Origin of the sequence: Nostoc sp. (assembly GCF_036917415.1) — a bacterium.
GTDB lineage: Bacteria > Cyanobacteriota > Cyanobacteriia > Cyanobacteriales > Nostocaceae > Nostoc.
In genome coordinates, this window is record NZ_JBALDJ010000036.1 from 1 (window position 1) to 81532 (window position 81532).

General features: G+C 41.1%; 72 protein-coding genes, 1 tRNA gene and 3 pseudogenes. 37 read left to right on the forward strand and 39 right to left on the reverse strand.

Annotation, left to right across the window (positions count from 1 at the left end):
* Positions 1-253: 253 nt before the first annotated feature.
* Both nadC and V7K41_RS06570 read left to right on the forward strand, forming a co-directional pair.
* Positions 254-1120 (forward strand): carboxylating nicotinate-nucleotide diphosphorylase, encoded by an 867-nt coding sequence (gene nadC / locus V7K41_RS06565; protein ID WP_334846598.1) that lies wholly within the window; start codon positions 254-256, stop codon positions 1118-1120.
* 128 nt (positions 1121-1248) lie between these two features.
* Positions 1249-1515: a hypothetical protein gene (locus V7K41_RS06570; RefSeq protein ID WP_334846600.1), complete on the forward strand. Its 267-nt coding sequence runs from the start codon at positions 1249-1251 to the stop codon at positions 1513-1515.
* Positions 1516-1745: 230 nt separating this feature from the next.
* Here the strand turns inward: V7K41_RS06570 and V7K41_RS06575 are convergent, their stop codons facing one another.
* The 3 genes from V7K41_RS06575 to V7K41_RS06585 form a co-directional block, all read right to left on the reverse strand.
* Complete coding sequence (locus V7K41_RS06575) at positions 1746-2237, reverse strand: GNAT family N-acetyltransferase (protein WP_334846602.1); 492 nt, start codon at positions 2235-2237, stop codon at positions 1746-1748.
* Between the two features lie 150 nt (positions 2238-2387).
* Entirely contained in the window at positions 2388-2888 is a 501-nt protein-coding gene (locus tag V7K41_RS06580; RefSeq protein ID WP_334846604.1) for an IS630 family transposase, read from the reverse strand.
* Between the two features lie 2 nt (positions 2889-2890).
* Entirely contained in the window at positions 2891-3460 is a 570-nt protein-coding gene (locus V7K41_RS06585; RefSeq protein WP_334846605.1) for a helix-turn-helix domain-containing protein, read from the reverse strand.
* A gap of 585 nt (positions 3461-4045) precedes the next feature.
* Between V7K41_RS06585 and V7K41_RS06590 the strand changes: the two genes are divergently transcribed.
* On the forward strand, positions 4046-4990 hold the full coding sequence (locus V7K41_RS06590; RefSeq protein ID WP_334846606.1) for a hypothetical protein: 945 nt from the start codon (positions 4046-4048) through the stop codon (positions 4988-4990).
* Between the two features lie 157 nt (positions 4991-5147).
* Here the strand turns inward: V7K41_RS06590 and V7K41_RS06595 are convergent, their stop codons facing one another.
* Positions 5148-6818, reverse strand: coding sequence for an ABC transporter ATP-binding protein (locus tag V7K41_RS06595; protein WP_334846607.1), 1671 nt, complete (start codon positions 6816-6818; stop codon positions 5148-5150).
* Positions 6819-7113: 295 nt separating this feature from the next.
* Here V7K41_RS06595 and V7K41_RS06600 point away from each other — a divergent pair, with 295 nt between their 5' ends.
* A complete protein-coding gene (locus V7K41_RS06600; protein ID WP_334846609.1) occupies positions 7114-7368 on the forward strand; it encodes a hypothetical protein in 255 nt (84 codons plus the stop codon).
* 14 nt (positions 7369-7382) lie between these two features.
* Here the strand turns inward: V7K41_RS06600 and V7K41_RS06605 are convergent, their stop codons facing one another.
* Together V7K41_RS06605 and V7K41_RS06610 are read right to left on the reverse strand one after the other, a co-directional pair.
* On the reverse strand, positions 7383-8165 hold the full coding sequence (locus tag V7K41_RS06605) for a TrmH family RNA methyltransferase (RefSeq protein ID WP_334846611.1): 783 nt from the start codon (positions 8163-8165) through the stop codon (positions 7383-7385).
* Positions 8166-8260: 95 nt separating this feature from the next.
* Positions 8261-8342, reverse strand: a tRNA-Leu gene (locus tag V7K41_RS06610).
* 408 nt (positions 8343-8750) lie between these two features.
* Between V7K41_RS06610 and murA the strand changes: the two genes are divergently transcribed.
* The 6 genes and pseudogenes from murA to V7K41_RS06640 all read left to right on the forward strand — a co-directional run bounded on the left by murA (position 8751) and on the right by V7K41_RS06640 (position 13060).
* On the forward strand, positions 8751-10118 hold the full coding sequence (gene murA / locus V7K41_RS06615; protein WP_334846715.1) for a UDP-N-acetylglucosamine 1-carboxyvinyltransferase: 1368 nt from the start codon (positions 8751-8753) through the stop codon (positions 10116-10118).
* A gap of 464 nt (positions 10119-10582) precedes the next feature.
* Positions 10583-10783: pseudogene (locus V7K41_RS06620) on the forward strand (PhoD-like phosphatase N-terminal domain-containing protein); the annotation flags it as partial.
* A gap of 26 nt (positions 10784-10809) precedes the next feature.
* Positions 10810-10941 carry a hypothetical protein gene (locus V7K41_RS06625; protein WP_334846612.1) on the forward strand — a complete coding sequence of 44 codons (132 nt, stop codon included), beginning with the start codon at positions 10810-10812 and terminating at the stop codon, positions 10939-10941.
* Between the two features lie 20 nt (positions 10942-10961).
* Complete coding sequence (locus V7K41_RS06630) at positions 10962-12203, forward strand: AAA family ATPase (protein WP_334846614.1); 1242 nt, start codon at positions 10962-10964, stop codon at positions 12201-12203.
* Between the two features lie 8 nt (positions 12204-12211).
* Complete coding sequence (locus tag V7K41_RS06635; RefSeq protein WP_334846616.1) at positions 12212-12736, forward strand: hypothetical protein; 525 nt, start codon at positions 12212-12214, stop codon at positions 12734-12736.
* Between the two features lie 51 nt (positions 12737-12787).
* The gene (locus tag V7K41_RS06640; protein ID WP_334846618.1) at positions 12788-13060 is read left to right on the forward strand and encodes a hypothetical protein; all 273 of its coding nucleotides are present in this window, start codon (positions 12788-12790) and stop codon (positions 13058-13060) included.
* Between the two features lie 66 nt (positions 13061-13126).
* On the opposite strand, the gene V7K41_RS06645 is transcribed toward V7K41_RS06640, so the two are convergent.
* Entirely contained in the window at positions 13127-13720 is a 594-nt protein-coding gene (locus V7K41_RS06645) for a hypothetical protein (RefSeq protein ID WP_334846717.1), read from the reverse strand.
* Positions 13721-13930: 210 nt separating this feature from the next.
* Here V7K41_RS06645 and dacB point away from each other — a divergent pair, with 210 nt between their 5' ends.
* Both dacB and V7K41_RS06655 read left to right on the forward strand, forming a co-directional pair.
* Positions 13931-15406 (forward strand): D-alanyl-D-alanine carboxypeptidase/D-alanyl-D-alanine endopeptidase, encoded by a 1476-nt coding sequence (gene dacB / locus V7K41_RS06650; protein WP_334846620.1) that lies wholly within the window; start codon positions 13931-13933, stop codon positions 15404-15406.
* Between the two features lie 29 nt (positions 15407-15435).
* Complete coding sequence (locus V7K41_RS06655; protein WP_334846622.1) at positions 15436-16332, forward strand: S66 peptidase family protein; 897 nt, start codon at positions 15436-15438, stop codon at positions 16330-16332.
* Between the two features lie 83 nt (positions 16333-16415).
* Here V7K41_RS06655 and V7K41_RS06660 read toward each other — a convergent pair whose 3' ends face one another.
* Positions 16416-17459, reverse strand: coding sequence for a glycosyltransferase family 4 protein (locus V7K41_RS06660; protein ID WP_334846623.1), 1044 nt, complete (start codon positions 17457-17459; stop codon positions 16416-16418).
* A 120-nt stretch (positions 17460-17579) separates the two neighbouring features.
* Positions 17580-17843: a hypothetical protein gene (locus V7K41_RS06665; RefSeq protein ID WP_334846625.1), complete on the reverse strand. Its 264-nt coding sequence runs from the start codon at positions 17841-17843 to the stop codon at positions 17580-17582.
* A gap of 343 nt (positions 17844-18186) precedes the next feature.
* Here V7K41_RS06665 and V7K41_RS06670 point away from each other — a divergent pair, with 343 nt between their 5' ends.
* Positions 18187-18342, forward strand: a complete 156-nt coding sequence (locus V7K41_RS06670) for a TylF/MycF/NovP-related O-methyltransferase (protein WP_334846627.1) — start codon at positions 18187-18189, stop codon at positions 18340-18342.
* An 8-nt stretch (positions 18343-18350) separates the two neighbouring features.
* A complete protein-coding gene (locus V7K41_RS06675) occupies positions 18351-19670 on the forward strand; it encodes an ABC transporter substrate-binding protein (RefSeq protein WP_334846629.1) in 1320 nt (439 codons plus the stop codon).
* 75 nt (positions 19671-19745) lie between these two features.
* Here the strand turns inward: V7K41_RS06675 and V7K41_RS06680 are convergent, their stop codons facing one another.
* Positions 19746-20369 (reverse strand): hypothetical protein, encoded by a 624-nt coding sequence (locus V7K41_RS06680; RefSeq protein ID WP_334846630.1) that lies wholly within the window; start codon positions 20367-20369, stop codon positions 19746-19748.
* Positions 20370-20402: 33 nt separating this feature from the next.
* Positions 20403-21140 (reverse strand): hypothetical protein, encoded by a 738-nt coding sequence (locus V7K41_RS06685; RefSeq protein ID WP_334846632.1) that lies wholly within the window; start codon positions 21138-21140, stop codon positions 20403-20405.
* 648 nt (positions 21141-21788) lie between these two features.
* Here V7K41_RS06685 and V7K41_RS06690 point away from each other — a divergent pair.
* From V7K41_RS06690 to V7K41_RS06705, 4 genes are all read left to right on the forward strand, one after another.
* Positions 21789-22478, forward strand: a complete 690-nt coding sequence (locus tag V7K41_RS06690) for a PEP-CTERM sorting domain-containing protein (RefSeq protein WP_334846633.1) — start codon at positions 21789-21791, stop codon at positions 22476-22478.
* A 363-nt stretch (positions 22479-22841) separates the two neighbouring features.
* Positions 22842-23903 carry a uroporphyrinogen decarboxylase gene (hemE, locus tag V7K41_RS06695; RefSeq protein WP_334846635.1) on the forward strand — a complete coding sequence of 354 codons (1062 nt, stop codon included), beginning with the start codon at positions 22842-22844 and terminating at the stop codon, positions 23901-23903.
* A 182-nt stretch (positions 23904-24085) separates the two neighbouring features.
* Complete coding sequence (locus tag V7K41_RS06700; RefSeq protein ID WP_334846637.1) at positions 24086-25045, forward strand: NAD-dependent epimerase/dehydratase family protein; 960 nt, start codon at positions 24086-24088, stop codon at positions 25043-25045.
* Positions 25046-25315: 270 nt separating this feature from the next.
* The gene (locus V7K41_RS06705) at positions 25316-26914 is read left to right on the forward strand and encodes a B12-binding domain-containing radical SAM protein (protein WP_334846639.1); all 1599 of its coding nucleotides are present in this window, start codon (positions 25316-25318) and stop codon (positions 26912-26914) included.
* A gap of 533 nt (positions 26915-27447) precedes the next feature.
* On the opposite strand, the gene V7K41_RS06710 is transcribed toward V7K41_RS06705, so the two are convergent.
* The gene (locus tag V7K41_RS06710; protein ID WP_334846641.1) at positions 27448-29004 is read right to left on the reverse strand and encodes an NAD(P)H-hydrate dehydratase; all 1557 of its coding nucleotides are present in this window, start codon (positions 29002-29004) and stop codon (positions 27448-27450) included.
* A 764-nt stretch (positions 29005-29768) separates the two neighbouring features.
* Here V7K41_RS06710 and V7K41_RS06715 point away from each other — a divergent pair.
* The gene (locus tag V7K41_RS06715) at positions 29769-30944 is read left to right on the forward strand and encodes a homospermidine biosynthesis protein (protein WP_334846643.1); all 1176 of its coding nucleotides are present in this window, start codon (positions 29769-29771) and stop codon (positions 30942-30944) included.
* A 72-nt stretch (positions 30945-31016) separates the two neighbouring features.
* Here V7K41_RS06715 and V7K41_RS06720 read toward each other — a convergent pair whose 3' ends face one another.
* From V7K41_RS06720 to V7K41_RS06735, 4 genes are all read right to left on the reverse strand, one after another.
* Positions 31017-32921, reverse strand: a complete 1905-nt coding sequence (locus V7K41_RS06720) for an adenylate/guanylate cyclase domain-containing protein (protein ID WP_334846644.1) — start codon at positions 32919-32921, stop codon at positions 31017-31019.
* A gap of 944 nt (positions 32922-33865) precedes the next feature.
* Positions 33866-35011, reverse strand: coding sequence for a hypothetical protein (locus tag V7K41_RS06725; protein WP_334846646.1), 1146 nt, complete (start codon positions 35009-35011; stop codon positions 33866-33868).
* Positions 35012-35811: 800 nt separating this feature from the next.
* The gene (speB, locus tag V7K41_RS06730) at positions 35812-36879 is read right to left on the reverse strand and encodes an agmatinase SpeB (RefSeq protein ID WP_334846648.1); all 1068 of its coding nucleotides are present in this window, start codon (positions 36877-36879) and stop codon (positions 35812-35814) included.
* Between the two features lie 175 nt (positions 36880-37054).
* A complete protein-coding gene (locus tag V7K41_RS06735; RefSeq protein WP_292775585.1) occupies positions 37055-37357 on the reverse strand; it encodes an acylphosphatase in 303 nt (100 codons plus the stop codon).
* 240 nt (positions 37358-37597) lie between these two features.
* Here V7K41_RS06735 and V7K41_RS06740 point away from each other — a divergent pair, with 240 nt between their 5' ends.
* From V7K41_RS06740 to V7K41_RS06760, 5 genes are all read left to right on the forward strand, one after another.
* Positions 37598-37954, forward strand: a complete 357-nt coding sequence (locus V7K41_RS06740; protein WP_334846649.1) for a DUF1823 family protein — start codon at positions 37598-37600, stop codon at positions 37952-37954.
* A gap of 621 nt (positions 37955-38575) precedes the next feature.
* Positions 38576-40234: an alpha-amylase family glycosyl hydrolase gene (locus V7K41_RS06745; RefSeq protein ID WP_334846651.1), complete on the forward strand. Its 1659-nt coding sequence runs from the start codon at positions 38576-38578 to the stop codon at positions 40232-40234.
* A gap of 195 nt (positions 40235-40429) precedes the next feature.
* Positions 40430-41488 carry a 3-deoxy-7-phosphoheptulonate synthase gene (locus V7K41_RS06750; RefSeq protein WP_334846653.1) on the forward strand — a complete coding sequence of 353 codons (1059 nt, stop codon included), beginning with the start codon at positions 40430-40432 and terminating at the stop codon, positions 41486-41488.
* Between the two features lie 201 nt (positions 41489-41689).
* Positions 41690-41848: a hypothetical protein gene (locus V7K41_RS06755; RefSeq protein WP_334846654.1), complete on the forward strand. Its 159-nt coding sequence runs from the start codon at positions 41690-41692 to the stop codon at positions 41846-41848.
* Positions 41849-42075: 227 nt separating this feature from the next.
* A complete protein-coding gene (locus tag V7K41_RS06760; protein WP_334846655.1) occupies positions 42076-44271 on the forward strand; it encodes a lytic transglycosylase domain-containing protein in 2196 nt (731 codons plus the stop codon).
* Between the two features lie 211 nt (positions 44272-44482).
* Here V7K41_RS06760 and V7K41_RS06765 read toward each other — a convergent pair whose 3' ends face one another.
* The 8 genes and pseudogenes from V7K41_RS06765 to V7K41_RS06800 form a co-directional block, all read right to left on the reverse strand.
* Positions 44483-44689 (reverse strand): hypothetical protein, encoded by a 207-nt coding sequence (locus V7K41_RS06765; protein WP_334846657.1) that lies wholly within the window; start codon positions 44687-44689, stop codon positions 44483-44485.
* Between the two features lie 121 nt (positions 44690-44810).
* Positions 44811-44963, reverse strand: a complete 153-nt coding sequence (locus V7K41_RS06770) for a hypothetical protein (protein WP_334846659.1) — start codon at positions 44961-44963, stop codon at positions 44811-44813.
* A 178-nt stretch (positions 44964-45141) separates the two neighbouring features.
* Positions 45142-45427: pseudogene (locus V7K41_RS06775) on the reverse strand (pyridine nucleotide-disulfide oxidoreductase); the annotation flags it as partial.
* 766 nt (positions 45428-46193) lie between these two features.
* Positions 46194-47375 (reverse strand): hypothetical protein, encoded by a 1182-nt coding sequence (locus tag V7K41_RS06780; protein ID WP_334846661.1) that lies wholly within the window; start codon positions 47373-47375, stop codon positions 46194-46196.
* A 263-nt stretch (positions 47376-47638) separates the two neighbouring features.
* On the reverse strand, positions 47639-47896 hold the full coding sequence (locus V7K41_RS06785) for a helix-turn-helix domain-containing protein (protein WP_334846662.1): 258 nt from the start codon (positions 47894-47896) through the stop codon (positions 47639-47641).
* A 376-nt stretch (positions 47897-48272) separates the two neighbouring features.
* Positions 48273-48737 carry a CYTH domain-containing protein gene (locus V7K41_RS06790; RefSeq protein WP_334846664.1) on the reverse strand — a complete coding sequence of 155 codons (465 nt, stop codon included), beginning with the start codon at positions 48735-48737 and terminating at the stop codon, positions 48273-48275.
* 324 nt (positions 48738-49061) lie between these two features.
* Positions 49062-49748, reverse strand: a complete 687-nt coding sequence (locus V7K41_RS06795; protein ID WP_334846666.1) for a DUF6875 domain-containing protein — start codon at positions 49746-49748, stop codon at positions 49062-49064.
* Positions 49749-51009: 1261 nt separating this feature from the next.
* A complete protein-coding gene (locus tag V7K41_RS06800) occupies positions 51010-52671 on the reverse strand; it encodes an alpha/beta hydrolase (protein ID WP_334846667.1) in 1662 nt (553 codons plus the stop codon).
* A gap of 499 nt (positions 52672-53170) precedes the next feature.
* On the opposite strand from V7K41_RS06800, the gene V7K41_RS06805 reads away from it, so the two are divergent.
* Positions 53171-53635, forward strand: coding sequence for a hypothetical protein (locus V7K41_RS06805; protein ID WP_334846669.1), 465 nt, complete (start codon positions 53171-53173; stop codon positions 53633-53635).
* Here V7K41_RS06805 and V7K41_RS06810 read toward each other — a convergent pair.
* From V7K41_RS06810 to V7K41_RS06835, 6 genes are all read right to left on the reverse strand, one after another.
* Positions 53632-54687, reverse strand: coding sequence for a M28 family peptidase (locus V7K41_RS06810; RefSeq protein WP_334846670.1), 1056 nt, complete (start codon positions 54685-54687; stop codon positions 53632-53634). The two genes, V7K41_RS06805 and V7K41_RS06810, sit on opposite strands and share 4 nt — an antisense overlap.
* A 285-nt stretch (positions 54688-54972) precedes the next feature.
* Positions 54973-56073 carry an ABC transporter ATP-binding protein gene (locus V7K41_RS06815; protein ID WP_334846672.1) on the reverse strand — a complete coding sequence of 367 codons (1101 nt, stop codon included), beginning with the start codon at positions 56071-56073 and terminating at the stop codon, positions 54973-54975.
* A 222-nt stretch (positions 56074-56295) separates the two neighbouring features.
* Positions 56296-57180: a carbohydrate ABC transporter permease gene (locus V7K41_RS06820; protein ID WP_334846674.1), complete on the reverse strand. Its 885-nt coding sequence runs from the start codon at positions 57178-57180 to the stop codon at positions 56296-56298.
* A 3-nt stretch (positions 57181-57183) separates the two neighbouring features.
* The gene (locus tag V7K41_RS06825) at positions 57184-58095 is read right to left on the reverse strand and encodes a carbohydrate ABC transporter permease (protein ID WP_334846675.1); all 912 of its coding nucleotides are present in this window, start codon (positions 58093-58095) and stop codon (positions 57184-57186) included.
* Positions 58096-58147: 52 nt separating this feature from the next.
* Positions 58148-59518, reverse strand: coding sequence for an ABC transporter substrate-binding protein (locus tag V7K41_RS06830; RefSeq protein WP_334846677.1), 1371 nt, complete (start codon positions 59516-59518; stop codon positions 58148-58150).
* Positions 59519-59661: 143 nt separating this feature from the next.
* The gene (locus V7K41_RS06835) at positions 59662-59916 is read right to left on the reverse strand and encodes a hypothetical protein (protein WP_334846679.1); all 255 of its coding nucleotides are present in this window, start codon (positions 59914-59916) and stop codon (positions 59662-59664) included.
* 581 nt (positions 59917-60497) lie between these two features.
* Here V7K41_RS06835 and V7K41_RS06840 point away from each other — a divergent pair.
* Positions 60498-61769, forward strand: coding sequence for an urease accessory protein UreH domain-containing protein (locus V7K41_RS06840; RefSeq protein WP_334846681.1), 1272 nt, complete (start codon positions 60498-60500; stop codon positions 61767-61769).
* A complete protein-coding gene (locus tag V7K41_RS06845) occupies positions 61744-62445 on the forward strand; it encodes a hypothetical protein (RefSeq protein ID WP_334846682.1) in 702 nt (233 codons plus the stop codon). The genes V7K41_RS06840 and V7K41_RS06845 overlap by 26 nt, the downstream gene beginning before the upstream one ends.
* A 142-nt stretch (positions 62446-62587) precedes the next feature.
* On the opposite strand, the gene galE is transcribed toward V7K41_RS06845, so the two are convergent.
* Entirely contained in the window at positions 62588-63586 is a 999-nt protein-coding gene (gene galE, locus V7K41_RS06850) for a UDP-glucose 4-epimerase GalE (RefSeq protein WP_334846685.1), read from the reverse strand.
* 379 nt (positions 63587-63965) lie between these two features.
* Between galE and V7K41_RS06855 the strand changes: the two genes are divergently transcribed.
* The 3 genes from V7K41_RS06855 to acsF all read left to right on the forward strand — a co-directional run bounded on the left by V7K41_RS06855 (position 63966) and on the right by acsF (position 68540).
* Positions 63966-64616, forward strand: a complete 651-nt coding sequence (locus V7K41_RS06855) for a hypothetical protein (RefSeq protein ID WP_334846687.1) — start codon at positions 63966-63968, stop codon at positions 64614-64616.
* 247 nt (positions 64617-64863) lie between these two features.
* A complete protein-coding gene (locus V7K41_RS06860; RefSeq protein WP_334846689.1) occupies positions 64864-66615 on the forward strand; it encodes an ABC transporter ATP-binding protein in 1752 nt (583 codons plus the stop codon).
* 869 nt (positions 66616-67484) lie between these two features.
* On the forward strand, positions 67485-68540 hold the full coding sequence (gene acsF, locus V7K41_RS06865; RefSeq protein WP_334846691.1) for a magnesium-protoporphyrin IX monomethyl ester (oxidative) cyclase: 1056 nt from the start codon (positions 67485-67487) through the stop codon (positions 68538-68540).
* Between the two features lie 286 nt (positions 68541-68826).
* On the opposite strand, the gene V7K41_RS06870 is transcribed toward acsF, so the two are convergent.
* The 3 genes from V7K41_RS06870 to V7K41_RS06880 form a co-directional block, all read right to left on the reverse strand.
* Positions 68827-69159 carry a DUF3140 domain-containing protein gene (locus tag V7K41_RS06870; RefSeq protein ID WP_334846692.1) on the reverse strand — a complete coding sequence of 111 codons (333 nt, stop codon included), beginning with the start codon at positions 69157-69159 and terminating at the stop codon, positions 68827-68829.
* Between the two features lie 9 nt (positions 69160-69168).
* Positions 69169-69384 carry a DUF2945 domain-containing protein gene (locus V7K41_RS06875; RefSeq protein WP_334846694.1) on the reverse strand — a complete coding sequence of 72 codons (216 nt, stop codon included), beginning with the start codon at positions 69382-69384 and terminating at the stop codon, positions 69169-69171.
* A gap of 158 nt (positions 69385-69542) precedes the next feature.
* A complete protein-coding gene (locus V7K41_RS06880; protein ID WP_334846695.1) occupies positions 69543-69680 on the reverse strand; it encodes a hypothetical protein in 138 nt (45 codons plus the stop codon).
* Positions 69681-70260: 580 nt separating this feature from the next.
* Between V7K41_RS06880 and V7K41_RS06885 the strand changes: the two genes are divergently transcribed.
* The 7 genes and pseudogenes from V7K41_RS06885 (at position 70261) to hpxZ (ending at position 75887) form a co-directional block, all read left to right on the forward strand.
* Positions 70261-71208 (forward strand): zinc-binding dehydrogenase, encoded by a 948-nt coding sequence (locus V7K41_RS06885; protein WP_334846697.1) that lies wholly within the window; start codon positions 70261-70263, stop codon positions 71206-71208.
* 15 nt (positions 71209-71223) lie between these two features.
* Positions 71224-71571: a hypothetical protein gene (locus tag V7K41_RS06890; protein ID WP_334846699.1), complete on the forward strand. Its 348-nt coding sequence runs from the start codon at positions 71224-71226 to the stop codon at positions 71569-71571.
* 25 nt (positions 71572-71596) lie between these two features.
* Positions 71597-72397, forward strand: coding sequence for an SDR family oxidoreductase (locus V7K41_RS06895; protein WP_334846701.1), 801 nt, complete (start codon positions 71597-71599; stop codon positions 72395-72397).
* Positions 72398-72462: 65 nt separating this feature from the next.
* Positions 72463-73475, forward strand: a pseudogene (locus V7K41_RS06900) (TauD/TfdA dioxygenase family protein).
* A 225-nt stretch (positions 73476-73700) separates the two neighbouring features.
* Complete coding sequence (locus tag V7K41_RS06905) at positions 73701-74624, forward strand: DMT family transporter (protein WP_334846702.1); 924 nt, start codon at positions 73701-73703, stop codon at positions 74622-74624.
* A gap of 15 nt (positions 74625-74639) precedes the next feature.
* Complete coding sequence (locus V7K41_RS06910; RefSeq protein WP_334846703.1) at positions 74640-75293, forward strand: HAD family hydrolase; 654 nt, start codon at positions 74640-74642, stop codon at positions 75291-75293.
* 207 nt (positions 75294-75500) lie between these two features.
* A complete protein-coding gene (gene hpxZ / locus V7K41_RS06915; protein ID WP_334846705.1) occupies positions 75501-75887 on the forward strand; it encodes an oxalurate catabolism protein HpxZ in 387 nt (128 codons plus the stop codon).
* A gap of 290 nt (positions 75888-76177) precedes the next feature.
* Here the strand turns inward: hpxZ and V7K41_RS06920 are convergent, their stop codons facing one another.
* The 5 genes from V7K41_RS06920 to V7K41_RS06940 form a co-directional block, all read right to left on the reverse strand.
* Positions 76178-76399, reverse strand: a complete 222-nt coding sequence (locus tag V7K41_RS06920) for a YgaP family membrane protein (RefSeq protein WP_334846707.1) — start codon at positions 76397-76399, stop codon at positions 76178-76180.
* A gap of 619 nt (positions 76400-77018) precedes the next feature.
* Complete coding sequence (locus tag V7K41_RS06925; protein WP_334846708.1) at positions 77019-77327, reverse strand: hypothetical protein; 309 nt, start codon at positions 77325-77327, stop codon at positions 77019-77021.
* Between the two features lie 41 nt (positions 77328-77368).
* The gene (locus tag V7K41_RS06930; RefSeq protein ID WP_334846710.1) at positions 77369-77668 is read right to left on the reverse strand and encodes a hypothetical protein; all 300 of its coding nucleotides are present in this window, start codon (positions 77666-77668) and stop codon (positions 77369-77371) included.
* A 369-nt stretch (positions 77669-78037) separates the two neighbouring features.
* On the reverse strand, positions 78038-80197 hold the full coding sequence (locus tag V7K41_RS06935) for a thioesterase domain-containing protein (RefSeq protein ID WP_334846712.1): 2160 nt from the start codon (positions 80195-80197) through the stop codon (positions 78038-78040).
* On the reverse strand, positions 80115-81458 hold the full coding sequence (locus V7K41_RS06940) for an AMP-binding protein (RefSeq protein ID WP_334846713.1): 1344 nt from the start codon (positions 81456-81458) through the stop codon (positions 80115-80117). Before V7K41_RS06940 ends, V7K41_RS06935 begins: the two co-directional genes overlap by 83 nt.
* Between the last annotated feature and the right edge of the window lie 74 nt (positions 81459-81532).

Genomic DNA, 81532 nt, shown 5'->3' on the forward strand with positions numbered 1-81532 from the left:
TTTATTTGCTTGACGCAATCCACTTGCTGTATAATCGCTTTCAAACTATAATATTTTCAAGGTTCGGTGTCTTTCAAGCGTCGCTTTTTCGCGCTTCGCTTTCGGCACTTATTCAATATAACGAACCTAATTCATTGTGTCAACTATTTTTCCAAAAATATTTTGGTTTGTTTCTGATTTACTACGAAAGCCTTAGAGAGTAAGGGTTATAGGCTATAGTATTCCTGGAAGTAACTAAGGAAGTAATAAAGTTGTGAGGAATTCTGGTGTTTTGCCGCCCTGGGTGGTTTTAGATCCATTATTGCGTGCCTGGTTGATAGAGGATATTGGCAGGGGCGATCGCACAACAAATACGCTACTAGTAGAAGATGTGACGCTAGGCTCTGCCAAATGGATCGCAAAAGCTTCAGGGATAATTGCTGGCTTACCAGTTGCAGCTAAGGTGTTTCAGATATTGAATGAAAAAGTCAGCTTTGTGGCGATGGCACCTGAAGGTGCATGGTGTGAGCCAGGACAGATAGTAGCTGAAATTCATGGTTCGCTGGATGCGCTGCTGATGGGGGAACGAGTCGCGCTCAACTTAGCTATGCGGTTGAGTGGGATTGCGACGCTGACTAATATATATGTAGAGAAAATTGCTGATTTACCTGCTCAGTTGGTGGATACGCGTAAAACTACGCCAGGGCTGAGACTGTTGGAAAAGTACGCGACTGCTTTGGGTGGGGCAATTAATCACCGGATGGGGTTGGATGATGCGGTGATGATTAAGGATAATCACATTGCTGCGGCTGCGGGAATTGGAGAAGCTGTTACCCGTATTCGTTCTCAGATTCCTTATCCTTTGACTATAGAGGTAGAGACAGAAAGTTTAGAGCAGGTGAAAGAAGCTTTGCAGCACAAGGCTGACATTATTATGTTGGACAATATGCCTTTGGATATGATGAGTCACGCGGTAAAGTTAATTCGCCAGCAGGATAGCCGGGTGAAAATTGAAGCTTCGGGGAATGTGACTTTAGAGACGATTCGCGGTGTGGCGGAGACTGGCGTTGACTATATTTCTAGCAGTGCGCCGATTACTCAGTCAAAATGGTTGGATTTGAGTATGAGTATTGTACATTAATTATCAAAATACCAGTAAAACTTTATAAGCGCATAAAAAAATATACGTGGATTTTATTATTATTACTTAGATAAATTATAAAATATTATTATGTAATGCAAAAAATTTTACTTAAAGGAAAAAATCAAATGAAAGACGAATTGATTGCAGGGATGGCGACACTTGCAGGTTCTTCATTAGGCTCGATTACCGTCGCTACAGTACCTGTAGTTGTGACTAGTACTACATCTGCTAGTGGTATCGCAGGTTGGTTAGGTTTTACAACAGCAGCTACAACAGTCATAGCTGCTCCAATTACTGTACCAGTCGGTGGGATTGTAGCAGCCGGAGCGTTATTGACTTATGGAGGATATAAAATATATAAACAGATCAAAAGTCGAGAATGTCAATCCTAGACTTTGAATTACTGGGGTGAACACTGCTCACCCTAATTTTTTACATATTTTAAGGCATTAAAAGATCATTACGATGTGAAATAAGAACAGCGAGAAAAAAGCGATCGCTTACCAAGGCTATAAAAATTACCTGAGAATCATCACAATAGTTACGGAGAATTAATCCAGATCGATTGTTACCGAATTTAATTTTAAAGTCTCAGAAAATAGCGATCGCCTTAAACAATACGTTAACTAATTCGCAGTCCCATAATCACTAAGTCCCGTTCAATGCTGTCAAGTTCGGCAATGTTAGGTAAATGTCCCCAGCGTTCAAAACCAAACGTTTCAAAGAGTTTTAAGCTGGGTTGATTGTGGGCAAAAATGAAGCATACTAGGCTCTTTATACCCAAACTAGGACTTTCGCTAATTGCTTGTGCTAAGAGTTGCCGTCCTAAGCCACACCGATGAAAGCTAGGGGCTATGTAGATACTAATTTCGGCAGTCTTACTATAGGCGGGTCGCCCATAAAAGGATTGAAAACTAAGCCATCCAGCAATCACTCCTTCTACTTCGATTACCCAAAGTGGGCGTTGTAAAGGCGATCGCCCCTTAAACCAAGCAAGGCGACTTTCCACAGATACTGGTTCTAAGTCAGCGGTTGCCATTCTAGACGGAATTGCAGTATTGTAAATTGCCACAATTGCAGGCAAGTCAGTTTCAGTCGCATGGCGAATGGTCATTGCTACCGTCTCGGAAAAATCTTCAGAAAATATTCAAAAATAATACAGTGTTAACAGTAGCAATTCTATGGTTTCTAGCGTAATTGTCACAGATACTTTGCCAGGTAGGGATCGTCTACCTTAGATAAAGTAATGGCTAATACCAATTCTCTATGAAGATGCATAGAATAAAGCTTCATGAAAGAGAGCTTCGAGGATAAAATCATAACTTGTCAAAGACGAGATTACCAGAGAAGACATTTGAGCTAACTCATGTTGAATCCGTTGGCGCAGTTCTTGTAAATTAGAGAAGCTTTCCCCTTTGAACTGGCGTTTAATAAACTGCCATAATCGCTCAATTGGATTAAGCTGAGGGCTATGAGCAGGTTGAAAGACCGGGATGAGATTTTCAGGCCAAGACAGCGCCAAAGCTTGATGTGCAGATGCTTGATCCATTTGCATCAGTGCCATATCATCACCCAGTTCTTGGGATAGGGCATCAAGAAATTTCTGAAAGTTTTCACCGTCTAAATGAGGATATTCATGACAAAAATGCCATCCTGTCAATGGTTCAACGACTCCATACAGCCAGAATGCCTCTCTTGGCCACTGTACACTGACTATCGGTTTAACACCACGAGCCGTAATCACTCGCCCGGTTTCCGTTTTCAACCCTAGTCTAGTCTCATCCTGACAGAGGTAACGTAGTCGCTTTCCTTGACATAAAAGGTTTTGAAAGCTAACAAGGGCGTGAGGAATGTTTTTTTAAACAGGTTGACAGCCTGTTCATCCTGCTGTTTGCCCTGAGGTCGAGGTATTTTGAGTTTCGCCTGGAGTTGATAGTCTACCAAACGATATACCGTCTGATATTTGACTTCTAAATCAAATTCCTGCTTGAGCCACTCTACAATTTCCCCATAGCTGCTGAACCCTTCGGAACATTTGAGTTTCTCCTCCAACTGCGATCGCACTTCTCCTTGAATCTTCGGAGTTGCTCCAGGAGAAGCTTTGACCTCTAATAGTTTCGCTAATCCCCCTTGTCGATACTTTTGCAACCATCGTGTTACCGTTGAGCCATCTCTGCCCAACATGCGGCTTAGTTCCTGATGCTGTGTTGCTTGTCCTGTTTTTATCCACCACAGCATTTGCAACCGTTCTTTCTCAAAAGCAGTCCGAGCCTTCTTGAGACTTTTAGACAAATATTCAGCGCTCTCACTGATTTCTAAGTTAAAAGGGCGTCCCATTGCTTGCCAAGCAGTGTTTAATTTTTACTATCACACTATTCTATAGTTCTATGCACCCTCATATAGAATTGGTATAACCCTACTAGCAAGTATGCAATACGCCACTATAAAAGCCACCATAACTATTATCAATATAGCCCAATTATAACACCCTACCTAATATATTTTATTGAACAGGGAAACTTTATAACTTCTTAGTTTTCAATTTTTAAATTCTAACTTTTTATTATTAAAGCATCATTTAGTATTCATCCTAGAAAAATAGATAAATTTCTCATGTCAGGAAAAATCAACTTTTTCCTCTGAATATTTATATACCGCTTTTGACTTCAAGTTTTACATCAGAGAATAAAACCTTAATTTCTTTAACAGAATAGATTACAAATAATTCTATCATCAGTGAATACATAGATGTTTTAAGTTATACATAACAATCAAGTGTACTTGGTAGCTATTTTAATAAAAACTGGTTTTAAGTTTGCTTTAATAAGTACAAGTTATATATATAGCTAAAGACAGAGGTTGATACCATATATTAGTCTTTAAAATTAATATAAATATCAATTAAGATTAAGCAAAAGTAGTATGTCTATTCCTTGTTTGAAAATTAGTGATAAATTTAGTACCAATCAAAATAGTAATGTTTCCAAAATTGTTGAGGTAGCACTTTTTATAGATCAAATAAAAAGTAGTATTTGGGTTTTTGGTATTCCCTCTTGGCTTTTCGGGATAACTGATAGAAGCATAGCCGCATTTGTCGATGGTTATTTATCTCCTATAGAAATATTTCAGCTATTTACAGCCTCTTTCTTTTTTGTGATCTGGCTATATTTAAAGCCGGAAGAAAGCTTCAATAGTAATGATTTAGACCCCAGCCAATATCAAGAATATCTGGCTCGCACTCAAGCTAACAAACTTCAAATAAAAAAGCTCCACATGATAAGCCAGGAATATATTTTACCGTTTCCTTATATTTGCCAAATTTATCATTTATTGAGTTTAAAGCATTTGGAAACAGTTCATAAATTTAGCCTTAATAACCTGAAGATTTTTCAAATTAGCCACTTTCAGCCTACAAATACTGGTGGAATAATCAAATTTCAAACAATATTAGACTCGCCAGCTAATCCTTTGAGAATTTGGCGACAACCTATTGTAGAGGTGGATTTGATATTACATACCCCTTACACTGTTGAACTGAGTATTCCAGTCTACAATAACAAAAGGATAATTGTTATATTTCATGCTTTCCCGTTAAATGACTCAGAACATCAGTTTTTTATAGATATTTATAGTGACCTAGAGTGGCCAAAGCCATTATTACAAATAATATTGCATTTTGCTTCTTGCTTGACCCTATTTGAGGATTTGCCGTATTTAAGAGCTTTATCTGAAAAAAATATAGGGCGTTTATTCAACTTAAGTAAAACTTCAAATCATGAGACTGCATTGCTGTTTAAAAGATTCGTTGAGCTTTATGGTTCGAGTGGAGAACCAACTAGATTACTTAAGGGAAGGGAAAATAGTTAGGAGTTAGGAGTGAAGAGTTAGGAGTTAAAAACTTCTAACTTATAATTTTATTTAGGGACTTGCAAAAAATAAATTATCCCAAATTACTTGTAGATTTGTAAGGGCGCAAAGCCTTGCGCCCCTACGATGGAGTGTTTTTTTAATGGAAGTTCTTTAGTTAAGCGCGTGCTAGTAAGGGAGCAGCAGCTAGTAAGGTTTTGGTATACGGGTGCTGAGGATTGGCAAAAATCTTTTTTGTAAGACCAAGTTCGACAATTTTACCGCCATTCATTACGGCAATACGATCGCACAAAAATCTAGCTAACCAAAGATCGTGAGTGATGAATAGATAAGTTAACTCAAACTCTTCCTTTAATTGCAACATCAAATCCAGCACCTGCGACTGAACGCTGGCGTCTAACATACTCACTGGTTCATCGCAGATTAAGAGTTTAGGGTGAGTAATCAAAGCACGAGCGATCGCTACTCGTTGTTGTTGTCCACCAGACAAATCCGACGGGTAACGCTCATAATACACTTCTGGCGGTGTTAATCCAACTTTATTTAGCATCCACAAAACCTGTTCTTTTGCCTTGGTAGGATTAGCTAGATTGTGAATAAATAAAGGATCTGCAATACTTTGTCCCACTGTCATCGCTGGATTGAGACAAGCATGAGGATCTTGAAAAACCATTTGTATTTGTCGCCGCGAGGAACGAATTTCTTGACGCGACAGTTTAGTTAAATCCTGTCCTAAAAACTCAACTTTGCCACTAGTGGGACGAATTAGTTGCAAGATTGTTCGTGATAGTGTACTTTTACCACAACCTGATTCCCCGACTAAGCCAAGAATTTCTCCTGAATAAATATCCAAGTCGATCCCATCTACTGCTTTAATTGTCTGCGCTTGTGTGTTAAGCAGTCGTTCGATAAAATTAGGTTCTATAGTATAGTGTTGCTTAAGTTCTGTAACGCTCAAAATTGGAGATTGCTGATTAATAATCGGTAATTGCTTTTCTTCGTCATTGGCAATTATCAATTCTCCACTATCAGTTACTGCTTGAATGTGTAAAGCTGCTTTTAAGAGCGATCGCGTGTATTCATGTTGAGGTTGCCTAAATACGGTTTCTGTAGAACCCATTTCAACCATCTTTCCGTTATACATTACGCCAATGCGATCGCAATACTCAGCCACCATTGCTAAATCATGAGATATTAGCAGCAATCCCATGTTTTCTTCACCGCACAGGCGAGTTAATTCTTGCAATATCTGCGCGGAGACGGTGACATCTAAACTGGTGGTGGGTTCGTCAGCAACAATAAACTTGGGGTTGAGGAGTAAAGCTAAAGCGATCGCTACCCGTTGGCGCATTCCACCGCTAAACTCATGAGGATATTGATTCCAGCGACTAGCGGGAATATTCACCTTTGCTAAGGTAGCAAGTGCTTTTTCTTTGGCTTCGCGCGTTGATAATTGTGGTGAGTGCGCCTGGAGGGTTTCGATACAATGCTTACCAATCGTCATCAGCGGATCGAGGCGTGTCATGGGATCTTGAAAAATTAAAGCGATCGCCTCTCCCCGAAATTTCCGCAACTGCTTAGGTGTCAAGTCAAACACTGAGTGTCCTTGAAATGTCACCCGTCCCTCAATACGACTAGAGGCTGGTAGTAAACGCATTACTGCCCGTCCGAGAGTTGATTTACCACAACCTGACTCTCCCACCAATCCCATTCTTTCACCTGGTTGCAACGTGAAAGATACATCATCAACCGCCCAGCTTGCTTCTTCTCCACTCCGCCCAGGATAGGCAACTCGCAGATTTTCGATACAGAATAAGGCTTCACTCATAGTTAGTTATCAGCCCTGAGCTACCAGTTTTTATAATTTCAAATTTAGGATAGTCTATCAAATTAAGTATTAGACCTGTTTTATAAAACTTACCTAAATCTAGCCAACTTGATTTGGTCTAACCGTAGCGATAGCTGTCTCCAATCTTAGTAATTGGAGACAGCTATCGATATTCTTGATAACCACTGCTAAAGTTGATACAGCACCCAACTATGATGTTATAAGTGCAAAATTTAAATCTGTAGGAACTAGAATCAAAATTAAGTCAGTAAATCAGGATTTTAAAGTTAATATTATGGAGCAAAATCAGCCAGAACAGCGGCACGCTGCCGATCGGGTGTTTCAAGAATCCCTCGAACAGTTGGAGGATATCTTACAAGAAAGTTCAACTGAGGAAGAAGAGATTCCCCAACTACATACTAGTAATTTTACTGAAGTTGAAGTCGAACTCGATCGAGACTTGATAGATATTGATTTAGCGGCTCTTGAGGACGCAGTTGCTGATATTGAACAATATCTCGAAGAAATAACAAAAACCCAATTGGGGTAAAAAGTTAAAATTTATTACTGACAAATTAGTTGCCGTTGAGCTTCGTACAACATTAAAGCGGCTGCGATCGCCACATTTAGAGATTCCACCCCAGGACTCAAAGGAATTCTGACTTGCCGATCTGCGATCGCTGCTAAATCTGCCGATAATCCAGCACCTTCATTTCCCAGTAAAATCATACTAGGTTTTCGCCAGTCCACTTCCCAATAAGTTAAAGTCGCACTGGGTAAGGTTGCCACTACCTGCATTCCTGCCTGTTGACTTTGTTGGACTGTCGCTTTTAAATCTTCGGTTACGGCTGTTGCTAGGCGAAACCATTGCCCTGCGGAAGCACGTAGAACTTTAGGACTATCTAAATCTACACTATCTCCACTGACCCACAACCCTGATGCTCCAGCGGCGGCGGCGGTGCGAATCATCGTACCCAGGTTGCCGGGATCTTGCACAGTTTCTAAAGCTAGCACTAAACCAGTCAATGGTAGTTGAGTTTGGGGTTTGCTTCGTTTTGCCGTTGCCACCACACCATCCGGTTGGACTGTGGTAGCGATCGCATCCAAGACTTCTTGACTGACAATTTCGGCGCGATCGCATCGGCTACAAGCTTCTTCCCACAGCGAAGGATGGCCTACTTGCCAATCTTGGGTACAACACACTGTTTCTAGTGGGTAATTGACTGCACAAGCTTCTTCTAACAGGTGCGTCCCTTCTAGTAAAAATAACTGCTGTTTGTGTCGCTCCTTGGTGGAGTGTAGCTTGCGAATTTGTTTGACTAGGGAATTTTGTAAACTGGTCAACATCAAAAAGTTAAGAGTTAGAAATTAATAGTTAGGAGTTAATTTAGTTATCTTTCAACTCATAACTCTTGACTTGTAACTCCTAACTTAAGATAGTATGCGGAACCCGGGACTTGAACCCGGAAGCCTTGCGGCACTAGAACCTGAATCTAGCGCGTCTGCCAATTCCGCCAGTTCCGCTGGCATTTGTACTTATCCACAATTTCTTATTATTGCGTTATGTTTTATTTTTGTCAAGTAACAAGCATAACGCCTCGTTAAAAGTCTCTAACTGGAAACGATTTTTTCAGACACAAGGTCGAATCAAAATATTAACTAGACAGTACAGCATTGATTTTTAAAGAACACTTAAGTTATTTTACTGAGTATTTAATTTTGCTTCAAACTACTACTTATTCATTATTTTTTTGAATTTTTTTAAAAAGCTCAAAAAGCTTGCTATTGCTTATTTTCAGCCTACATCTTCACCCAAAAAACAATTTTTTTATACAAAACAGTGCTTTAAAACGTGGACATTTTGAATCTTTACTGTAGAATCAAAACCAACTTCAAACATATAAAATACGTATTACTTTTGGAGGTAGGCTTATTAATCCTTCTACCAGCTTACCAGATGCCAAAATTGCTCCAGAAGCAGACTCCTCAGTCTTGCAAATTTGGGGTGGGCATCCTTTGCGGGGTCATGTGAAAATTAGCGGAGCAAAAAATTCAGCACTGGTAATCATGGCTGGAGCCTTGCTGTGTCCGGGCGATTGTCGTATTCGCAATGTCCCTTTGTTAGCGGACGTAGAGCGGATGGGTCAGGTGTTATCAGCTTTGGGTGTGCAATTAACCCGACAAGGCGATATTTTAGACATCAATGCCAGCGAGATTAAAACATCAAAAGCTCCCTATGAATTAGTTACCCAGTTGAGAGCAAGTTTTTTCGCCATTGGAGCCATTCTGGCAAGACTGGGAGTAGCACAGATGCCTTTACCAGGCGGTTGTGCGATTGGGGCAAGACCAGTTGACTTGCATGTTCGAGGACTGCAAGCAATGGGAGCGGAAGTACAAATTGAGCATGGCATTTGTAATGCCTACGTCCCTGGCAGCAGCCGGAGATTAAAAGGTGCGAACATTTACTTAGACATTGCCAGCGTTGGAGCGACGGAAAACTTGATGATGGCGGCTACCCTGGCAGAGGGTGAAACGATCATCGAAAATGCTGCCAGAGAACCGGAAGTAGTCGATCTAGCTAACTTCTGTAACGCGATGGGAGCGAAGATTCAGGGCGCGGGGACTAGCAGGATTATTATCGAAGGAGTTCCCAAGTTGCATTCTGTTGACTACAGCATTATTCCCGATCGCATTGAGGCCGGGACATTTTTGCTGGCAGCAGCAATTACCCGCTCAGAACTTATTCTCTCACCAGTGGCTCCAGAACATCTCATCCCAGTAATTGCCAAGCTGCGGGATATTGGAGTGACAATAATTGATGAAAAGCCTGACCACTTACACATTCTGCCAGCGGAAACCCTTAAGGCAACGGATATTGAAACTCAATACCATCCAGGTTTTCCCACAGATATGCAAGCGCCATTCATGGCTTTGCTGGCAGTGGCAGAAGGCGACAGCGTAATTAACGAATCCGTCTTTGAAAATCGCTTGCGTCATGCCTCAGAGTTGAATCGTTTGGGGGCAGATATTCGTGTCAAAGGCAATGCTGCTTTCGTTAGGGGAGTACCAAAATTATCTGGCGCACCAGTATTAGGTACAGACTTACGAGCATCGGCAGCGTTAGTCATCGCCGGACTAGCGGCAGAAGGACAAACCACAATTCAGGGTTTACAGCACCTCGATCGCGGCTACGATCGACTTGATATGAAGTTGCAGCAATTAGGGGCTAAAATCCTCCGCGTGGGCGAAACATCGACAGATGCAGAAATCGCTCCCAGCATCAGTAGCCTGTCAAGTTGAAATTGATCGGTTGAGACTGATGCTGGGATAAGAGGAACAAGGGAGACAAGGTAAAATCTTCTCCCTTGTCTGTTTTTATCTCTTCCATTTATACCTTGCAATCTGCTGAATTCTCCTGATAGATAGAGGCTTTTAAGCTTTGTCCATATCTTTTTTTGATGAATATTCTGGAAAAATCTGTGTTGGCTGTTACAATATTGTTAAGAAAAGTTGCCCGTTGCATTTTGGGAACGCGCAATTGGGTTTTAACTCTCTTGAGAAGACAACGCAAAAACATTTTTTAGACCAGCTGTGGGAGGCTGGTCTTTTTGTATTTAAAGTCCTCATACATTATACTTATCGGTTTGAGTGTAATACTCATACTGTTTTATTAATTACTTTTATTGGTTTGTAATACATTGGTTATTCAGTTACCAAATCGCCTCAAGGCTTAAAATAAACCCCTGTAAAACATCTTCTCCTGACTCATCACCTCTGATAAAATGCGTCCTGGCATACCTTATGATGTAGCTAACAAAGATATATCTAACGATAGCATTGTCATCTGGAGTCGGAGCGATCGCTCTGCAAAAATGATCGTAGAATATTCTACTAGCGAATCTTTTCGCAACGTGCAGCAAGTTGTGGGGTCTAATGCTTTAAAGAATAGCGACTTTACAGCACGCCAGAAAAATAAATCCTCAAAAGCATAGTGAGATGTAGCCAGCTAGATAGAGTAATTACGCAATTTTTTATTCTGTCTACTGGCTTTGTTGTTTTTGGTGAGATGTTGAAGGATGAAAAATTTGTGCGATCGCCACTGGTAGGAGCTAAATTTAAGTAGGTAGAGTTTTGGAGTTGATCGTGCTTAAGCAACTCATCCTGAAAAATTGGAAAAGTTTTCGTTATGCCGAGCTTCCACTTGACCCATTGACTGTTCTGATTGGTACAAATGCCAGTGGTAAGTCTAATGTGGTTGAAGCTTTGGAATTTTTACAAAGAATTGCTAGAGGTGAGAATATTGAAGCAGCTTTAGCTGGAGATAAAACACTCCCATCTATTCGCGGTGGTGTGGAATGGGCTGCAAAAAAAGGTGAAAATGCGTTTACATTAAAGGTGCTAGTTGCAGATCGTGATAGTAAAGTAGATTATCTTTACAGAATCACATTACAAACAAGACCAACTATTCATAGTTTAACAGAAAAAATAACGATTTGTCAAGACAATCATGAATATTTTCCCATAGAATTTGGATTATCAGGTGATAAATTTTCTGCAAGAAGCTCCTTGCTTAATCGTAGTGATTTCTATGGATTACCCTTATATTTTATTGAATCTAATTTTCTTTCTGAACCATCCAAAAAAGAATTATATCAGTCAAATTATTTCAAACAGAATAGCGTCAACATAATTAATAATATAATTTTGCCAACAATTGAAAATATTTTAGTTCTAAATTTAGTGCCCGATAAAATGAGGGATTATTCACGTCTATCTGAGATTTTAGAAAGTGATGGTTCCAATATTGCAGGTGTACTGGCAGCATTGGATGGGGAACAAAAAGCCGAAGTGGAATCGACTCTATCAGCTTACATCAAAGATTTTCCAGAAGGTGATATTAAAAGAGTATTTGCAGAGCCAGTTGGTAGACTGAAAACTGATGCAATGCTTTACTGTGAAGAAGAATGGAAACCTGGAGAGATGACACTAATAGATGCTAAAACTATGTCAGATGGAACTCTCCGTTTTATAGCAATTATTACAGCATTACTTACTCGACCAGAAGGAAGTCAACTAGTAATTGAAGAAATAGATAATGGTCTTCATCCCTCGCGTGCAGAACTGCTGGTAAGAATACTACGAGAGATTGGCAGCAAAAGAAAAATTGATATTTTACTAACTACCCATAACCCAGCTTTGCTTGATGCTTTAGGCCCAGAGATAGTTCCTTTTGTAGTTGTCGCACACCGCGACTCTGAAACTGGAGAAAGCAAACTTACACTTTTAGAAGATATTGATAATTTCTCTAAGTTATTTGCATCATATTCTTTGGGCGATATGACAACTAAGGGTGCAATTGAAAGAAGCCTTTCTCGTAATGAATAGTTACTAATATGAGAAAGGTGTTACTCATCGATACATCGCTTTTATGCGTTTGGTTAAAAGTTCCAGGTAGAGAAACTGCTGGTAATAATGAATGGGATTTTGAGCGTGTAAATCAAAAAATCCAGGTAGAAATCGCCAAATCAACAACGCTGGTACTACCTTTAGCTGCTGTTATAGAAACAGGTAATCACATTGCACAGGCTAAAACAGCAAATTCAGAAAGTAAACGTATAGCAGCTGAAAAATTTGCCGAAATTATGACCTATGCAGCTGATGAAACCACACCTTGGGCTAAGTTCCGTGAGCAAATTGTTCTTTGGGAGGAGGATGAATTGAAAAACTTAGCCGCTAAATTCCCCAATCAAGCTGTAGAAAAGACTTCTATGGGTGATGCTAGTATTGTCATCTTGGGTTGGCACTATTACCAAAAAGGTTTCCATGTAGAATTTTTGACTGATGATGACAAGCTAAAATCTCAGGAACCACCTCCACCACAGCCACCTACACGCCGAAGCAGCCGAACAAAAGGGTAAAATATCCTTGAGCGATTACTTTTTACCCAAAATAGAGGTTTTTTCACTAACTTGTTAGGAATAAGTTGGACAGGAATTGTAATAATAAACTTTGTTCCTTCTTTTACCGTAGATAAAGAACTTCAACCACAGTTAGAAGCAACACTAAACCTAATTTTGCAAACTATGCAAATGAGTTTAACTGCATCAATGGCAGTCAGCGAAATTACTCCTGGAGTGAAAGAGAAAGTAATTAAAAAGGGTTTTGGAAATTTGGTTATCTCTCAGACTGCTACTTTCAGTTGCAGGCTACTGTTTAGAGAACTAAAGCATTATCTTGTATAATCAACGACTAATCACTAATGACTCCCCATCAAGGGGAGTTATTTGATATCAGTTAGCTAGCTAAAATTAAATTGGTACATTTTTAAATGCGGCTGTATCTGGCACAAAAATGTCCAATTTATTGATCCCATCGGGAACTCTTAGCCAGATATAAGCATCTGCGGAGGCTTGTGGACGTACTTGGAACAAAGAAACGCTTCCTGTTGAGCGATTAAGAGCGACTCCTTTGTAGGTTACGCTAGTGTCAGGATTGCGAGCTGTTGTACTAGCAACCGATATAATATCGCTACCAACAACTCCGTCTGTGGCAAGGCGACGAATCCGCATTTGCACATTTACCACATCACGGTTTCCAGTTTCTGGATCTTTAATGCGTTTTGCTGAAAGTAATTCAACTTCTGCCTTTTTGCCAAAAGCAGGCTGCACAAATTGACCAGGGCTAATTGCTGAAATTGTCGCACTAGCTGGAGATGGTGAGGCCGTTGCTTGTGGAGAAGTTGTAGCTGTAGGACTTGGCACTTGAGTAGGAATGCTGCTACTGACTGTATTAGTAGCATTTAGTGTCTCCCGTAACGTGAAAACTTCATAAGCTACATAGCCGCTACATCCCAAAGCCAAAGTAGAGAGTAATACAGCTACACCAGATAAAAATGTACTCACACCGTTGCCTCGATTTCGTGTTTCTGTATATGCAGGTTGACTTACGTTTCTATTTTGTAATCCCATAAATTATGTTTGTGCGATCGCCTATGTATGAAACATGTGAACATCTTCCCTATACTAATTAAGTAACTTTACTGAGCCAATTCTTCTCTCTCCGGAAAAAAATTGTTCGCAAGGTAAAAATATCTGTCTTTGGGATAAAGAAAATTGGTGAAACTTAAGACTTTAAATCAACCACTGGGTATTTTATTAATATTTTTGGCTAGCCAGATAGGATTTAGTTCTAGAGTTGCAAAAGCACAAACCCCAGTTGCACCAACAACTAGCACAAAATCAATTTGCTCTAGCCAACTGGGAACAGCTATAGATGCTGTAATCAATCGTCCCTTATTTAGTCGGGGGCGCTGGGGAATTTTGGTACAACCCCTGTCAACCGGACAAACTCTTTACAGTCGCGATGCTCAGAAATATTTTACTCCCGCGTCTAACCTCAAATTGCTGACCACAGCAGCTGCATTGCAGGAATTGGGTGCTAATTTTCGGATTCGCACCTCTATTTATCAGAATAGCAATGGTGTTTTACGTGTTGTCGGAAGGGGAGATCCTAGCTTAAGCGATACTGAACTGCAAAAATTGGCACAGCAGTTAAAACAGAAAGGTATTACCCAAATTCAGCAGTTAATTGCCGATGATAGTTCTATTCAAGGTAATATTGTTAACCCAACCTGGCAATGGGAAGATGTGCAATCAGACTATGGCGCACCAGTCAGTAGCTTTATTCTGAATCAAAATATTTTTAGCTTAAAACTTGTACCGCAGGCTGTAGGTAAATCTTTGCAAGTGGTGTGGCTCGATCCTGGCGAAGCGAAACAGTGGCGGATAATTAATCAGTCAGTAACCGTTCCCCAAAATCAACCAAGCTATGTCAATGTTATCCGCGAATTGTCAGGAACAGTATTACGAATTCAAGGACAACTGGCAACGAATTCAGAACCCTCTTTAATAGATTTGCCTGTAGTCGATCCTAATTATTACTTCTTACGACGCTTCCGTACTGCTTTAGCAACAGAAAAAATTACTTTGGGACAAACATTAGTAATAAATGATGGTGTAAATCAAGAAGAAATAGCATTTGTAGAGTCGCCACCCTTAGCTGAATTATTAATGGAAACTCTTCAGAATAGTAATAATCTTTATGCTGAAGCACTGCTGAGAGCATTAGCTGTGAAAAAAATCAGACTGAAAAATCAGACTAGTGCTGATGTCGGTTTAGAAGTTGTCAAAGCAAGTTTAACTAAATTGGGTGTCGATCCAGCAAATTATATTTTAGTGGATGGTTCAGGTTTATCACGTCGTAACTTAGTGACACCAGAAGCTTTTGTACAAACTCTGCGGGGAATGGCAAAAACTCCAGCAGCATATATATATCGCGCATCTTTACCCGTGGCTGGTAAAAGTGGAACTCTGAAAGGCCGCTTTCAAGATACACCTGCTGAGGGCATTGTGCAAGCAAAAACGGGTACGTTAACAAGTGTAATTTCTCTATCTGGATATATGAATGGGCCGAAATATGAGCCGCTGGTTTTTAGTATTATCGTCAATCAGTCGGATCAGTCTGCAACAGTTATACGGCAGGCAATTGATGAAGTTGTTGTGTTGTTAACACAGTTGCAGCATTGTTAATATTATACTTTTCACTCCTAACTTGTTTCATGCCAGCCAAAATCTTACCACCGCCCCTAAAACCTGGAGACTTACTACGAGTAATTGCCCCTAGTGGTGCTTTACGAGAATTTGAAGAATTTAAACAGAGTCTAGAAATTTGGCGATCGCGTGGTTATCAATTAAAAGTCAGTCCCCAGATAGATGACAAATGGGGTTATTTAGCTGGAACAGACGAAAACCGCCGTCAACAGCTAGCAGCAGCATGGCAAGATCCTGATTGTCGTGGTATTCTCTGTGCCAGAGGTGGTTTTGGCAGTACCCGCATCTTAGAAGATTGGAATTGGCCAAACTCAGGACTTCCCAAGTGGCTGATAGGCTTTTCTGATATCACAGCTTTATTATGGAGCCTTTATACAGCAGGGATTTCCGGCGTTCACGGCCCTGTAATGACAACTTTGGCAGATGAGCCAGATTGGTCAATTAAGCGATTATTTGATTGGGTAGAAGGTGGTTCTTTTACCCCTCTCAAAGGTTGCGGTTGGGGGGATGGTGTGGTTACTGGCGCTTTATTACCAGGGAATCTCACAGTGGCTACTCACCTTTTGGGTACACCAATTCTGCCACATCTTGATGGTGTAATTCTGGCCTTGGAAGATGTTACCGAAGCACCTTATCGGATTGACAGGATGCTGACGCAGTGGCGTTTGAGTGGTGCTTTGTCTCAAGTCTGCGGTATTGCTTTGGGGGGTTTTACTCGCTGTGAAGCGCCACCAACTATATCTAGTTTTAGTGTAGAAGAAGTATTGCGCGATCGCTTGAGTGATTTGGGGATTCCGATTGTCTCCGATTTGCCTTTTGGTCATGATAATCCCAATGCAGCCTTACCAGTGGGTGTAGAGGTAACTTTAGATGGAGATGCAGGAATATTAGCGATCGCACCATAGTTTCGCGCAAATATTTTTATAACAACAAGTTTTGATGGTACATAAAATCAAATAATATCCAAGTTAAAGGACATTATTACGATTCATTTTTTCAGGATTTTTTGAAACCATTGTTCTACGCGATCGCCCATAGCTTCTAAAGAGTATAAAGTTTCTGCTTGCTGGCGACAAGCTTGGCGGTCAAGTTGATCAAGACGCTTAATAGCTTTTACTAAACCTTGGACACTATCAGGTTCTACCAAAAAACCAGTTTTGCCTTCTTGGACAATTTCTCTTAAACCACCCCGACGGTAAGCAATTAAAGGTACTCCACAAGCAAGCGCCTCTATTGCTACATTTCCAAATGCTTCTATCCAACGAGGAGTTATTAAAAGTGCTCGACATTGACCTAACTCCTTTTGTAGCTCAACTGTTGGTAAAAATCCGACATATTCTATGGGAGCATCAGGGTATTCTTGACAAATCTTCTCCCAGTAAGATACATCCTGTTTTAACCCGAATATTTTCAGTGTAATTCCCATTATTTCTGCTGCTGCTACTGCATCTTCTAGTCCTTTTTCAGCAGCTATCCTACCTACCCACGCCAAGCTCTGAGTTGGTTCGGGACAAAATTGATAAATAGATAAATCCAAACCATTTAGCAGACAAATACATCGTTCTGCAAATGTAAAAGTTGCTGCCTGTGTTTGACTATGAACACCAATAGTACCCGGAAAATTGATTGCTACTTGTTCAATAATCTCATCCATTGCATCTGTCAAAGAACCCATACTGATGAGATGGGCGATCGGACAATTAAAAAATGGTGTTAAATACAGTGGCAGCCAATCATAAGCAAAATTCACAATCACATCATAATCTGCTTGCACTAGGCGAGCATAATCCCACATATTCGCTAAAACAGAATTTTTTGGGATAAAAATTGGCTGACTACGAGTCTGATTTTGGGCTGGTATCTGGAGTTCTCCAGGGATTTCTTTAATAGGTAATGAACTGCCAATAGACCCCTGGGGTGCGACAATTTTTACTTTGTGTCCTCGCCGCAGCATCTCTTTGGTAATATTAGAGATGGTCAACTCCACTCCGCCACCCAATCCTGAACCTAGTGAACCAATTGGAGTGGACATAAATAATAATTTCTGGTGCATTTTCGTCGTTAATGTATTTTCATAAAGATCATTTTTTCACCGAAACAACGTACTTATTGGGTTTCGCTGTGGCTCTACCCAAAAGACATGAAATTCAATTCAACTCTTATACTCATGACTTGACAGATGCCAAGCCCCCAATTCAAATAAGTAAAGTTCTCCTACTCGATCGCGATAGAAGGCACTTGCTTCTTGCCAATTAAAATCTTTATGTCCTAAGTTTTTTATTTCTTCTTGTGTTGCTGCTAACTTTGTCTCTATGGTTTCTATATCTAAATGGAAAAAATCTTGTAGATGATGCTTGAAGTGAAATGAATTTTCTAAAAAGCTACTTAAGAAAGAGGGCGTGGTAGAATTTATCATAAAAGTTATGTCACAATGAAATTAACGTATTGTATTATACAATAAATGTTTAGCAGTTTAACTTATTAGCACTCGTAAACATTGAGACAAAATGTAGTATATTGGAGCAATATTTTTCTAAAATAGAGAGATTGTTTCATGAAAATTGCCTTATTTGCTGGAGGTTATATTCCTGCACCTCCACGATCAAATTCTATTTTCACTCTGATGCAAGAATATAAATATTTTTTATAGAATATTAGACATCAAGTAGATATTTTTAAGTATAAAGATGTTAATGAACTCATAGATAAAATAAATATGGATATTTTCAATACCCGATGAAGGTGTTATTCTTAATGGGATGATTGAGGTGGATGACTACAGTCATTGGAATGGTTGTCAAAAAGCCTTACATGATTTTGAACGTTTGAGAGTGGAGCAATTTAATCTTCATCGAATTGACTACACGGCAGTGTGGTTTAAGAAGGGTGAAGTGATAGATGCCCAACAAATCTAAAAATTGACATGAAAGTTACCCTTTTCCAATCCCAAATTCCGAATTTTTTTTGCCAGTTGAGCAATTCTGTTTGGCGGTTTTCGCTGATGGGAATTATTCTGAGTATATTTTTGATATTTTTATATGGTTGTCAGGGGATAGTTGAGAAGAATGACGGAGTAATTCATCTGAGTTTATGGCAATCAATCAATCCCCCTACTAATCGGGATGTATTTAACAAACTAGTAGATAAATTTAATCAGACTCATACTCATGTTAAGGTGGAATCTATCTTCGTAGGTCAACCCCAATTGCCAAAAATATTAACAGCAGTTGTGGGCAATGCACCTCCAGATATTCTATCATTCGACCCTCAATTGACAGGTCAGTTTATGGAACTAGGGGCAATTCGACCTTTAGAAAAATGGCTGGACAAATCGCCATTGAAGTCGGAAATTAGCCCCAACTTATGGGAAGAATTAAAATTAGACGGTCATCTTTGGTCAATCCCCCTCTACACGAGCAATTTAGGAATTTTTTACCGACCTAAACTTTTCCAAGCTGCGGGAATTACGCAAATTCCTAAGACTTGGGAAGAGTTGAGGGAAGTTGCCAAAAAATTAACCATAGACAGCAATGGTGATAATCGACCTGAACAGTACGGAATGTTACTACCTTTAGGAAAGGAAGAATGGACTGTCTTTAGTTGGTTCCCCTTTTTATTGAGCGCTGGCGGAGAAGTTGTTACCAATAACCGTCCGAATTTGACGAATGCAGGAGCGATCGCAGCCTTACAATTTTGGCAAGACCTATTAAAAGATGGTTCAGCAACACTTTCTTCCCCAGAGCGAGGTTATGAAGAAGACGCTTTTATTGCAGGTCGTGTTGCTATGCAGATCACAGGCCCTTGGACTTATATAATAAAATCCAATGTTGATTTTAACGTATTTCCTATACCTACAAATATGAAGCCTGCTACAGTGACAGCTACTGGAAATATGTATTTAATGAAGACCACACCAGCAAGAGAGCAAGCTGCACTCAAATTTTTAGAGTATGTTTTGAGTGAAGAATTCCAAAAAGAATGGAGTATGGGAACCGGTTTTTTACCAGTTAACCTTAAAGCTACTCAAAGTGAAGCTTATCAGCAATTCATCAACCAAAAACCTTTGTTAAAAGTGTTTATGGAACAAATTCCTCTGGCTGGCGCCCGACCGATTATTGCTGGATATAGCCGTCTTTCTGACAGTCTCGGTCGAGCTATAGAAGCTACATTGCTAGGAGAGTCTCCCGAAAAAGCTCTCAAAATAGCACAAGAGCGTTTAGAGCTGATTTGGGATAACAAATAAATGGGACTGGGTATTGGGTAGTAGGGATTGGGGAACTGGTTGTATCCTCTGGGGTGCAGTGACTTGAGTACATAATTAACTACTAGCATTGGTAAGAATTCCTACAAGCACTCGCACTAATTCTTCCAAACCTTCTGGAACGCGATAAAGTTTGATATCTTGCATGACCCGTTTATCTTGCCGATAAAATATTCCAAATCGCCAATCTTCTCCATTTGTGACAGCACCATACAAAGTTGGTCTTTGCGAATCTGTCCATTGGTCGAGTGCTATCAATTCAATTGCAAGTTGAGTAAAACCCCGGCTTAAATCGGATTGTTTGGCTTCAACTACTAACAGTGAATTGGAAGATGAAATATAGTAATCAAAACTTCCTTTGAGTTGTTCGCTAACATTAATTGGGTACTCAATATTCAGTTGAGTTTGCGTTTGGTCGCAAATTTCCAACAAAATAGGAGCAATTAAAACTTCACGTTTTGCAGCTTCACTGATAGGATTTACGCGCATGATATTGCGCCGTAAGTAACGCTGTAAAAACTCTAAATAGTCAATTATACCTGAATATTGTGGTAGTTGTAGCGATGCGCGTTCGTAACTACATCCTAGTTCCGCCAAGATATCTGCTGGGGCATAAGGTAATTCAAAATACTTACTAAATGTATAACTTTGACCGAGTTGGAGAATGCGCGGGCGAGTCATAAATATTAAGGTTATGGAATATATCGATAAAACTCAGGAAGAAACTCCAGTTTTGGAATGTAAATTTCTTTTCAATGTACACAAACCAATTGCTGGTATGGCTCCCAAAATAACTGCTGTCAATCCTTGTCCACTCCAATATAGTATGGGAGTACGGTAGGTTTCTGGAATCAAATTTTGCATAATAAAAAGCAACCAAACCAAAATAGCGATCCAGAAGAAAGAGATTGAGGGTAAAAAATTCCACCACCAAATGCCTGCTGTATATCGCCTCAATACCAGCCATTGGCAAATCCCTAGCCAAATTCCAGAAATTATATATGCGATCGCAGACAAAAATCCAAAAATCAAAGTATCTTCAGAAGATGATGAGGCAATAGTTGAAATGTAGTTAATCCAGGCTGTAGAAACACCATTGGCAATCAGCCAACCTACACTAGTAGCAAATAGCCACTGCCAACCCGGTAAATATCGATAAAGAACAAGGGCTTGATCGGCGGCGAAAATCACGGCAAATACAACGTTACTGAGACTTCTAACCAAAATGCTCCATGTTTGTGGTTGGATAGCAACATTAGGTGAGAGATTTTGGAGAACTATTTTCTCTAAAGCGATACTAGCAACGCCACCCACAACCCATCCGATGAGGGTCATTAAGGTAAATTGAATAAAGAACCTCTGTCGCTGCGATCGCGGAATCAAAAACTTTCCTGGATTAGGCTCGTTATTAGCAGATGCAATACGATCGGGACTGTTAGAGTCAGTTTGCATAAAAAGTTAGGGGAGTGAGGGAATAGAGAGATCAAGGAGGTAGGGTGAGCAGGGGGAGAATAACTAATTCCTGCCGAATTCTCAATTAAATATTGATTCTTGTTTTACCCTATTTCTCAATCACCAGTCCCTATTTTCCATTCCCGACTTGCCACTCGCCACTTCTCTAAGGCGAGGATATTATGTTAATAATATAAGTCTATTCTCAATAGAGTCTGAAATAATCTCATTAACCTATCCATTTAGGGGTAGCCGATCGTAGACATCGTTTTAAGTCTTGAAAACTAAACCAAACGAGAAATGGTGATTTTTTGTTGGTTCTTAACTTTGATTGGGAGCGAAAGTAATTTATATGCGTTTGTCCTACCCACTAGAATTACACAATAACCTTCACATAATCTTTAAATAAACTTTAGTATATATACCGTATCTTTTGGAAGTTATAAAAATGAAAATAGGATAACAAAGCATCAAGATAAACTTACATCTTTGAGCTTGTTTTACTCAACAACAGTTATATATAAAGACCTAATAATCTTTGTAACTTACTTTTCGTTTGTTGGAGTAATTAAGCCAGCTTTTCATAGCTAGGTTTAAAGTAAATTTCAGTCTTAATTATCTTTGTGTTCTTCAAGCTTTATTACTAGAATGCTGCAAAAATTATCATTGGCTTTAATCGGAACAACTATTGCAATCGTAAGTGCAAATCCAGCTAGTGCTGTGACTATGCAAGTCAACAGTGGTCCGTTTTCTAGCTACGCTGATGCCAAAACTGTCACCTTTGACGACGGCACAGCAAACGATCCTAATGGATTTGTTACTTATTCTAATATTACTTCTAACATTGTTCAAGGTAGCGTATCTGGTCAATACGCCTCACCTTATGGGGATAACACCAAATATCTAACAATTTCTCCATCAGGTAGTAATGTTGCAGGTGACAGTGGTTTTGTTAATATTAACTTCAAAGAAGCTGTTAATTACTTCGGTTTTTATGCAGGATCATTGGATAGTTACAACTTTGTTGACATTTACAAAGGCAATCAGTTGTTAAAGAGTTTTAGTGGTGCAGATGTGCCAAATGCTATAGCTGATGGTAGTTGGACTAGCTCTCAAGCTAATATGTTTGTCAATCTTGTAGCTGATACAGGAGAAACATTTGACCGAGTTGTGATGCGCTCAAATGGTATTGCTTTTGAAACAGATAACCACGCTTATAGACTAGCCAACCAGAGCGTTCCCGAACCTAGTGCAATGTTAGGTGTGTTAGCAATAGGTGCTTGTGGTATGACTTCACTCTTCAAACGCTCACAACATAAAGCGATAGTGAAAGGATAAATTGATCGCGATACCGATTGAAAACCTTTAAGGATGTGTCTCTACGCTTGACGTAGAGACACATTTGTTATTTGTCATGCAGTTTTCCTCATGCGTTCCCTTGATGTATAAGTCAGAGGTGCATTTCTACGTGGGACTCAAAGCGATGATTTCATCGGATAAGCCAAAAAAAGAATAATTTGTGGCACTTGGTGGCATTAATTACTGTAGTCAAGCCAACCGAGCGCTTATATCCAATAATCAAAATATTATAAAATAATATTACTTTATGCCCTGCTACTCACCTTTTCCTAACAACGTGCTGGAAAAGCGTAATCCCAGAATGATAAGCTAAACAGTGGCATAAATAGGATGAAGTAATAAATGGGTGTTTCTTTAACAACTCCTCATCTCTTACGGGCTGCTCGTGGTGAAGTAGTAGATCGTCCCCCTGTATGGATGATGCGACAAGCGGGACGATATATGAAAGCATATCGAGACTTAAGAGATAAGTATCCTTCGTTTCGCGATCGCTCGGAAATTCCAGATGTAGCAATTGAAGTTTCCTTGCAACCGTGGAAAGCTTTTGGGCCAGATGGAGTAATTTTATTTTCTGATATTGTCACCCCATTACCTGGTTTGGGCATTGACATGGACATCGCCGAAGGTAAAGGGCCAATCATTCACTCACCTCTGCGCACTCAAGAACAAATTGATAATTTGCATCCTTTAGAACCAGAAGCAGCTCTACCATTTATCAAAACAATTTTGCAGGCGTTGCGTTCGGAAGTAGGCGATAAATCAACGGTGTTGGGCTTTGTGGGTGCGCCGTGGACGTTAGCAGCTTATGCAGTGGAAGGAAAAGGTTCTAAAACCTACTCCATTATCAAAAATCTGGCATTTTCAGATCCGACGATATTGCATCAACTGTTAGCTAAATTAGCAGATGCGATCGCCATCTATGCCCGCTACCAAATTGACTGTGGCGCTCAAGTTGTGCAAATGTTCGATTCTTGGGCGGGTCAATTGAGTCCTCAAGATTATGACACCTTTGCTCTCCCCTATCAGCAGAGAGTTTTCCAGCAAGTCAAGCAAACCCATCCTGACACACCTTTAATTTTGCTAGTTAGCGGTAGTGCGGGTGTGTTGGAAAGAATGGGACAATCTGGCGCTGATATAGTCAGTGTAGACTGGGCAGTGGATATGGCAGATGCAAGAGCCAGATTGGGTAAGCAAGTGAAAGTTCAAGGAAATCTTGACCCAGGCGTGCTATTCGGCTCTAAACAGTTTATCCGCGATCGCATTCTCGATACCGTTCGCAAAGCTGGTAATTGGGGTCATATTCTCAATCTCGGTCATGGTGTCTTACCAGAAACTCCCGAAGAAAATGTCGCTTTCTTCTTTGAAACTGCAAAGGAATTGAATCTTGCAGGAGTTAAGGGTTAGGAGTTATGGGTTATGAGTTAAGAGTTAGGAGTTATGAGTTATGAAGTTATTAGTTGTGAGGTGGAGAGTTATTTTTAACTCCTCGCTTCTAACTCATAACTTTATTTTTAACTCCTGATTCGGAACTTTTAACTTTATTTTTAATTCTTCACTTTTAACTCCTAAATTTTGAAAAATTCTTTATGAACCAGAAACGGATTTTAGTGACTGGTGCAAGTGGTTGTGTAGGTCATTATTTAACAGAAGCCTTAATTAAAGAAACAGATTGCGAACTGTATCTACTCGTTAGGAACCCAAGCAAACTGCAAGTTGATACCAAGGTACGTTCAGGCATCAACGTTTTACAAGGTGATATGCAAAATATTCACCAGTTTGCTGATTTGCTATCCACAATTGATACAGCGGTACTCACAGCTACAGCTTGGGGTGGTGATGAGACATTTGATATTAATGTCGTCAAGACTATAGAGTTACTCGAACTGCTAGATCCAGAACGTTGCCAACAGGTGATTTATTTTTCGACAGCTAGCGTTTTGGATCGCTACAATCAACCATTAAAAGAAGCCGGGGAAATTGGAACAGATTACATCCGTTCTAAATATGAGTGCTTAGAGAAAAAAGAAAAATTAGCGATCGCACCTAAAATTACCACAGTATTTCCCACTTTAGTATTAGGTGGTGATGCCAATAAACCCTATTCTCACCTCACGTATGGCATTCCAGAAGTTACGAAATATATTAATTTGATTCGCTTTTTGGAAGCAGATGGCAGTTTTCACTTTATCCACGCACGAGATATTGCCACTGTCGTGCGATATTTGATCGATTGCCCTCCCGAAAGCGATCGCCCACGTCGGCTTGTTTTAGGTCAGGCACCATTAACTGCTAATCAAGCAGTGAAACAAGTTTGTGCTTATCTGGGCAAAAAGATTTACTTTCGCATTCCCATATCTATAGCATTGGCTAATTTGATTATTGTTCTGTTCCGCATTCGGATGGCCGCTTGGGATCGATTTTGCATGAACTATCGGCATTTTACATACGAAAAATTCATCAATCCCGATAGTTTCGGCCTGCCAAATTATTGTGCAACCATGAGTGATGTTTTGAAAATTAGCGGTGTTGAAAAGGCTAAAAATTGATTATAATCTGTGGCTTTTGACAAGGTTTGTAAAAGATTAGCAGAAAATTATCCTAATTTTGTAGAGAACCTCTGGGGTTTTCTCCATTAGCGACTGGCGTCATTGAGTATAGGTGAAGAATGGCAACTTACCTCTTTCCTCTCTGCTCCCCAGTCCCTTCATTGAAGTTAAAAATATCAATGGTAAAATAAAACAACTTTAATAAAAAGTCAATAACTCTTTATTTTCGTTAGAGTGGGATAACAATCAAAGTGTGAGGATTGATACTAAATGCGAATCTTGTTAGTGTATCCAATATTTCCCAAAACCTTTTGGTCTTATGAAAAAATCTTGGAGTTAGTCGATCGCAAGGTTTTATTACCACCTCTGGGTTTAGTAACAGTAGCGGCGATTTTGCCCCAAGAATGGGAATTCAAACTGGTTGATCGTAACATCCGCCCCGCAACAGAAGCAGAATGGGCGTGGGCAGATATAGTAATTCTCTCTGCGATGATTGTCCAGAAACAAGATTTACTTGAGCAAATTCAGGAAGCGAAAAAACGTGGCAAGTTAGTTGCAGTTGGTGGCCCTTACCCCACCTCTGTACCTCATGAAGTTGAAAATGTTGGCGCAGATTTTCTCATTCTGGATGAAGGAGAAATCACGCTACCCATGTTTATTGAGGCAATAAAAAGGGGAGACACATCTGGGACTTTCCGCGCCACAGAAAAACCTGATGTCACAAGCACACCAATACCCCGCTTTGATTTATTAGAATTGAACGCTTATGACATGATGTCGGTACAGTTTTCGCGTGGGTGTCCTTTCCAGTGCGAATTTTGCGACATTATTGTTCTCTACGGGCGCAAACCGCGTACCAAAACCCCAGCCCAACTGTTAGCAGAGTTAGATTACCTCTATGAACTGGGTTGGCGGCGGGGTGTGTTCATGGTAGATGACAACTTTATTGGCAACAAGCGAAATGTAAAATTGTTGCTGAAAGAGTTAAAAGTCTGGATGGCAGAACACAAGTATCCCTTCCGATTTGACACGGAAGCTTCAGTGGACTTAGCACAAGACCAAGAAATGTTGGAGTTGATGGTTGAGTGTGGTTTCTCAGCGGTGTTTTTGGGAATCGAAACACCGGATGAAGATAGTTTGCAAATGACCAAGAAGTTTCAAAATACTCGCAGTTCTCTAACTGAGGCAGTGCAAACCATTACTAAAGCGGGATTGCGCCCAATGGCTGGGTTTATTATCGGCTTTGATGGCGAAAAAGTAGGTGCAGGCGATCGCATTGTCCGCTTTGCTGAACAAGCAGCAATTCCCTCAACTACCTTTGCTATGTTACAAGCGTTACCCAATACCGCGCTTTGGCATCGCCTGAAAAAAGAAGGACGATTACGGGAAAATCAAGATGGTAACATTAACCAAACAACATTGATGAACTTCCTCCCCACCCGTCCCCTGGAAGAACTCGCCAGAGAATATATTGAAGCATTCTGTACTTTATACGACCCAGTACAGTACTTAGATCGCACCTATCGCTGTTTCTTGATGATGGGTTTACCAAGTTGGAAAGCCCCAGCAAAAATGCCAGAGTGGGTAGTTGTAAAAGCGTTGCTGATTGTGATTTGGCGACAAGGAATCAAACGGGAAACCCGCTGGAAATTCTGGCATCATTTGTTCAGCATTCTCAAGCGTAACCCTGGAGTTATTGAACATTACATTTCTGCTTGCGCCCACAACGAGCATTTTCTGGAGTATCGCCAAATTGTCCGCGATCAAATTGAAAGTCAGCTAGCTGAGTATTTAGTACAAGGTGCAGAAAAGCCTTATGTTTTAGTGAAAGAAAAAGCTGAGGAAAAAGCGGAGGCGGTAGTTAGTTAAGGTTGGTAATGGGTAATAGTAAATAAATTACTTATTGCCCATTCTCAATTAAAATTATACAAATCCAATATTTGAGTTTAAATTACTTTCAATAGACCGAAAAGTTTGGCGATCGTTTGCACAAGCGATCGCCCTAATTCGGGAAGATACCTGTTTTAAGGTTCATTTAGGTAGAGTCGATGGGCGGTATTATCCGCCGCCGCACGTTCCAGAACGCCCAGGTCGCAGTGAAGCGCGAGTAAAGAAACGTCGCCCGAAAGCTTACTCCTTAATGACCAAACCCTGGCACGAATTACGCAAGCAATTACAAACCGCTTAAATCACAAGCCTTTTTGCTTTTCTTAGTGCTATTCCTTTAATAGTCATTGTCAGCCACACAAATGCCTTTACATTTAATACCGTTGGTAACGGTGCGCTGACAATGAGAACATAGAACTTTTTCATTTTCTGTTTCTTGATTTATCTTTAAACTAGTACTTGCATATAATTTTGCTTTTTCGGTCTGGATTTTTAGAGTCATAGTTAAAAGCTGTTTAATTACTTAGAACTTTTATCAAATATTGTGTCAATGTAAACGCATCTACACCCAATTCGGTACGCTCTTGGGCTGCTAAAATACCTGCTTGGGAATGCCACCAAGCAGCAGTTGCTACAATATCTTCTACGGGAATCTGTTTAGTTGCTGCTTGCGCCAACAATCCACCTAGCAGCCCAGTTAACACGTCGCCGCTACCGCCACGTGCCAAAGCGGGTGTGCTCTCAGGAACAATCCAAACAGCACCTTGAGAGTTGGCGATCGCAGTTCTCGCCCCTTTCAACAACACTATCGCCTCACTTTGCGCGGCTGCTTCCCTCACTGCTTGCACCCTGTCATTTTTGGCATCGGTGACATCAGGAAACAATCGCTCAAATTCGCCAGTGTGGGGTGTAAGTACGGTTACTGCTTGGCGTTTTTTTAATGTGGCGATCGCTCCCATTTGTGCCAAGATATTTAAGCCATCGGCATCGAGAAGCAAAGGGCGATCGCTTTTAATTACCTCTTGCACAATGGGCGTAGCATCTCGTGTTAAACCGGGACCACAAGCGATCGCATTAAAGGAACTCAGATCGGTGTTTTCTGGTAGTTGTAGGCGGGCAATGGCTCCACTTTCCGTCTCTGGACAACCGACAATTAGTGCTTCTGGCAAGTGTGACACCAAAAGAGATTTCAGGGATTCGGGTACGGCAATCGAAAGCATCCCGACACCACTAGCCCTAGCACCCAAACCAGTTAAAATTGCCCCACCTGCATAGCGCCGCGAACCGCAAATCAGCAGTAAATGTCCTTCCTTATATTTGTGAGTAACTGCTGGACGGGGTAAAGGTAAAGTAGTAAGTGCCTTTGCTCGTGTAATAAGTTTAATTTTAGGAGCATCTTTGAGAACAGCTTCTACATCAGCAAAAGGAATATCGAAATCGATTAACTCAGCTTTACCAAGATATTCCAACGCTCGATCTTGGAAGAAAGCTAGTTTCCATAAACCTAAGCAAAATGTGTGAGTGGCGCGAATGGCAGTTCCCAATACTTCGCCTGTGTCGGTGTGTAAACCTGAAGGTAAATCGATACTATAAATCGGTACAGACAATTCATTTAGCTGATTAATTGCAGAGGCGATGGGATCGGTCAGGTTTCTTTCTAAACCAAATCCAAACAAGCCATCAATCAAAAAATCAGAATCTGGCAGTTGCTCAATTGTTTGATAAATTGGAATGCCCAAACTCTCGGCATATTGCAAATGCTGCGAAGTTAATTCTTTAAGCTTAGAAAAAGGAGAATAAATCCAAACCTCATACCCACGAAAGTATAATTCACGGGCTACGACTAAAGCATCGCCGCCATTATGACCAGGGCCAACAAGAATTCCCACACGAGCTCCCCTTAACAAAGGGGTGTTTGAAAAAATCTCTGGAATGCGACGAGCAATTAATCCCGCCACCTTTTCCATCAAAGCAACTACAGGCATTCCCGCTGCAAAGATCCGCTTTTCAATATCGCGCATCTGCCCAGCAGTCACTACCACTTGCGAAATTTGTTCTTGCCTATTTTGCATTAGTCCTGAGTGGTGAGTTATGAGTTTCAGGCTAACTGAAAGTTTAGCAAAATTGACTCATATTCCACCCAAAAAAGTTACAAACCAATTTCCACATCTTCAAGGATGCCGAGTGCGTCTAGTCCGTACTCCTTAAACAGGCAGGGCAACTCAGTGACGGCAGTGCGATCAAACTGCTGTAACCGCGAGGTCATACCAATTTGAAAAAAGAATGCGACAAATAGACCATTTGTAGAGACGCGATGAATCGCGTCTTTACCCAAGGATGTGCTGCAATCATTAATTGAATTGGTAAGTAGAACGGCATAAATATTTATAGTTGGGATGAGGCAGGAGGGAAGGGGATTTTAGCCTCATTTATCTTTCCTAACATAGTTGTGTTTTTTCACACCGACTTACTTATAAGCATTTGTGACTTATAGCAATTCAAAAATCTTTGCGACAGATATCCTGCGCACCCTCTCTGATGCTTTGGCTACGGGCTGAGGCGGAAGAAGCGATCGCCCCGTCAGGAATTGTATACAACCCAATGCTAGTGAAGCTATGGTGCAATTTCTCAGTAATGTGACTAATGTGCCTGTGAAATGCTTATAAGGTTTCAAGACAGCTAATTATCGAAAAATCCCAAAAGGGATGAAAAAGGTTTCTTCTCCTACTCCTCACTTGCTTTTTCAAGTTAGTGATCAAAAAGTCTTGCTATCACTTTGACTGAAAGCTAGATAACATTAGATTCGGCGGCGTGTTTACTGTTCGGGAGTGCCAAAATGTCTAAACAGCTGGGTCAAAAAATTGCCCCTACACCAATATCAAATGATATCAGTGTAGTGGATTTGATCGATCGATACTTCACTGCTTACAACTCAGCGCGGTTGCGGGAAATCTGCCAACTACTGAGTCGCGATGTCTTAACAGAAGGTGTCACGGTGGGAGTTAGCCTTTCTGGTGCGATGACGCCGGCAGGATTTGGGGTTTCAGCGCTTGCACCCTTAATTTGTAACGGCTTTATTGACTGGATGATTAGCACTGGTGCAAATCTTTACCACGATATGCACTATGGTTTGGGTTTTGAACTCTTTGCTGGTAATCCGTTTTTGGATGATGTGAAACTGCGTCAAGAAGGCACGATCCGCATTTATGACATTATCTTTGGTTACGATGTGCTGCTAGAAACTGATGCGTTCATCCGCAAGATTCTGCAAGGAGAAGCGTTTCAAAAGCGGATGGGAACGGCTGAATTTCACTATTTACTAGGTAAATATGTCCGAGAAGTAGAAAAGCAATTGGGTGTGCAGCATTCCTGCTTGCTAGCTACAGCTTATGAATATGGCGTACCGATTTATACGTCTTCTCCAGGAGATAGCTCAATTGGGATGAACGTGGCGGCTTTAGCATTGGAAGGTTCGCAGTTGGTGATAGATCCATCAATTGACGTGAATGAGACAGCAGCGATCGCATATAATGCCCGTGAATCAGGAGGTAAAAGTGCGGCTGTAATTCTTGGTGGTGGTAGTCCTAAAAACTTTTTGCTACAAACCCAACCGCAACTTCACGAGGTTTTGGGGTTGGAAGAACGAGGACACGATTACTTTGTGCAATTTACCGATGCACGTCCAGATACAGGCGGTTTATCTGGAGCAACCCCATCGGAAGCTGTCAGTTGGGGTAAGATTGACCCGGAGGAGTTACCTAACACAATCGTTTGTTATACCGATAACACGATCGCTCTACCACTGGTGAGTGCGTATGTGTTAAACAAATGCCAGCCTCGTCCCCTGAAGCGTGTGTATGACAGGCGAGAAGCCATTTTAGAGAAACTGCAAAAAGACTATCTAGCAGCCAAAACCCAACCATCGGATCGGATTCCAGCAGCAGTTGCCGAAAGTGCTTCACAGCAAACAGCAACTTATCCCTGTGGTCGGCTGATTCCGAATACTCACTAAGGGATAGGCAGGAGGAGAAATCAATTCAAAATTAAAGAACTTCTGCCTCCTGCCTCCTCTTTTCTAATGCCCTCATCTCTTCCGTCCAATCAACAAATAAGTTATCATCTTCCCTTTGCCTTTAACTTCAATTTCACCTCGTTTTTCAAATACAAATTCATCACACAAGCACTTATAAGTATTTTCTGTAACCTGGATTTTACCAGCAATACCTTGGGATTCCATACAGCTAGCGATGTTTACTGTGTCTTTACATTCATAAGTAAAGTTATTCAGATCGATGACTCCCTCCATTACTGAACCGCTATGGATGCCGATACGGATGCTGAAATTTTGGTTATTCTCAGTATTAAATAGAGCGATCGCAGTTTGCATATCTAGTGCCATCAGAGCGATCGCTTCAGCACGATCTTGGCGGCGTGTAGGTAAGCCACCAACCACCACATAGGCATCGTTAATGGTTCTGATTCTTTCTAAACTATATCGTTCGGTGAGGCGATCGAAAACTGAGAAAATTGGGTTGAGTAGGTTCAGCAGTTGAATTGCACTCATAGAAGTAGCAATTTCGGTAAAGCCAACGATATCTGCAAATAAAACTGTGACATCAGCCAAGTCTTCGGCAATGCTAGCTGGTTGTTCTTTCACTTCTCTAGAAATTGCGACTGGCAAAATATTCAGCAATAAACGTTCGGTTTCCTTCTGCTGATAGCGAAGTGCTTCTTCTGCTGCTACTCGCTGGGTTACATTGCGAAAAATGCCGCGAATCGCAACTGGATGACCTTCAACAAATTTACAATTAATATTACCTTCTAGAAAGATTGTTTGACCGTCTTTAGTAACAAATATAGCTGTTACTTGCCCAAGCTTTTCTCCTGATAGCACGCGATAAAATCTTTGCAAACAGCTTTGTTTAAACTCTGGATGTATAATATCGAAAATACTCATATTCCCAATTTCAGCTTCGCTATATCCCAAAGTTTCTTGCCATGCCCGATTGACATACAAAAAACGACCAGATGGATTGACAGATTGAATCAAGTCATTAGCATTTTCAAATAAATCTCGATATCGCTCTTCACTTTCTACAAGAGCATCTTCTGCTTGTTTGCGTTTAATAAATTGGGCAATTTGGCTACCAATAGAACCCATCATTTGCAATAGGTCTTTATCTTTTGGTAGTAAATCCCGGCTAAAGAAAAGCATCACTCCTAAGATTTCACTATCGTCTAAAATTGGGAAGCCAAAAGCTGCGTGCAATCCAGCCTCCCCAGCCGATAGCGATCGCCTTTGATCTCCATCTACTGTGATATCTTTAATCCACAAAGGCAAACGTCTGATCCAAATTAGACCAGGTAAGCCAACACTAGGTGTATAAGTAGTTTGCCAAGTGATTGCTTTAAACTCTCGCACAGAAACTAATCGACTTGACCAAATTTCCACACACCTTAGTACTGCATTGAGACTATCTCCTTGTACCGAAGTGCCAATATATTGGCTTGGTGTCCAAAGTTCGCCTAAATCCCATCCCAAGTTTTGACAAATCGACTGCAAAATTTGTGGAATTCCCTGCTTTATGCTCTGTGATTCTGATAATATGCGAGTAATAGAATACTGGGCACTTGTACGCTGTTCTCGGCGTTGCCAAGCAGTAATATCCCGACCTATGTACACAATATCTTCTAGCCCTTCTGTTTTTTTGGGAATCACTGAGCAAGAAAAAGCAATCAACAGTTTTTCTCTAGTTTTTGTTCGACAAACTACTTCTATATTCTGGGAATTACGTTTTAAATAAGAATGTTGATAAATAGCTTCAATTAAAAGTTCATCCTCATCAATAATTAGTGATATTGGTTGATTTATTAATTCTTTTTCCTGAAAACCAAATAATTGTTGAGCAGCACGATTTACTTTTTTTATTTTTCCTGAATTACTGGTTACTAACAAAGCATCTGCCATTGAAGTAATTACTTGTTCCATGTAATTTCTGTATGAGATTAAAGTACTTGATAGCAGATTCGCCTTGGCTTGCTGCGCTAATTTTTGCTAGATGACGCCATCGCTATCATAGTGAGAATTAATAACTCAGTAATCATAATTAATAATTCAGTACGATTCATGATTGTTTTAGCTATTTTTTAAAATGTTTAATTAATATATAAGCCTGTTTTTACAAAATATATAAAAGTTACTATTACTCAGGTTTTTTACTAAGTTTATATTACTTGATTAAGTGTGTTATTTTTTCACATCAATCGAGTATAGTTGAGCAAAAACGACTAGTTTGCTGTGGCGGAAGTTTGCCTACTTTTAACAAGTTGTTCAGAGCAACTTATCTAGTTAATTGAGATAGTAGCTAGTGGTTTGTCCCATTAATTTTGCTAGGTAAACTCATTTTTAATCTCTCTGTTTTTCTCCTACTCTGTGTTCTCTGCGCCTCTGTGGTTCGTTCCTTTACCCCTCAGAATTAATGACACAGACCACTAGATATGCGTCGTGCTGTACTAGTGCAACATTTAAGCTAGTGCAAGAGGTTTTGTAATAAGCACTTTAGTCCTTACTACAAACTTGCTTACCCATCAATTTAAACTAAATAAGCTTGATTAATATTTTTAATATACTTCTTTTGGAGTATTGACAATTTAATATAATATTGCTTTTTGAGCAAATGATACTTAATACTTGCCTTCATATTTAATTTTAATCCTATGTGGTATTTTACAAAACGGTGAGTTAGATTAGTATTCCAAATAACATATTGTCGTAAACACCTTTCATTAGTTTCGCTATCTTGAAAGTTGATTTTTCAAGATAGCGCGATCGCCAGCATCTGGGAAATTTGAAACCCGTCACTTGATAAGAGAGTGGCGAGTCTGTAGCTAGGTTCCCGTCACTCTCTTATTCTTCAATTCCATCAATGAAGTTTATGATTGTGCGCTGGCTACAATTTGATTCCAGGCTTTGACTGCTGTCTGTAAATTCTTTGGCAGGTTATTTTGAGAAATATCGTTGTACTGAACCGTACCTTCTTGGCTGGTGAGGGTGTAGGTGATATAATCAGCAGCACCATTGGGGGCTGGGTAACTCAAATTCCGAAATTTACTAAACTGAGAACGTTCTAGCGATCGCACAAATTGTTGTACCTGTTGCACAGAAACACGGCGAACACTACGGTCAGAATCATTAGCATCACCAATCCGCACGCGAATCAGTCTCCCATCTTTGAGTAAAACAGTCTCATAGGTTCTGCCAGCAAAACCCCCACTGGAGATTTGGCGAAATACAATATCTCGATCTAACGGTGGTGGTAACTCACTAGCTGGAATTTGCACAGGCCCCAGTGTAGTTTCGTTAGCCTTTTGATTCAGCCTGAGTGCGGAACCTGTTTGATTAGTATGATAAACCAAGGTTTGGTCAACTTTGCCGATAACCACCCGCCAGCCTGATACCAAAGCTTGGGTACAGAATTCATCAGCATTAGCTAATTCTAAGCAGCTATTTCTCCAAGTTTGCTGTTGAGCCTCAATAATGGTTAACTGAGAAATTGGCTGTTGTAAACGTCTGGATGCGGCTTGTAAAACAGCATTTTTTACAGATGTAGGTAATTTATCTGGGAGATTTTCTGAAGGAGTGTTTGCCGAAGCTAAACGTAGCGATCGCCCATTATTATTGGTATGATAAACCCAGTTTTCTTTGCCATTAGATACCACAATCCGCCAACCAGGAACTAAGGCTTGGGTGCAGAATTCATCAGCTTGAGGCAGTTCCAAGCAACCATTGCGCCAAGTCTGTTGATTGTAGTCAATAATTTGCAGTTGTCTAGTAAAAATTCCCTGCCTGCGCGCTAAATCTCGCAGTACCGCATTAGCTACTGGACGTGGCAAGCGGTTTGGTTTAATATTGTCTTTAAGAACTTCATTGCTTGTTTCTAGAGATAAATTCGCAGAAGCGCCCGTCGCACTTTTGACAAGTGTTAAACCGCTAGCAACAGACAAAATTCCAGTCAAAATCAAAGCAGTGAAAATCCGCCCTTGATTGGTGTTAAAGTAGTTTTTCAGCATAATTTTCATAATAAAATAGAACTAAAAAATAGTATCCAGTCACTAAGTAGACAATAAAGTATATAATTCCAGAACTTCTGCACTTGGAATTAGTTTAGTATTTGTGTTTTAAGAGAGATATAGAGACAGACGCTGATGTACTGATTGTTTGTTCCTTAATATATACCAGTTTGCAGTTGAGTCCAATACAGACCTAACCCCCAACCCCTTAAGAGCAAGGGAATGGGAGTAAGATTCAAAGCCTCTCTCCTCTAAGGAGAGAGGAATGGAAGTGAGGTCAAAACTGTACTGCACACAAACGAGAACCGCTATAAATTCTGGTTGAAGAAGAATTCAGGAGTCAGAACAATCAGTGGGGGATATCCTGCGGGATGTTGCTACAGAACCGCCACTGATTGAAAACCACTAAATCTTCTCTTTCAGAGACGTTACGCGAATGATTTAGTGGGGGTTTTAAACCCTCTTGTTCAGACGCTCGCGGACTCGCTAACGCTACGCTATCCCCCAGCGATGTATTCAGGAGTGCCTCGGCTTACAGTAACCCCATAGATAAATCTAGGGGATTGATCTTGGACGTATTATTTCTTGTTGCACTCTTTTCAAAATAAATATTTATTTTTTTTTCCTTGGCTTAAAAGCCGTGGCTTCAAACATAAAGTGCTGAGTGCAATTATTACTTTTTTACTCAGCACTCGTTACTCAGCACTCAGCACTGTTTCGGTGAGCCTGTTGTACCACTCGTGGAAGCAAGCTACGCAAAGCGTCTGTCTGCTAGACGCTGCGCGAACCTAGAGAAGTGTCGTATAGAATTAATTCTGAATTCTGACTCCTGACTCCTGAATTCTGTTTGATAAATCCATCAAATTTGCCAGCTTGTAAACTACTCGCGCTCCAACATTACCATCCCACTCCGCATCACCAACTTCGCAGATATCAAAGCCAATAATTTTTTTTCCACTATTGACCAATTCCCGGAACAGACAAAAAGTTTGCTCTAATTCCAACCCACCTGGAACAGGAGTACCCGTACTCGGACAGAGTTTTGGATCTAAACCATCTACATCAAAGCTAATATAAACATAATCAGGTAAATGACTGATAATTTCTCGGCATAAATCAATCCAAGTTGTGCCAGAGTAAAGCTTTTGCTTAATAGCGGGATCGTAATAAGCAATAATGCGACTATCAGATTGGTCAATCATTTGCACTTCATCATGACTAATATCACGCAAACCTACCTGCACTAACTTAGAAATTTGCGGTATTTTCATCGCATTAAACATAATCGACGCATGGGAAAACTCAAATCCCTCATAAGCATCGCGTAAATCTGCGTGGGCATCAATGTGCAAAATACCATATTTTGGGTATTTAGCTGCTAATGCTTGGAAATAACCTAAAGGCGAACTGTGATCTCCACCAATGACTGCAACTTGCTTACCATTATTAATTGCTGCTTGACAATTTTCAAACAGCCATTGATTCACCTGTTGACCAGCCTGATTAATTTCTGTGAGGACAGACGTTAAATCTGGTGTATCTAAAAGTTGTTTACCTTGGGCTAATCGCCCGATAATTTTTGCTGCCAAAGTGCGGTAGTATGTGTTCTTCTCTAAAATATCTTGGGGAATTTCTTTCATAAAAATTCCCTGCTTCCAGCCATCAGGGCGATCAAAATCGAACAAATCTAGTTGAGTCGAAGCATCTAGAATTCGCTGTGGACCATTAGCAGTGCCAGCACCATAGGAAACAGTGACTTCCCACGGCACACCAAAGATAATCAAGTTTGCAGACTCATAATCACAGGGCAAACCTAAGAAGTTGCCATTTATTTCACCTACGCCGCTGGGGTTGTAGTCTTTTAATTGATTACTCATTGAGTATCTTCTGGATTTATGTGGATAGACAGCACGCCGCCTAGTGGACATCTGCATTGTAATCAAAATTTTTCACAGGCGGTAAACTAGTAGTCTGTCCCAAATGGCAGTTCAAACCGGAATTTTACATACTCCCCATTGGTATCATTAGTTGAGCGAAAAAATGACTAACTATTTACTCAACCCGCTTAACTTCAAATCCCCGTAATCCTTCTGGTTCCTCATATTCAACCACAACATCTTTAACCACAGCAGCAGGTGGCCCAGAGTGACACCAGCGAACCATGTCATCTACAACCTCTCGCGCCCCTTCAAAAACTGCCTCTACTCGATTATCGGGGAGATTCCGCACCCAACCGGTTAATCCTAATTGCCTAGCTGTATCAACAGTGGAATAGCGATAACCTACTCCTTGGACTCGGCCAGAAATGAATACATGGGCGCGGATAATCTTTGGCAGTGCTGTGGAATTCTGCATAGACTGGTCTAATCTTTACGATTTCCAGTCTACCTAGTTTGTGTATACACAATCTGTTTTTAACTCCAACTCGCGAAATTAATCCCGGTCTTTCTTAATACCTACTAGTTTTTGTATATTTCCAGCGCTTTTCTAGTAATAAAACTACCCTACTCCTAATTTAAGTCCTAGTCTAAATACCTGAAAACTGCTGTAATTTAATCAGTAGTCAGTTTTTACACTTGGAATTTTGAATTGTTTATGTCTAACCTGCCACCACTTAATACAGAAACAATTTGGGCAATTCTTGACGATAAACTTGATGATGCCACAGTCAACCAGTTGCTATGGCATTATTTAGGCTATCGCTATGACTCCTCAATTGCACAATGGGACGTTAGCCAAGTCGCACCAGAATGGTATAATGAATACCCACAACCACCAGATTTCATTCAATCTCGCCCCGCAACTGTCAAGTTGACTCGTTCCATTCCTGCTGAAAATAAACAAATGCTAAAAGAAAAACTGGGTTTCAAAGGTTACAAAATTGGAGAATTTGGACCTCGGCAAACTCGCAGAGCAACGGCGGCGAATTGGTTATTAAGTTATCTACAATAACAAGCTAACAACAAAAAAGAGGAATTTTGCAGTAAATATTTGGTAAAAAATATTCTAACTTTTACCGAATATCATCTGTGTTTTAATTTCATAGAAACAATTGTTTTATTTAATGACTTTTTGCCTCTACACCAATTTGTAAGTAAATGAGGTACAAAGTTTAGAATTACAAATCAGATATAAACAGTTTTTACCTCTACCTCCTGCCTTTAAACCCATAGCTTTGTACTTCATTCATGTAAAAGAAAACTGCTGTATATGTAATAGTGTTAAAAACATATAGCAATCCTAAATGAGATTGTGAAAATTTTTGTCATGTCGTCCTTGGTCATTTGTGATTACAAAGAACAAATGACTAATGACTAATGACAGCCAACAGAAAAACATTTCACATATATTATTTTTATACGCGATATTTACTACATAGTAAATCTGCATTTTAATCAAGAAACAAATGCTATAAACAGCCAAAAATCAAAATAGTTAATTTTTATAAATAATTCATAAATTCTTCCTGAAGATAGAAGCACTCCCGATTGAATTATTTCTCTAGAGCGATTTGCAAATTCTATTGAGCATCAGAGAATATCTCTATCAACCCTTGATATTACAAACACTTCTATGTCAAAGCCAATTGAATTTAATTTATTTGCACCTTATAACAAAGGAGCAGCATTAATTGGTTCTTTTTCTGATTGGCAAGAAATTCCAATGGAAAGAGGTGATGATGGTTATTTCCGCACAAGTGTTGAACTAGAAGACGGCGTTTATAAATATAAATTCCGCGTTCAATCAAATTCATGGTTTTTTGAACCAGAGCAATGGGTTGATATTACAGATCCTCATGCAACTGATATAGATGAACAAAGTGGAAAAGATGATGGTGTTATCCGGGTCAAAGATGGGAAAAGGATTACCGATACTTATGTTTGGCAACATGATGATAAACCTTTACCTGCTGACCACGAATTAGTAATTTATGAATTGCACGTTGGTGACTTTTCTGGTGGCGAGGACGATCCTTATGCACGAGGTAAGTACAAACACGTCGTTGAAAAGTTAGACTATTTGTGCGAACTAGGAATCAATGCTATTGAGTTAATGCCACTTAAAGAATATCCTGGTGATTATAGTTGGGGCTATAATCCGCGCCACTTCTTTGCAACAGAATCTAGTTATGGTTCTACTGCTGAGTTGAAAAATTTGATTGACGAGTGTCACGGCAAAGGCATTCGTGTAATTCTTGACGGAATTTATAACCACTCAGAAGCATCTGCTCCTTTAACACAAATTGACCACGATTATTGGTATCATCACGAACCTCGTGACCCTGATAATAACTGGGGACCTGAGTTTAATTACGAACATTATGACGAAAAATTAGATATTAAGCCAGCGTGGAAATTTATTGGTGAAACAATCCGTTTTTGGATTGGGGAATATCATCTTGATGGTATTCGCTATGATGCGGCGCGGCAAATTGCTAACTACGACTTCATGCACTGGATTGTTCAGGAAGCCAAAAAAACTGCAAGCATGAAGCCTTTTTATAATGTTGCCGAACACATTCCTGAAACTACCAGCATTACCAATGTAGATGGGCCAATGGATGGTTGCTGGCATGATAGTTTTTATCACTGCATTTTAGAACATATTTGCGGTGATACATTTGATTTAGAGCGTCTGAAAGATGTCATTGACTGCAAGCGCCAAGGCTTCTTGGGTGCCACCAATGTAGTAAATTATCTCACCAACCACGACCATAATCATCTTATGGTTGAACTGGGGAACCGTGAGATTTTTGACGAAGAAGCCTTTAGGCGGGCTAAATTAGGAGTAGCCATCCTCATGACTGCTGTTGGTGTACCTTTGATTTGGATGGGAGAAGAATTTGGCGAGTATAAACCTAAACAACCTGAATCATCCAAAATCGAATGGACGCTGTTAGGGAATGATTTAAATCGTAGTTTATTTGAGTCCTACAAAGGTTTAACCAACCTGCGTAAAAGCAATCATGCTCTCTACACAGAAAATATCGATTTTATCCACGAAAATCCTGAAGCAAAAGTATTAGCTTATACTCGTTGGAATGATGAAGGTTCTCGTGTAGTCGTAATTGCAAATTTCTCAGAAAACTTCCTAGCTGACTATCATGTTCCTAACTTTCCTAGCACTGGTACATGGCACGAGTGGACAGGCAATTATGATGTCGAAGCTGGTGATGATGGCATAATAACTGACTTAGGGCCATACGAAGCCAAAGTGTTTGTATGGCAGTAACGATCTACACTACCACTAAGTCAGTAGTCTAATAGCAAGAAAAGGGGGAAATATTTCCCCTTTTTTAGTTATGATCTTACTCGATACAGTTTAATTAAAAATTTGTCAAGCAGAAAATAAGCTATTTTAAAATTTCATAGGTTTATGTTACACTTTTGAGTTGAAGTGCGTCTATAGAATTGCCAAAGCATCCCCATGCACAACAAATTATTTAATAGTAATATCGACAACGCTAACATTGAGAACGATCGCATTTTATTAACTCCCAATGAAGTAAAGTCAAAATTACCTTTGACGCAATTAGCCGAACAAAAAGTTTTAGCATATAGACAGGAAATAGAAGATATCCTGGATTTTCAGGATCGCAGGAAATTTATAGTAGTTGGGCCATGCTCAATCCACGATCCAAAAGCAGCGCTCGAATATTCTGAGAGATTGAAAATATTGTCGGAGCGAGTCAAAGATAACTTGCTACTAATTATGCGAGTGTATTTTGAAAAACCAAGAACAACCGTAGGCTGGAAAGGTTTAATTAACGATCCAGATATGGATGATTCTTTCCATGTTGAAAAAGGTTTATTAATTGCACGGGAGCTACTATTAAAAATTACAGAATTGGGATTACCTGCTGGCACAGAAGCGCTAGATCCAATTATACCTCAATATATCAGTGAACTGATTACATGGTCTGCCATTGGCGCCCGCACAACTGAATCACAAACTCACCGCGAAATGGCAAGTGGGCTTTCGATGCCTGTAGGTTTTAAAAACGGTACTGACGGCAATATTCAAGTAGCTTTGAATGCCCTACAATCAGCTAGAAACCCGCATAATTTCCTGGGAATTAATCAAAATGGACAGGTCAGCGTCTTTCAAACTAAAGGTAATGGCTACGGTCACGTAATTTTAAGAGGTGGTAGTCAACCAAACTTCGATCTAGCAAATGTCAAACTGGTAGAAGAGAAATTAAAACAGGCAAATTTACCACCGAGAATTGTTATCGACTGTAGCCACGGCAATACTAATAAAGATTACAAATTACAAGGTGCTGTCTTAGAAAATATTATTCAGCAAATAGTGGATGGTAATACATCAATTGTTGGCATGATGCTAGAATCGCATTTGAATGAAGGTAGTCAACCGATTACTGGTAAACAAGAAGAATTAAAATATGGTGTTTCTGTAACTGACAAATGTATTAGCTGGGAAGAAACCGAAAAAATTATTTTGGCTGCTCACGAAAAACTTAAGTGAGAAGTCAGAATTCAAAATACAGAATACAATCAATGGGGGATTTAGAAGATGTTTGTAAAGTATTAATATATACTAAAAACCCCACTTCCATCTCTCTCACCGTTTCGGTTACGGTGTCTACACAAATCGAAAAACCTGCTCCACTTAGCTTTAATTTGGTAGGGTGCGTTATGGACTCTAGTCCTAACGCACCGAAAATCTTTGACGGTGCGTTACGCTGAGGCGATAACACACCCAACAAAACTGGAAAACGCCCAAGTGATGGCAACGAATTTCATCTATCGAGAGAATATTTTAAGATTTGCACTGTTGCGTCAGTTTCCTGCCGGATACGAAAGTTCAGTGACCCCAAATCAGTAGGAATCGAATACCCAACTGAAGAGCTACCATCTGTCTCCTTTAAGATATACCCAAGATAGATGTAATAGTATCTAATATGTGCTAATTAATCAATACTACCAACTGAAGGATTGAAAATTAGTATTTTTCTACATAAAATTAAAAATCTAAAATTAAAAATTGGTAACACTGATGGTTAGGAGTGTTAGAGTTTCAAGAAATTCACCGAAACTTTTCAGCGGGTATTCATGCTGAAGAAACTACAAAAAAAGCAAATTTCGATAATTGCGGGTGCAGCACTGTTTGCCTTTTTAACTGGGGCAATGGTATCAGCACCTGAGATTGGTAAGTCTCTGGGAAAATGGCTCAAACTGAGTCAGAATCAAGCAGAGCAAAAATCGGACGGTAGTGTTGCTCAATCAGCCGTCTTTTTGCTGATATCGCAATCGCTGCCAGAACGGGCGGCAAAACTGGCAGCGATCGCTCAAGAATCACGATCGCCAGATCGGAATCGCGCTCGTTATCTTTTGGCGAGTGATTATATTGAAAGAACCCAAGGGCAAAAAGCTCTAGTTTTACTTCAAGGACTAGAGAAAGACTATCCCATCCTCGCGCCCTATATTTTGCTCAAACAAGCCCAGGCAGAGGATCTGTTGGGCGAGGACGGCAAAGCCTCGGATCTCAGGCAAAGGGTGCTAAAACTGTATCCCAAAGAACCGGCCGCAGTGAAAGCGCTATATCTAATTGCTCAACCAAAGCAACAAGAAACTGCGATCGCTCAATTTCCTTCCAATCCTCTAACTTGGGAAATTATCCGCAAACGCTTGCAAGAAAATCCCAATCAGCCACAATTACAATTGATTTTGGCTAAGTATGCCTACGATCAACCAGGCATAGTGGGTGTTTTGGATCAGCTAGTAAAAGAGACTACCCTCAAACCCGAAGACTGGGAACTCATTGGTACAAGCTATTGGGAAAATAGTCAATTTCCCAAAGCGGCGAATGCTTATGCCAAAGCACCCAAAACATCGCGCAACCTCTACCGTACAGCACGGGGCTTACAGGTGGGAGGCAAAGAAAAAGAAAAAGCGATCGCCACCTATCAACAATTAGTGCAGCAATTTCCCAATAGTGAGGAAACTGGGACGGCACTACTGAGATTAGCAGAAACCGCAAAAACACCTAAAGACGGTTTACCCTATCTTGACCAGGTAATTAGTAAATTTCCCAAACAAGCTGGTACTGCACTGGCACAAAAAGCCAAAACTCTCCAAACTCTCAAGGATCAAAAGTCAGCTAGCGCGGCGTGGCAATTACTCATAGCTAAATACGGTAACTCTGACGAAGCAGCAGAATACCGTTGGAAAATCGCCCAAGATAAAGCCGAAGCCAAAGATTACGTCGGTGCTTGGCAATGGGCAGAACCAATCGTCACTAATAACCCCAATAGTATTTTGGCTCCAAGAGCGGGCTTTTGGGTAGGTAAATGGGCAGCTTCACTGGGAAAACAGCAAGAATCTAAAACTGCTTATGAATATGTGATTAGCCAGTTTCCCTACTCTTACTATGCATGGCGAGCTGCGACAATGTTGGGGCTAAATGTCGGCAACTTTGACAACGTGCGCGTCATGAACCCGGAAGTAATCGCACCCCAGCGTCCATTACCGCCTGCTGGTTCTGAAACTTTCAAAGAATTGTATCTGCTAGGTCAAGACCGCGATGCCTGGTTACAATGGCAAACAGAATTTCAGAACAAAATTCAGCCAACGGTAGCAGAGCAATTTACTGAAGGGTTGATGCGACAGGCTAAGGGAGAAAATCTCATCGGAATTGATGAAATTTCTAAATTAGAAGACCGGGAAATCCCAGCCGAACTTGCCCAATATCAGACTCTGAGTAAACAAATCACCTACTGGCAAGCGCGTTATCCATTTCCCTATCAGCGAGAGATTGAAAAGTGGTCTATTGACCGTAAACTTAATCCTCTGCTAGTAACTGCTTTGATGCGTCAAGAGTCACGGTTTGAACCAAAAATCAAATCTGTCGCTGAAGCTACTGGTTTAATGCAGCTGTTACCGAGTACAGCTAAATGGATCGCGCCACAAATCAAGGTGGATTTCAAAACAATTAACTTAGAAAATCCCAACGATAACATCATGCTGGGTACATGGTACTTGGGTCATACCCACGATCAATATAACAATAACTCCTTGCTGGCGATCGCTAGTTACAATGCTGGCCCCGGCAATGTCTCCAAATGGTTGCAAACTCTAACTACAAAAGATCCAGATGAGTTTGTTGAAGAAATTCCCTTTGATGAAACTAAAAACTATGTGCGGCAAGTATTTGGCAATTACTGGAATTATCTAAGGCTTTACAACCCTGAAATTTCTGGCATGGTGACAAAATATTCTGTTCAACACCCACAGCTACCGGTGCGATAACGTTAAAAAGTTATGAGTTGTGAGTGTTGAGTTCAGCAATTGTTTAATTCAAAGTTCACAACTCATAGTGATATCTGTGATTGAGTCTGCTTAACTGGAGACTTAAACCCTTACTCTCAGCGCCTTATTTACCGCCGTAGGTATCGCAGTAGTTCTTGCATAGGGCAGTATTCCTCTAGCCTTCTGCTCTATGCAAGAACTACCTCTTTTATTAAATATTTGTTGAATGACTAAAGTCATCATAGAGACTTGGATAAATAGACCGATCGTCAGGTTTTTGAGACTGCAATTCCCAGATATCGCGTTTTTCTAGTTCTCGATCCACTAATAACTGTAGATGATCTGGTAATTTAGTTGTTTGCCAAATAGACCAAATTTCTTCACCAAATAATTCTTTTTCAATTTTTCCAGAAAACATGATTTGACCTCCACGAATGTTCAATTTTAAGTTTAGTAACTCCTAGTTTAGGAAAGACGAAGTAACAAAATTGTCATTCTTCATTCTTTCGCTATCTTTAAAATACAGGTACTATTCGCCCTTAATACTGCTTGTTAAGAAAATCTCTAACTTGTGCATAGTTAAGTAACTTTTCATTACGGATATTGTCGATGCGATCGCTTCCTGTGAAAGCAATAATCTGTTGAAAAAAGGCGATCGCACGAGCGTCATCATCACCAATTTGTCTACTCAAAATTAACTGCTCTCTTAGGGTCAATTGGTAATTTGTTGCGACCCATAGACATTCTGGCTGACTGTTCTCTAACACCAAGCTTTACTGAGAAAGGCACAACCACTAGTAGCAATGACAACTGCTCCGGCTCGAACTGTCCAGCGTTCACGAAGTAGCTTGCGATAGCGAGCCGATGAGGACGCTCTGAGACAAAACCCCCTAGTGCTTCCCGACTAGCCATTGCTGCTTCTCGCTGTTCTGGGTCGGGTGGAACATACCAAACACAAGTACCAGAAGATGCTGTTGCTTTACTCGTACCGCTGTAGCCTTTATCTACAAGTACTTTTACCCCTTGAACAGCAGCATTCCAAGCCATTCCAAGCCGCCCAAGTTGCTGATGGACCACCGCCTATGACTAAAACATCAGTCTCTAAATTCACTTGCGAAGTCGAACTATTGCCTGACTCAAATTTATATGCACTCACGATTACATCTCCTAAAAAGTTTACTTGGCACTAAATTTTGAGTTTATTGGCTAACTCATCTAATTTTCTGATAAAATACTATAAATCAATCAGTTTACCGTATTATGTAGTTATGAGATTTACATAGATTGTGCTAAAAAACAAGAGGCTATTAAAATTTATTGATATTACTCTTTAATAAAATGCAGTCTGTAGCGAAAAATTTCTCAAAAAAGTAAAGGACAAGAACTATACTTGTGCTCGATGGTTAAAATAACAGATTCTGCGTCGAATAAGAGTTAGATGAGACAGGGCAATACTTTTAGCTTAATAAGCCTGCTATGCATATTATAATTAATATGTAAAGTACGTATTAGACTTTGGAAAAAAAGTAATTTGTTCGCGTATAGTTTACGCGAACAAAACTAATAATTAATCTTGCTTATAGTTTAAGACGCTTGGGTTAAGGGTTATTGGCGTAGATAATTGGTCTTTCCAGACGCGATAAATCGCGTCTCTACATCTGGGTTTTGGGTTTACAGCAGTTTGCAACAAGCGTGAGGTACAAAACCGAGGACTCAAAAATTAAATTATTCTTCTGCCTCCTGCCTTCTGCCTCCTGCCTCCTGCCTCCTGCCTCCTGCCTCCTGCCTTCTGCCTCCTGCCTCAAAACTAGTGACTTTGTACTTCATCCAAACGAAAACTGCTGTATCTGAACTGTATTGACTAATAGTTTTTTTGCAAAAAAGAATTGAGCAATGATATTGTAGACAATATCATTGCTCAATTAAAACTTAACGAAATAAGTATTTGTTGGTAATTTTTGGGCAGTTCCTACATTTGTAGCCAAGTCATTGATTTTATTATCTGTTTTGATTACTGCAAACTTATCAGTAAATAGCAATACTTCACCATTTCCCGGTGTTACCCAAGCGTGGCGAGTCATTAGGTTTTTGGAGACAACTAAAAGAGATGCATCTCCACGGTAAGCCGAGATAGGTTTACCCATGAAAATTTGATTATCTCTATTGGCGATCGCATAAGCAGCAGAGGAACCCACAAAAATTCTACTGCCATCTGAGTAAATAGTTTTAGGGAAATTGCTACCGCCGTCTCCCATCCCCGCAGTTGTAGGTCTTCTTGGAAAACTTAGCTGTCCGCGCTCGACGGTAAAATTAGTCAGATTAACAGTTCCTATATATACCTTTGTTTCGTCACGGGTCTGTGCAGCATTGGTATAGGTGTCTGTAACGATCAAAGTCTTTGTTAATAAGTCTTTGCCATTCCAGCTATAGATTGAGTTACCTCCATAAACTGAACCGAGGACATAAAGCTTGTTTTCAAAAATATGTAATCGGTTGAGTCTTGTGTCTGCCATGTCGTTAGCAAGATTGGCAGAATTGTAACCCCAAAGCTTGCCTTGGTTATTTCCTGCTAAATTTGCCAAAGCAAATATTTTTGCTCCGTCGAAAACCATCCGGTAAAGAAAAGCTATCTGGACAGGAATACCTAACCTCTTTTGTTGCTGGTAGCCACTAGTGTAGAGATACCCATTTTTATACTCAAAATCCATTACCTCAGTTACGCCATAACTCTGTTTGGCTTTAAAGTTGAGGTTTTTGTCATAAATTGATAGAGTATTTGCAGACTGGTAAATAATCCAATTTTGCAAAAATTTCACCCGTGTTTTTGAATTAGCTGTGTTGCTAACTATTTTTTGCCTAGTTCCGTCAGTTTTTATTTTTACTAGTCCTGTTGGAACCGCTAAGACATAAGTTTTGCCGTCAATTGCTACAATGTCACGAGCATCGTAATTAGAGTTTGGAATTAGTTTTTTTGTCCCATTACCTTCTACTTCCCATACACCTTCAGTATTGATAACCGCAACTTTGCTGCCGTTAGTGCAAGCTGCTCTTGGCGAAGAAATATTAAGGTATGTAGCTAAAGCGGGAGTAGAATAATCAAACATTGTACAGTTCAGATAAGGTTGACTGAAAAATATTGGCGCTCAATTAAGAAAAAAAGTTTTGGGGATTTTTGCGCGTTTTTAACCTAAACTCGTCTTCAAAAGTGAAGAAAATATTAGCTACGGTAAACTCAAACTCAAAGGTTGAGTAATCCGCAAAATATGCATATCTGCAAACATCGGTAAAATTAGAATTGAGTTGTTTGTGGTTATGTCGTAGCGATAACCTGTTAATTGAAGGAAAGTAACTTCAATTAATTTGCCTCTCAGCCTGCTTTTTTATTCGACAAATACTTCATTGACACTTTCTGCCCCAGACCCATCTCCTCTAGCATCCCCTGAATCTTTTGCATAGCTAGAGATGAAGGCTTGGTATGTCCTTTCTCGCAACGCTTTACCGTCGAATAAGTTATACCTAAAGATGCTGCAAACTGTTCTTGGGTAAGACTAGTTATGCCACGGAGTTCACCGATGAGCTGTCCAACTTCCGGTTGCTTGATTAGCAAAGGTTTCTTAATGGTCATTTAGCTCAGAACGCACCTGTTAATCTGGTGAGTGATATGTATTCCGCTACATCCTATTGGGGCTAATGCTGAATTGATAGGCGAAAATATACTAGACTTTTTATACTTTTTTGAGTTTAATAATTAAGTAATGACACGTCCGTAGATAAAATATTTCCTAATGCAATATGCTTGGGTTAAGAACAATAGTAGGTTGGGTTGAACCCAACAAAGCTTTGATAATGTTGGGTTTCGTTCCTCAAACGCCACTTGCTTCAAGCCGGGAAACCCGTCCAACGCAGCGGCTCCCCAACCTACGCCAGTTTTAGTTTTTAAGCTGCAAATTCTGTGAGTTAGGTATTTTCGCAAAATTGGGATGTTCCCAATATTTCAGCTATTACCATTGTGAAAAAGGGTATTTTACTAAATTGCTGTTGAAATATCTGGAGTCATCAGAAACTTCTTGTCCAATCCAGGTTGGTAATTCAATTTGCTGATTTTCATCACTGAGTTCAACTTCTGCTAATATCAGTCCTTTATTAACACCATCAAACTCATCTATTTCCCAAATCAAACCACCCGACTCTATTTTATATCTAGTTTTTTCTATAAAGGGACGTTCACATAATGTCTCAAGTATTTCTTGAGCATCTTTAACAGGAATAGGATACTCAAACTCTAATCTCGAATATTTAATATTGGGGCCTTTAATGGTCAAATAACTTTTTTCCCCTACTATACGTATACGTACAGTCGCTTTATCTTGTGTAGCAATGTATCCTTGACGATATACACTACCTTCAGCTAATCCTCTCCAGCTATCTCCTCTCACTAAATATTTCCGCTCTATTTCTTTCGCCATTTTATTTACCAAATTATTTGCTTTTTTATATCACAAATAATATAGCAATTCTAAATCTCTTCACAAAAACGTGTGTGCAATTATTGTAAATCAGAGTGAAGTTGTTGAAGTATTGATCTTGACTAATTGATAATTAGCGATCGCTTCTACTGTAGTACGATAATTTACATACTGACGACGATTTTATGCTATCTGCGCTAAACAATTGCAACTAGCAGTAAATTCGTCATTTTTATCCCACTTATTTCAAGGTGCAGTGAATTGGAAAGACTTTTAATCCTCCATACCCTATGCTCAATTACTAACCCTGAATCCAAACATTTGTTATATGCAAGAACTCACTAAATTTTCTTGTTTAATTTGTTCTTTTGCTAAAGCCAATGCTTGATGAGCATTTTTAAACTTTGTTTCATCTATGAATTTCCGATCGAAATGCTTTAAATAAGCTTCCAAATACCGAATACGTAAGTGGGGATCGGTAGGATTCTGAAGAAAGGGGAGGTCAGCTTCAACCATGAACCGGATAGCTAACAAGGGGATAGGACTACGAAGTGGACGAAAATTTAGATTGTGTAAACCAGGACTTTCATTACGTTTATGAAATTCTCCTATCATCAATCCTGACTCAACAAACAAAGGTTTAAGTTTTTGCTGAACACTATCTATTACTTTAGGAGCATCTTCTATATCGATGTCAGGAAAAATAAGTAAAAAAGCTCTATTAATTGCTAATTCCTGCTCTTTAACATCTATTTTCAGAAATATATCTCGATAGCGTCCAACAATCTCTTCTAATTGTTCTGGATACAAATCTTTTGTGTGAATAACTGCTAGACGAATACTGTTGGATTTGAGAGAGTAAGGTACAAACGGGCAAACTGCGCCAGGTCTACCTAAGTCAGGATGAGACCTTCCTAAAAATTTTTTCACCCACTCCATAATTTCAATTAAGGCAGAAAGGTCTTCGTGTTGCTGGAGTTGTTCGATTTCACGAGTTGTAAAGAGTTGCATAAGCTTGAGTGAAATTGAATAATTGTTTAATTCTGAATCACAAATTAGTTTTACAATATACATATAGGTAAAACTAATTATTTTAGTAAACAAAACAAGCCTTTAGTTGGTTATTTTTGGTTAATCTGTGGCTTGGAGAAAATAACAATGTTTTACCATTTTGTTTTGTGAACTTCAAGTAAGTTATGTCAATACAACATACATAGACAAACATATTTTCCATCAAATAACTTGTTTTTATTTGTTTTGAAATTAGTTTGTAATATGTTAGCTACAGGACTAATATTTGACCTTTGAAACATATGTAGGACGTGCTACATTTTGGTAACACACCCTACAATTACTTGACAGATTTCTCAAAAAAAATTTGCGATTCCTATAGGATACGTATGTATCATCCTGATTCGGCATCTGCTCCTAGTTGTTTACACTCTTAAGCTTCTGTTATTTTTATGAATACATTATAAATTTTATGTCTAAATAGTTATTTATACTGTGAAAATTTGATGTAGATTTAACAGCAACTTTAGGGCTACTATCAAGGTAATATACTTTTAGCAAATAAAAAATTTACATAGAATTTCGTATAAGGCAATTTTATAAGCTAGATATTACTTACAGCAGATTACAAATTAACCCTCTTCTATCACTTTGGGGAAAGAAAAATAAATGTAGGTTGGGTTGAACAAAGTGAAACCCAACTTTTCTAAGGTCTTTGGGTGTTGGGTTTCGTTCCTCAACCCAACCTACGTCTAAATTGATAAAAGTCATGAGAAATAAGGGTTTTAGATTTTTCTCTACCGATAGTGATTAAAGAGGGTTAATAAAGTACACGCTCCCAAATAGATTGGGGAGGATGCCTAATAGGGTGGGGTAGTTACTCCACTTAGATGAAAAGTACTGTATTTTCGATTAGTTGATCTCAACGTCAGGTATTTGCAGCGAATATCGGTAGTTTAGGCTTTATTTTGTCTAAAAAGAAAAGTTGTAGGAGGAGGCAAAATGAGCGGCGACTTCTAGCATTCCCCATAACCCTATCCTTAAGTAAGCTACTCACAAAATTAAATATTTTAGGACTTACGTACTATACCAATTAACCATAATATGCATTCAGCAAAATCTAAGGATTCAGGTGTTGATTGCAACCCCGATTTGGTTGTATATTTACTGTTCTGGGTATTAGACATGGCTCAAAAGCCCAAAATTAGTATAGTCAATATGTATGATACGTAAGTCTTATATTTGTTGAATTGGAAGTCTCTTATTTCTCAACAAATTCTTTCACCACTGCCATAGCATCAGGAGGAATCTGCTTAATTAGGCGAAATGGAAATGCAGCAGTTGAAGCAAACTGAGCATAGTCTGGTGTGAGAAAGATAGCATAGTTTTTAGCTTCTGGAGTCATCTGTGCAGCAAAGGACAAGGTTAGAGCTTTAACATACTTGCGAACATCTGCTGCTTTTTCACCGACAACTTCACCGCCACTAATCGGTGTGTTTGGTTGTCCGATCTGATCTAATGTGGTGCTGGGGTCTTTTACACTTAGATGAGTACCCCCAATTATACCAACTAGCGATTTTGGGGATGGGATCTTTTCAAATCCGACAATCTGTTCAGTTAAAGCTGGGGTAGTTTTATCGGCGGAACCTGCTAACACTATGGTAGGAACTTGTATTTTTGTTAACCCAGTTTCGCCAAAAATCAGAGAAGTTGTCGGATTGAGAGCGATCGCCTGTTTGATTCTGGTATCTCGTAGTTGATAACTATTTTTTGGTAGTTCTTCAGCGATGCACTGTATATTTTCTCCCAAACTCAAGATACTCAAGTTCTTTTTACAGCGTTGTTTGAGATGTTCTAGTTGTAACTCTGCTCCAGCGAGTGTTAAAGCTGTAGCACCACCAAAAGAATAGCCAACAACCATTGCGTTCGTGGTTGCAAGTTTCCCTTGTAGAGGATTATTAGATGTTTGGTTAAGTTTTTCTAATTCATCAATAACAAAACTAATATCTTGAGGGCGATTTAAAAACTCTTGAGGCTTCATAACTCTGGTTTTGCCTTGTAATGCTAAATCAGTATTTGCCGCATTACTACCGGGATGTTCTAAAGCTGCTACTACATAACCGTGGGATGCTAAATGTTCTGCTAAGTAACGCAAGTCCGTGCGGACTGACGCGAAGCCGTGAGAAAAGACAATTATCGGCTTGTCGGGAGTTGCAGCAGTTGACCAGTAAATATCAACTGGGATTTTGCGATCGCGCTTTTGATCGTTCAAGCTTAAATTGAGGATTTTTACTTGGGCGCTTCCTGGTTGGCTGGGATCAAAAGGGAAAGCAATCTGCGGTGTTCCCGGCTGTGCTGTTATGGGGTTGAGTTGGGGAGCGATCGCTAACATAAATTGCTGGGTGCGCCAAAAAGCTGTATTTAAATTTCCTGCAACAACCCAAGCTTTCGGCAAATCAATTTCTAAGCGTTTACTGGGATAAGCAGCAATAAAACTTAGTATAGAAAGACCCTGTGGTGCAGTGGAACCTAATACCAATCCTGCTCTCAGTGCTTGTACTCCAGCTTTATCCTTTCGAGCTAAGGCTGTAGCAAAATCATTGAGAATAGTTGTACCAATCTGAGTATTAATTAACTTATCAAGTGTGACAACATTCATAGGTATATTCATGTCCAGCGCTCCCAAGAAGAAGCGGCGTTGTTCTTGGGATAATCCTTTAGTGTAAGACTGTAAACTCCCAGGTAATTCCCCAGTTTTTGCAGCCTTTTGCAACTCAGCAAGGGAGATGGATTCTGTAAATAAACCCAAACGCACAACAACTGTATCAGCAGCAATGGCTGAAGTATTTGCCCCGAACTGTGAAAGTGCGATGGCGCTAAATAAACCCGCAACTGTCTTCAGACTTTTCCAACTTTTTCCCATAAACTTTTATACCAATTGTTACTTACGGGAATATAACGGATATTTGTGTATTTGACTACCCCAATAAAGGCTTAGAAATAAAAGTAAATTTTTTCTTAACTTGATAGCGATGTCTACGACGGGCTACGCCTATGCTCTAATTTCCTCAAAGCATCTGCTGATGCAAACAGAGCCATATTACAAGCATAACAAAAGTAACGAATTGTAGAATTCATCACAGCTAAAAATTTGAGCATAAATCAGTGTTAACAGCCACAAAAGCTCGATTGTTTCTCAGCTAGGTTTAAGACTGTAACGGAGCTACTAGAACAGGGAAAGCGATCGCATCTACAATCTGCAATTTTTTTTGACAACAAAATTTAACCGACTGCTTAATGTTTTGTCTTTGCCCTTTAAAACGTTTTGCAGATGTGTTGCAGGTGAATAGTCTGACTGCTCTAGCTGCACGATCGTTACTGATCAAATTTTACCAGCCGCATCAACAACTTTTCTTGGCTTTATGCGTCGCAGACTCCCATATATTTTAATTTTTCTGCTCTCTCTGAGTATTATTACACTGTGGTGGCCTGTGAATGATTCTGATTGCAATTTCGAGGCTTTTATCGCATCAAAAACTACAAAATTCCAAGTCCATGCTACTAAGGTTAGTGTTCAGCCGTGGCGTGGTCGTCATCATGTATATGGAATCTTTATGATTCCTGATGAATACAAACAAGCTCCATTTTTTGTGTTAACAGTCCAAGGTGCTGGAAGTTACTGTTCAAAACAATTTGGTCATAAACAAAACTTTGATGATATCTTTGCTGAACCAGGAACTTATCTGGTAAAGAAGGCTATTAGAACTCGAAAAACTCTCCGGCTCATTCTCCAAGGTTTGTATTCTCAGGTCAATAATAAAAATAATTGGACGTTGACTTTCCCTGAACCAAAAGCTAGTCAAGATAATTCATCATTCAGAAGTTAGCTTGGTGCTTGAGTTTCCAGAACCTGGTTTTTCTTTAACAAGGCACTAGTAGCATTAACTACAATTTGTGCTGCTCCTGTGAAGAACGATCGCTCGATAGTCGCTGGCACATCGCTAGGTTTATGATAGTGCGGAGTGCGTAAATTTGCGGTATCTGTCACCAGCACAGCGCCTACGCCCTGGTACCAAAATGGTGCATGGTCGCTGCGTAGGGTGTCTGGTGTCAGTAAACCTTTAAAAGGAATTGGTAGTGTTAGGACTGCTGGCAGATTTGCTTTTTGTTTATTCAGAGCAATTGAGGGGATATTGTGTGAATTTTGAAAGGCATTCAGCAAAGGTAAATGTTCTGTATCACCGACTACTGCCAAAAAGTCGCCCTTGTCGCTAGGTGGCGTAACAGGCAATCCGGCAGGGTATTTCTGGCATCCAGCAGTGTAACAAGCGTAACCTACCATATCCATAACGATCGCTCCCCCTAAATTTTGCAAGCGTGCTGTCTTACTCACAAAAGCCTGACTACCCAAAAGTCCTGCTTCCTCTCGGTCAAAAAAAGCTAGCTGTAACGTCCGTGGCGTAGGACGGGAACCGAGCAACCGAGCTACTTCCAGCACCACGGCTACACCACTGGCGTTATCATCAGCACCAGGGGAAAAGGCAACAGTGTCGTAATGCGCTGCTACAAGAATTGCTTTAGCTGCTTTGTTAGTTCCTGGGCGTTCGGCAAAAATATTTACACCGTCAAAGAACTTTTCTAATTTAGGTTTCCAACCTAATTTTTTCAGTTCCGTTGTAATATAAGTGCGAGTAAGCGATCGCTCTTTTGTGGTGTAGCGCTGGAAATTTAACTTTTGGATATGGTTTAGCAGTTTGTCAGTAGACACTTGCGGGGTAATGTCAACTTCCTTTGACTCTGGCTGTGCTTCGGGTGTTTTTACTGGAATGCTTTGAACAATTGCTGGTGAGGAACGCTGCTCAAAAAACGTGCTACCTCTGCTACCCACCACAGCAACTGCCATCAGCACCAACAGCATCAGCCAAATCCATTTTCTCATGTGATTTATCCTTGGCTTCCTGACTTAAGGTAGCGCAAATCCCTAAGCATCACTTTCCAAGATCGCTAGGAAGGGTTTCAATAGGGTTCGGTTAAGGTTTTTTGATAAAAATTTTAGATAGCTAAAGACGCGATAAATCGCCGTTTCTACGAAAGACTGATTATTGTCCGTATTCTGGGAAAGGCTGAAACACCAATTCTGTCGTCAGTAATTTAAAAAGTCAGATCGAAATAAGCGAACAGACAGTGATTATTGTAGAGACGGCAATTCATCGCGTCTCTTGCTTTAGCTCCTGACACCTAACATTTGTCTTTTAACAAGAGCATGGCCAGATTGCACATCAAACCAGTGAATATCCTCAGGGGGCAATGCTAATGTAATATTCTCGTCACTCCAATTTTGGTCTATTGGCAACAAAGTACGTACCGTAATCGCTTCGGTTTGTGAACCCTCAATCTTGACACTAACCAAATAGTGCATACCCAAGTTTTCCACTAAAAACACTCGCCCTTGGATAGTCTGGGTATCACCTGGTTGAGCAATGCGGACATCTTCTGGGCGGATTCCTAGAACAATCTGCGGTGGTACAGTTGGTATATCTGGGAGAAGCACTTGGAAGTTACCCAGGAGCGCGTATTGTCCCTTACAAGGTAAAGTCAGCAAATTCATTTGCGGACTACCAACAAATCCAGCCACAAATAGATTAGCTGGATGGTTATAGATGCGGTCAGGCGGGTCAAGTTGTTGGACATAGCCATCGTTGAGCAACGCAACTTTCGTGGAGAGCGTCATCGCTTCTGTTTGGTCGTGGGTGACGTAGACAACTGGCACTTTTTGTGCAGCAAAAATTTGCTTGATATCGGCTCGGACTCGTTCCCGCAATAGTGCATCCAGGTTACTTAAAGGTTCATCCAGCAGGTAGACATCGGCATTACGCACCAAAGCCCGACCGACAGCAACCCGTTGCCGTTGACCTCCAGACATTTGGCCAGGCTTGCGGTTCATTAACTCTGCTAATCCTAAAACTTCTGCCACTTCTGCTACTCGCTGTTTAATTTCTGTAGGTGGTACTTTTTTCAGCTTCAGTCCAGAAGCGAGGTTTTCGTACACTGTCATGTGGGGATAGAGTGCATAGCTTTGAAATACCATTGCAATGTTGCGATCGGCTGCTCGTTTATAGGTAACATCTACATCCCCAATCTCGATCTGACCGCGAGTCGGTTCCTCAAGACCCGCAATCATGCGTAGGACGGTGGATTTACCACAGCCAGAAGGGCCAAGTAAAGTGAGAAACTCATCGTTTTCTACAGTTAAACTAACGTCTTTGACAGGGATGACTTTAGAACTGTAGGTTTTATTCAAGTTTTTGAGTTCGAGTTTAGCCATTTTGATTCAAATCATTAGAAATAGAGGAATAACTCTCATTAGTACGGCGGGACACGTCGGAATCCAAAGCGCCTATGCAGACGGTTTGCCTGGGGAAGAGAAGTCTCAGTCTAGGTCAAAGTCGAAATCCCGTAAGGCTGCGTTAAAGCGCAGTCGAAAGGGAGTAACTAGGAAGACTAAGAAGTGATTCTTAGAAGCTTCGTCCTTTAGGACGGAGAGATGTCACCCTTTGACAGCACCAGCGGTAAGACCTTGGACAATCCGGCGCTGGAAAAACAAAACTAGTAAAATCAAGGGTAACGTCCCGATGACAGTAGCAGCAGCGATCGGGCCGTAGGGAATTTCATATATTGTCGCACCACCCAACTGAGCAGCAGCAACGGGAATCGTTTTCAACTCTTCACGGGTCATAAATGTGAGAGCGAAAATAAACTCATTCCAAGCAAAAATAAAGGTGAGGATTCCAGTAGTCACCAAGGCGGGAAGGGTCATAGGTAGCACGATTTGCCATAGGAGTTGAAAGGTGTTGTAGCCATCGACCCTAGCAGAATCTTCCAAATCCTTTGGTAATTGTTGAAAAAAGCTTTTAAGTACTAAAATTGTCAGCGGCAAATTGATCGCAGTATAGGGTATAATCAGCGCGAGATAATTGTTGCCCAATTTCAGCGCTTGGATAATTTCTAACAATCCTAAGAACAACAGAATTCCAGGAAATAAGGTGACGATTAAAATGCTGGCGAGGATAACTCGTTCGCCCCAAGGGCGTAACCGTGCGAGAGCATAAGCCGCAGGTGCGCCGATCGCTAAAGCTACAGCTGTGGAAGTAATCGATACAAAGGCACTGTTGAAGATGTAGCGCCAAAATGGGCGACGGGTGAATAACTCAATGTAATGATTGAAAGTGAATCGTGTGGGGAAATAGACAGTAGGAACGGCGGCAATATCGTCATTCACTTTAAACGAGGTCAGCAATTGCCATAAGGCTGGCGCGAGGCTAAATAGCAGTATTAATACAACTATGATGAACAGCAAGATTTTTTTCAGAGAAAACTTGGTTCCCCCTGTTCGTTTTGGAGTCGTTGGAACTGCTTGTGGAGTTACACTCATGGCTTAAATGGTTCCTGATGTTTTGGCACGGTATTTGTTAAGCAAGAAACTAGCGATCGCCACCGCCGCAATCAATATTAAAAATGTCACCACTACAAGGGCAGCTCCATAACCAAAATCTAAGTAGCGCATCACCGTGGAGTAAATGTACAATGACACTACTTCCGTAGCGCCACCAGGGCCACCCCCAGTCATCACAGCAATCAAGTCGAAAATTCCAAAAGCTTGAGCAAACCGAAATAGCACTGCAATTAAGATTTGCGGCAGCAGCAATGGCAGGGTAATATTGCGGAAACTTTGCCAAGCACTTGCTCCATCGACTGAGTAAGCTTCATAGAGGTCTTTTGATATCGACTGCAACCCAGCTAGCAACAAGATACTGATAAACGGCGTAGTTTTCCAAACATCAGCAAAAACCACTGCCATCATCGCCAGCGTTGGATCTCCTAACCAATTAATCCCAATTTTAATCAGCCCCAACCGCCGCAAAATATCGTTCACAACCCCAAACTGGTCGTTAAAAATCCAAGACCACGCCAGACCAATCAAAGCAGTAGGCAAAGCCCAAGGGATAATTGCAGTTGTACGCACTATGCCCCGCCCAAAAAACGCCTGATTGAGAACTAAGGCAATCCCCAGTCCTAGCAGTAGTTCTGAGATTACTGATGCTGTTGTGAACACGGTTGTCGCCCACAAACTCTGCCAGAAACGACCATCCCCCGCCATCCGCATATAATTTTCTAAACCAGAGAATACAGGTTGTAGCTCTGTTCCCAGATTTTTAGTAAATACGCTTAACCAAAATGCTCGTAAAATCGGGTAGGCAAATACAAACAATAGTAGCAGCAATGCGGGTGTTAGTAAGATCCAGGCTGTCTGTTGTTCTCGACTTTTTAGTGTATGTAAATTTGTCATTTGTCATTTGTCATTTGTCATTGGTCATTGGTCATTGGTCATTAGCCATTAGTTATTTTTTCTTCCCCTGCTTCCCCTGCTTCCCCTGCTTCCCCTGCTTCCCCTGCTCCCTGCTCCCTGCCCCCAGCAGTCGGCGTGTTTCGGCAGCAGCAGCTTGCATTGCTTGTTCAGAATTCATCCGACCGGATAACGCGGCGCTGAGATAACGCTGCAAAATATCTGATGTCTGAGCATATTGCGCGATCGGCGGACGTAAAACTGCATTACCCACGACCTGCAATAACTGCGGATAGTGGGGATATTTAGCAACAATCTCTGGATCTGTAAACAAATCTCGGCGACTTGGCACATAGCCTGCACTGAAAATGAATCGGCGCTGTGCTTCCCGACTGGTAAAATACTGAATTGCTTTCCAAGCTTCTTCAGGATGTTGAGAAGATTTAGCAATCCCTAAACCCCAGCCCCCTAGACAAGCCGCTCCCCTCTTACCAGGAGCATGAACCATTGGTTTAATCGCAATTTTGCCCCGGATTGGCGAATTTTCTGCCTGGGCTAAAGGCCACGCATAGGGCCAACTACGTAAAAACGCTACTTGACCACTTTGAAACAAGCGTCGGGTATCTTCTTCCTGGTAAGTCGTGACTCCAGGAGGAGAAACGCCCTGCTTAACGGTACTACGCAGAAACTCAATGGCTCGTAATGTTTCTGGTCGATCTAGTCCAACTTCGAGGGTGTTGGGATTAACCCAGAAGCCACCAAAGCCATCGAGGACTTCCGCAAACATCGCCACAAGTCCTTCATATTGACGACCTTGCCAAAGATAGCCCCAATTTACCTGGTTTTTCTTCTGCAAAACTTGGGAAATTCGGATCAAATCATCAAAGGTTTCTGGCGGTTTCAACCCTGCTTGTTTAATTAAATCTTCCCGGTAGTAGAGCATTCCCACGTCGGAACGCACTGGAATGCGGTACAGCTTGTTTTGGTAACGTCCCCCTTCTACATCCTGTGATGAAAATGCTGCCAACTCTTTTTGAGAAATGCGATCGTCTAAGGGTAGCAACCATCCAGCAGCAGCAAACTTGGATGTCCAGATCACATCCATATTGATCAGGTCATAAGGGGATTCACCCAAGATAAAAGATGAGGTATACAGGTCTTCGAGCAAATTTGTGGCATTGGGCCCTTCAACTAGGTTAATGCGAATACCAGGGTTCTCAGCCTCGAAGTCTCTAATTAAACCCTTCCTCCAAGGTTCGGCATCCGGTGCAGTCATTAATATATTGAGGGTAACTGGTTGCTGCGAGAGTGCTACCCAACTGAAAAATATAATGCTCAAGAGAGTTGCCAGAAAAACCCCTATATGTAGATAACTTTGTTTTTGGATGAATTTTTGCAACTTGTTTATTGGCTTTCGGTACAACATTATCAATGTAGCGATCGCTAGTGGTAATTATTAAGAAATAAAAACATAAAATATCTGAAAAAAGTTATTTTGTATTATTTTTTATCAAAATGCTTAAGGAATGAAGAAGCAAGTCATAATTTTCGGCAATATGTACCTTTAAATCACACTTCGCCAAGTTTTGATTCACAACTTCCGCCACTTTTTTGGTAAAAAGACACCTTGGAAAGCAAGCCGCTACAAATAGTTCTTGGATAGTTATTTTTGGTTTCATGGCTGTTATTACTCTCATCATTGAGGATTTGACAAAGTATAGATGTGTAATCCTTTGATAGGTTACTCCATGCTGCGATCATGACAAATGAAGCACCCGGATAATCCGCTGGATTTGAAGCATATTTTTTCAACTCCTGAATCACTTCGCTAACTGAAGGAGGTGAGGTCTCAAAGAAATATTCCGCATTATCCCGGATTTCTCACAAAGATAGGACTTACGCAAAAACCCTCTCAAACTCTCATTTCTCCGTGACCTCTGCGTCCTCTGTGGTTCGTTTTCTGTTACCTATGCGTAAGTCCTAAAAGAGATAAAAAAAGGGTCAAAAACTGCGAATGGGAGCTTATGCCCAGTTCGCTACCGCTCTACAAGATGCGATGCGATCGTCCTCAAGCCAGAGACGCTGGATTTTGTGCAAGCGGCAGCCGTCGGCTGCCGTTTTCTCCTTTTTTTGAGAATGATAATTTTTGTCAAAAAGGGGGATGTTTTCTTTTTTGGAAGTCCCTAACAGCCGCATTGCAGATATCCACCTTTAGGAATAGGATTTATTGTAAACATCAAGTTTGACGCTTTGTCTTTTGACAGAAAGCACAACTTCACTTAAAGTACCGCACTAGAGGAGTGTTGAGTACTGAGTAAAAAAGAAAAGAAAAAATTTCTTATTACTTCTTCAACATCTTTATTTAGACACTCAGGACTCATAACTCAGAATCTCAGGATTTTTTTATGATAGATTTGTTGCTGATCGCAATCCTGGGGTTCCTGGGGAGTTTTGGACACTGCTTTGGGATGTGTGGTTCGCTAACAGTGGCATTTTCTCTGTCTCATCAGCCAAAAAGTCCACAAACACTCTCCTTGGGACGGACATCAACCTTAGAAAAACCCGATACTTGGCAACAGCAATTAAAATTTCATATCCTGCTAAACCTGGGGCGGATGTTGAGCTATGCTCTAGTCGGTGCTGGTATTGGGGCGCTAGGTTCGGTATTGCTGCAAGGTGGACAGCTAGCAGGTATTGGCAGCGATTTCCGGCGCTGGATGGCAATTTTGACTGGTGTGATGTTGATTTGGTTTGGCTTAGGACAAGTAAAACCCGATTTACTACCGCGTATTCCCGTGTTACATCCCCTATTGCAAGGTAGTTTACACGATCGCCTCAGCAGAGGAATGGTTAAGCTTTCCTTAAAAACCAAATGGTGGACGCCAATGCTTTTGGGGATGACTTGGGGTTTAATGCCCTGTGGTTTTTTGTATGCTGCCCAAATTAAAGCCGCTGAAACTGGCAATTTATGGATGAGTACAGCTACTATGCTGGCTTTTGGCTTGGGAACCTTGCCCACGATGCTAGGTGTGGGCGTTTCCACATCTTTGGTAAGTAAAGACAGGCGCAGTCAGTTGTTTCGATTAGGCGGTTGGGTAACACTCACCATTGGCGTTATCACCTTGCTGCGGACTGGTGACACAATGGTAGATTACACTGGACACGCGGCGTTAATTTGCTTAATTTTGGCGTTAATTGCGCGTCCGATTAGTGGCTTGTGGGCTTCACCACTGCGTTACCGCCGCGGCTTGGGTGTGGGATCTTTTGTGCTTTCTGTGGTTCACACCTTCCACATGATAGAACACTCATTGCAATGGAATTTTGCCGCCTTTTCTTTTCTGCCGCCAGAATTTCAGTGGGGGATGGCTGCGGGTGCTGTAGCATTGGTATTAATGTCCCCCGCCGCTTTTACAAGTTGGGAATCGTTGCAAAAATCTTTGGGCAAGCGTTGGCGACAGATTCATCTATTGGGTGTGCCAGCCTTGCTCTTGAGTGCCATTCATACTGTGTTGATTGGTTCCCATTACCTGGGTTCCTTGCAATCAACTTGGGGAAATAAATTAGCGGCAGTACTGATGGTATTTGTTACTCTCAGTGTCTTGCTAGTGCGTTCGCGCTTTTTTTGGTCAAAGTTAGCCGTAGAAAAGTTTTATGTTCCCCCAACCAAATCGCGGTAAATCATCCTTATTTTCTGGCTCCACTCCAACGAGTCAAAAACAGAGGCGTTACCCCCTCAAAGGCATTTTCTGGAAGAATCAAGGAACAATAAAGTATTTATTATTCCTCAGTTGCTTAGTTATATCAATAACTAATCTTTACCCTGCTTTTGCTCATAAAGTGGAAGTAGCTGGAGATGTTGGCGGCACTCTCCACATTGAACCAAATGATAATCCCCGTGCTGGAGAACCAAGCCAAGCCTGGTTTGCACTTACCCGTAGAGGTGGAAAGGTTATTCCTCTGTCACAGTGTAATTGTCAGTTGGCTGTTTATGCCGAACCTTATGCAGCCGGAGAGCCACCGCTGTTAGAACCACAGTTAGAACCTGTGGCTGCTGAACGCTATCAAGGCATTCCAGGTGCAGATATTACCTTTCCTAAGCCAGGTATTTATGAGTTGCAACTAAATGGAAAACCTGTTTCTGGGGCAAGATTCAAACCCTTTGAATTCAAATTTGAAGTAACTGTGGCAGGAGGCGGGTCTACACAAAACACACGAAACCTGCGAAATGTCAATGGTGATTTAGTAGAGGGTGAATCTCAACAATTACCAACTTGGGCGATCGCACTGCCAATTCTCGGATTTATTGGCATCTTAGTTGTCGTCATGCAAAGTATGAGGAGGGGTGGGGAATAGGGAAGAAGTAGAGGGGCAGGGGGGCAGGGGAGGCAGGGGAGGCAAGGGGGACAAGGAGGAATTATTGAAACTCTCTCCTTTGTTTCCCCCTTCTTCTTTGTCTACTTTGTCTCTTTTCCATACCGAATGCCCCCCCATTCCCTTATTTATGTCGCTTCTGATGCCACTGCCACGCATGAGCGACGATATCTTTGATGGATGGATACTGAGGTTGCCAACCTAAGATTGTTCTGGCTTTGTCACTGGTGCCAATCAGAATTGGGGGATCGCCAGGACGGCGATCGCGTTCTTCTACTGGTATCGAAATTCCTGTCACGTCTTCGACTGCGGCAATGACTTCTCTAACGGAGAAGCCGCTGCCATTGCTCAAATTAAAAACTTCGCTATCGCCACCTTTTAATAAATATTCCAATCCCAAAATATGGGCATCTGCTAAGTCGTTAACGTGAATATAATCTCGAATACACGTACCATCGGGTGTGGGGTAATCAATGCCGAAAATTGAGATGGATTCTCGTTTGCCTAAAGCTGTCATTAGCACCAAAGGAATTAAATGGGTTTCTGGGTTGTGATCCTCGCCCAGTAAGCCATTGGGATTAGCACCAGCCGCATTGAAATAGCGAAAACGCACTGATTGCAAACTGTAAGCGACATCAAAATCAGAGAGAATCCTTTCTACCATCAGCTTTGTAGCGCCATAAGGATTAATCGGATTTTGGGGATGGGTTTCGGGAATCGGCACGAATTGCGGTACCCCGTAGGTGGCACAGGTAGAAGAAAAGACAAATTTCTTTACAGATGCTGTCAGCATCGCTTCTAACAGGGTCAAAGTACCAAGGACGTTATTGCGGTAATATTTGGCTGGATCGGTAACAGATTCTCCTACGTAGGCATAAGCAGAAAAATGCATCACCGCAGCAATATCGTGGGTTTTAAATAGATGATCGAGCAAGGCGCGATCGCTTGTGTCCCCAATTATCAGTTCTACCTGTAAAACCTTTTCTACTAAATCGCGATGTCCATAGACCAGATTATCAAGTATGACAACGCTATAACCCGCTTTCTTCAAAGCAAGCACTGTATGGGAACCAATATATCCAGCTCCTCCCGTTACCAGAATAGTAGGCTTTTCAGGCGACATAGTTTTTCCTTTTAAGTCGATTACTTAATTAATTTAGTTTATCGGTGCCATATTACTCTTCTGGAAAATTATAAATAATAGACGCAGTGTCAAAAAATTGCACTAAAATCACTACGACGGTAGTCTTTGGGTGTGAGGTTTGAGAAATTTTAAGTCAAACAGTACGATTACAATTTGACAATAAAATAAATCCATTTCCCGAAACCTCTAGGTTGAGCCTTACGGGTGACGCTTCTAACGTCGCTATCAGTAAGAAGTCGCCAGTTGTTTTATGCAGGGAAACCATGCATGGCAGTCTTTTCTGGGGGCAACCCCAATCGAAACGGACTGCCTCTCCACCACACTGGCTCACTGCACCAGAAAATTTGAGAGTTAGTCTATGTTTCTATTATTAAGCCGGGTACTGCTGTGGCTGCTGATTGGCACTATCGTTTATTCTCTGTTCCAGCGATTTTATCCCTCTGGAAGTTTTGTCGGGCGATTAATCTTAGTCGTTATCTTGGTAATCGTAGCCCTATCATTTCTTAACCCCAATGAACCTGCTGTGGCGTCGTTGTGGAGGATGCTATCTTTTCCACTCAAGCCTCTAGGAGCCTCTGTTTTACTGATGATGATTGCCGCTCAGAAAATCAAAGGAGGTGGAATAGACAAACCAGGAGGATACTTGATTGGTTGGGCACTGACTATTTTGCTGTTAGCAAGTACACCAGCAGTCGCCTATTTCCTTTATAGAGCGCCACTAGCAATGACAGGTGAAAGATATGTAGCAACTGCTGCACCAACATCTGGGACACTGGTGGCATTGGGGCAACCCACCACAGCGAACATCTCAGATGTGACGGGGGATAGCATTCTTTCTTATAATTTGAGAGTACCTCCCTACCTGTTACAAGGAAGTCCTCAAGAGATTCGCACACGCGGTTTACGACTTGAAGACTTTGTACCAAATTCGGAAACGTTGCAATTGACGACAAGAACTTGGGAAAGTTATCTCGTTGAAATTTATAGGTTCTTGCGTGTTCAGCGGTAATCAGGCAAGAGAACTTTACTGGGTTCGTAGTAAGCGCTTGAGCGCTCAATCCAAGGACTAAAGTCCTTACTACGAACTTATTTCTTCATTAAAGTTGCTGTGGTGGACTTCTAGTAACGAACGGCAATAACTATCCACTTAAAAGAGGTTAACAAAAGCTAAATTTATAACAAGTGGTATTTCCTCTGCATAGCTGCCTTCTGGGACTAGCAGTTAATCTAGATGATAAAGTTGCACAATTGCTTTAATGGCAAAATCTCGACGAATCGCTAAACTCAGTGCTTACCTACGACCCCATTGGCGGGAAGCTTCCTTGGGCATTCTTGCTTTGTTGTCTGTCAATGCACTGGGTGTTTATATTCCTTGGTTGATTCGTGCTGGTGTTGACAAACTCTCGACAACCTTCAGCTGGAACCAAATACTACATTATGTAGTAGTAATTGTCTTGCTCAGTTCGGCGATGTGGCTAATGCGGATGGCATCACGCATTTGGCTATTTGGGGTGGGACGTCAGGTGGAATTTGACCTGAAACAACGGATTTTTGAACACTTACTGAAGCTGGAGCCTGCTTATTTTGCCAGTAATACTGCTGGCGATTTGATTAGTCGGGCTACTAGTGATGTGGACAATATCAAGCGGTTATTGGGTTTTGCGGTCTTGAGTTTGGCAAATACGGTGTTTGCTTACGCCCTGACACTGCCAGTAATGCTGGCAATTAGTGTGGATCTCACCCTAGCCGCCCTAGCAGTGTACCCTTTTATGCTCTTATTGGTGAGTCTGTTTAGCGATCGCTTACGCAAACAACAAGCAGCAGTCCAAGAGCAACTCTCTGACATCAGCGAACTCATCCAAGAGGATATCAGTGGCATTGCCTTAATTAAAATCTATGCTCAAGAAGCAAACGAGCGTCGAGCCTTCTCCAAGAAAAATCAGCAGCTATTGACTGCTAACCTGGAATTGGCAAAACTCCGCAATACACTGTTTCCGCTAATTGGCGGGCTAGCTAATATCAGTTCACTAGTAATCATCTGGCTAGGGTCGGCACGGATGTCTGCTGGAACGCTTCAGGTTGGCGATTTTTTAGCACTGTTAATTTATGTAGAGCGCCTGGTTTTTCCCACTGCCCTTTTAGGATTCACAATTACTGCCTACCAACGCGGTGAAGTTAGTATCGATAGGCTTGAATCTATTCTCTCGGTCACACCAAGAATTAAAGATGCAGCCAATGCCATACATTTACCAGTGGCTGAACTTAAAGGCGAACTGACAGCAAAAAATCTCACCTACAATTACCCTGGTTCCACTACTCCAGCTTTAGCAAATGTTAACTTTACCATTGCTCCTGGAGAAACTGTAGCGATTGTTGGGGCAATTGGTTCGGGGAAATCTACTTTGGCCAATGCTTTACCGCGCTTGTTGGATATTGAATCAGGACAATTGTTTTTAGATGGGCTAGATATTACTAAAATCGCTTTGACTTCTTTACGAGGTGCGATCGCCTACGTTCCTCAAGATAGCTTTCTATTTAGCACTACAATCAAAAATAATATTCGCTACGGCGATCCAATTAGCGAACAACAGCAGGTAGAATCTGTCGCTAAACTTGCCCAAATTGAATCAGAAATCCAGAATTTTCCGCAGCAATATGAAACTATTGTTGGTGAACGCGGTATTAATCTTTCTGGCGGTCAACGGCAACGTACTGCTTTGGCTCGAGCAATGTTGGTCAATGCTCCAGTGTTAATTTTGGATGACGCTCTCTCTAGTGTGGATAATCAAACAGCCACGCAAATCCTCAAAAATCTCTCCAGTGGTACTGAACGTAAAACAGTAATTTTTATTACGCACCAATTATCAGCGGCAGCGGCAGCTGACCGAATTTTAGTAATGGAAAAGGGAAAAATTGTGCAGGTCGGAAATCACTTAGAACTTTTAAAACAACAGGGTTTATACAGAACTTTGTGGAGCCAACATCAAGTTGAGGAATTACTGCGATGAAGAAGACAGTATAAAACAAGTTTCAAAAGCCTTGAATGAAAGAATGACTGGGGATTGGTATTTTGACTCAGCACTGGCTCAACGCCCTGCTATCCATACTTTCAAGTCATATCAAGTCCGGTGAAAGACTTATCATTTAGACCGCAGTTCTTGCTGGGAGCTCTTAGCTGGGGGAAAGAGACTTTTCCGATTTTTGCACAGATCCGGTAATCATAAGTGATTAACCAGACTTGATATCAGAGGGCAAGAATTTAGATAGGATAAATAGTTAGGAGTACTTCACACCCTAGCTAACTGTTCAACGGTGCGATCGCGATCAATTAAAAGCCAATAGGCTATTCCCCCAAACTGCGGAAAAATTTACACCCTCTTCAAACACCCGCCCTTTTGGAATCATGCGGTTACGTCTTTCTTTGCCTTCTGTTCGCTCCAGTGGCTTGTTGAAGCTCTAACGCTGCGCAAATCTCATCTCGTAAAGGACTTCCAAATAAAAAAATATTCCAAAACTGACGCAAAAATCCTCTTAATCTCTCCTCTCTGTGTGTTCTCTGCGTCTCTGTGGTTCGTTTTTTGGGATAATTTATTTCTTGGAAATCCCTAAATTCTACATGAATTGCTGCGATCGCTTCCACCCGTCCCATATTCAGGGCAGCAAGACTTCGGCGTGAACGCTCAGTCAGACGAGGGTGAAAAAGGGTTTGAGTCTTATTTACTTTTCTTCACACAGTTCTGTTTTATTCTGCCCACTTACTTATTGGAAATCCCTGCCTGCCGACTTTACTGAAGGATTGTAAAGAGACCTAGCAAAATAATTGCATTTGTCATAACTTGATAGTTATGTAACTATTGACTCGATCGCCTCATTACTCATGGTTAACACCCTACCGAAGTCAGAAATTAAAACCCCCAGCAAAGAAACTGTACTCACCCCCCGGTTTTACACTACAGATTTTGAAACCGCAGCCAAGCTGGATTTGTCTGCTCAAGAAACGGAGTTGCAGGCGATGTTGACAGAAATGCGGACAGACTACAACCGCCACCATTTTGTTCGCGATGAAGCGTTTGAGCAGTCTTGGGAACACATTGGCGGTGAAGCAAGGCAGGCATTTATAGAGTATTTGGAACGCTCTTGCATTTCTGAGTTTTCCGGCTTCTTGCTATTCAAGGAATTATCCCGCAAGCTAAAAAATCGTAGTCCAGTGCTAGCGGAAATATTTCAAATGATGGCGCGTGATGAAGCCCGCCACGCCGGATTTCTCAACAAAGCAATGGCCGATTTTAAACTCTCCCTTGATTTAAGCACTGTTACTAAAACCCGCACTTATACATTTTTCCCGATTGAATGGGTACTTTACACCGTTTACCTCTCAGAAAAAATCGGCTACTGGCGTTACATTATTATTTTCAGGCATCTAGAAAAGCACCCGGAAAACCAGTTTTACCCCATATTCCGCTACTTTGAGAGTTGGTGTCAGGACGAAAACCGCCACGGGGACATATTTAAAGCATTATTGCGTTCTCAACCGCAACTTTGGAACACCTGGAAATCTAGGCTGTGGAGTCGCTTTTTTTTGCTATCAGTATTTGCTACTCACACCCTGACAGTTCATGAACGTTCCGGATTCTACAAATCATTGGGACTTGATGCCACAGAATTTGATATCCAAGTTGTCCGCAACACCAATGAAACCGCAGGACGGGCTTTTCCTGTAATATTGAATACCGAACATCCCAAGTTTTTCTCACGTCTACAATGCTGTGCTGATTATAACTTAAAAATTGCAGAAATTGAAGGCAGTTCTAGTCCGAAATTGGTGAAGCTAATTCGCAAACTACCTTTGATTGCAGCAATTGTTTGGAATCTGCTGTTAATTTACCTGATCAAACCAATTGATACTGAAGCCCTGCGGGGAACGGTTCGTTAGCTATTTTTCAGACATCTGCTGATACATATTGTCAAGAGTGAAGAGTTCAGAGGGTGTAGGGTGTAGGGAACCCACGTTTTTAAACGTGAGATTGAAGCAATGACGCTGTATTTCTCACGCTGCGCCACTCGTTATACATCTTTTTTTACTGGGCTTCAGACCCAGAACTAAAATTTTTTATTTCTACAACCCACACCCAAACCTGCAACCCCACACCCTTTTCTTTGTGAAAAATTAAAACGACTTTTAACTGGAGGCGAAGCTTTCCAAGACTACACTTTAACTCTCAACTTTTAATCGGGTCGTGTCCCCAATTTTTTAGTGAGTAGCGCCAACGTGTATGTTCAACATCGCCTTCAGGCTGCTGCGCTAAATGGCGATGAATGTAACTAACGACTTTTTTCATCTGTGATAAATCATCATCTGTATAAGTATCTTTTTTCTTTTTCAGCAAACCGATGATCTGCTTACCTGATTTGTGTCCAATTGATTCATCGTCATTTTTCTTTTGTCCAACAGATTGAGATTCTTCTGTTTCTAGCCAGGATGCTAGTTCTTTTGGTGTCATGTTGACTGAAGAATAAAACTCATCTATTACTGATTTGATATCTTTACTCATAAGGCTATATTAGTCTTCAATTTTTTCAAGAGCATCAAATTTATGAGCAGCTTCTTTGCCAGTTTTGTCGCTTTTCACTAGATATTGTGGATTATCCTTTGAGGCAGCAACATGATGTCCACTTATATCTATGGGCGAAATTAATTTTTTTTCTACTTTGCCAGTAGTTTCACCCTGTGATGTATTCCACTTTACCCGATCGCCTTTCTTTAATTCTTCAGTCACGAGTTTTTCTTTTGGCTATTTTATATCTGTTTATTATGGTGGGGTCGCCAGAAAAATTAATCAGCCGAACGAGAGAAAAAGGGTTATGGAGAGCTAATTTTTTCCGTTATCGTTTGGGCAAAGCGATGTCTACAATGAGCTAGACCTACGCTCACTGATTAAGTTTCTGTCGGTTCAGCCGATTTTATTTTTGCTTCACCAACCTTTGCTTTTGCTTCTGTGATGATATCTTTTGCCAACATGCGATCGATGTCAGTGCGATCGCAAATACCTGCCGTCACAATTAACGCAATCATCACACCCACCTGTTGTTGCAAATAGTCCTGCAGTTGAGAAATTACAGACTCAATCGATTATCCGGGAATTTTTACTACCAAAGTGCTAATTTGAGATATTTCCAATAGGATATTTGATAATACATCTTGCTGACTTTTTACTAGCATATTAGTAACTAATAATGCAGTGATGGTTAAAATACTTATCCGAAAATAAAGCTTGATTTTTATCAGATAAAAGAGATAAAAATTATTAATTTTAAATTTTCCCATACTGCATAGCAAAATCCATAAATGCCCGACAGAAGGCTGGTCATAGAGTAAGCTAGCAGGTTGACACGACTAGCTGACAATGCAGCAATAGATGAAACAAATATTTTCACAGGTGCTTGATTATTCTGGTTGTTTGTGATAATTTTCTTTATTACTAACCCAAAATACTGTAAATATATCAAGATATCGTTGTATATTAAATTTCGTTAACCTAGTTGCAAAGATTTGCAGTTAAGAATAAATAGCTAATCTATCGAGATTATTTATTGCAGGTATAACGATTGCGAACCAACGAACTAGAAATTAATCTCTAAGCCAGGGCAACCTTATGAGCAAAATACGTGCTGTGATTGTTGATCCCAATGTGCCAGGGCGTTTGGCACTGAGTGAAGTGACTGCACCAAAGCCTGCCCCAGATGAAGCTCTAGTGCGGGTAGCGGCAATTTCCCTCAATCGGGGAGAGATAAAACGTTCAACCACTGCTGAGGCTGGTTGGCAGCCTGGTTGGGACTTAGCAGGTGTAGTGGAAATTCCCGCCGCTGATGGTTCTGGGCCTCCCCAAGGGGCACGTGTAGTTGGCTTGCGCCGCGCCGGTGCTTGGGCTGAACTCGTGTCTGTTCCTACTAACGCCTTAGCAGTAGTGCCGTCATCGGTATCTTTTGCTCAAGCCGCCACACTGCCTGTAGCAGGTTTAACTGCATACCATGCAGTGTTAAAAGGTGGTTCGCTTTTGGGTCGAACAGTTCTGGTTACAGGTGCATCAGGAGGTGTTGGTTACTTCGCTATCCAATTGGCGCAACTGTCAGGAGCGCAAGTTGTGGCACATATTCGTCAAGCTGGCTATGAAACTCTAGTTAGAGAAGCAGGAGCGCAATCGGTGGTGATTGGCGAAGACCTCTCACCCGCCAGCGAGTATGGGCCCTACGATCTAATTGTAGAGTCAGTAGGTGGCAAGACTTTGGGGATAGCCCTTGGCTTACTGGCACAGGATGGAAAAACTGTGCTGTATGGAGTATCTGGGGGAGCTGAAGTGACATTCAACGCAGCTCAATTTTTTGGGACTGGTAGCGTCAGCTTGTATGGCTTACGTCTATTTGATGAATTGAGATTTGAATCAGCAGCAGTCGGTCTAAAACGGCTTTTGAGTCTAGTTGAAGCAGATGAGTTACATCCTCACATTGATTTAGAAGCTTCTTGGACACAAATAGCTGACGTGGCCCAACAACTACTCGATAGGCGTTTTCCTGGCAAAGCTGTGTTGCACATTTCAAATTGAGCAATAGCAGATTGTATGAGGGATAGTACTGACTTCTGGTTCAAACTAGATCGGCTTGTAGCCATTAATAATCTCAAGATAGATCGCCCAAAAGGGACATCACATCCACGTTATCCATCCTTTGTTTATCCTCTGGACTATGGATACTTGGAAAATACTCGCTCTGGAGATGGAGCTAATATTGATGTCTGGATAGGTAGTTTGTCTAGTAAAAAAGTTACCGCCGTCATTTGTAGTGTTGACTTGGAAAAACGGGATACAGAAATCAAAATACTTCTGGGCTGCACTTCTGGGGAAAATCAAGCCATCTTGGATATCCACAATACAGGCTCTCAATCAGCAATATTATTGGTTCGCAAGTAAATTACATTTTTGAGGGTAAGTTTGTATGAGCTTAGAACTAAAACTATCAGGTAAAACAGCGATCGTCACCGGAGGAAGCGCGGGAATTGGTTTAGCTACTGCCAAAGCACTCTATAGTGAGGGTGTGAATGTTGTGATCGCAGCCCGCAATCAAGAAAGACTAGAAAATGCACTAGCTGCCATCCAGTCCCTACCAACTCCTGGCGCTAAAGTTATTGCCATCAGCGCTGATTTAACGAAAGCAGAGGATGTTGAGAAAGTTGTCTCCACAACATTGTCCCAATTTAATCAGATTGATATCTTGATTAATAATGCTGGATCAGCCCGTGCTGGATCTTTCCTAGAATCCACTGATGATTTATTTTTGGATGCTTGGAACTTAAAATTATTGGGCTATATCCGCTTAGTTAGAGCCGTGGTTCCCCATCAAAAAAGTCGCGGTGATGGGCGGATTGTCAATATAGTCGGCGGTGCAGGACGGACACCTCGCCCTAACTTCCTAGCTGGTGGTACAAGCAATGCTGCTTTGCTGAATTTCACAAAGGGCATTTCTAAAGAGCTAGCCGAGTACAAGATTCGCATTAACGCTATTTCCCCTGGTGCTACAGCTACTGAGCGTGCCGAGACTTTAGCTCGGCAAAATGCCCAAGCGCAAGGCATCACCGTCGAGCAAGTAAAGGCACAAAACATCCAAAGTATTCCTTTAAAAAGAATCGCCCAGCCAGAAGAAATTGCCGCGCTGGCGTTATTTTTGGTGTCTGATCTAGCTGCATCAATTACAGGAACAGAGATTATCGTTGATGGCGGATCTACCCCTGGTGTTTAACAGTAGAGACGCGATGAATCGCGTCTCTACTGTTGTAAAAATATAAACTTCTTGGAGATAAAAACATGGGTTCTCAATACTTTGACATCAAACCAGTTGCAGGACGTATCGGTGCTGAAATCATCGGTGTTAATCTGAGTTCTAATCTCAGCGATGACATCATCAGCGATATTCGCAAGACTCTAGTCAAATACAAAGTCATCTTTTTCCGTGGTCAGCAACAACTCGATGCTGATGGACAGGTCGCCTTCGCCCGTCGTTTTGGTGAAGTCACTACAGCCCACCCAACTGTACCATCGCTGTCAGAAAATCCAGAAGTCTTAGACCTGAATTATGGGCGTACCACTTCCCGCGCCAATAGCTGGCATACTGATGTAACATTTGTAGACCGTCCTCCTCTCGGCTCTATCTTACAAGCGCTTGACATTCCGCCAACTGGTGGCGATACAATCTGGGCAAACTCAGTAACTGCATACCAAGACTTACCTATTCATCTACGTAATCTAGCGGGTCAACTTTGGGCAGTACATAGTAATGCCTTCGACTATGCAACTGGATTCGACCTACCTGAAGATGCCAAGGCTTACCGGGCTGTCTTCACCTCGACTGTATACGAGACTCTGCACCCAGTTGTACGCATCCATCCCGAATCTGGGGAGCGTGGGCTATTCATCGGCGGATTTGTGCGCCAGTTCCGTGGTTTATCAACAACTGAATCAGATGACATTCTGCGGCTATTGCAAGCGTACATTACACGTCCTGAGAACACAGTCCGGTGGCGTTGGCAAGTTGGTGACGTAGCTTTTTGGGACAACCGAGCTACTCAACTAGGACTTACGCACAGGTAACGGAAAACGAACCACAGAGGACGCAGAGGTCACGGAGAAATGAGAGTTTGAAAGGGTTTTTGCGTAAGTCCTATCAACATTATGCGATCGCAGATTACGGCGACCAGCCCCGCCACGTTCAACGAGTCACAATTGTCGGCGATCTCCCAGTTGGCATCGATGGTAAACAAAGTGAGGCTATCAAAGGAGATGCTTCTGAGTACAACCGACGTCAGGCGGTGACTGCGTAATAGGGACTCGCCTCAAAAGTAGTACCTGCTCCTGAATCTGTGGGCGTCGGTTCCTTGGCATAGTTTTGATTGAACAACTGGCAGTGTTTTTGAAGTGACGGCTTTGATTTCCTCAAACTTCATCTGGTTTGTTATTCCAGTGGTTTTAACAATACAATCAAGTCGTCTCTAAGAAAACTTTTTATCGTGTTGGGCATCCTAACGGTTCTTCTATCCTCCTTTGTTTTGACGTTTCACAACGTTACTGTCCGAGTTTTGTTTTCAGAACATCTCGTACTAGGTTTATTTTTACTCGGTGGATACGTTAAACCGGATTTGCAGAATTCCTTCTTGCTGATGTTCATGCGAATGCTGCTGGTGGTTCCACTCATGGCATCTCTATCATTCAAGCTATATCCATCTGCTTGGACAGAACTCCAAAACTTGTTCACCCGCAATCGTAGGGATGTTCTGATTCAAGCTTTTGGCTGTGGGGTATTGATGTTTGTGTATATTGCCTCACTCTACATTGCTATTGGCTTGATTCCCACAGGCATTGCCTTGACCCTCTTCTTCACCTACCCCGTATTTACAGCGCTGCTGTCATGGAGGTTTTTTGGCGATCGCCCCACATTGTTCCGTTGGCTGGTGATGGGTATTATTCTAGTGGGAAGCGCTCTCACCATTCCTCAATCTTCTGCTACCTACAGCAGTCATACCATTGCGATCGGTATTTTCGCTAGTTTTGGCGCTGGGATCGTTTATGCCTTTTATTGCATCATTGCTCAAAAATGTTTAGAAAAATTCCATCCAATTCCCTTTACCTGGATCAGTTTTGCCTCCACTTTACTGCTTTCCGGTGTTAGCTTACTTTTTTGGCCAGCTAAGAGCGGCCAACTTGATTGGACACCCCTATGGATTGGCAGCATATTTTCAGGTCTTGTCAGCTTTCTCGGACACACATTAAACAATGTGGGGATTCGGATGGTTGGCGCTTCTACTGCTTCCATAATCGGCTCTAGCAGTCCAGCATTGACGGCGCTAGTTGCATGGATAAGCATTAGCGAAACTTTAAATGTGATTCAGAGTGTAGGGATTGGTGTTGTCACATTGGGCATCGCCTTACTTAGTGCAGAAGGCTTTGTGAAATCGCTCAAAATTAGGGGTTGAATTAGGAATTAAGATATGCCTTTCTCCGCTATCCTTTTCGATCTTGACGGGACTTTGACAGATCCTAAACCTGGTATCACTGGTTGCATTCACTATGCGCTCACTGAACTCGGTTACAAACCACCGAATGCTGATGAATTAAATTGGTGTATTGGCCCACCACTGAAAGATAGCTTTTCGCAATTACTCAATACCTTAGATGGCACAGTAATTCAACAGGCTATTTCACTTTATCGTCGTCGTTTTGCCACAATTGGATTATTTGAAAACTCACTTTATCCCCAAATTTCAGCAATCCTAAAAGCCATTCGTTTTGCTGGTTATAAAACTTTTGTCGCGACTTCTAAACCATATATTTATGCAACGCAAATTATTGAACATTTTGGCTTATCGTTGCTTTTTGATGGTGTTTATGGTAGCGAACTTGACGGAACGCGGAGCATAAAAGGTGACTTAATTCACCATATTTTATCAATAGAAAAACTTTCTCCATCTACTGTGGTGATGGTAGGCGATCGCTCACATGACATCATTGGAGCCAAGCGCCATCAAATCGCCTCAATTGGTGTCACCTATGGCTATGGAACTGAGGAAGAATTAAAAGCTCATGGTGCTGACTTTATTGCCCATTCTCCAAATGATATTCCCAAATTAATAATTCGTAAATAATGCCACCATCTTTAACACTTTTCCATAACTTACTTCTGTTTAGTACTGCTTTTATTGCAGGTGGATTAAACGCTGTAGCAGGTGGTGGAAGTTTTATCATTGAACCCCACCTAATTCGGAAATTTATAAGGAGCTTAAAAGAAAAATAGCTCTGGCTATTTGAAAGAGTGCATAATCTAGCCATAACACCAAAAATTGGTAAAAACAATGACTACTATAAATGACCCTGCTGTTGTCGCTGAAGTAACTGATTTGTACCTCAAGTATGAAGAAGCTCTTTGTGATAACAATTTAGAAGTGATGGACAGCTTGTTTTGGGATGCGCCCGAAGTAGTGCGGTTTGGCATCACAGAAAACCTCTATGGCGGCGATGAAATTCGTAACTTTCGTCAGAATCGACCAAACCCAAAAATAGAGCGAGAAATCTCGAATCTCAAGGTTGTAACCTTTGGGAAAGATGCAGCAACAGTAACTTTAGAATTTTGCCGAATCATCAATGGTGTAGAGCATTTCGGGCGACAAAGCCAGACTTGGTACAAGTTTACCGAAGGATGGAAGGTGGCTTCAGCCCATGTTTCATTATTGCCAGTGTGAGTTTCAAAACTATGATTCGTTGCGATTGAAGTTATCAAGTTGTGTTGAGTTCAGAAATTGGAATAATTTATTTTTTGGAGTTCCCTGAAATCTAGGAACAGAAATTTTGATGGGTCTTCCTCTGTTTTTCCTAGTTTTCCAAACTCGTTTTGGCCATTGAGGGCAAATACCTCGTTTGCGTAGCGCAGTACGTTTTTCTTTGGAGTCATAACCACAAAGTCAGATGTCAGATAAGTTGGGTTGAAGAATGAAACCCAACTTATAATTTTTCTATATCAACGATCGGTAGATTAGCCTTTCAAGTTTTCGTCATCTTTCAACTTTTTCCCCACTAAAGCACATGCCGGACAAAAGCCGAACAAACCTGTAATTCCCGTAAAGCAACCACTAATTGCGATCGCACTTTTTGGAATTGGAGCAAGATTAGAAAAAAGTCCACCAACCACCAGTGCAATGCCTATTGTTATCCGAAGCCCTTGTTCCCAAGTATATAGATTTTTACGGTAAATCATATTGATGTTCCTTTTGCTGTGATGTAATGAGGAAGAGCCTTGTTTGCCTTCCCCTGATAGGAGACGCAGACACCACAAAAGGATTCAACACTTTACATTTGTTAACAAATTTAGAAACGGGAAGTTTACCCCGAATTTCTCACAAGTCAAACTCAAAAATCTGAACGGGTGACAAAGAAGTTATAAAGCAGACTAGATAAGAGTCATAGCCCGTAGACCTTTTTGTTCAATCAAACTAATTACAAACACATTTTCGTTCTAGTGGAAAAGTTACGCTTACCTTTTTGGTTAGTTTTACTTATCAGAAATTTCTTAACGAGTGTCGATAAAATGTATTAATTAATACGGTTTTTTAGACAATAATCAGTTTCACAGCTCTTGATTGCAGAGTGATACCTTCTCTACGAGACGCTTCGCGAACGCTAACGCAGAAGTTTTCGGTCTACTGACCGTGAATAAGTGGGTGTAGAGAATGAAACAGGGATGCTCAAACTAAAATGCGATCGTTGGAATGAAAATGCCTCTATCTTGAGAGAAGAAGCATTGAAAGCAGATGCCTGCTTATTCTGGTGAGTTTAGCCTTGTTTTCAAGATATTTCTTGCTCTGTAGAGGCGACTCTTAACTGCTTCCACAGTAATACCCAAAAAAGATATTTTCTAGAGTAGTTTCAACTTCTTGAATTGAGGTAAGTTCCATTTGGCGAGATGTTAGAATTTCCCGAATCTCAACTTCTCCAGCTTTGACATCTTTTACTAGCACATCAAGGCGATCGCCAAAGGTTTGGACATCAACAATCTGTTTTGCAGGAATTCCAGTACTAAAGTGAATTTGTTCAATTCGGGGTGGCAATTCCAGCAAAGCTGCTTCGGCTGCTTCCAAGTCAGGAGTGCGAACTTCAAAACGGTACAAACCCAGGCTGGAGCGCAATTCTTCTAAATATCCAATTTGTTGAATTTTTCCTTCGTATACTAAAGCAATACGAGGACGATTAACTGACCCTTACGGACGCTATCACCCTCACGCACGGCAACAAAATTGACCCGACCTGTTACTTTCGCACCAACATTAGTCTCATAGCCCTCAATGCGACCGCTGACCCCAATTACTTTCTGAACTTTCGGTAATGAAAAGTACCAGTATACTAAACTAGCAGTAGCAATCAGCAGCAATACTGGAATCAGCAGACGTGATTTCTTCTTACCTTTAGTCTTAGGCTCCTCATCTGCTTCTGTATATTTGTATGGTTCTGAAGAATTTAACTGTTTCATACGTAAGTTTACTTGTAGACATAACTGACTTTTCACAGAATGTGGAAAAGGCAATTTTAATGTTTTCTCAAACCCTGCTTTTTTCGTTCGCTATTGTCAACAGTTAAAGAGTCTTCTAGTGCTTTCGCTGCAATTTGAGAAGCAATAAAGCTGATTACTGATGTGAATTTTTGGAGCTTCTACTTGTTGTAAAGTACCTCTGTGCATTGGCTTTTTAGAAAGAAACTTTGATACAGGTTTTTTCACAAATATGGGATTAATACGGTGAACACGTTCGGGTAACAACGTATCTACAATCTCTACAATTAACTAATCGAAAAAAAGGGAAATTATTCTGGCTGTAAGTCTTGGAACTTAGGGATAGCAGGACTAATGACCAACAACATCTTGGATAAAAAATTTCAACTTTTCTGTCAAAACATCTACCTGGGGTTTAGCAAACATAGTGAAATGATTACCAGGAACGCGACAGACAATTATAGGTTTTTGAGTAAACTTGTTCCAACCTAATGTCTCATCGCTAGAATATTGCGGCTCGAAAATCGAATTAACACTAGCACGAATTAAAGTAACTTGATCTGGGTAGGTCGGTGGTACGTAATCAGCCATTGCTAGCATATTGGCAGAAAACACCTTCACCAAGCGTCGCATCTGCTCAAACTCCATATCTGGAGATATCAAATTTGCTTGTTTAGCCTCTTCTAAAATCAAATGTAATTGCTTGTCTGGTTCAAGCTGTCGGAGACACTTTTCCAACTTCGTCAGAGTATTTGCTCCACCACTGAGGTCTCTTAGAAACCAAGTTAACAGCCTTGCATCATCAAATTTTGGTGTATGGACGGGTGCTAGAGAGTCAATTAAAGCTAGTAACGCCACTTCTTGTCCTTGTTGTTGCATCTGGTATGCCATTTCAAACGCCACTACTCCTCCCATTGACCAACCGCATAACAAATAGGGCCCATTCGGTTGAATTTCTTGTATAGCTGCAATATAGTGAGCAGCCATTTCTGGAATTGTGGAAAAAGGTTCTTTTTCCCCAGTCAAACCAACTGCTTGCAGTCCATAAAAGGGTTGCTCAGTACCTAGACACCGAGACAAATCCATATAGCAAAGGATATTCCCACCTACGGGATGCACGCAAAAGAAAGGTAATTTATCAGCAATCCCCGCTTGTAGATTAACTAAGGGACTCTGAGGTAACTGAAGATTAATACTACCTAAAACATTTGCTAAATTTTCGATGGTGCGACTTTGCAGAAGCGCCGACAGGGGAAGTTCCCGTCCGTAAAGTTTTTGGATGCGAGAGATCAAACGAACTGCCAGCAGAGAATTACCTCCAAGTTCAAAAAAGTTGTCGGTTACGCCGATGGGGTGAATATTTAACAGCTTTTCCCAAATCTGCACCAGTTGTAATTCGAGGGTAGTGCGGGGTGAAACGGCAGCTTTTTCGCCTTGGTCAATAGGTTTTTGGTCGGGGGTAGGAAGCGCTTGGCGATCCACTTTCCCATTGAGTGTGAGAGGCAAAGAATTTAGGATCGTGAAGCTAGAAGGTACCATGTAATCGGGTAGCTTTTTACTCAAAAAACTACGCAATTTCCCAGTTAATCTGCCATGTATATCTTTCAAAATACCTTGCATTTCCAACAGGTATTTGATGCTTTGCTGGAGCAAAATTTGTTCGCTGGGTGTGAGTACAAATTGCAACCCAGCTTTCTCCCACTGACGCCAAGCGACTCGCGCCTCCAGACATCTTTCGTTATTGCTTCCTGGTAGCTGGAAGTACAAGCTTACCAATTGACCACGCTGCAAAGATTCTGGCACTCCGATCAGGCAAATACCGCATCTAGAAATATCCTCTGTAGTTAATTCTACTATGTGGTTATCGCCAAATTCTGCCCGACACGTAGTTTTTAACGGTACTCGATCTGGAATCGTGGTGGGGACAATATATGCTACCAAACGTTTATTACCGCGATCGCCCACTACTGATACTATTGCTTGGCATACTGCCGGATGCTGTTCCAAGGCTGTTTCGATTTCTCCTAACTCAATCCGGTAGCCTTGAACTTTAACCTGGAAGTCTTCCCGCCCTAGAAATTCAATATTACCATTAGGCAGATAGCGTCCTAAATCTCCTGTACGATATAAACGCTCACCAGTACGAGGGTGCTTGATAAACCTAGCTTGGGTTTTTTCTTCATCTTGCCAATAGCCCCAAGCCAAACCAATACCACCAATATAAAGGTCTCCTGTCACCCACATTGGACAAGGTTCCATCACCTGGTTCAAAACATAAAAGTTTTGATTGATCATTGGCCGACCGTAAGGAATACTAGTCCATGAAGAGTCTACAGATTTAATCGGGTAAATGATTGACCAAATAGAAGCTTCAGTAGCACCACCCAGGCTAAATACTTCAACCCCTTGAATCAAGCTTTTGATCTGGTCAGGCAAACTTACAGGTATCCAATCCCCACTCAACATCACCACACGCAAATAACAAGTAGGTATTTGCGTGTGGTGATGCATACTCAATGTACATTTGCATCAGTGCTGGAACTGAATTCCAAATCGTTACTTTTTCTCGCGCCAACCATTCAGCCCAGTGGCCGGGGTCACGAATACTTGTAGCGTCTGGAATCACAATGGCAGCACCAGCAGCCAAAGTCCCAAATATATCATAGACTGATAGATCAAAATTTAAAGCTGACAGTGCTAGTACTCGGTCATCAGGAACAACATGAAAGCGTTGGTTGATATCACAAATTGTATTGACTGCACCCCGATGGTCAATCATCACCCCCTTCGGTAGTCCAGTAGAACCAGAAGTGAAGATGACATATGCCAAATCCTCTGGTTTCTGAATTATTTCCAAAGGTGCTGGTGAAATTGTCGCAAAATCGGCGTCCCTATCTATACAAAGCCGTTTGACGTTTATAGGCCACTCTAGAGATTCGTCGAGCCAGGATTGAGTTAGCACTAATCCTACTTCACTTTGTGCCAACAGATACCAAAGACGTTCTTTGGGTAACGAAGGATTAATTGGTAGATAGGCGGCACCGGATTGCAGAAATCCTAATACCCCTACTACTTGTTCCCAACCTTTTTCCATGACTACTGCTACCAAAACATTGGGACGTGCCCCCAATTGTCGCAGCCATCGACCTACTTGATTCGAGCGGGTATACAATTCACTGTAGGAAAGGATGCGATCGCTAGAAATTACTGCCAGAGATTCTAAACGCTTTGATACCTGATCGGCGAACAATGTGTGTAGCATCCCTTGAGGTACAGATGCCTGAGTGGCGTTTACCTCTATTCTTTCTGCTAACTGGCTGGGTGGTAACATCTGGAAAGATGTTTGTTGCCAAGCTGATTCTTCTAAAGCTAGACGAGATAGCAGAGATTGGTAAGCATTAAACATATCGTCCAAAAGACCTTCAGGAAACAGTTCTTCTACTGCATCCCAAAAGAGAACGCAAGCCCCATCATTCTCCATTACTGAATGATCCAGCCAAACTTGGGGAGTTTGAATGCAAGCAAAAATCGGATCGGCTACTCGACCTTGGGTAAAAGTTTCCTTGTCTCGTGCGTCAAGACTACTAGCAAATACCACTGGGGCTGCCGCTCTTGAACTTCCCCCTCGCTGTCGGTTTAGTTCTCGTAATACTTGTACCCCACTGATATGACTGTGTTCAAAGTCATTCCAAATTTGGTTTTGTAATCGCTTTGCTCTGGCTGCAAAGGTATCTGGAAGCGAATTATTTACCTCAGGGTTAGCGCGTCTCAAACCCTATTGACAAATGGATTCTATGAGAGAGTTGAGTTAGGGAGAGCCGCCGCCAAAACAGAAACCATATACTG

Coding starts and splice junctions, on each gene's coding strand:
- V7K41_RS06570 (WP_334846600.1), top strand. CDS start 1,249: ATGAAAGACGAATTGATTGCAGGGATGGCGACACTTGCAGGTTCTTCA.
- V7K41_RS06575 (WP_334846602.1), bottom strand. CDS start 2,237: ATGACCATTCGCCATGCGACTGAAACTGACTTGCCTGCAATTGTGGCA.
- V7K41_RS06585 (WP_334846605.1), bottom strand. CDS start 3,460: ATGGGACGCCCTTTTAACTTAGAAATCAGTGAGAGCGCTGAATATTTG.
- V7K41_RS06590 (WP_334846606.1), top strand. CDS start 4,046: ATGTCTATTCCTTGTTTGAAAATTAGTGATAAATTTAGTACCAATCAA.
- V7K41_RS06595 (WP_334846607.1), bottom strand. CDS start 6,818: ATGAGTGAAGCCTTATTCTGTATCGAAAATCTGCGAGTTGCCTATCCT.
- V7K41_RS06600 (WP_334846609.1), top strand. CDS start 7,114: ATGGAGCAAAATCAGCCAGAACAGCGGCACGCTGCCGATCGGGTGTTT.
- V7K41_RS06605 (WP_334846611.1), bottom strand. CDS start 8,165: ATGTTGACCAGTTTACAAAATTCCCTAGTCAAACAAATTCGCAAGCTA.
- V7K41_RS06635 (WP_334846616.1), top strand. CDS start 12,212: ATGAGAAAGGTGTTACTCATCGATACATCGCTTTTATGCGTTTGGTTA.
- V7K41_RS06655 (WP_334846622.1), top strand. CDS start 15,436: ATGCCAGCCAAAATCTTACCACCGCCCCTAAAACCTGGAGACTTACTA.
- V7K41_RS06660 (WP_334846623.1), bottom strand. CDS start 17,459: ATGTCCACTCCAATTGGTTCACTAGGTTCAGGATTGGGTGGCGGAGTG.
- V7K41_RS06665 (WP_334846625.1), bottom strand. CDS start 17,843: ATGATAAATTCTACCACGCCCTCTTTCTTAAGTAGCTTTTTAGAAAAT.
- V7K41_RS06670 (WP_334846627.1), top strand. CDS start 18,187: ATGATTGAGGTGGATGACTACAGTCATTGGAATGGTTGTCAAAAAGCC.
- V7K41_RS06675 (WP_334846629.1), top strand. CDS start 18,351: ATGAAAGTTACCCTTTTCCAATCCCAAATTCCGAATTTTTTTTGCCAG.
- V7K41_RS06680 (WP_334846630.1), bottom strand. CDS start 20,369: ATGACTCGCCCGCGCATTCTCCAACTCGGTCAAAGTTATACATTTAGT.
- V7K41_RS06685 (WP_334846632.1), bottom strand. CDS start 21,140: ATGCAAACTGACTCTAACAGTCCCGATCGTATTGCATCTGCTAATAAC.
- V7K41_RS06690 (WP_334846633.1), top strand. CDS start 21,789: ATGCTGCAAAAATTATCATTGGCTTTAATCGGAACAACTATTGCAATC.
- hemE (WP_334846635.1), top strand. CDS start 22,842: ATGGGTGTTTCTTTAACAACTCCTCATCTCTTACGGGCTGCTCGTGGT.
- V7K41_RS06700 (WP_334846637.1), top strand. CDS start 24,086: ATGAACCAGAAACGGATTTTAGTGACTGGTGCAAGTGGTTGTGTAGGT.
- V7K41_RS06705 (WP_334846639.1), top strand. CDS start 25,316: ATGCGAATCTTGTTAGTGTATCCAATATTTCCCAAAACCTTTTGGTCT.
- V7K41_RS06710 (WP_334846641.1), bottom strand. CDS start 29,004: ATGCAAAATAGGCAAGAACAAATTTCGCAAGTGGTAGTGACTGCTGGG.
- V7K41_RS06715 (WP_334846643.1), top strand. CDS start 29,769: ATGTCTAAACAGCTGGGTCAAAAAATTGCCCCTACACCAATATCAAAT.
- V7K41_RS06720 (WP_334846644.1), bottom strand. CDS start 32,921: ATGGAACAAGTAATTACTTCAATGGCAGATGCTTTGTTAGTAACCAGT.
- V7K41_RS06725 (WP_334846646.1), bottom strand. CDS start 35,011: ATGAAAATTATGCTGAAAAACTACTTTAACACCAATCAAGGGCGGATT.
- speB (WP_334846648.1), bottom strand. CDS start 36,879: ATGAGTAATCAATTAAAAGACTACAACCCCAGCGGCGTAGGTGAAATA.
- V7K41_RS06735 (WP_292775585.1), bottom strand. CDS start 37,357: ATGCAGAATTCCACAGCACTGCCAAAGATTATCCGCGCCCATGTATTC.
- V7K41_RS06740 (WP_334846649.1), top strand. CDS start 37,598: ATGTCTAACCTGCCACCACTTAATACAGAAACAATTTGGGCAATTCTT.
- V7K41_RS06745 (WP_334846651.1), top strand. CDS start 38,576: ATGTCAAAGCCAATTGAATTTAATTTATTTGCACCTTATAACAAAGGA.
- V7K41_RS06750 (WP_334846653.1), top strand. CDS start 40,430: ATGCACAACAAATTATTTAATAGTAATATCGACAACGCTAACATTGAG.
- V7K41_RS06760 (WP_334846655.1), top strand. CDS start 42,076: ATGCTGAAGAAACTACAAAAAAAGCAAATTTCGATAATTGCGGGTGCA.
- V7K41_RS06765 (WP_334846657.1), bottom strand. CDS start 44,689: ATGTTTTCTGGAAAAATTGAAAAAGAATTATTTGGTGAAGAAATTTGG.
- V7K41_RS06780 (WP_334846661.1), bottom strand. CDS start 47,375: ATGTTTGATTATTCTACTCCCGCTTTAGCTACATACCTTAATATTTCT.
- V7K41_RS06785 (WP_334846662.1), bottom strand. CDS start 47,896: ATGACCATTAAGAAACCTTTGCTAATCAAGCAACCGGAAGTTGGACAG.
- V7K41_RS06790 (WP_334846664.1), bottom strand. CDS start 48,737: ATGGCGAAAGAAATAGAGCGGAAATATTTAGTGAGAGGAGATAGCTGG.
- V7K41_RS06795 (WP_334846666.1), bottom strand. CDS start 49,748: ATGCAACTCTTTACAACTCGTGAAATCGAACAACTCCAGCAACACGAA.
- V7K41_RS06800 (WP_334846667.1), bottom strand. CDS start 52,671: ATGGGAAAAAGTTGGAAAAGTCTGAAGACAGTTGCGGGTTTATTTAGC.
- V7K41_RS06805 (WP_334846669.1), top strand. CDS start 53,171: ATGCGTCGCAGACTCCCATATATTTTAATTTTTCTGCTCTCTCTGAGT.
- V7K41_RS06810 (WP_334846670.1), bottom strand. CDS start 54,687: ATGAGAAAATGGATTTGGCTGATGCTGTTGGTGCTGATGGCAGTTGCT.
- V7K41_RS06815 (WP_334846672.1), bottom strand. CDS start 56,073: ATGGCTAAACTCGAACTCAAAAACTTGAATAAAACCTACAGTTCTAAA.
- V7K41_RS06820 (WP_334846674.1), bottom strand. CDS start 57,180: ATGAGTGTAACTCCACAAGCAGTTCCAACGACTCCAAAACGAACAGGG.
- V7K41_RS06825 (WP_334846675.1), bottom strand. CDS start 58,095: ATGACAAATTTACATACACTAAAAAGTCGAGAACAACAGACAGCCTGG.
- V7K41_RS06830 (WP_334846677.1), bottom strand. CDS start 59,518: ATGTTGTACCGAAAGCCAATAAACAAGTTGCAAAAATTCATCCAAAAA.
- V7K41_RS06840 (WP_334846681.1), top strand. CDS start 60,498: ATGATAGATTTGTTGCTGATCGCAATCCTGGGGTTCCTGGGGAGTTTT.
- V7K41_RS06845 (WP_334846682.1), top strand. CDS start 61,744: ATGTTCCCCCAACCAAATCGCGGTAAATCATCCTTATTTTCTGGCTCC.
- galE (WP_334846685.1), bottom strand. CDS start 63,586: ATGTCGCCTGAAAAGCCTACTATTCTGGTAACGGGAGGAGCTGGATAT.
- V7K41_RS06855 (WP_334846687.1), top strand. CDS start 63,966: ATGTTTCTATTATTAAGCCGGGTACTGCTGTGGCTGCTGATTGGCACT.
- V7K41_RS06860 (WP_334846689.1), top strand. CDS start 64,864: ATGGCAAAATCTCGACGAATCGCTAAACTCAGTGCTTACCTACGACCC.
- acsF (WP_334846691.1), top strand. CDS start 67,485: ATGGTTAACACCCTACCGAAGTCAGAAATTAAAACCCCCAGCAAAGAA.
- V7K41_RS06870 (WP_334846692.1), bottom strand. CDS start 69,159: ATGAGTAAAGATATCAAATCAGTAATAGATGAGTTTTATTCTTCAGTC.
- V7K41_RS06880 (WP_334846695.1), bottom strand. CDS start 69,680: ATGATTGCGTTAATTGTGACGGCAGGTATTTGCGATCGCACTGACATC.
- V7K41_RS06885 (WP_334846697.1), top strand. CDS start 70,261: ATGAGCAAAATACGTGCTGTGATTGTTGATCCCAATGTGCCAGGGCGT.
- V7K41_RS06890 (WP_334846699.1), top strand. CDS start 71,224: ATGAGGGATAGTACTGACTTCTGGTTCAAACTAGATCGGCTTGTAGCC.
- V7K41_RS06895 (WP_334846701.1), top strand. CDS start 71,597: ATGAGCTTAGAACTAAAACTATCAGGTAAAACAGCGATCGTCACCGGA.
- V7K41_RS06910 (WP_334846703.1), top strand. CDS start 74,640: ATGCCTTTCTCCGCTATCCTTTTCGATCTTGACGGGACTTTGACAGAT.
- hpxZ (WP_334846705.1), top strand. CDS start 75,501: ATGACTACTATAAATGACCCTGCTGTTGTCGCTGAAGTAACTGATTTG.
- V7K41_RS06920 (WP_334846707.1), bottom strand. CDS start 76,399: ATGATTTACCGTAAAAATCTATATACTTGGGAACAAGGGCTTCGGATA.
- V7K41_RS06930 (WP_334846710.1), bottom strand. CDS start 77,668: ATGAAACAGTTAAATTCTTCAGAACCATACAAATATACAGAAGCAGAT.
- V7K41_RS06935 (WP_334846712.1), bottom strand. CDS start 80,197: ATGCATCACCACACGCAAATACCTACTTGTTATTTGCGTGTGGTGATG.